A 111176-nucleotide genomic window follows, 5' to 3' on the forward strand; every position below is an offset into this window, starting at 1 on the left:
CCGCGCAGCAGCAGGACGTGGCCCACAAGATCAACGAGATCGGGACCGAAACGGACAAGCAGGCACAGCAGGCCATGGCCCAGATCGGCGCGGCCACCAATGCCCGGATGGCCGACATGCTGGAGGCGCACGAGGACCACATGGTCTTTGCCCGCAAGGTGCTGGAAGAAAAGGCCAAGGCCGACGAACGGTTCGCCCGACGGTTCCAGAAGATCGTCGAGAAGCACGACAAGAACCTCTACGGATAACAGGTTGCGCTGCAATCTGCGCCCGGCAGCGGTTGCATCGCAACCGCGAGAGGGCTGGCGATGCGCCCTTAGTCATTGGAACAAAGCGCCATGACCCAAACTCTCCGAACTTTTCACGTCAGAGGACGGCGGTCGTCCGCGGGCGGGGGCGAAGCGCCCGCCCAGGGGGGCGGACGGGCGCTGTCCGGGTCGCCTTGCGCCCCGGACCGGGTCTGCCTGTCAAAGGACGCCGCCCGTGGTTGACGCCCCCACCCACGATCACGTCGGCCTGACCGACACCTATGCGTCGCGCCGGTATTTCCGCAAGTTCGAAGGGATCATGGCCCATCTCGCCCGTGTCGCGGGCATGATGGAGGCCGAAAAGACCCTGTCGCGTCGCGAGACCGAGGTGCTGACCCGCCACCTGACTGCGCTGACCGTGACCTTCCGCGCGCTCAGCATGAAATACCTGCTGACCGGACGCGATACCGGGCGGTTCTTTGGCTCGCTTACCATCGACAACCACGAAAGCGGCTTTCCCACGGCGCAGGAGCTGATGGTGATGGCCAACGACGCGCAACAGGCTGAAAGACACCTGCGCGAGATGGCCTCGGCCGACGAAATGAAGCGCGACATGCTGGGTCAGATCATCGGCGATCTGGAAATTCCGACACGTCTGCAATTCGCGATGTCGCAGCGGCTGTACTACGAGGAACTGAAGCGCGGGGGCCTGTTCTGGCCGCGCAATGACCCCGAAGCGATCTGGCTGGGCGACATCGACACGAAGCGTCGCAAGTACCTGCTGCACTGGTCGGTCTATGACAGCCAGCTGAACCTGCCGGTCCTCTACCTGATGGAGCTGGAGGATACCGATCCGACGGCGCTGCCCCGCGATGAACGCCGCTGGCCCGAGGTGCAGGCGCATCTGATAGCGCAAAGTCTGGGTGGCCTGAAGCTTCTGACAATTGCGAAGGGCTTTGACGAGGACTTTGACGAGCTGCACCCCAAGCGCCTGCGCCGGTTCCACATCGGGCCGATGTATTCGCACGCCTACACCCGCCAGTCCGGCCCGATCCGCGACGTGCTGGAAAACGCCGGGTCGCGCGAAGGCGAGGACTGGGCGCTGGCCTGGACGGACGAGGTGCTGGTGTCGGAACGCGTGCGCACCGAGCGCGCGGGCTGGTTCGGCACCAACGAGCGCGAGATCTTTACTATCGACCCGCTGTCCGGCGGGCCGGAAACCGGCGCGACCGAACAGACCCGCGCGCTGATCCTGCCCGAACGCCCCTACCAGGTGCTGGCAGAACGCAACCCGCCGGGCTTCGCGCAGGTGCGGAAATTCGTGGTGGGCCGCGGGGGGCGGGTTCTGAGCTATCGCTGAAGGCTGGCGGTGGATTTGAGTATTTTTGGCAAGATGAAGCGAGGGGGGATTTCATGACCCTGACATCCGATCTGATGGAGCTGCGCGAGGAGGAGATCGCGAAGCATTACGACGCGGCCCTGGCGCTTCTGGACGGGTTTGACCATGCGCCTAGGGTTGCGAAGGCAACGGCGGCCCCGGTTGCAGAGCGATCGCCGGGCGTCGGCACGCGGCGGCGGTTCCGGTCGACCACGCCGGGGCTGGTGACGCGGCGCGACGAACGCCCCGAGGGCGTGCATCTGATCGACCGGGTGGGTGCCTGCGACGGCGATGATCCCTTGATGTCGACGCGGCAGGCGGCGGTCTTGCAGGCGTTGCGGCGGGCTTTGGCGATTGGTCTGGCCCTGGGCGAGGGGTTCGCGGAGCAGACGGGATTGGTGGACCTGAAGCGCAAGAACCTTGAGGGGGGCCTGGGCGCGGATCGGCGGGCGGAGTTTTCGGAGCTGCTGACGGCAGAGGCACTGATCGTCATGCATGTCTCGGCCAACGCGCTCGTATCTTTGCTGGCGGATCACGCGGGGGAAGTCACGGTCGAGGTCGGCGAGGTCGAGGAGTTTCTGACCGACAATGCGTCCTTGGCGTTGCACGGTGCGTTGTGGCAACTGGATCAGGCCTTGGCGGCCCATGCGGAGGGCGACGAGGAAAAGCTGGTGCCGACCGTCACTGCCTTTGCCGAAGCGCTGATGGAGAAGGCCGCGCGGCGGGCCGAGGGGATGGCGCGGGCAGCGGCGTTTGCGGGGGCGTCCTACCGGGTCGAGGCGGATGACCTGACGATCCGGGGGTTCACCCCGGCGCGCAAGGCCGGGGGCCCGGCGCTGGTCATGCAGTTCAAGAAGCCGCATGAGGTCGTGGGCAACCATATCGCCAAGTATCAGGCGATGAAGTTGGCCAAGATGGTCATGGCCTATGATTTCGACCGGCGGCTGAACCCCTTTGCTGAGCTTGGCGGATTCATCTTCACCTTCATGGGCGACGGCAAGCCGGGGACCGGCAAGACGACGCTGATCCAGATGATGGCAGGGCTGATCAACGACTACTGCCAGAACGCGGGCTATCCCTTCCGCTATCAGAACTTTGGCATCGACAATATCGACAGCTATCAGGGCAAGTCCGGCCAGAACGCCAAGGCGTTTGTGCAGAACGTCCTTGATCCGTCGGTTATCGGTTTCGGCACCATCGATGACATCGACCAGATCGCAGGCAAGCGGGGGGACCGCCAGTCATCCGCCGGGCAGCAGGAGGTGACGGCCGTCTTTATGGAGGCCTTTGCCGGGGCCAACACCGTGGTGCGCGGCAACTGCACCTTTGGCATGTTCTCGAACTACCCCGAAAACGTGGATGATGCCTTAAGGCAGCGGGCCGGGGCGCGGTTTCTTGTCGACGGGCCGCAGACGCGGGAGGATTACGTCGATATCCTCGCCCTGCTGATGGGCAAGCGGCATGACATTCCGCTGGGCGATCATGAGCTTTACGCCGCGCAGGAGATCAAGCGGGCGGTTGCGGCGTCGTTCGAAGCGCACGGGCGGCCGAAAGAGGCGGGGCTGGTGAAGGTCTTTGACGAGGTCGAGGCGCGGATCGGCGGGTTCGACACGATTGCCAAGCTGGGGACCTATCTGAAGGCGATTCAGGAGGCGGATGAACGCTTTACCGGCCGTGCCATCAAGAACATCACCGACGCGGTGAAGGTCCGGGCGATGGATTTCGAACTGCCGGACGAATGGATGGAGGAGCCGGAGCTGTTCCTCTTCAAGCCCTACGACGAGAAGCGCGCGATGATCGAGGATCTGCGGCGGCCGATCACGGTCGACATGGTCGTGCAGGAGATCAACCGCTACGCGGATTCGGAATTCCGCTATGCCGACAAGTCCGACGAGGTCGCGGTGGAGGCGATGGTGCGGGACATGGGGCGTCAGGAAGAGGCGCGGCGGCGGTATCTGGAGGGGAAGGGGTGAGGTGCCTGGCCCCCTCACCCCGGCCCTCTCCCCCGTGGGGGAGAGGGGGCGACATCGGATGGGGCGGTGCGGTGGACCCCCCCCCGGCCCTCCCCCTGCAGGGGGAGGGGGCGATATCGGATGGGTTTGTGCGACGCGGTCCCCTCTCCCCTCAGAGGAGAGGGTTAGGGAGAGGGGCGGCGTGCTACGATGCCGTGGGTGTGTGGTTTGGGGGCGCGGATGAGTGAGAGGTTGGATCGTCATGCTGAGGGCAGCGCCCGGCCCGAGGGTGGGCGAGAAGCGCCCGCCCTGGGGGGCGGGTCGGGCGCTGCCCGGTGCGGGGCACCGGGCGGGATAAACGATTTAGGCTTTAACTGAGGAGCCGGTAGGAAATGTATGAGTTGCCTGAAACGCCCGACTTGTTGATCGCGGCAGGTACTCTGCTCGCTGGTGCTGCAGCTATGTGGGGTGCACACACCGCACATAAAGGCCTGGACTCTTGGAGGCGAGACAAAGACTCCGACTTTGCAAGGGAACTGGCAAAAGAGTTGTTTCGGTACAGAAGCTCTCTCCACGCAATCAGGTCACCTGGCTTGACTTACGCTGAGCGCGAGACAACAGACTTGAAGCAGTCTCACTACGAAACTTTTCGAAGAGTGCTTTTCGAAAGGTGGCGTTATTCGATGGGTTCCCGCGATCTGCTTGAAACGCTCGTATTGGAAGCCGAGCTTCGTTGGAAAAGCCATCCATTAGAAGCATTCAAACCGATACGCGCAGTCTCCGACAAAATCATAAATTTAATAATTCAGTATTCGATTTTGCAGGGGCAGATCGACCGAGAAAGCGAAGTGCTGTCGAAAGGGAATACCGAAGTCAGTGATAAATTAGATCTCCTTTGGGAAAAGTTGAGCGGGGTTGAAGCACAGTTGTTTGACGATTTGGAGGAAACAAATGCTATCCGCTGGGAAATCGACGACGCTTTTCAAGATTTCAAAGCACTACTCATGCGGAAGATATAAATGAACCGCCTCATCCGCCTCGGCCTCATGTTCGGCAACCTCATCCCGGTCAACTCCCCCGCACTGGTTGACCGCTATAACCGCGCGCTCAAACACCTGACCGGCAAACAGACCGAACTCACCGATTTCCACATCGACATCTCCGGCTTTTCGCCCGAGGTGGGGGATGAGCTGGACGACCCGCTCTACCTCAACGAAAACGGCTGCAACCGGCAGTTCATTCTGCTGACGACGGCGCAAAAGACCGCGCCCCTGCTGAACGCCAGCTTCTCGACCTCGCGCCATATCCTCCGGCAGTTCATCGAGGCGAACGAGGCGCAGCTGTTTGCCCTGACCGCCCGCGATGCGGTGGCCGGAGAGCTGCTGAATTCCGTCTTCTCGGTCACGAAACCCGACCGGCTGGGCGATATCCGCAAGATCGAGATCGAGGTCGACACGACCACCGGGCTGGTGCGCGATGCGGAAAAGCTGGGGCAGCTGTCGGACAGGTTCCTGCAAGAGGAGGACGGCTGGTTCGACGACGTGCTGATCGCCGAGATGATCGAGACCGCGAAGAAGACCGGCGACGTGACGCGCAACCCGGTACGGCTGAAGAAGATGACTTTCGAACAGGAGAACTTCTGGACGGCGCATTTCGGCGGCACGTACCTATTCCGCGACCCGGGGCCCGCGGTGATCACCGGCGATGCGCTGGCGCTGGAACATGCGGGGCTGGGGCGGGTGATGGCCAAGGTCGAACGCAACGCCATCGCGCGGTTCCTGGATCACAACGACCTGGTCGAGCCGATCGTGAAGGCGCGCGGCATCGATGCCAGCGCGATCCTGCGGCAGAAGATGGACTTCATCGTCGTGGATGCGGCGCAGGACGTGAACATGGACCTGACCGGGGCGACCCGGCGCGACATCCGCCTGCTGGCGCGGCGCCATGCCGACGCCCTGCCCGAAGAATACCACGCCCTGCGCGAACTGGTCGCCTGGGCCGAGGACGGGGGCAAATGGCCCAAGATCACCAGCGATCACCCGGCCTATTTCTACACCCTGCGCGCCGCCAACCACGCCGATGCGGACCTGGTGAACATGCTGCTGGCCGAACTGACGCCCAAGGACGTGCGGCAGCTGTTCATCTGCCACAAGGAGCTGTTCTACAGGCTTTATGCGGGCTGGTCCGAGACCAAGAAAAGCTATGTCGCCGACTTCCTGGCGACCGAATACGCGGTGGACAAGGCGGGCACGCGGCGGGCACTCTTCGGTCACGAGGCGGGGATGGAACCGCCCGCGCCGCCGCCGCCTCCCGCGGCCAAGGCCGCACCGGCCGAAGGGCCGTGGACGCGCAAGGGTGACGACATGATCGCGCGGGTCGGACCCTGGGGCGCGGTGCTGAAGGAAAGGAACTAGAATGCTGGGACTGGCACGGCTTTTCCTCATTCTTTTCGTCGGGTTGACGGTGGTCTATGTCTCGGTCTCGCTGTGGTCGCGACAGGTGCGCAAGGGCAAGCTGCGCGCGGCCTGGGACGACGGCGACCGCGAATACGGCGACGACCGCGAACTTTACGTGAAACGGGGGCTTGAGGATTACGACGACAGCTTTCGTCGCAAACTTATTCTGCTGGTCTACATAGTCCCCGTCGCCGTGATCGCCTATATCATCTACGTTGTGAACTACACCTGAGGCCGGACCGCATGCGCTATATCAAATGGACCTTCTGGGGCGTGATTGCCCTGATCGTCATTGCCTTCCTGCATTACACCCTGCCGCAGCACGACATCGTGCGCGTGTCGGACACCTATGAAAAACGGGTGGATTTCGGGGAAAATTCGATCTTCTGGGCCAAGGAAGACACCGGCAACGCGACCGGCACGATCAACCGGGACGTTTTCTTCATCCAGACGATCAAGAAGAACGGCAAGCCGCTGGTCTATCGCAACGAGGACACCGGCTGGGGCTGGCCGCCCTATTTCAAGTTCGACACCTCGAACCTGCAGACCCAGGCGGCGGACCTGCGGTCGACCTCGGAAAATCCCAAGTGGGTCATGGTCACCCATTACGGCTGGCGGATCGAATTCTGGACGGTCTTCCCCAATGCCATCGCGGTGAAACAGGTGGCGGATCCCGACCAGACGATCATCCCCTGGCTGAACATCATCATCCTTCTGATCCTGTTCGCGATCTTCTGGGCGATCCGCGTGCGCTGGATCCGGTTTCGCGAACGGCGCATCGATCCGATGGTCGACAGCGTCGACGAAAGCTGGGACGACTTCACCGACGGGGCACGGGAACGGCGTGGGCGGCTGAGCCGCTGGTTCGCCACCTGGCGCCGCTGAGCCTGGGCGGGAGGAGCGCATGAGGACCACAGCCATCGTCACCGGGGCCGCGCGAGGCATTGGCCTTGCCACCACCGACATCTTCCTGGCCGAAGGGCGCCGGGTGGCCATGGTCGACCGCGACGCGGACGAACTGGCCCGCGTCGCCGGGCAGCGCGACAACGTCATCCCGATCCTCTGCGACGTGTCGGACCCCGACGCGGTGGCGCGCATGGCGGGCGAAGCCACGGCGGGCCTGGGCGAGGTGCATGCGCTGGTCAACAACGCGGGCGTCGCCGAATTCGGCCCGATCGACGACTGTGATTTCGCGACCTGGCGGCGGGTGATGTCGACCAACCTGGACGGGGTCTTCCTTTGCTCGCAGGCGCTGGCCCCGGCGCTGAAGGCGGTGAAGGGGGCGATCGTGAACATCGCCTCGATCTCGGGACTCAGGGCCTCGACCCTGCGGGTGGCCTATGGCACCTCGAAGGCCGGGGTGATCCACCTGACGCAGCAGCAGGCGGCGGAATGGGGCGAATGGGGCGTGCGGTCCAACGCGGTCTGCCCCGGTCCTGTGCGCACCAAGCTGGCCATGGCCGTCCACAGCCAGGAGATCATCGATGCCTATCACGACGCGATCCCGCTGAACCGCTATGGATCCGAGCAGGAGATCGGAGAGGTCATCGCCTTTCTCTGTTCCGACAAGGCCAGCTATGTGACCGGCCAGTGCATCGCCGCCGACGGCGGGTTCGAAAGCACCGGGGTCGGCCTGCCCGCGCTGCGGCGCTAGACCTCAGGCAAAGCTGGCGCGGATGGCCATGCTGGCGAACAGCGCCAGGGTGAGCAGGGCCAGCATGTTGCGGTCGTGGCGCAGCACCTTGCCGCGGGCGAAATCCCCGAAGGTGGCGATGGTGTGCGACATGCCGACAGGGCCGTTGCCTTCGGCCAGGCGGCGTTCGGTCGCGATGCCGTTCAGCCGGATCAGGCTGCGAAAGGCGACAAAGGCCCAGGCGAGGAACAAGACTGTTTGTGCGACAAGCACGAAAATGACCGTGGGATTCATCTCAGGTCTCCGTCCAATAGGGGTGCGCCGTGGGGGCGCGGTCGTAATCAAGAAAGAATTCATCAAGTTGTGGTGGCGCGATGCCCGCGTGCGACAGCTGCACATGTGCCTGCCCGCGATGATGCACCTGGTGCTGGAAGAGGTGCAGCAGCAGCCATTCCACCCGCTCGGCAGCCCCGGGGGCGTCGCCGCGGGCGGTGGTGACGGTGCGGGTCAGGTCCGTCTCGCTTAGTCCTGTGCAGAACCGCGCCAGCCGCAGATCCGCCTCGGCCTGAAGCGCGGCCAGGGTCGGGACATCATCGACCCGCGCCCGGTTGTAGACCGATCGGCCCAGCCCGGCTTCCTCGAGCGCGTCGATGTAATAAAGATCGACGGCGTAGATGTGGTTCATCGTCTCGGTCAGCGACGCAAAGAACCCAGGGCGCGGCGCTGTGAAGGCGGCGGTGTCGAGGCCCGACAGCGCGGCATAGAGCGTCGCGTTGGACCACGCATTGTTGAGCGCCATCTCGCGGTACGGAGTCATCGGGTGGCCTCCGTCAGGAGGGGGGCCGCGATATTTCGGGCCCCACGCGCCATGTCAGAATTTCACCGAGACGCCGGGCAGGTTCAGGGCCTTGATCATCTCGCGCAGTTCCTGCCGCGCGGCGACGTTCGAGATGTTCAGCTGCGTGACGCCGATATCCTTGAGATCCAGCAGCGTCAGGCCACGCGGGAACAGTTCGCGGAAGATCACCCGTTCGTTGAAGCCGGGCGCAACACGGAAGCCGATCCGCTTGGACAGCTTCTCGATCGCCTTTTCCATCTTGGCCTTGTTGACCATCTGCTGCGCGCCCATGCGGTTGCGCAGCACGATCCAGTCGATCGGCTTGAGCCCGGCCTGCGCCCGCAGCTGCCGCGCGTTCCAGACCATTTCCGAATAGACGGACGGGCCGAGGATGCGTTCGCCGTCGTTGTCGATATGCGCCAGAAGGTCGAAGTCGATGAAGCTGTCGTTGAGCGGGGTGATCAGCGTATCGGCCAGCGAATGCGCCACCTGCGAAAGGCGGGTGTGCGATCCGGGGCAGTCGATCAGGATGAAGTCGGCCTCGGCCTCAAGCTGCGACACGGCGGCAGAGAGGCGGTGGTCATAGGGGTTTTCGCCAGCCTGAAGCTGCGATTTGTCGATCTCGGGGAGGTCGATGTAATCGGGTGAAGGAAGCTCCACCCCCTCTTTGGCAAGGTAGCGGTGGCGGTTTTCGACATAGCGGCCCAGTGTCTTCTGGCGCAGGTCCAGGTCCAGCGTGGCGATCTTGTGACCCATCCGCGCCAGCGCCGTTGCGACGTGCATCGACACCGTGGATTTCCCCGCGCCGCCCTTTTCGTTTCCGACGACAATGATATGCGCCATGCCCGTATCCCCTTTGCCGGTTGTTGACCGGTCGATCGTTGCCGAAACTATATGTTGTGATGCCCCGCAAGGAAAGGGGGATGGCCGCTTTGACCCGCATTAGAGCCTGTATCGTTGCCGATCTGCGTCGCGTAGCCCCGTCGCCCATGGTCGAATCGCGGGGGGCATGCTAGGTCTGGGGCCATGATGCGCCCTGACCCCAATATAAGCGATACACGCCCCGTCATCCGCCAGCTGGATGAGGCCGCGATCAACCGGATTGCCGCCGGTGAGGTCGTGGAACGCCCGGCCTCGGCCGTGAAGGAACTGGTGGAAAACGCGCTGGACGCCGGCGCCATGCGGATCGAGATCACGATTGCCGAGGGCGGCAAGGGCCTGATCCGGGTCAAGGACGATGGCTGCGGGATCGACGAAGACGCCCTGCCGCTGGCCCTGTCGCGCCATGCGACATCGAAGATCGACGGCTCGGACCTGCTGAACATCCACACCTTCGGCTTCCGGGGTGAGGCGCTGCCGTCACTTGGCGCGGTCGGTCGTTTGCGCATCACCTCGCGCGTGGCAGGCGCGGCGGCGGCCGAAATCGCGGTCAGCGGCGGACGGATCGAACCGGTGCGCCCCGCCGCCCTCACGACCGGCACCGTGGTCGAACTGCGCGATCTGTTCTACGCCACGCCCGCGCGGCTGAAGTTCCTGCGCACCGACCGGGCCGAGGGGCAGGCGGTCACCGACATCGTCAAGCGACTGGCCATGGCCGAACCCTACGTTGGCTTCACCCTGCGCGATGCGACGGGCGGCGGCGAGGGGCGCGTGGTCTTCCGCGCCGACCCCGAATCCGGCGACATGTTCGATGCGCTGCACGGTCGGCTTGCGTCGATCCTGGGGCGCGAGTTCGCCGAGAATTCGCTGCGCATAGACGCCGAACGCGAGGGGCTGCACATGACCGGCTATGCCGCCCTGCCGACCTATTCGCGCGGCGCGGCGGTGGCGCAGTTCCTGTTCGTGAACGGCCGGCCGGTCCGTGACAAGCTGCTGACCGGGGCCTTGCGCGCGGCCTACATGGACGTGCTGAGCCGTGACCGTCACCCCGCCGCGGCGCTGTTCATCGACTGCGATCCGACGCTGGTCGACGTGAACGTGCATCCTGCGAAATCCGAAGTGCGGTTTCGCGATCCCGCCACCGCGCGCGGGCTGATCGTGTCGGGCCTGCGCCACGCGCTGGCCGAAGCGGGGCACCGCGCGTCCTCGACCGTGGCGGGGGCGACCCTTGGGGCGATGCGCGCTGAACCGATCGGTCCAGCAGCGACGGGTGCGCGGGTGTACCAGATGGACCGCCCCTCGGCGGTGGCGCGGGCCATGTCCTATCAGGGTCAGGCCCCGGCTAGTGATTGGACCGATCAGTCCAGCCCCGCGCCGCAGAGCACCCCGCAGACATTCGAAGGGTTTGCCGACCAACCTTCGGCCCGCTACGAGCCCGAGGTGGTCGAAGACCGCGCGCCCGAAGCCCCCCGGCTGGAAAGCTTTCCGCTTGGGGCCGCGCGGGCGCAGGTGCATGAAAACTACATCGTCGCGCAGACCGATCGCGGCATGGTGCTGGTCGACCAGCACGCGGCGCACGAACGGCTGGTCTACGAAAAGCTCAAGGCCCAGATGGCCGACCATGGGGTCGCCGCGCAGGCCCTGCTGATACCAGAGATCATCGAACTGTCGGCGGGCGACTGCGCCCGGCTTGAGGACTTCGCCGAAGACCTGCGCGCCCTTGGCCTGACCATCGAACCCTTTGGCGGATCGGCCGTGGCGGTGCGCGAAACTCCGGCGATCCTGGGGAAGGTCGACGCCAAGGCGCTGGTTCTCGACATCCTCGACGAACTGGCCGAAGCAGGCGACAGCGCAACGCTCAAGGCGCGGATCGACGCGATCCTCAGCCGGGTCGCCTGTCACGGGTCGATCCGGTCCGGTCGCCGCATGCGGGTCGAGGAAATGAACGCCCTGCTGCGCGAGATGGAGGCGACCCCGCTGTCGGGGCAGTGCAACCACGGGCGGCCCACCTATGTCGAATTGAAACTGACTGATATCGAACGGCTTTTCGGACGCACATGACGACGCTTGACCTCAATGACCCAATGACCCTGGCCCTTCTGGGTGGCCTGGCCCTTGGCCTGCTGATCGTCGTGCTGCTGATCGCCGCCCTGCGTGGTGTCGGTCAGGCCGCGCGCGCGACCGAGCCGCTGATCTACCAGATGGACCAGATGGGCCGCGCGGTCGAAGGGCTGGGGCGCGGGCAGGAACAGCTGACCGGGGGGCTGACCTCGGTCTCGAACGCGCAGGCGACGGCGCAGGCGCAGGTTCTGCAATCGATGGAGACGCGGCTGGCGGCGGTGCAGCAACAGATGACCGACCGGCTGCACGAGAACGCGATGAAGACCGCGCGGTCCCTGTCCGAGATGCAGGAGCGGATGAACGAACAGCTGCGCGGCGGGTCCGAGAAGACCACCAAGTCGCTGACCGAACTGCAGGCGCGGTTGGCCACCATCGACAAGGCGCAGGAAAACATCACCAAGCTGTCGGGCGACGTGCTGTCGCTGCAGGACATCCTGTCGAACAAGCAGACGCGCGGCGCCTTCGGGGAAATCCAGCTGAACGACATCGTGTCCAAGGCCCTGCCCAAGGACAGCTATTCGCTGCAGGCAACGCTGTCGAACGGGCGGCGCGCCGACTGCCTGATCCACCTGCCCAACCCGCCGGGGCCGATCGTCATCGACGCCAAGTTCCCGCTCGAGGCCTATGAGGCACTGCGCAACGCCGGGTCAGAGGCCGAGCTGAAGGCGGCGGCGCAGGCCTTCCGCACCTCGGTCCGTGCGCATATCAAGGCGATTTCCGAGAAGTACATCCTGGACGGAGAGACCGCCGACGGCGCGTTGATGTTCCTGCCCTCGGAAGCCGTCTATGCCGAGCTGCACGCGAATTTCGCCGACATCGTGCGCGAAGGGTTCAATGCCCGGGTCTGGATCGTGTCGCCCACGACCTGCATGGCCACGCTGAACACGATGCGGGCGATCCTCAAGGACGCGCGGATGCGCGAACAGGCGGGTGCGATCCGCAACATGCTGCGGCAGCTGCACCGGGACGTCGAAATCGTGGTCGAGCGGGTGCAGAAGCTGGACACGCATTTCGATCAGGCCCGACGGGATGTCGAAGGCATCGGCATCGCCGCCGAACGTGCGGGCAAGCGGGCGGCAAAGCTGGACAATTTCGATTTCGAGGAACTGGCGCCGGACGGGGAAGCGCCCTTGGCGCAGCTGACGCAGGGATCATGAGAAGCGGGGGGTGAGCTGGCGTGCGGCGGGGCCCCTCTCCCTGGCCCTCTCTCCCGAGGGGAGAGGGGACGGTTGCGCCGCCTGTAGGGTGCGTGCTCGCACGCACCGCGCCCCGATCAGATCTTGAGGAACGGTTGCAGCAGCCGCGGGATCAGCGACCGGAAGCGCAGCGGCGCGTCGGTGGCGGCAAGGCAGATGCAGTCGGCGCCGATGTCGGCGACGGGGGTATGCTCAAGCTCCTCGTCGGCGATTTCCACGTCGCCGCGGCCGAAATGGTCGGTCTCGTCGGCGAAGGCACCTTGCAGGACCATCGTCAGCTCCATCCCGCGATGGCCGTGGTCGGGCACGGCGGCACCGGCGGGGATGAACAGCAACCGGGCCGAGGCCGCGTCGGATGTCGGCAGGATCGCCTGTTTCACGCCGCCGCCCACGGGCCGCCAGCGGATCGCGTCGATGTCGCCGCCGATATAGTCGCGCAGGGGCGCGGGCAGGGCGCCCGGCACGGGCCGCACGGGCGCGGGGCGGTCGGCCACGGGCGCGTCGTCAAGGCGTGCAAGGCAGGCGGCCAGCCCGTCGTCGGCCAGGTCGACGCCCCGGCTTTCCAGAACGGCACCGCCAAGCGCCTCGTAGCTTTCCAGCGCGGCGCGGCAGGTGTCGCACATCGACACATGCGATGCGACCACGAGGTTGAAGGCCTCGGGCAGGGTGCCCGCCGCGTAGCCCATCAACAGATTTTCCGTCAGGTGATGCTTGATCGTCATTCCGTCACCCCATGGCATGGCGCAGCTTGTCCAGCGCCAGCCGTATCCTCGATTTGATCGTGCCGAGCGGAAGGCCCGTCACGTCAGCTATTTCCCTGTGGGAGAGGTCGCCGAAGTAGCACTTCTCGATCAGCTCCCGCTGGCGGTCGGGCAGCGAGGCCAGTGCCTCGGCCAGCTGCTCCGTCTCCTGTTGCAGCACGACAGTGTCGTCCTGCGCGGCCTCGGGCTCGGGTCCCCACCCAAGATCCTCCGGCTCGGGTCTTCGATCGCGCCGCGCCAGGTCGATCCGGCGGTTCCGCGCGATGGTGAAGACCCATGTCGCCACGCTGGCGCGTGACGGGTCGAACAGATGCGCCTTGTTCCAGACCGTCACCATGACGTCCTGCGCGCAATCCTCGGCCACCCCGGCCTCGGTTCCCGATTTCATCAGGAACCCCTTCACCCGTGGCGCGAAATGCGCGAACAGCCGGGCAAAGGCCTGCCGGTCGCGATGGTCCCGTATCAGGATCATGTCGGCCACGAAGGGGGCGGTGTCTGTCTGCGGTGCGGGTGCCAAGCGTGCGCTGTCCTTCCTCGGTCCTTCCTGCCTAACACGAGGCGGCGGACCGGACGAGGGGCTTTGCCGTGGCTGGGTCACCTGCTGCAACATGCCCTGTCTACGATGCTGGATCTGGGGTGGATCACCGGGATCGACACTTTTTTCCGGTTTCCGCAGATTTTTTCGCGCCCGCATGCATCCGATCGCCGTCGGCCCCCGTATCTGCCTATGACATCATGCAAAAGGCCCGTCCCATATGCCCTTCGAAGCCACCGACCTACCCCCCCGCCGCATTGCCGTCATCGGCGGGGGCATCTCAGGCCTTGGCGCCGCGCGACTCTTGTCCGAGGGCAACCACGTCACCCTGATCGAGGCCGCGCCGCGGCTGGGCGGTCATGCGCGCACCGTGGTGGCGGGGAAGCGGGGCGATCAGCCGGTCGACACCGGGTTCATCGTCTTCAACTATGCCAACTATCCGCTGCTGACCGACCTGTTCGACAAGCTCGACGTGCCGGTCACCAAGTCCGACATGAGCTTTGGCGCCTCGGTCCGGGGTGGCCGGATGGAGTACGGCTTGTCGAACCTGCGCGCCGTCTTTGCCCAGTTGCGCAACGCCGCGAACCCCCGGTTCATCGGGATGCTGCGCGACGTGATGAAGTTCAACGCCTCGGCGCTGGCGACCTCGAAGCAACCGGGGATGACCATCCGCGGCCTGCTGGATGCCCTTGGCACCGGGGTCTGGTTCCGCGATTACTATCTGCTGCCGCTGTCGGGCGCGATCTGGTCGACCCCCAAGGACCGCATCCTAGACTTCCCGGCCCATGCGATGATGCAGTTTTTCGAAAACCACGCGCTGCTGCACCACACCGGCCAGCACCAGTGGCACACCGTGCAGGGCGGGTCGGTGCAATACGTGCAACGGGTCGAGGCCGCGCTGCGCGCGTCGGGGGTCGAGATCCGGACCGGCTGCCCGGTGCAGGGTGTCCGCCGGACGCTGACCGGCCCAGAGGTCAAGACCGAGGGTCACGGCTGGGAAAGCTATGACGAGGTGGTGCTGGCCACGCATTCCGACGACAGCCTGGGCCTGCTGCTGGACCCGACGGTGGATGAACAGGCGGCCCTTGGCGCGATCCGCTATCAGCCCAATGACGTCGTGCTGCATAGCGACGACGCAGTCATGCCCCGCAGTCGTCACGCCTGGGCGTCCTGGAACTATCGCGAGGCCGAGGGCCGGGTGGGCGACAGCATCGACCTGACCTACTGGATGAACCGCCTGCAGCCGATCCCCAAGGACGACCCGATGTTCGTGACGCTGAACGCGACCCGTCGGATCGACCCGGCCAAGATCTATGACCAGGTCACCCTGCGCCATCCGGTCTATGATCTGGGTGCGCTGGCCGCCCAGTCGGACATGCGACGGCTGAACGGCGCGAACCACACCTGGTATTGCGGCGCCTGGATGAAGAACGGCTTCCACGAAGACGGGCTGGCCAGTGCCGTTGACGTGGTCGAGGCCCTGCGCCTGGCGCAGCGCGATCTGCCCGTGGCGGCCGAGTGATGGGGAACGCCCGTCCCCTTCTGATGTCCGGCCACAGCTGGCACGGCCGCAAGGGTGCGATCGAGAACGCCTTTCGCTACGGCGTGGATTACGTGCTGATCGATGCCGAAGGGGGCGCCAGGGGGCCCGCCCTGTTCACCCGCAACCGGCGCGGCTTTGCCGTGGTGCGCGATACCGATCATGGCGGGATGCCGGGGCAGGGGCGCGGGGCCGCCTGGGTGCGCGACGTGATGCGCGGCCATGCCCTGCCTGCCCCCGCCCGCATCCGTCTGCTGACCCAGCCGCGTCTGCTGGGCTTCGATTTCAACCCGGTGTCCTTCTGGCTGTGCGAAGACCGCGCGGGCGCGCTTTATTGCGTCATCGCCGAGGTCACCAACACCTTTGGTGACCGGCATTCCTACCTCTGCCACCGCGATGACCTGGCGCCGATCACCCGCGACGACGAACTGACGGCCGGCAAGCTGATGCATGTCTCTCCGTTCCAGCCGCAGGAGGGCGGGTATCGGTTCCGCTTCAACATCACCGACGATCGGGTGGGCATCCGCATCGACTATGACCGCAACGGCGGCGGCGTGATCGCCACCCTGACCGGGCATCTGGCGCCGATGACCAACCGCGCCCTGCTGCGTGCCTTTGTCCGCCGCCCCTTCGGGCCGCTGCGGGTGCTGGCGCTGATCCACTGGCAGGCGCTGAAACTGTGGTGGAAGGGCGCGCGCTATCGCACCCGCCCCGCCGCGCCCCGGCACGAAGTGACGCGCTAGGCCGGAACCGCGCCACCGGCGGGCACGTTGGTCGGATGACCGGCAGACAGGAGAATTTCATGACGGACTGGCAGGGCAAGACCTATTGGCTGATCGGGGCCAGCGACGGGCTGGGCGCGGCGCTTGCAAAACAGCTGAGCAAGGTCGGCGTCACCGTCATCCTGTCGGCCCGCAGCGAGGACAAGCTGGCCGAGGTCGCGCAGGATCTGCCGGGCGTGGCCCGCGTCCTGCCCGTCGATGTCACCGACGCCAAGGCCCTGCGCGCCGCCGCTGACGAGGTCGGAGAGATCGACGGCGTCATCTTTCTTGCCGGTGTCTATTGGCCGTTCGGGGCTGACGACTGGAATGCCGATCAGGCTGAAACCATGGCCGACGTGAACTTTGGCGGGGCCATGCGTACGATCGGGGCCGTTCTGCCCAAGTTCAAGGCGCAGGGCCATGGGCACATCATGCTGACCGGGTCGCTGACGGCCTATGGCGGCCTGCCCGGTGCCGCGCCCTATGTCGCGACCAAGGCGGGGATCATGGCGCTGGCGGAAAGCCTGCGCTGCGACCTGCAGGGGTCGGGCATCAAGGTGCAGCTGATCAACCCCGGCTACATCCGCACCCGGCTGACCGACAAGAACGACTTCCGCATGCCCGGCATCATGGAGCCGGAAGAGGCCGCGCGGATCACGTTCGAACACATGAATTCAGACAGCTTCGCCCGCGCCTTCCCGACGTGGTTCTCGCTGGTGTTCCGGGGCGCGCGGTTCCTGCCCGGGTGGCTCTATTTCCGCCTGTTCGGCTAGGGCGCTGCTGGCGGGCGGTTGACCTTCGGCGCGCGGTGGATAGCCTGCGGCCGAACCACCCCCGAAAGGACCGCCATGCTTCCCGTCAATCCCGACCGGTTTCTTGCCGACTTGCACCACCTGCGCAGCATCGGGGCCTCGGGCGTCGGCAAGGGCGTTGTGCGCCGGGCCTTCACCGACACCGACATCGCCGCGCGCCGCTGGCTGGCCGACCAGTTCACCGATGCGGGCCTGACCGCCCATGTCGATCCCGTGGGGTCGGTCTTCGGGCTGGCCGAGGGCACGTCGCTGCTGGTGGGGTCGCATTCCGACACCCAGCCCGAGGGCGGCTGGCTTGACGGCGCGCTTGGCGTCATCTGCGGGCTGGAGCTGGCCCGGGCCGGGGCCGAAGCCGGGGTGCCGATTTCCGCCGTGTCCTTCCAGGACGAAGAAGGGCGGTTCGGCGTCACCACCGGCAGCCGCGTCTGGGGCGGCTTCACCTCTCTGGACGACGCCGACCGCCTGACCGACACCACCGGCGTGACCTTCGCCGAGGCGCGGGCGCGCATGGCCGACATGGCGGGCAATTTCGTCGATCCCGCGCGGTTCAGCGGCTTCCTGGAATGCCACATCGAACAGGGTCCGTGGCTGGACAAGGCGGGCGAGGCGGCGGGGATCGTCACCTCGATCGTCGGCATCCGCGACATGCGCATCACCTTCAGCGGGGAACAGAACCACGCGGGCACCACGCCCATGCACCTGCGCCGCGATGCCTATCGCGGGATGCTGGCCTATCAGCAGAAGATCATGGACCGCTTCCGCAACGTGGTGACGCCGGAAACCGTCTGGACCACCGGACATGTCGACCTCCACCCCGGGTCGCATTCGATCGTGCCGGGGCGGTGCAGTTTTTCGATGCAGTGGCGCGACGGCGATGCCGACCGGCTGGCCCGGATGGAGGAGATCATCCGCGAAGCGGTGGCAGAAACGGCGGAAGAGCTGGGGCTGAGCGCCGCGACCTCGGACATGCTGGCGCTGGATCCGGTGCCGATGGACCCGGGCTTCCGCGCCGCATTGGAATCGGCAGCCGAGGAGATCGCGCCGGGCCGCTGGCGGCGGATGCCATCCGGCGCGCTGCACGACGCGACATCGGTGGCGGCGCACATGCCCGTGGCGATGCTGTTCGTGCCGTCGATCAACGGCATCAGCCATGCCTTCGAGGAAGACACGGCAGAAGAGGATCTGGTGACCGGGTTGCGCATCCTGGCCCAGGCGGCCGAGCATATGGGGCGGTGAGAGCCTGTCAGGACAGGTGATAGCGGCCGCCCATGGGGGTGGTCGGCCGCTGCCCGGCGTGCCGCAGGGCGCGAGACAGTGGCCGGAAGCGGCGCGGTCCTTAATCGAACGCCCCCGCCACGGCCATCAGCGCCCCGGCGGTTTCCGTGCCCAGCATTGCGGCCTGAAGCCGGGTGCCTTCGATCTCTTCGACCGGCCAGCCACGGGCCCGTGCTGCCGCCGCAGCCGCGTCGAACCCCGGTGACAGCTTGAGATACCCGGTCGGCATGTCGTCGCGCGGCGGCAGGTCCAGCTGATCGCCCTGCCAGTCGGCGGGGCCTTTGCCTTCGGGCCAGCCCGGCCCGGTGGTGCCGCTGTCCGGGGGCAGGTCGCAATCGGTCAGGATCAACCCCACGGCCCCGACCTGCGGCGCCAGCCAGGCCGCCAGCACCGCGCCTGCGCCGAAACCCACGACGATCGGGGCGGGGCTGCGCGGGATGGCGGGCAGCAGCGACAGCGCCCAGTCCTGCAGGCCGGGTGGCGCGGAGTCGGGCAGCGCATCGGCCATCGGCTGGGTCACCAGCGCGCCTGCATCCCGCAACGCCTGCGCGGTGTCCAGCACCGCCGCCGCGCCCGCCTGTGGCCCGGTGACCAGAACGAAATGCGTCAGCTCCATTTCACGTCCCCCAGAAAGATATAGCCCGCGCCGTAGATCGTCTTGATCAGGCGGGGGTTTTTCGGATCCTCGCGCAGCTTGGTCCGCAGCCGCGAAATCCGCACGTCCATCGCCCGGTCAAAGCTTTCGCCCGCCGCGCCGCCAAGCGCCTCTTGCATCACGGCCCGCGAAATCAGCCGCTTGGGCCGTTCGAGGAACAGGCGCAGCACCTCGCCCTCGGCATGGGAAAACGGCACCTCGACCCCCGCGCTGTCTTCCAGCACGAAGCGGTCGAAATGCGCTGTCCAGCCGTTGAACCGTGCTTCCTGCGTCGCGGCCGCCGATGGCTTGTCGCGTCGCAGCCGGGCCCGTACCCGCGCCACGACCTCGGCCGGATCGAAGGGCTTGATGATGTAGTCGTCCGCCCCCAGCTCAAGCCCCGTCACCCGGTCCTGCACCTGCGCCCGACCCGAGATGATGACGACCGTCGCGCCCTTTTCCAGCGCCAGCCGGTGGATCAGCGTCAGCCCGTCGCGGTCGGGCAGCGACAGGTCCAGCAGGCAGAGGTCCGGCGTCACCGATTGCAGCGCGGCTTCGAATTCGGTGGCGCGCGAAAACCCCATGGTGCGATAGCCCGCGTCTTCCAGCGCCGCGCTCAGCATCGTCCGGATTTCGGGTTCGTCATCAAGGATGGTGACCAGGGGGGCGTCGGTCATGTCGGCAGGGCTCCGGTCTGCAGAAGGTGGGTCAGCGTGGCCGCCGCAAAGGGTTTGCGCAGGACCGGCGTGCGCTGCGCGGCAGCGACGTGCAGCGTGTGATCGGCCCTGAGCGAGGTCATCAGGTAGCACGGTGGCGCCTCGGGCGGGAGGCTGTCGAAAAGGTCGATGCCGGTCAGCGTGCCTTCTAGGCTGATATCGCTGAGGATCAGCGTCAGCCCGGGCACCTCGCGCACCAGGTCGCGCGCCTCTTCGACGCTGGCGGCCTCGATCACGGCATAGCCCGCGTCGCGCAGCATCCCGCGCACGGTCTGGCGCAGGTCGGGACTGTCTTCGACCACCAGCGCAAGGCCCGGGGTGGCCGCCATCTGCGCCGGACGCCAGGGTTGCAGCAACGTGACCTCTCCGCCGCCGCCAGGCGCGTTGCCGACCTTCATCCGCCCGCCAAGCGTCTGGATGATGTCATAGACGGTGGACAGGCCCAGCCCGGTGCCGGCGTCGCCCTTGGTGGTGAAGAACGGATCCAGCGCATGGGTCAACGCGGCCTCGGAGAACCCGGGGCCATCGTCGCGCACGGTGATCTCAAGCCAGGTGTCCTGCAGGTTGCGCACGCTGATGGTGATCCGGCCCCGGTCGCCGACGGCGTCGCGGGCGTTCAGGATCAGGTTCAGCAGGCTGTCCTGCAGCATCGCCACGTCCAGCATGATCCGCGCGCCATCGGTCTGATCCGCGATCTCGAGCGTGACCTCGCCCAGGGTCGGGCGGGCCAGAGTGGCCAGATCCGACAGGAAAGCCGACAGATCCACCACGACCGGCGAAGGCTGCCGGTCGGCGGTCATGTTGGCCAGCCCGTTCAGCAGCTCTCCGCCGCGTCGGGCGGCGGTGACGGTGGCGCGGATCAGGGCGCGGGCGTCATCGCCCATGTCCATGCGCTCAAGCTGCGACTGGGTGCCGAGGATGATGGTCAGCAGGTTGGAAAAGTCATGCGCCATGCCGCTGGTGACCTGCGCGGCCAGTTGGCGACGGCGCGATTGCGCCAGGGCCGAGCGGGTCTGCGTTTCCTCGGTCACGTCCATCGACATGATATAGCACCCGCCCTCGCCATCCGGCGTCAGCGCGGTGCGGATCCGGCGCGAGGACAGTTCATCGGTGAACTCGAACGTGGCATTGCGCCCGGCATAGGCCCCCTGCACATAGGGTTTCACCGCCGAATAGGCCTGCGCCCCCAGCACGTCGGCCATGTGCATGCCAAGGATGTTCGTCGCCCGCCCCGGCATGATCGAGGCCAGCCGCCGGTTCGAATAGGTATAGACCCCGGCGGGCGAGATATGGGCGATATGCGCCGGCATCATCTCGGTCGTCAGGCGGATGCGGGCCTCCATCTGCGTCAGCTCTCCGCGCGCCTCTTCCAGCGCGGCATTGGTCGCCTGCAGCTTGCGGTTGGCGGCGGCCAGGTCTTCGGCATGGGCCAGCAGCTGGCCCGACAGTTCCGCGGATCGTGACCGCAGCAGTTCCTCTTGCCGCTTGATGTCGGTGATGTCGGTATAGACCGTCACCCAGCCCCCCTGCGGCAGCGGCGCCCCTTCGACGGAAATCACCCGGCCGTTGGCGCGGGGCCGTTCGAAGTAATGCGGCTGGAAGGTGCGGGCCTGTTCGACCCGTTCGGCGGTGGCGGTGTCGATGTCATCCACCGGCCCGTATTCGCCCGAGGTCACGAGATGGCGGATGGTTTCCTCGAACGAGGCGCCGGTGCGGGTCAGCGTGGTGGGCAGCGAAAACATTTCGCGGAACTGGCGGTTGCACAGCACCAGCCGCAGGTCGTCGTCATAGATCGACAGGGCCTGCTGGATCAGGTTCAGGCCCGCCCGCGTCAGCGCGTCCCGTGCGTTGAAATCCATCGGCCCCCTCCGGTCGGTCTGCCCGCAGGTCTAGCACCCGGATGCGGCACGGAAAAGCGGCGGACTGGACAGGGCGGGGCACCCGCGCCCAATCCAGCCGGCCTGCTGGTCCCGATGATGTGACCGCCAATCGGCGCGCGCAGATGAACTGTTACAATTCGTTACATTTCGGAAATGATGCCGAAAAGGTTCGGCGTGAACCCTTGGGTAACGCCCTGAATGGGGGGATTCGCGCGACAGGCGCGGACCGGTGTGAGGAGACGCCGGAAATGGGGAGGAACATCTATGGCATCTGCGTCCCGGGACGCGGGTAAGTTCGTGTCGCTGCCAGCCCTGCTGGACCGCAACGCCGAGACCTACGGCACGAAACCCGCCTATCGCGAAAAGCAATTCGGCATCTGGCAGACCACCAGCTGGTCGCAGACCCGCACCGAAATCCGCAACCTTGCGCGCGGCCTGATCAACCTGGGCGTCAACAAGGGCGATTTCGTCGCCATCATCGGCACCAACCGTCCGCAGCTGTATTGGTCGATGGTCGCCGCCCAGATGGTCGGCGCCGTGCCCGTGCCGCTGTATCAGGACAGCGCCGCTGAAGAGATGGCCTATGTGCTCGATCACTGCGGCGCGCGCTTCATCATCGTCGAGGATCAGGAACAGGTCGACAAGGTGATCGAGGTTCAGGACCGGCTGAGCCAGTTCGAACACATGATCTACCTCGATCCCCGGGGCCTGCGGAAATACGACCACAGCCAGTTGCATGACTATGCCCACGTGCAGGAAACCGGCCACGGGTTGCGCGACGAGCTGAACCCCGAGCTTGACCGCCGCCAGTCCGCGATCACCTACGACGACATCTGCGTGATGCTCTATACCTCGGGCACGACCGGCAAGCCCAAGGGCGTCGTGCTGTCGAACCGCAACATCATCGAAACCTCGATCGCCTCGTCGAAGTTCGACAACCTGACCCAGAAAGAGGAAATCCTGTCCTACCTGCCGATGGCCTGGGTGGGCGATTTCATCTTCTCGATCGGGCAGGCCTACTGGTGCGGCTTCTGCGTGAACTGCCCCGAAGGCGAGGCCACGCTGCTGACCGACCTGCGCGAGATCGGGCCGACCTATTATTTCGCCCCGCCCCGCGTGTTCGAAACCCAGCTGACCACCGTGATGATCCGGATGGAGGACAGCACCCGCTTCAAGAAGTGGCTGTTCGACCGCTACATGGCCCACGCCCGCAAGGTCGGCGGCGATATCCTGGACGGCAAACCGGTCAGCCTGGGTGACCGCATCAAGTACTGGCTGGGCGACAAGTTCGTCTACGGTCCGCTGAAGAACACGCTCGGCCTCAGCCGGGTGCGGCTGGGTTACACCGCGGGCGAAGCGATCGGGCCCGAGATCTTCAGCTTCTACCGCTCGCTCGGCATCAATCTGAAACAGCTGTACGGCCAGACCGAGGCCGGCGTGTTCATCACCCAGCAGCCCGATGGAGAGGTCCGCGCGGATACCGTCGGCGTGCCGTCCCCGGGGGTCGAGGTGAAGATCGGGGAAACCGGAGAGGTCTTCTACCGTTCGCCCGGCGTCTTCGTGGAATACTACAAGAACCCGGAAAGCACGGCCTCGACCAAGGACGCCGAAGGCTGGGTCGCGACCGGCGACGCGGGTTTCTTTGAACCCGACACCGGGCACCTGCGGATCATCGACCGCGCCAAGGACGTGGGCAAGATGGCCGATGGTGCGATGTTTGCGCCCAAGTACGTGGAAAACAAGCTGAAGTTCTACCCGAACATCCTTGAAGCCGTGGTTTTTGGGGCCGGGCGCGACCGCTGCGTGGCCTTCATCAACATCGACCTCTCGGCCGTGGGCAACTGGGCCGAACGCAACAACATCGCCTATTCCTCGTACCAGGAACTGGCGGGCCATCCGCAGGTGATGGAAACGATCCAGCACCACGTGGAGGAGGTCAACGCCAGCGTCGCCGAGGACGAGATGCTGTCGGGCTGCCAGATCCACCGCTTCCTGATCCTGCACAAGGAACTGGACGCGGACGATGGCGAGTTGACCCGCACCCGCAAGGTCCGCCGCCGCATCATCGAAGAGAAATTCCACGACCTGGTCACCGCGCTTTACGACGGATCCGAGGAAATCGCGACCCGGACCGAGGTGACCTACGAGGACGGCCGCAAGGGCTATATCGCCGCGACGCTGAAGATCCGCGACGCCAAGGTCGTGCCGGTGACGACGCAGAAGGTGGCAGCGGAATGATCCGGTCCCACGCGGCATACACACGAAAAACCCGCGCGCCACGGGACGCGGCGCACGGGCGTTTCGGTGATCGTGATGTCTTACTTCTTGCGGCGTGCAACGGCGGCGACGCCACCGAGGCCGGCCAGAAGCAGCGGCAGCGATGCCGGCAGCGGAACGGCGGGGGTGTCGCCCGCGGTGCGGAAGTTGTCGATCGACAGATCGCTCGCCTGCGTACCCGCGAAGGACAGCTGCAGCGCGCCGACGTTGCTGAAGTCGATGCCGGTGAAGGACGAGAACGCGATCATTTCCGAACCGCCGAAAGTGCCGCCCGGGATCACGCCCATGTAGCTGTCGGACGAGTCCTCGTCCCACACGGTCAGCGTGTAATCGAACGGCAGGTCCGCCGCGATGATGTCGAAGGCGAAGACGTTGTCTACCATGCCATCGGTCAGGTCGAGCCCGCCCAGACCGTAGGCGTCGACGCCGGTCGCGTCATTGTCGTCCCCGTCATAGGTCAGGGTGCCGGTGCCGCTGGTCGTCGACGCGTTGGACACGCTGAAATAGCCGCTGTTGGCGTTGTCGACGGTGGACTGCGTGCCGCTCAGAACGTTGGCGCCGCCGTTCACGGATACAACGTCACGCGATCCGCCCAGTACGCTGATGCCGTCGAGTTCGCTGGCGCTCGTCGCGTCGTCGCCGGCGGTGTCCTCGGTGAACTGGTAGTCTTCAAAAGCGTCGATCACCAGCGCGCTGGCGGGGCCTGCAAGGCCGACCACGGATGCGGCGGCGGTGATGTAGAGAAATGTCTTGGACATAGTAATCCTCGTGTCTTGACCAGCGTCGCGACACCGGCCGGATTCCAGAAATCAAACCGAAATGGCTTGGGCTCTGTGAGGCCAACGGGCCGGGTCGGACATCGGGTCCATGCGAAATCGCAAGAACTTGAAGTGGTTTACCGAGAAAATTTGGAACTGCAGGGAGGGCGCCATGCTTGACGCGACCCAGGACGGCTACACCACCGCGGACGGCCGCAAGATCGGCGGCGTCGTGATGGAGATGAAGAACATCACCCTGCGCTTCGGTGGCGTGGTGGCGATCAAGGACATCAGCTTTGACATCCGCGAGGGCGAGATCCGCGCGATCATCGGGCCGAACGGGGCGGGCAAGTCCTCGATGCTGAACGTCATCTCGGGCTTCTACGTGCCGCAGGAAGGCGAGGTTCTGTACAAGGGCAAGCCGCGGCCGCAGATGAAACCCTACCAGGTGGCGCGGCAGGGCATTGCCCGCACGTTCCAGAACATCGCGCTGTTCGAAGGGATGACGGTGCTGGACAACGTGATGACCGGCCGTCTGAACAAGATGAAGACCAATATGTTCCAGCAGGGCCTGTGGAAGGGCGCGGCGGAACGGGAAGAGGTCGAGAACCGCGAGGTGGTCGAGAAGGTCATCGACTTCCTGGAAATCCAGAACATCCGCAAGACCCCCGTTGCCCGCCTGCCTTACGGGCTGAAGAAGCGGGTCGAACTGGCCCGCGCGCTGGCGGCGGAACCGTCGCTTCTGCTGCTCGACGAACCCATGGCCGGCATGAACGTCGAGGAGAAAGAGGACATGTCCCGCTTCATCCTCGATGTGAACGACGAATTCGGCACCACCATCGCGCTGATCGAACACGACATGGGCGTGGTGATGGATCTGAGCGACCGCGTGGTCGTCATGGACTACGGCAAGAAGATCGGGGACGGCACGCCGGACGAGGTGCGCAGCAACCAGGATGTCATCGACGCCTATCTCGGTGTCGCCCACGACTGACGGGCGCGCCGCACAGCATAAAGGCGCGCCAAAGCGCCGAGGGGAACCGGGAGAGGAGACCGGAACCCCGGGGATCAAAGGGAGGAGATAGAAGTGCCAGACCAGCTTCTATTCGGAATGGAAGTCTTTCTGAACGGCCTCATGGCCGGGGTGCTTTATGCCCTCGTCGCCCTGGGCTTCGTTCTGATCTACAAGGCCTCCGGCATCTTCAACTACGCGCAGGGCGTCATGGCGCTGTTCGCCGCGCTGACGCTGGTGGGGATCATGGAAGGGCAGGTGCCCTTCGCGCATCTGATCAACGCCGTCTTCGGGACCGAGGTGCATCACTTTGGCTGGCACCTGCCTGCCCTCGTCGGCATCATCCTGACGGTGGGGGTCATGGTCGTGCTGGCCTGGCTGGTGAACACGCTGATCATGAAGCACCTGGTCAACCAGGAGCCGATCATCCTGTTCATGGCGACCATCGGGCTGGCCTACTTCATGGAAGGCCTGGGCGACCTGATGTGGGGCGCCGACATCAAGAAGCTGGACGTGGGCCTGCCGCAGGGCATCAACGGGGTCATCGACACCGTCACCTATGACATCTTCGGCTATGGCTTCTTCATCGACAACCTCGACATCTGGGCGACGGTGATTGCCGCCATCCTCGTGATCGCGCTGATGATCTTTTCCCAGTACACCAAGCAGGGCCGCGCCCTGCGCGCTGTGGCGGATGACCACCAGGCGGCGCTGTCGGTCGGCATCTCGCTCAACTTCATCTGGGTGCTGGTCTGGTCGATCGCGGGCTTTGTCGCGCTGGTCGCGGGCATCATGTGGGGCGCCAAGTCGGGCGTGCAGTTCTCGCTGTCGCTGATCGCGCTCAAGGCGCTGCCGGTGCTGATGCTGGGCGGCTTCACCTCGATCCCCGGTGCCATCGTCGGCGGGCTGATCATCGGCGTGGGCGAGAAGCTGTTCGAATTCGCGATCGGCCCCATGGTGGGCGGTGCGACCGAAAACTGGTTCGCCTATGTCCTCGCGCTTCTCTTCCTCGTCTTCCGGCCGCAGGGCCTGTTCGGCGAGAAGATCATCGAGAGGGTCTGAACCATGATCTGGGCCTTTCCCGAAGCACATGCCATCGCCGTCGGTCTGTCAGGTGACGCCCGCGACCGCCAGGCACCCCCGGCGTCCACAAAGCCCGAGGGCACCGCGCAGGACACCCCGACCCCCGCGCGCGACGCCTTGCACCGGGCCCTGGCGGAGATGCGGTTTTGAAGACGCTTGCCACCACCAACGTCATTGCCTGGTCGGCCTTCTGGATCTTCGGCTTCCTCGCGCTCAGCGCCCCGGCCGAGAACGGACTGCAGATGTCGGCCTATGCCCTGATCGCCTTCGTGTCGCTTGCGACGGGGCTGTCCAGCTATCTGAAAATCTGCCGGATCGGGCACCTTCTGGTGTCGCGTCCGGCCCTGAGCCAAGAGGTCTGATCCATGTTCTACCGTGAAGCCGGCGACTTCAAGACAAGCTACGTCGACGACAACCAGACCTTCCCGATCAAGTTCGACCGCTGGCGCTACTATGCCGTGCTGTTCGTGGCCTTCTGCGTCGTGCCCTTCTTCATCAACGACTACTGGGCCAACGCGATCTTTCTGCCTTTCCTGATCTACGCCATCGCGGCGATCGGGCTGAACATCCTGGTGGGCTATTGCGGGCAGGTGTCGCTTGGCACCGGGGGCTTCATGGCCGTGGGGGCCTATGCCACCTACAAGCTGATGACGTCCTTCCCGGATGTGAACCTGTTCTTCCACATCATCATCGCGGGCGGCATCACTGCCATCGTGGGCGTGCTGTTCGGTCTGCCGTCGCTGCGGATCAAGGGGTTCTACCTGGCGGTGGCCACGCTGGCGGCACAGTTCTTCCTGGTCTGGCTCTTCAACCGGGTGCCGTGGTTCTACAACTATTCGGCCTCGGGCCAGATCAACGCGCCGGAACGCACGCTGTTCGGCCACGCGATCTCGGGCCCTGCGTCCGAACCCTGGGCCGTCTACCTGTTCTGCCTGGTCTTCACCGTCGGCTCGGCCATCCTGGCGCGCAACCTGACGCGCGGCACGCAGGGGCGCAAATGGATGGCGATCCGCGACATGGACATCGCGGCGGAAATCATCGGGGTGAACCCGCTGGTGTCCAAGCTGACCGCCTTTGCCGTGTCGTCCTTCTTTGTCGGCATCGCAGGTGCGCTGTTCTTCGCCGTCTACCTTGGCGCGGTCGAGGTGGGCGAGGTCTATGGCATCAACAAGTCGTTCCTCGTGCTCTTCATGATCATCATCGGCGGGCTCGGGTCGATCTTCGGCAGCTTTGCCGGGGCGGCCTTCCTGGTGCTGCTGCCGGTGCTGCTGAAGAACCTGCTGGTCGGCACGCTTGGCTGGCCCACGGACCTTGCCGCGCATCTTGAGCTGATGATCGTCGGCTTGCTCATCATCGTCTTCCTGATCGCCGAACCGCATGGGCTGGCACAGCTGTGGCGCGTGACGAAGGAAAAACTCAGGCTTTGGCCCTTCCCGCACTAAGGCGGGGCCCGGCCCACGAAGACCGGGGGAGAGGAGCCCCCGGCACATCAAACCATCGGAGACATCAAGGGAGGAACCTGACCGATGAAAACCACTGCACTGATTACCGCAGCCGCGGCCGCCATGATGGCCGCCGCCCCGGCGATGGCGGACCTTTTCGTCCCCTCGCTGACCTACCGCTCGGGCCCCTACGCCGCCAACGGCATCCCGACGGCGGATGGCTATGCCGACTATTTCACCCTGCTCAACGAACGTGACGGCGGCATCGGCGGTGCCAAGGTCGCCTTCGAGGAATGCGAGACGGGCTACAACACCGAAAAAGGCGTGGAATGCTACGAGGCGGTGAAATCCAAGAACCCGCTGGCCATCCACCCCTGGTCCACCGGCATCACCTATCAGCTGATCCCCAAGGCGACGGCGGACGGCATCCCGGTTCACTCCGTGGGTTATGGCCGGACCTCGGCCAAGAACGGCGAAGTCTTCCGCTGGATCTTCAACTATCCGGCCAACTACTGGGACGGCGCATCGGTCGCGATCAGCCACATCCTGGACCAGGAAGGCGGCGATCTGAACGGCAAGAAGGTGGCGCTGGTCTACCACAACTCGGCCTTCGGCAAGGAACCGATCCGCACCCTGGAAGAGCTGGGCAAGATCCACGGCTATGAACTGAGCCTGCTGCCCGTCGACCACCCCGGTCAGGAGCAGAAGTCCCAGTGGCTGCAGATCCGCCGCGAACGGCCCGACTATGTCATCATGTGGGGCTGGGGCGTCATGAACCAGGTCGCCATCCAGGAAGCCGTGAACATCCGCTTCCCGATGGACCACTTCATCGGCATCTGGTGGTCCGGGTCTGAAAACGACGTGCGGCCGGCCGGCGAAGGCGCCAACGGCTACAAGGCGCTGACCTTCAACGGTCTCGACAAGGACTATCCGATCTTCGACGACCTGAAGAAATACGTCCATGACGCCGGCAAGGGCGCGGGTGCAGGCGATCAGGTCGGCACTGTGCTGTACATGCGTGGTCTTTATTCGGCCATGATGACCGCCGAGGCGATCAAGAAGGCGCAGGAGATCCACGGCACCCCCGACGTGACGCCCGCCATGGTGCGTGACGGCTACGAGAACCTGGATATCAATGCCGCGACCTACGAGGCCAACGGCCTGCCCGGCTTCGGTCCCGATATCAAGGGCTCGTGCCAGAACCACGGTGGCCAGGGCCTTGGCGCCGTGTCCCAGTGGGATGCCGCAGCGGACAAGTTCGTGCTGATCACCGACTACATCGAGTCGAACCAGGACGTGATCCAGCCGCTGATCGCCGAGGACAGCGAGGCCTACGCGACCGAATCCGGCATCACCCCGGGTTGCGAGTGATCTGACCACAGCCCCGGCCGGATCGCCCGGCCGGGGCACCCCACCAGAAGCCTTTTTGCAAGAGGATCGAACCAGATGCTGGATGCTGGCCAAACCCAGGAAAAACTTCTTGAGGTCAATAATATCGAGGTCATCTACAACCACGTGATCCTCGTGCTGAAAGGCGTGTCCCTGTCGGTGCCCAAGGGCGGCATTACCGCGCTTCTGGGCGGCAATGGCGCGGGCAAGACGACGACCCTGAAGGCCGTGTCGAACCTGCTGCATTCCGAACGTGGCGAGGTGACCAAGGGCACCATCACCTATCGCGGCGAACGCGTCGCGCACCTTGATCCGGCGCAGCTGGTCAAGAAGGGCGTCATCCAGGTGATGGAGGGCCGCCACTGTTTCGAACACCTTACGGTCGAGGAAAACCTGCTGACCGGCGCCTATACCCGGGGCGGCTCAAAGGGGGATGTCGACGCGGACCTGGACCTTGTCTACCAGTACTTCCCGCGCCTCAAGGAGCGCCGCAAATCGCAGGCGGGCTATACCTCGGGCGGGGAACAGCAGATGGTCGCGATCGGTCGCGCAATCATGTCGCGGCCCGAAACGGTGCTGCTGGACGAACCGTCGATGGGCCTTGCGCCGCAGCTGGTGGAACAGATCTTCGGCATCGTGAAGGACCTGAACGAAAAGGAAGGCCTGACCTTCCTGCTGGCCGAACAGAACACCAACGTGGCCCTGCGCTTTGCGCACTATGGCTACATCCTGGAATCCGGGCGCATCGTGATGGATGGCCCCGCGGCGGAACTGCGTGAAAACCCGGATGTGAAGGAATTCTACCTTGGCATGTCCGACGAGGGGCGTAAGTCGTTCCGGGATGTCCGGTCCTACCGCCGCCGCAAGCGCTGGCTGAGCTGAGGCCATGCTTCATTCGCGCGACAAGGGGATTCATTTCATGACCTATTTCGACACGCTGGAAACCCGGTCCGACGATCAGCGGGCCGAAGCGATTGCCGGGGATCTGCCCCGCCAGATCGCCGCCGCCAAGGCGCTTCCCGGCTATGCGGGCAGCCTGGCAGCGGTTGATCCGTCCGCGATCAAGACGGTCGCCGACCTGGCGGCGCTGCCGGTGCTGCGCAAGTCCGACCTGGGCGCGGCGCAGAAATCCGCACCGCCCTTCGGCGGGCTGACCACCCTGTCGCCCGGCAGTTTCGCGCATATCTTCCAAAGCCCCGGCCCGATCTACGAACCGGGCGGCGTGGGCCACGACTGGTGGCGCATGGGCCGCTTCCTGCACGCCGCAGGCGTCGGCAAGGGCGATATCGTCCAGAACTGCTTCGGCTATCACCTGACGCCCGCCGGCATGATCTTTGAAAACGGCGCGCGTGCCGTGGGGGCCGCCGTGCTGCCCGCAGGCACCGGTCAGACCGAACTGCAGGTGCAGGCGGCGCATGACATCGGTTGCACGGCCTATGCGGGCACGCCCGACTATCTGAAGATCATCCTCGACAAGGCGGACGAGATGGGGGTGCCGCTGAAATTCATGCGTGCGGTGGTTGGCGGCGGGGCGCTGTTCCCGTCGCTGCGTCAGGAATACGCCGATCGCGGCATCGCCTGTCTGCAAAGCTATGCCACCGCCGATCTGGGCAACATCGCTTATGAGAGCGACGCGATGGAGGGGATGATCGTCGACGAAGGCGTCATCGTCGAAATCGTCACGCCGGGCACCGGTGATCCGGTCGAACCGGGGCAGGTGGGCGAGGTCGTGGTGACCACGCTGAACCCCGACTATCCGTTGATCCGCTTTGCCACCGGCGATCTTTCGGCGGTCCTGCCGGGCATCAGCCCCTGCGGCCGCACCAACATGCGGATCAAGGGCTGGATGGGCCGCGCTGACCAGACCACCAAGATCAAGGGCATGTTCGTCCGACCCGAACAGGTCGCCGCACTGGTCGCCCGCCACGCCGAGGTCAAGCGCGCCCGCGTTCTGGCGCAACGGCAGGGCGAGATGGACGTGATGGTCGTGCAGATCGAGGCCGAGGGCGGCGAAGTCGGCGCCTATGAGAAATCGGTCGTGGACCAGCTCAAGATGAAGGGCCGGATCGAGATCGTGCCCGTCGGCAGCCTGCCGAACGACGGCAAGGTGATCGAAGATCAGCGGACCTACGACTGATTCACGCCCCAAGCTCAAGGCCCGATCTCACCCGGCCCGGCGGTGGCGTCGGGCCGCATTCAGGCCCATCCAACCGATTCGGAATCTCGGCATTGCGCCGACGGGGCTTGATCTTTGGTCAATTGCTATAGTTTGACGGGGATAACAAAAACCCGGACGAGGCCAAATGACCAAGTTGAAGAGCTTCCTGCTCGCATTCCTGCTTCTGCTGCCCGTTGCAGCCCTTGCGCAGGTCCTTCCCTCTGCGACCACCTCTGCCCCCGAGACGGCCGAGCAACCTGCGGAGCAACCCGCCGACAAGTCGAGCCTCGATCTGCTGCTCGAGGTGATCGAGGATGACAGCGCCCGGGCCAAGCTGGTCGACCAGCTGCGCGCCGCCGGGGCGACCGAAGAAGCTTCTCCGGATCAATTGGTCGAAACCCTGGCCGACGGGGCCGAAACCGCGACGCCGCCGGAAAACATCTCGTTCGGGCGCCGCATCGCGATCATCACGCAGGATGTGGCCGAAAGCCTGGCCGACCGGGCGACCGGGGCGTGGCAGTCCGTCACCAGTTCTCCGGCCGTGTTCGATGGTCTGAGCGGCAACGAATTCACCGTACTTCTCGACGCACTGAAGGATCTGGCGCTGGTGATCGCCGCCACGGTCGTCGTCTACGTGATCCTGCGCCGCATCGGCCGTGCGATCTATGGCCGTATGGGCAGCAGCGCCGCCGAAAGCAGCGCGATCCGCACCGTGATGCTGTACATCGCCTCGGGCGTCATCGACCTGCTGATCGTCATCCTTGCCTGGGCGGCGGGCTATGCCATCGCCACGCTGGTGCTGGGCAACTTTGGTCAGATCGGCATTCGGCAGACGCTGTACCTTAACGCCTTCCTGCTGGTCGAAACGGCCAAGGTGCTGCTGCGCCTGGTCCTCTCGCCGTCTTCGACCAACCTGCGACCGCTGCCGATTTCCGACCATGCGGCGCGCTATATGAATTCGCGCCTCGGCTTCCTGCTGGCGCTTGGCGGCTATGGTCAGCTGCTGGTCGTGCCGATCATCAACGCCAATGTCTCCTACGCCGCAGGGCGGGGGATTGCCGCGCTCTTTGCCTTTACCGTGCTGGCCTTCGCGGTCTGGCTGGTGCTGCGTAACCGCAAGTCTGTCGCGGACTGGATGACCGGGGACCGGGGCCGTGCGCCCGCGCTGTCCACCCCGGCCACGCCCGAGGCCGCGCAGGTCGCCGCCGACCCCGAAACGGCCATCGCCGCCGAAGCCGTCGTTCTTGACGACGACGCGGCCGGATTGGCCGACGACATGGCCGTGGTCTCTCCGTCGCGCCGCAAGGGCGTGCTGCACGCCTTGGCGACACACTGGCACTGGCCCGCGCTGGCCTATCTGTTCGTGATGTTCCTGATCGTGCTGGTGCGCCCCGGGGATGCCGTGTTCCGGGCCTTCCTGGCCTCGGGGCAGGTGGCCCTGATCGCGCTGGTCGGCGTCTTCGTTTCGGCCATGCTGAGCCGGGCCATGACCCACGGTGTCATCCTGCCCGAAGGCGTGACAGCCCGGATGCCCTTGCTTGAAGGGCGTCTGAACCGCTTTGTCCCCCGCGTGCTGTTCGTGCTGCGGCTGGTGATCGTGGTGCTGGTCGTGGCCTTCGCCATGTCGGCCATCGACCTGATCGACCTGCGGGGCTGGATGGCCAGCCAGATCGGCGTGCGCCTGACCGGCACGATCTTTTCGGTCGCGGCGGTGCTGCTGGTGTCCTTCTTCATCTGGCTCGCCCTGACGTCTTGGGTCGACTACCGGCTGAACCCGGAATTCGGCCAGGTGCCCTCGGCCCGTGAAAAGACCCTGCTGACCCTGCTGCGCAACGCTGCGACCATCGCGCTGGTGATCATCACCATGATGTTCGTGCTGGCCGAAATCGGGCTCGACATCGCGCCGCTGCTGGCCTCGGCCGGGGTGCTGGGCCTGGCCATCGGTTTCGGCGCCCAGAAGATGGTGCAGGACATCATCACCGGCATCTTCATCCAGTTCGAAAACGCGATGAACGTTGGCGACGTGGTCAGCGTCGGTGGCACCACCGGCACGGTCGAACGGCTGACGATCCGGTCGGTATCGCTGCGCGACGTGGCCGGGGCCTTCCACATCATCCCGTTCTCGTCGGTCGACATGGTCACCAACTACATGCGCGAGTTCGGCTATTTCGTCTGCGACATGGGCGTCGCCTACCGCGAGAATGTCGATGAGGTGAAACAAGCCATGCTGGACGCCTTCGAAGAGCTGCGTGCCGATCCCGATCAGGCCGAAGCCATCATGGGCGATCTGGAATGGTTCGGCGTGAACAGCTTTGGCGACAGTTCGGTCAACCTGCGGGCGCGCATCAAGTGCGTGCCGGGCAAGCAATGGGGCGTGGGCCGGGCCTACAACGAGATTCTCAAGCGGGTCTTCGACGACCGCGACATCGAGATCCCGTTCCCCTACCGCACGCTGGTGCTGGGCGAATCCAAGGACGGCAAGACCCAGCCGCTGCGCCTGACCCGCGACGGCGACACCCCGGCCGAGGCCTGATCGCATCGCATGAAACGACAAAGGGGCGCCGCCGGGCGCCCCTTTTCATGTCTGCGGTGTCGTGCCGTCAGGCGGTCATTCGCCCGCGATCCCTGCGTCGGCCATGCAACGGCGCAGCAGGGCCCGGGGGGCCGCATCGGGATCTTCGGTCAGCACGCAGTCGAAGGCCGTGTTCAGCGCCGCCTGATCGCACTCCAGCCGCGCATAGGTCGCGGTCAGACCGTCCAGCCGTGCGATGGCGCTGTCGACCTTGGCGGTGTCGGTGCCGCCAAGCGCCTGGATCATCTCGAGCCAGACAGACCCCGCCATCTGTCCCACCAGCGAACAGCGTCCCGCCGTCTGGGCCGACGCCACCGATGCCGTCAGGGACAAGGCGGCGAGCGATCCCAGTATTAGTCGTGTCATGCAAATGTCCTTCGGGTCAGGGCCAGTCCGCCCAGGGCCGCGATCAGCAGCAGCAGGGGCGCGGGCAACGGTACCGCAGGGACAGGCGCGGCGGCAAGGTTTGACACGGTCGATCCGGTGCCTGTGCTGCCACCCGAAGAGGATCCGCCGAAGGCCGACAGGGCCTGCTGCGTGCTGGCCGGGCCGACGAACCCGCCGGTCTGCGGATTGAACAGGAACTCGCCCGGGGTCGATCCGCCGCCGGCCTGCGGCTGCGTGCCGGCCACCGCGATGAAGCCATCGACAAAGCCGACGTCGCCGCCAAAGTCCGTCACGCCCGTGGGCGCCGACAGCCGCTGTACCAGGTCACCGGTCGAGGTATCGAACAGGTAGGCATAGCCCCGGCCGCCGCGATTGGGCGCGCCCACCAGCAACGACGATCCGCGCAGGGCCACCGCATAGCCGAAGCCGCTGCCGCCCTCGGGGTCCGACACCTTGCCGATCGCCGCGCCGGTCTTGCCGTCGAACAGGTAGACCGAACCCGATCCGCCAAGGGCCACCGTGTCGCCGTCGACGGCAATATCGGTGCCAAGGCCCGACTCGTCACCCGCAAGCGACAGGCGCACCAGCATTGCACCGGTGGCGGTGTCGAACAGATAGGTGCTCCCCGCCTCTTCGATCAGGCCAAGGTCATCCGACCGGGCAACCGCCACGCCGTCGCCGGTGCCGCACCCGACGGTCAGACGGCAGATCGCCTGTCGCACGAAGGTGTCGAAGGAAAAGCCGCCCCGCCCCTGATCAAGGATCCACGACAGAACGGAGGGAGAAAGCGCCGCGTCGACATCCGGCCCGCGCGTGTCGGGCTGGACCGACAGGGCGTTTGCACCGGTCGCCAGCGACAAACAGGCGGCAACCACGGCAATTGTTTTCGAAAACGGCTTCATAATGCACTCCACCCCATAAAATGGCAGGCCAAGGACGCTAGGGTCTTTAGCAGAATGTGTCAATTTTGTGGAAGGATTACGCTGCGTTTCGACTTTGGAAACCGGGGTGCGTCGGGGCGGCGTTCAGCAAGGCCCCAAAACAACAAAAGCCGCCCCTGGGGGCGGCTCAAGTCGTGTGCTCTGGCAAGTGCCTCAGCCCTGGCGGGCTTTGAACTTGCGCTGCGTCTTGTTGATCACATAGACGCGGCCCTTACGGCGCACGACGCGGCAATCGCGGTGGCGCTGCTTGAGCGAGCGGAGCGAGTTACGAACCTTCATGGGTCATCTCCTTCTTCGCGGCGCGGCGAGCGCCTGATTCGCGTTGTGACCCGAGGTCTTGCAGACCAAGGGCCGATGAATAATGGTGGGCGGTACAAGGATCGAACTTGTGACCCCTTCGATGTCAACGAAGTGCTCTACCGCTGAGCTAACCGCCCACGTCCTTTGCTGGTTCCCGCCCCTCAATCAAAAGGGGCGCGGGGTGCCCGCGCCGGTCCGCTGGTCTATAATCAGAGTCGCAGGGGGGATCAAGCCTTTTGGAAGCGGAATTTTTCGGTCTATGTTCGGGATATTGGAATAAGCATGACAAACCCCGCTTTCGACCTGTACCAGCCTGCGCGCGTGACCACGTCGGTGGTCTTTGCCTCTCCGCATTCGGGGCGGCACTATCCTGCGTCCCTGCTGCGCGAGTCCGTGCTGGACGCGCACCTGATCCGGTCCTCCGAGGACGCTTTCGTCGATACCCTGTTCGATCAGGCGCCCCTGCACGGCGCGCCCCTGCTGGCCGCGCGTGTGCCGCGCGCCTATGTCGATCTGAACCGCAGCATCGATGAACTGGACCCGGCGGTGGTCGACGGGGTGCGGCGCAATGGCCACAACCCACGCGTCGCCTCGGGGCTCGGGGTGATTCCCCGCGTGGTGGCAAACGGCCGGGCGATCTATCGCGGAAAGCTGAGCCTGGCGGAGGCGCGGGCGCGGCTCGACAGTTGCTGGCTGCCTTACCACGCGGCATTGCAGGGCCAGCTGGACCAGGCGCATCAACTGTTCGGCGAGGCGATTCTGATCGACTGCCATTCGATGCCCCGCGAGGCGCTGGATTGCGTCGTTCGCACCGGCGCCCGGCGGCCCGACGTCGTGCTGGGCGACCGCTTCGGCGCCTCTGCCGCCGCGCCCGTGGTGGACGAGATCGAGGCGATCCTGACCCGCGTTGGCCTGACCGTCGCCCGCAACGCGCCCTTTGCCGGGGCCTATGTCACCCAGCAATACGGCCGCCCCTCGCGGCGCCAGCACGCGGTGCAGCTTGAAATCGACCGCTCGCTTTACATGGACGAGGCGCGGATCACGCCACGCCCGGATTTCGAAGACTTCCGCGCCGTGATCGGCCAGGCGATTGCCGAGATGACGGAAATCGGACGCGCACTGCCCTTGGCGGCCGAATAACCCCGCGCGGGTTGATCACCCGGCCTGCGCACCCGATATCCCGAAGTCCGACCCAACAGGATATCCCATGCCCCAAGACACCCGCCCCGACGCGCCGCGCGTCGCCTTCGACAAAGACATGGCCAAGGGCTATGACGCCCGGAACAGCGCGCTTGCACCGATTTCCGACAACATGCACTTCCTGATCCAGCTTGCGCTGGACGATCTGCCCGACACCGCCCGCGTCCTGTGCATCGGTGTCGGCACGGGGGCCGAGATCCTGTCGCTGGCCCGCGCCCGGCCCGGTTGGCGCTTTGTGGGCGTGGACCCGTCATCCGCCATGCTGGACGTCTGCCGTGACCGCCTTGAAGCCGAGGGGCTGATGGACCGTTGCGAGCTGATCGAAGGTTACGTGCAGGACGCGCCCTCTGACACATTCGACGTGGTGCTGTCGGTGCTGGTGGCGCATTTCATCCAGCGCGCCGACCGCCCGGCCTTCTACACCGCGATCCGCGAACGGGTGAAACCCGGTGGCGCCTATGTCACCGCCGAGATCTGTCAGGACTTTGACAGCCCCGACTATCCCGTGCTGCTGGAGAACTGGAAACGCGTGCAGGCCCGCATGGGGGCCACGCCCGAATCGCTGGAAAAACTGCCCGAGCTTCTGCGCACCAACCTGGGCGTCCTGTCCCCGCACGACACCCGCGCGCTTCTGGGGGCGGCGGGCTTCACCCGGGTCACCGGATTCTATCAGGCAGTGATGATCCGGGGCTTCATCGCGCAGGGCTGAGGTGCAGACAGAAAAGCCCCCCGGAGTGTCCGGGGGGCTGATCCGTGGCACCGGCGCCGTTCAGGAAACGCGCGAACAGGACGAACGGGCCGGTGCCTCCCCCCGAACGCGAGGGGATGGTGGGGGCAGGGGGTTATTCCCCCCCGCCAAGCTGGTGCACATAGGTTGCCACGGCGCGGATCTGCGCTTCGGTCAGGCGCGGACCCCATGCGGGCATCTGGCCATACCGCGCGTTCACCACCGTTTCGTGGATCGTCGCGTAGTCCCCGCCATAGAGCCAGATCGCATCCGCCAGGTTCGGCGCGCCCTGCGCCCGATCCCCGGTGGCGTCCTCGCCATGGCACGAGGCGCAGTTGTCGGCATAGACCGTCGCCCCGGCCTCGACGACAGAGGCATCCTGCGGATCGCCCGACAGCGACATGACATAGTTCACCACCGCGTCGATATCGCCTTTCTCAAGCAGGTCGTCGCGGCCGAAGGCGGGCATTTCGGACTGCCGCAGATAGTCGCCTTCTGCGTCCTCGGCCTGGCGGATGCCGACGGTGATCGTCTCGTGGATCGTCTCGATATCGCCACCCCAGAGCCAGTCGTCGTCCAGCAGGTTGGGATAGCCCTTGGCACCGGCCGCGCCCGACCCGTGACACTGCGCACACCAGGTCATGAAGACCGCCGCACCCGCGTTCTGGGCATAGCTGTTCAGGTCCGCGTCCGCCGCGATCTCGGTCAGCTCGACCGAGGCGAGCCGGTCGTTGATCGCGGCGTTGGACTGGTTGACCGCCTCGATGTCGGCGGCGACCTCTGCGCGGGTCGAATGGCCCAGGATCCCGGCGGTCGCCTGATTCACCAGCGGCCAGGCGGGATAGAGGATCGTGTAGATCACCCCCCAGACGATGCAGGCATAGAAGGTCCAGAGCCACCAGCGGGGCAGGGGCGTGTTCAGCTCCTCGATCCCGTCCCAGCTGTGACCGGTCGTGCCGTGTTTCTCTCTCAGATCGCTCATCTCAGGCCTCCTTATCGACCTGGCGCCCGGCGGCGGGCCTTGTTTCATGTCGGAACGGGATCTCGGCCGTATCGGCGTATGTCTTGCGGCTTCCCGGCCGGAAGACCCACAGGATCACGCCGCCGAAAAAGGTGAAGAGCGCCAGCAGCATCCAGCTGTCCGCGAATTCCCGAAGGATGGAATAGGTGTCCATGATCGCCCCCTTAACGGCTTGCGTCCGGCGTGAAGGTCGAGAAATCGACCAGCGTGCCGAGCATTTGAAGATAGGCGACCAGGGCATCCATTTCGGACACCCCCGGCCGGGCGTCGAAGTTGCGCACCTGCGCGGTGTCGCCATAACGTTCGACCAGCCCGTCCCAGTCGCTGTCCGGATCGGCCTGGGCGGCAAAGTCCGCCTGGGCGTTGTCCAGCATCTCTTCGGTGTAGGGGACGCCGACGAAGGCATGGGTCGCCATCACGTCCTGGATGTATTCCCCGTCGATCAGCGTGTTTTCGAGGTAGCCATATTTCGGCATCACCGATTCCGGCACCACCGACTGCGGATCGCGCAGGTGGTCGACGTGCCATTCGTCCGAATAGCGGCCGCCCACTCGGGCCAGGTCAGGACCTGTCCGCTTGGATCCCCACTGGAACGGATGGTCGTACATCGACTCAGCCGCCAGCGAATAGTGGCCGTACCGTTCCACCTCGTCCCGCATCGGCCGGATCATCTGGGAATGGCAGACATAGCAGCCCTCCCGGATATAGATGTCCCGGCCCGTCAGTTCGAGCGGCGTGTAGGGGCGCATCCCCTCGACTTCCTCGATCGTGTTCTCGAGGTAGAAGAGCGGGGCGATTTCCACGATGCCGCCGATGGTCACGACGAAGAAAGACCCGGCCAGAAGAAGTGTCGCGTTCTTCTCAAGCACCTTGTGTCTGTCAAGAATACCCATTGTCCTGTCTCCTTATTCCGCAGGCACGAGGCTGTCGTTGGTGGCCAGTTCCGGCTGACGGGTGACCGTCAGCCAAAGGTTGATGCACATGATCACCGCACCGGCGAGGAACATCACGCCGCCCAGGGTCCGCACCACGTACATCGGGAACTTTGCGGCCACCGTGTCGGCGAAGGAGTTCACGAGGAACCCGTTCGCATCCACTTCACGCCACATCAGGCCTTCCATGATGCCGGTCACCCACATCGACGCGGCGTAGAGAACGATCCCGATCGTGGCGAGCCAGAAGTGCCAGCTGACCATCGACAGGCTGTAGAGCCGTTCGCGGTTCCACAGTTTCGGCACCAGGTAGTAGAGCGCCCCGAAGGTGATCATGCCGTTCCAGCCAAGCGCACCGGAATGCACGTGCCCGATCGTCCAGTCGGTGTAATGCGACAGCGAGTTCACGGCCTTGATCGACATCATCGGACCTTCGAAGGTCGACATGCCGTAGAAGCCGACCGCGATCACCATCATCCGGATCACCGGATCGGTGCGCAGCTTGTCCCATGCGCCCGAGAGCGTCATCAGGCCGTTGATCATGCCACCCCAGCTGGGCATCCACAGCACGACCGAGAACACCATGCCAAGGGTCGAGGCCCAGTCGGGCAGCGCGGTGTAATGCAGGTGGTGCGGACCGGCCCAGATGTAGATGAAGATCAGCGCCCAGAAGTGGATGATCGACAGCTTGTAGGAATAGACCGGGCGTTCGGCCTGCTTGGGGATGAAGTAATACATCATGCCCAGGAAGCCCGCCGTCAGGAAGAAGCCCACGGCGTTGTGGCCGTACCACCACTGGGTCATGGCATCCTGCACGCCGGCAAAGACCTGCACCGATTTCGACCCCCAGATCGACACCGGGATCGACAGGTTGTTGACCACGTGCAGCAGGGCGACGGTGACGATGAAGCTCAGGTAGAACCAGTTGGCCACGTAGATGTGCGGCTCTTTCCGCTTGATGATCGTGCCCAGGAAGACGGCCAGGTAGACCACCCAGACCACGGTCAGCCACAGGTCCACGTACCATTCCGGTTCCGCGTATTCCTTGGACTGCGACCCGCCCAGCACATAGCTCAGCGCCGCCATCACGATGAACAGCTGATAGCCCCAGAACACGAACCACGCCGCGTTCCCGCCCCACAGCCGCGCGGCCGAGGTCCGCTGCACCACGTAGAACGAGGTCGCGATCAGCGCGTTACCGCCAAAGGCGAAGATCACCGCGCTGGTGTGCAGCGGCCGCAGTCGCCCGAAGTTCAGATATCCCTGCGCCCATTCGAAATTGAGCACGGGAAAGGCCAGCTGGGCGGCGATCACGATGCCGACCAGAAAGCCGACCACGCCCCAGAAGGCGGTGGCGATCACGCCAAAGCGCACCACCCCGTCCATGTAATCACCGGACAGATCGGGCGCAGGCCCTTCGTCTCCGGCGGTTCGCAGCGTCATCAGGAAAAGGATGCCGGCAGTCAGCATGACCACCAGCATGTTCACCATATACGCCAGATCGCGCGCGTAATTGGCCGCGATTGCCCCGAACAGGGCAGTCAGGCCAAGCGCGACAAGCTTCAATGTATGTGTCATTTCGCGTCCCTTCGTCAGTCCTAGGCAGGGAATCCCCCCGTCGTCAGGCGTATCGACGGTCCGCTTATGGAAGCAGGCGGCGCCCCCCGGCTTTGATCTGCGTCAACCTGCGGGCGGAGAGTTCTTGACGCGGATCAAGGCGCTGCCCGGCGCGGCGCGACAGGATGGCAGGGCAAGCACATAGTGCAGGAGGACCCCCCGATGACCATCAAGGCCGTTTCCACCATCATCACCGACAAGGCCCTGGCCAAACCGCTGATCGATGCCGCCGCTGCCGTGGCCGCGACGCATGACGCGCACCTCGACGCCTACTGTCTGGGTGTCGATCGCAGCCAGATGGACTACTACTATGCCGGCGCCAATGCGATGATCCTGCAAGAGGCGATCGCACGGGCCGGCGAAGAGGCCGAGGAGATCGACGCCGAGGTCAAGCGCCTGCTGGCGATGACCGGGGTCAGGTGGGCCACCGATACCGGCGTCACCCAGATGGCCGACCTGGGCCGCCGCGTGGCGCAGCATGCCCGCTTTTCCGACCTGGTGATCCTGCCCAAGCCCTACGGCAAGGATCGCGGCGCCGACCTGGAACCTATGGTCGAGGCCGCGATGTTCGATGGCCGCGCGCCGGTGATGATCGTGCCCGAGGCCGCCGATGTTTCGACCCTGCCGCGATCGGCGCTGCTGTGCTGGAACGAAAGCCGGGAAGCGCTGGCCGCGATCAAGGCCGCGCTGCCGCTGCTGCGGGCGGCGGACACGGTGCATATCTGTGTCATCGACCCGCCGGTCCACGGGCCCAACCGGTCCGACCCCGGTGGCCAGCTGGCCGTCTGGCTGGCCCGCCACGGCATCCGCGCCGAAATCGACGTGATCGCCCGCACCCTGCCGCGTGTCTCGGACGTGATCCGCAGGCACGCCGAGGACAAGGGCGCCGAGATGATCGTCATGGGGGCCTACGGGCATTCGCGCTTCCGCGAGGCCATCCTGGGCGGCGCGACGCGCCACATGCTGGAAGATACGGACGTGCCTGTGTTCATGGCGCATTGACCCGACACCCGCGCACCAGCCGTTTCACGCCGGGGCCGCAGGCGACCCCGGCGCGAAATGCCTCCGGCGGAGGTATTTTCGACCAGAAGAAGACAGGTCCACCCCCTGCGGCCAGCGCAGGGGGCTTCTCCTGGTGCGGTCATCGGCGCCTCCGCCTGTACCGCAATCTCAGCAGGCCATGATTCTGGTTAGCGAACCGTTACCGCTTCTTCTGGTCAGAAATACCTAAACCGCGCGCAACGGATTTCGCCTGTCGCGACGACTGGGGTTTGGGGGGCCGCAGCGCAGTCGACGTGCGTCAGTTCAGCAGGCCACCGTCGCTGTCATCGCCCGCCTCTTCCATCAGGCGGTCCATGTCCGGCACGATCACGTGGCGCTTGCCTTCCAGCTGGATGACGCCGTCTTTCTTCAGGGCCGAGATCTGGCGGCTGACCGTTTCCAGCGTCAGCCCCAGATAGTCGGCCATGGCTTCGCGGGTCAGGGGCAGGTCGAAGGTCACCATCCCGTCGGCCCGGGCCATGTGCAGCGCCGCATCGCGCCGCCCGATGATGGCCAGAAGCGACGCGATCTTTTCCCGCGCGGTCTTGCGGCCCAGCACCAGCATCCATTCGCGTGCGGCGTCCAGTTCATCCAGCGTCATCTGCAGCAGACGCTGCGCGATATGCGGCGTGGTTTCCATCATCTGCTCGAACGGCTTCTTGCGGAAACAGCACATCACCAGGTCGGTGGTCGCGACGACATCATAAGCCGCGGTGCTGCGCCCCGGCCGCCCGACGAAATCCGACGGCAGCAGAAGGCCCACCATCTGGGTGCGGCCGTCCTCCATCGTCTGGGTCAGCGATGCGATGCCTGACACGACCGATCCGACGAATTCCATCCGGTCGCCGGACCAGATGATCCGCTGCCCGGCCTCGTAGCTGCGATAGTACTTGATGCCCTCGAGCATCTCGAGCTCGTCGGCCTCGCACCGTGCACAGACCGCGCGATGACGGATCGGGCACTCTTCGCAATCGTGGAAACCGGCGGGTTTTTCTTTGAGCAACATGGTAATTTCGCGCGCTTGATCTGCGTCAATGTCAGGGGTGTGACGCTTGCCTTAACGCTAGGCGCATGATTGGGAAAACGCAACTTCACAGGCTGGGACTGTTTGACGCGAAAGTGCCGCGGTACACCAGCTATCCGACCGCCCCGCATTTCAACACTGAAATCGGGCCGGACCGGTTTGCAAGCTGGATCCGCGCCGTGCCCGTGGGCGGCGAGGTCTCTCTCTATATTCACGTGCCCTTCTGTCGGCGGCTGTGCTGGTTCTGCGCCTGCCGCACGCAGGGCACGCAAAGCCGCGATCCGGTGGCCGCCTATCTTGAGGTGCTGAAGGCCGAACTGCGGCTTCTGGCGCAACACCTGCCCCAGGGCGTGCGCCTGTCGCGCCTGCACTGGGGCGGCGGCACGCCCACCCTGCTGGAACCTGCCATGATGGAGGAACTGGCCGGGGCCATCGCCGAGGTTGCAAGCTTTGCCCCGGGCTACGAATTCTCGGTCGAGATCGATCCGAACGAGATCGACGCCGACCGGCTGGCCGTGCTGGCGCGGGCGGGGATGAACCGGGCCTCGATCGGGGTGCAGGACTTCGATCCCGAGATCCAGGCCTGCATCGGCCGTGAACAGGGCTACGAGGCCACGCGGGACGCCGTGCTGGCAATCCGCGCGGCCGGGGTGCACAGCCTGAACGCCGATATCCTTTATGGTCTGCCGCACCAGACCGGCGCGAAGATCACCGATTCGGTGCAGAAGCTGCTGTCGCTGTCGCCCGATCGTGTGGCGCTTTACGGCTATGCCCATGTGCCCTGGATGGCGCGGCGGCAGACGATGCTGCCCTCGGACGCCCTGCCGACGCCGACCGAGCGGCTTGACCTGTTCAACACCGCCCGGCAGCTCTTTGACTGGGACGGCTATGACGAGATCGGGATCGATCACTTTGCCCTGCCGACCGATGGCCTGTCCTGGGCGCAGAAGTCCGGCCGGCTGCGGCGCAATTTCCAGGGCTACACCGACGACCAGGCCGAGGTGCTGATCGGCATCGGGGCGTCCTCGATCTCGCGCTTTCCGCAGGGCTATGCGCAGAACGCCCCCGCGACCTCGGCCCATATCGCGGCGATCCGCGACGGGCGGTTCTCGACTGCGCGCGGGCATGCCTTTGACGGCGAAGACCGGCTGCGCGCCCGCATCATCGAGGCGCTGATGTGCGATTTCCGCGTGAACAGCGCCGAGCTGATCGCGGATTTCGGACAGGACGCCCAGGTGCTGCGAGGTCTGTTCGACCAGGTCAACGCCGACTTCGAAGGCCTGCTTCGGGTCGATGGCACCGGGCTTGAGATCCCCGAACCGGCGCGGCCGCTGACCCGGATGATTGCGCAGGCCTTCGACACCTACGACGGGGCGCTGGCGCGGCATTCCTCGGCGATCTGAACTCTCCGGTTGCGGTGTGGCCGCGACCGGATCACAGTCCGGGCGATCTGACAAAGGACCCGCCCATGACCCGCCGCCCCTTCACCCAGCTTGATGTCTTCTCGGCCGTGCCTCTCATGGGCAATCCGCTGGCCGTGGTGCATCGCGCCGACGGGCTGTCGGATGCGCAGATGGCGCGCTTTGCCAATTGGACCAACCTGTCGGAAACCACCTTCCTGACAGAGCCGCCCGAGGGTGCGGATTACGCCGTGCGGATCTTCACCCCCGCGCGCGAATTGCCCTTTGCCGGGCATCCGACCCTGGGCAGCTGCCACGCCTGGCTTGCCGCCGGGGGCCAGCCGAAGGGCGGGACGATCATCCAGTCCTGTGCCGCCGGTCTGATCCCGATCCGCCGCGATGGCGCTCGGCTGGCGTTTCGTGCGCCGCCGCTGGTCCGCTCGGGCCCGGCCGACGACGAGGTGCGCGCCCGCATACTGGCCGGCACCGGCCTGCCCCCCGAGGCGATCGAGGCCGTCGAGTGGATCGACAATGGCCCCGGCTGGTGTGGCGCCCTGCTGCGCGACGTGCAGGCCCTGCGATCGGTCACGCCCGATTACGCCGCGCTGGGCGGGCTGAAGCTGGGGCTGGTCGCCCGTGCGCCGTCGGATGCGGGCTGGGATTTCGAACTGCGCGCCTTCACCTCGTCCTACGAGGATCCGGTGACCGGATCGCTGAACGCCTCGGTCGGGCAATGGCTGATGCGGACGGGGGTGGCGACGGGCGATTACGTGGCCGCGCAGGGCGCCGCGCTTGGCCGCGACGGGCGGGTGCATGTGACCCGCGACGGGGGCGAGATCTGGGTCGGCGGCGACGTGACGGCCTGCATCGAGGGCACGGTGACGATCTGATCCCGTCCCGGACCGGCGCTGCGCCCGAGAAAAACGCCCGGTCGAAGCCGAGCGTTTTCAGTTACATGCAGTCCGAAACCCTTACGGCTTCAGCGCCATCAGACCCTTGAGGATATCGACCGCATAGGCCAGCTGATAATCCTCGTCGCGCAGCTTGGCGGCTTCTTCGGCCTCGGCGCGCTCTTCCTCGATCTGGCGGATTTCGTCTTCCGACAGGCTGTCGTTGTTCAGCGCCCCGCGCAGGTCAGCTTCGGACCGGCTGCGGCGTGCGGCCGAGGTGTCCTCTTCTTCCTCGGTCTCAGGCGCGCGGCGCGGCTGTTGCACGATGATGTCCGGTGACACGCCAAGCGACTGGATCGACCGGCCCGAGGGCGTGTAGTAGCGCGCGGTGGTCAGGCGCATCGCGCCGTCCCCGCGCAGCGGCATCACCGTCTGGACCGACCCCTTGCCGAAGGACTTGGTGCCCACGACGATGGCGCGGCGGTGATCCTGCAGTGCGCCCGCGACGATTTCCGAGGCCGAGGCCGAGCCGCCGTTGATCAGCACCACGATCGGCTTGCCGTTGATGATGTCGCCTTCGGTGGCGTTGAACCGTTCGCCGTCCTCGGGGTTGCGACCCCGGGTCGACACGATTTCACCGGCGTCAAGGAAGGCATCCGCCACCTTGATCGCCTGCGTCAGCAGACCGCCGGGGTTGTTGCGCAGGTCCAGCACGATGCCGTCGAGGTTGTCCAACCCGCCGGCCGCCTCGATCTCGCGCTCAAGCCCCTCGGTCAGGTTGGGCGTGGTCTGGTCGTTGAAGGTGGTGACACGCGCCACGACCGCCTTGCCTTCGGTGCGCACGCGGGCCGCCGTCAGCTTGATGGTGTCGCGGATGATCGACACGTCGAAGGGTTCGGCCTCGCCCTCGCGGACGATGGTCACGACGATCTCGGACCCGACCGGGCCGCGCATCAGATCGACCGCTTCGTCCAGCGTCAGGCCCAGCAGGCTTTCGCCATCAACGTGGGAAATGAAGTCGCCCGCCTCGACGCCAGCTTCGGCTGCCGGAGTCCCATCCATCGGGGACACGACCTTGACGAAGCCGTCTTCCTGCGTGACCTCGATGCCCAGCCCGCCGAATTCGCCGCGCGTCTGCACCCGCATCTGCGCCGCGTCATCGGGTGACAGATAGCTGGAATGCGGATCAAGCGAGGTCAGCATGCCGTCGATCGCCGCCTCGATCAGTTCCGAGGGTTCGACCTCTTCGACATATTGCGCACGGATGCGTTCGAAGATGTCGCCGAACAGGTCAAGCTGTTCGTAGACGTTGGAATTCCGGGTGCTGTCCTGCGCCAGAAGGGGGGCGGCGACCTGGGTGGATGCCAGCAGACCGGCGGTTACGCCCACGATGCCTGCCACGAGATGCTTTTTCATGTGCCTCATTCCTCGATGCCACGGAACCACGCTGCGGGGTCCTGCGGGGTATTGTCTTGTCTGACTTCCATATAGAGCGTTTCGCTGCGCCCGTTACCAGAGCCTTCCGTCGACCCGTCCGCCGTCAACAGCGCGTCAAGATCGGGGTCGTCACCCCCCATCAGACCAAGCGGCGCGCCCGCGGCCACGATATCACCCGAGGCACCATAGACAACGTCCAGTCCGGCGAACACGAAAAGAATGCCGGTTTCGGGCTCAAGAATGATCACGTTTCCAAGATCGAGAAGCGGACCACGATAGCGGATGGTCGCCGCCGTGGGCGAAGTCACAAGGGCCCGGGGGCGGGTGGCCAGCACGACGCCCGCGCGGGTGATCCCGGCGGCATCGGCCTCTCCGGCGCGGCGCAGGACACGGCCCTGCACGGGCAGGGGCAGATCGCCCTTGCGCGCGGTGACCGGCGGCAGGTCAAGGTCGCGTTCGCTGTCGGTGATGTCGGCAAGCCCCGAGGCAAAGGCAGATAATGTCTCGGTCGAGGCGATCAGAAGCGCGGTCTTGATCGGATCCTCGGTGAACTTGCGTGGCAGGTCGGTGCGATCCGCGATGGCCTGGCTCAGGTCCGTGCGCGCCTCTTGCACGCCGCGCAGGCCGTCGGCCAGCGTGCGTGCGGCGCTTTCCTGCAGCTGCCGCAGCACGCGCACCTCGTTCAACTGGCCACGCAGCTGGGCGGCGCGGGCATCCAGCGCGCGCGACACATCCGCCACGATCATCGCCGACCGGGCCGTGCCGACCGCGCCCGAGGGGTGCAGGAAGACCACCGGTGTTCCGGTGCCGCCCATGACCTCGAGCGTGCCGAGAAGCTGCGCGATCTCTCCGTCGCGCGAGGCCAGGTCGGCGGCCAGCACGGCCTCGCGCGCCGACACCTGTCGCAGGCCTTCGCGCATCGCGGCCAGCCCGTCCTCGAAGGCGCGGGTGGTTTCGGTCAGCGCCGCGACCCGGTCCGGCGCCTCGTCCGCCGCATCCAGCATCGCCGTCGCCCGTTCGATCGCCTGCATCGCCGCCGTGGCCGCCGCCGCCGTGTCGCTTTGCGCCCGCAGCCCGCCGGGCAGCGCCAGTGCAAGGACCAGCGCAGCGATCAGGGCAAGAAGGCGGGCGGTGCGGGTCATGCGATCAGGCTTTCCCCCGTCATCTCGTCCGGTTTGGGTAGCCCCATCAGGTCCAGCAGCGTCGGGGCCAGATCGGCCAGCCGCCCGGCCCGCAGGGTCGCGCCCGCCGGTCCGCCGATCAGCGCCACGGGCACCAGGTTGGTCGTATGCGCGGTATGAGGCCCGCCGGTCACCGGATCGACCATGACCTCGCAATTGCCGTGATCGGCCGTCAGGATCATCGCGCCGCCCGCCTGTTCCAGCGCCGCCAGCACGCGCGCCAGCCCGCGATCCACCGCCGCACAGGCCGCCATCGCGGCCTTCAGATCCCCGGTGTGGCCGACCATGTCTGGGTTGGCGTAGTTGGTGACGATCAGGTCGTAGCCCTTTTCGATCGCGGCGACGAACTGGTCCGTGACCTCTTCCGACGACATCTCGGGCTGCAGGTCATAGGTGGCGACCTTGGGCGAGAGGGGCATGAACCGGTCTTCGCCCGCCTTCACGTTCTCGACCCCGCCATCGAGGAAGAAGGTCACATGCGGATATTTCTCGGTCTCGGCCAGCCGGAACTGGGTCTTGCCCTGTTTCGCGACCCATTCGCCAAGCGTGTTCACGATCTCCTGCTTGGGATAGCAGGTGGTCATGTAGGCGTTATGCGCCTCGGAGTAGTCGACCATCCCCAGCAGCGCCGCCCAGTCGGGGCGCGGCCCGGTGTCGAAGGCCGAAAACCCCGGCTCGCCCACGGCGCTCAGGATCTCGCGCGCGCGGTCGGCGCGGAAATTGAGACAGAAGAAACCGTCGCCGTCCTGCGCGCCCCTGTAGCCGCCGATCACCGTGGGGGTGATGAATTCATCCGTTTCGCCGTTCTCGTAGCCGCGGGTGATGGCCGCATGGGCCGTGGCGCACTTCTGACCCGCGCCGTTGATCATGGCGGCATGCGCCTCGGCCACGCGGTCCCACCTGTTGTCGCGGTCCATCGCGTAGTAGCGCCCCGAGAGGCTGGCGATGGCGGCATTTTCCGGCAGCGCGTCTTCGAGGTCGGAGAGATAGCTGTAGGCGGACTTGGGCGCGACATCGCGCCCGTCGGTCACGGCGTGGAAGGCCACCGGCACACCGGCCCCGGCGATGGCCGCGATCGCCGCCTTGATGTGGTCGACATGCCCATGCACCCCGCCGTCGGACATCAGCCCCATGACATGGGCCGTGCCGCCGCTGGCTTTCAGCTTGTCGATGAAGGCGGTGAGTGCGTCGTTACGGGCGAACGACCCGTCCTCGATCGCCAGGTCGATCTGGCCCAGGTCCATCGCCACCACCCGGCCCGCTCCGATATTGGTGTGCCCCACCTCGGAATTGCCCATCTGTCCGCGCGGCAGCCCGACGTCCGGCCCATGCGTCACCAGCGTGGCGTTCGGGCAGGTCGCCATGATCCGGTCATAGGTCGGCGTGTCGGCCAGATGCGGGGCGTTGGCCTCGGTCCGGTCGGACAGGCCCCATCCGTCGAGAATGCACAGGACGACGGGTTTCGGTGTGCTCATGCTGACTGCTCCGGCCTTTTTCGGGGCCTGTTTAGCGGGGATGGGCGCGGGGGTGAAGGTGCCTCTGAGGCAAAGCGCAAGGGGCGCTGCCCCTCATGAGCCCGTGCGGGCTCATTCACCCCGAGGTATTTTCGACCAGAAGAAGAGGGGCGGAAGTAGAGGGCCTGAGGGCGCGCGCGGCTCACACCCGGTGATAGGGCGACCCGGCCAGGATCGTGGTGGCGCGGTAGATCTGTTCGGCCAGCATGGCGCGGGCCAGCATGTGCGGCCAGACCATCTTGCCGAAGGACAGGCTGTGGTCGGCGCGGGCGCGCAGCGCGGGGTCGATCCCGTCCGCGCCGCCGATGACGAAGGCGGTGTCCTGCGTGCCATCATCCCGCCAGCCCGCCAGCAAGTCGGCAAACTCCGGCGATGTCATCAGGGTGCCGCGTTCGTCGAGCGCGATGATCCGGGCGTTCGTGGGCAGGGCGCGATCCAGCAGTGCGGCCTCGGCCGTCATGCCGCTGCCCTTCTTGTCCTCGACCTCGGTCACCGTGACGGGGCCCAGCCCGAGGGCACGACCCGTGCGGGTCGCGCGGGTCAGGTAGTCGTCGATCAGATCGGCCTCGGGCCCCTTGCGCAGGCGCCCGACGGCGCAGATCGTCAGTTTCACGCGGGCGTCAGGCGTGGGTGGCGTCGGACTTGGACGGCATCCACATCTTTTCAAGCTGGTAGAATTCGCGCACCTCGGGGCGGAACACATGCACCACCACGTCGCCGGTGTCGATCAAGACCCAGTCGCCGGTTTCCTTGCCTTCGATCTTCGCGGTGAAGCCGTAGGTCTGCTTGATGCGGTCGACCAGCTTTTCCGCGATCGCGGCCACCTGGCGCGAGGAGCGCCCGGAGCAGACGACCATGAAGTCGCCCATGGAAGACCGGCCGCGCAGGTCGATCTGCACGATGTCTTCGGCCTTGTCGTCGTCGAGGGAGGTCAGGATCAGCTCCAGCAGGGATTCGCTGATCGACTGGTCATGCGCCGTCATCGCGGCGCCCTTGGGAGCGGTGTCTGCCGCTGCAAGTTGAAGTGACAGGACATTGTCCTCCTTGTGGCGCGCCGCCTGAGTCCCGGCGCTGGACATGGATCAAAGGTAACATCGCGCCGATGTCTTTTCAATGAACCCGCGGCGCATCGGCGTCAATCGGGCGCTTTCGCCGGATCGTTCAGCACCCGCACCTCACGCTGCGGGAAGGGAATCGAGATGCCATGCGCCTGAAACGCGTCCCAGAGCGCGAGGTAGACATTGCCCCGGATGTTGGTCAGCCCGCCCGTGGGGTCGCGGATCCAGAAGCGCAGGATGTAGTCGACCGAACTGTCGCCGAAGCCGACGATATGGCAGACCGGGGCCTTGTGGCCCAGCACCCGGTCCACGCTCTGCGCGGCCTCGATCGCGACCTTGCGCACGAGGTGCGGATCGTCGCCGTAGGCGGTGCCGAAATAGATGTCGAGCCGGACGAAATCATCCGAATGCGACCAGTTGACCACCTGTCCGGTGATCAGGTCCTCGTTCGGGATCAGGTATTCCTTGCCGTCGCGGGTGACGACCGACACGTAGCGTGCCCCGAGCGAATTGATCCAGCCGAAGGTTTCCCCGAGGGAGATCACGTCGCCGGGCTTCACCGACTTGTCGAGCAGGATGATGATGCCGGACACCAGGTTCGACACCACCTTCTGCAGGCCGAAGCCCAGGCCCACGCCGATCGCGCCCGACAGCACCGCAAGACCCGTCAGATCGACGCCCACGGTTTTCAGCCCGATGAACAGCGCGAGCCCGTACAGCAGCAGCTGCAGGAACTTGACCACCAGCACCCGCATCGATGGGCTGATGTCCTCGACCCGGCTGATGTTGGCGGCCGAGGCGTGGCTGAGGAACCGCGCGACCGTGAAGAGCGCGGTCAGCAGCACCACCGCCTGCAGCACCATCCAGAGCGTGATCTGGGTCTCGCCGATCCCGATGCCGATGCTGGTGAACAGTGCCTGCGCCTCGTCGGTGAGGCCAAGGATCACCAGCGTCACCCAGATCCAGCCACCCACCCGAACGATGCTGCGCAGGGCATTGTTGGCGATGATCCGGGTGGCCAGCGCAATGACCAGCCAGGCGAAGGCAAGGCTGCCGATCACGCCCAGCAGATAGGACCGCGACGGCCAGGTGACTTCGCGCATGATCCAGATGACGGGCCAGATCAACGCAACGAAGATCAGCAGCCGCATCCGTCGGTGCACCAACAGCGCGGCCCGCAGCCGCCACTTGGGCCAGCCGTCGCGTGTCCTCAGCCAGTCGTGATACCGTGGCCCGATCGCCTTCGTCAGGATCGCGGCCGCGATTACCAGCCCGATGGCGATCAGGATCTGGTAGGCATTCCACGGACGCAGCAACCCGTTCAGAAAGACCTCGGCCTGTGAATACAGGCTTTGCGCGATGTCCTGCGCGACCTCGACCGTGTCATTCATGGGCAGCCCCTCCTGCTGGGAAGTGTCGGCAGCAAGGCACGGGAAAGCAAGGCTTTTGGGTCGGGGGGCGTTTTGCTTACTTGATGCTGTTGGCACTGGCCGTCTTGCGACTTGTGCGCCGACGCAAGGGCTGATCGGCCCAACCTGACCATTTGTCGAGCTGCCGTCCTGACGGCACTGGCTCGATTTTTTTTGGCGGATGCTTCGTCGGCCCCCCGTCGATCCGGCGAACCCGTCGCTGCAGGCGGCACCTGCGTCAGACCCTTGCGGGACTCGGTCGACAGTAGTATCTCAACCGCATGACACGGATTTTCGACATGGACGACCGCGCGCGCCTGCCCTGGCGCTTTTACGGTGCCGCCCGCACGGTGCTGGCCTCGCTATGAGTCCGCGCCGCGTGCAGCCGTGACGGCGCACGCACGTCCCCGAGCCAAGTATTCACACAGCCAAAGAACGGGAGAGGACCCATGTCCCCCAAGACGCTCTATGACAAGATCTGGGATGCGCATGTCGTATCCGAAGACGCGGACGGCACCTGCCTTCTGTATATCGACCGCCACCTCGTGCACGAGGTCACCAGCCCGCAGGCCTTCGAAGGGCTGCGCATGTCGGGCCGCAAGGTGCGCGCGCCGGAAAAGACCATCGCCGTGCCGGACCACAATGTGCCGACCACGCTGGACCGCGACAATGCGGATACCATGAACGAAGACAGCCGCATCCAGGTGGCCGCGCTCGACAAGAACGCCAAGGAGTTCGGCGTGCACTACTACCCGGTGTCGGATGTCCGCCAGGGCATCGTGCACATCGTCGGCCCCGAACAGGGCTGGACCCTGCCGGGCATGACCGTCGTCTGCGGTGACAGCCACACCGCCACCCACGGCGCTTTCGGTTCGCTCGCCCACGGCATCGGCACGTCCGAGGTCGAACACGTGCTGGCCACCCAGACGCTGATCCAGAAGAAGTCCAAGAACATGAAGGTCGAGATCACCGGCAAGCTGCGCCCCGGTGTGACCGCCAAGGACATCACCCTGTCCGTCATCGGCGCCACCGGCACCGGCGGCGGCACCGGCTATGTCATCGAATATTGCGGCGAAGCGATCCGCGATCTGTCGATGGAAGGCCGGATGACCGTCTGCAACATGGCGATCGAAGGCGGCGCCCGCGCCGGCCTGATCGCGCCGGACGAAACCACCTTCAACTACGTCAAAGGCCGCCCGCATGCCCCCAAGGGCGCACAGTTCGAGGCCGCGCTGGACTGGTGGAAGACGCTTTATTCCGATGACGATGCGCATTGGGACAAGGTCATCACCATCAAGGGCGAAGACATCGCACCGGTTGTCACCTGGGGCACCTCGCCCGAGGATGTGCTGCCGATCGACGCCGTGGTCCCCGCGCCCGAGTCGTTCAAGGGCGGCAAGGTCGACGCGGCACGCCGGTCGATCGAATACATGGGCCTGACGCCGGGCCAGAAACTGTCGGACATCGAAATCGACACCGTCTTCATCGGGTCCTGCACCAACGGCCGGATCGAGGATCTGCGCGCCGCGGCCGCGATCCTGAAGGGCAAGAAGATCAAGGACGGCATGCGCGCCATGGTCGTTCCGGGCTCTGGCCTCGTCCGTGCGCAGGCCGAAGAGGAAGGGCTGGCCGACATCTTCAAGGAGGCCGGTTTTGAATGGCGCCTTGCGGGCTGTTCCATGTGCCTGGCGATGAACCCCGACCAGCTGGCCGAGGGCGAACGCTGCGCCTCGACCTCCAACCGGAACTTCGAAGGGCGTCAGGGCTACAAGGGCCGCACGCACCTCGTGTCCCCGGCAATGGCGGCGGCTGCGGCCGTGACCGGTAAACTCACCGACGTGCGGGAGATGATGTAATGGAAAAGTTCGAAAAAGTGTCCGGCATCGCGGCGCCCATGCCGCTGGTCAACATCGACACCGACATGATCATCCCCAAGGAGTTCCTGAAGACGATCAAGCGGTCCGGCCTGGGCGTGCATGCCTTTGACGAGATGCGCTATGACCGTCAGGGCAACGAGATCCCCGATTTCGTGCTGAACAAGCCGCAGTACCGCGACGCCTCGATCATCGTGGCGGGCGACAACTTCGGCTGCGGATCGTCGCGCGAACACGCCCCCTGGGCGCTGGCGGATTTCGGCATAAAGGTGATCGTCTCGACCTCCTTCGCCGACATCTTCTACAACAACTGCTTCAAGAACGGCATGCTGCCGATCGTGCTTCCGCAGGAACAGGTCGACGTGCTGATGAAGGACGCGGAAAAGGGCGCCAATGCCCGGATGGAAGTCGATCTTGAGGCGCAGACGATCTCGACCTCGGACGGCGAAGTCTTCTCGTTCGACATCGACCCGTTCAAGAAGCATTGCCTGATCGAAGGGCTCGACGATATTGGCCTGACGCTTGAGAAGGTGTCGGCCATCGACACCTTTGAAACCGCGGCAGCCCAGGCCCGTCCCTGGGTCTGACGACACGAAGTCGGGGGAGGCGTCAGACCGCCTCCCTCGGCGCGCTACGCCCGTCGGACAGGATCCGGCGGGTGGGGCGACGCTGAAACGCCACCAGCGCATTGACGAGGATCAGTGCGATCCCCGACAGCTCGAGTATCCAGTTCACCTTGGCCCCCAGGATCGTGGATCCGATGAGCGCGTCGAAGTGGTGAAAGCTGAGCGACCGGATCACCACGAAGGTCAGCAGGAAGCCCAGGCCGACAAAGGCGACCCCGACCCGCGGCAGACTGCGGAACAGGTAGACGAAGCTGACGAACAGCATCAGCAGGCTGAGTGTCGCGATCCCGAGGATGAAGGCGGTCTGGACCGTGCGGCGGTCATCGTACCAGCCCTGCAGCCGCGCGGCGCAGCGCCCGGTGGCGGTCAGCGCCGTCTGCAGGTCCAGCTGTTTGTTCACGCACAGGAAGGCCGTGACGACGAACAGCAGCCCCCAGAAGATCTTGTCACGTTCGCGTGCCCGCATGGCGCGAAAACACGCGATGGCCGTCACGAAGTAGGCCGACACGGTCAGCCAACCCATGAACGTCGGGTCGCCGATGGCCGGAGACCAGCTTTTCGACGCACAATCAAGGATTTGAGAGATATCTACAGGGCGCATGGCGGCAAGCTAGCCGGCTGAGTCGGCGGCGCAATGGCAAAATGCCGTTCGCTTGGCGGTTGTGTCGATCCGGCGATTTCGCGCTGTCGACGGTTTCAGGGTGACGGCAAGTTTGCCTATGTGCCCTGTCGGGGTGGACCACAATATTTAGTAAAAGAGGGTCCTTTGGCCCCTTTTTCGTGCCCCTATTGATGCAAGAACGCACCAGTTGGGCCAAGGAATTGCCCGATTTTCAGCCTCTTATGGGAACACGTCTTGAGCACACGGCGCGAAGACGGCAAGATTAGGGCAATAATGAGGCACCGCACATGCGGCATCAAGTTGGGATACAGGAGCGGCAACGCATCGCTCCGGGCCAGTTTGAGGGGAAAGAGCAGTGATCGTCCGTATGACAGGTGCGTTCTTGCGCGCCCTTCTGATCGCATTGGCGATCGCCACACCATCGCTTCTGTTGCCGGATGTCGGCGCGGACACGGCGCAGGTCGTGGTTCTGGTCGCATTGGCCGCCGGCGCCTTCACCTTTGCCGAATACTATTCCCAGTTCCCGTCGATCCTGGAATTCCGGTTTGCCCCGCCGGTCAACCGACTGCGGTATTTCACCCTGTTCGCCATGGTCCTGATGCTGACGGTGCACTTTTCAGGCAATGCGCTTGAGACGCCGATCGCGGTCCTGCTGATGAAGCTGGCCAGCCTGATGGCCCATGCGATCGACTTCCCGTTCTCTCCGGTCCGGCTCGTGCTGCTGGCCCTGCCCGAAGGCACCACGGCGGAAACCGTGTCGATGGTGCGCGATGCCGCCGGGATCGCCTATGTGCTGGCGCTGGTGGGGCTCGTGTCCTTCGGCGTGCTCGTGCGGATCTACGGCTGGCCCGTACGCTACGGCGCGTTCAACGTCTGGATCAACCTGCCGCTGTTCGACCCCACGGGCGGTGGCGACGTCCTGACCCGCCTCAAGCGCGATGCGGTGATTAACGTCGTCTTAGGGTTTCTTCTGCCATTCCTGTTGCCAGCTTTCGTGAAACTGGCGGGGTCGCTGCTGGACATGTCGGTGATCGGCAATCCGCACACCCTGATCTGGGTGATGACGCTATGGGCCTTTGTCCCGGCCAACCTGATCATCCGTGGCGTGGCCCTGTCCCGCGTGGCGGACATCATCGAGGAAAAGCGCCGCCGCACCTACGCGGAGGCGAGCGACGACGGTCTGCAGGCCGTCTGACCCTTCTATTTTTGCTGTGTCTCTGGTCGGCGCCCCTGGCGGCCGATCCGTTGCGTCTGGCCTTTTGGCACACCGACCTGTCGCGCAAGGGGCCGGGGCTTTTGCTGCGCGACGTCCTGAGAGGCGACCCGCAGGTCAGCGCCGTGGCCGCAGGGCTGGTGCAGGCGGGGGCCGATGTCGTCGTGCTGGCAGATGTCGACTATGATCACGGGCTGGTCACGCTTGGCGCGCTGCGCGATCTGCTGGTGCAGGACGGCGTGACCTATCCGCACATGATCGCGATACGCCCCAACAAGGGGATCGACACTGGGGTGGACCTGGATGGCGACGGGCGGCTGGGCATGGCCGATGACGCGCAGGGGTATGGGCGGTTTGGCGGGCAGGGCGGTCTGGCCGTGCTGTCGCGCCACCCGATCGCGCTGACACGCGATCATTCGACGGTCCTGTGGCGTGACCTGCCGGGCAGCCTGATCATCGATTACACCGGACACACAGGCTCAGCGGCCAAGGGGGCGGCGGTTCAGCGGCTGGCAACGGTCGCTCATGTCGAAGTTGTGGTGACCCCCGCCCGCGCACCCCCCGTGACCCTGATGATCTTCCACGCCGGTCCCCCGGTCTTTGACGGCCCCGAGGATCGCAACGGGCGCCGCAACCATGACGAGGTCATCTTCTGGCGCCACCGGTTGGACGGGGCCTTTGGAGCGCCGCCCGACCGGCCGGTCCTGATCGGCGCCGCGAACCTCGCGCCCGAGGGCGGGGACGGGCGCAACCTGGCCATCCGCACCCTGTTGGCTGACCCGCGCCTGACCGATCCGCCGGGTCTGCGCGATCAGCCAACCGTCGACTGGCCCGCGCCGGGGCCGGGGCAGCTTCGGGTCGATTACATCCTGCCCGCGGTCGATCTTCCGGTGGTCGCCTCGGGCGTGATGGCGGCCGACCCGCAGGCCAGCCGCCACCGGTTGATCTGGGTCGATCTGGATCAGGCGGCCAGCCGATCAGCCGCGGCCTCAGGCAACTGATGCGCCAGCGCGGCGCGCAGGGCCACGGGCAGGGGGGTCGGCACGAACCCGGGACATAGCCGCGCCAGTTTCGTCCCGTCGATCCGGTGCGGGATGTCCCACAGGTACCGCATTTCGAACACGCCCTTCAGCACGGGCATGACCGGGCGCAGAAGGCGCAACTGCCACCATCCGAACCGGGTCAGCCGCACGTCGCGGTGCAGGGCTTTCCCGATGGCGCGGGCAAGTTGCTGCCCGGTCAGGGTATAGCCCTCGAAGGGCACGTCTTCGTAGGCCTCCAGGCTATCGCGCCGGTCGGCCAGCATCACCGCCGCGCGGGCCATGTCGGGCAGGAAGGCCCAGGCGTGCGGCACGTCGGCGGGCCCCGTATAGGCGATCGACCCACGCGCGGCGGATTTGGCGATGAACCTGTCGAACCAGTTGCCGCTGGCGCGGGTGTCCAGGAAATCGCCGGCGCGCAGCAGGATCGTGCGGACGCCCGCGGCGCGGTACATCTCTTCCATCTCGATGCGCAGGCGGCCCAGCCGGTTGGTCGCAAGCTTCGGGGTCGTCTCGCTCCAGACCTCCGGCGCGTCGGGGCCGAAGACATAGACGTTGCCCGGGACGATCACCGTGGCGCCGGTGCGCTTGGCGACCTCGATCACCGCCGAATGCATCGGCAACAGCTCGGCCTCCCAGGTTTCATAGCTGGGCGGGTGCCAGCCCATCACGATGACGTCGGCACCAGAGGCCGCCGGTGTCAGATTGTCGGTCTTGCGGTCGAAGCGCCGGACGGACCAGCCGGCGGTCTCGAAGGCCTGCGCGGCATGGTGCCCGAACTTGCCGGTGGCACCGAGGATAAGGACGGTAGAAGGATGGGTCATGGGAAATCTCCTTGTCTCTGACCCTGAGTATTTGGTATTCACGCAGGTATTGAAATTCACCAAAATAGAAGCCTGGACATTCATATCTGAATGGATACGCGGAACCTCCCCCTTGACTGGTCGCTTTGGCAGGTCTTCGTCGCGGTGGCCGAAACCGGATCGCTGTCCGCGGCCGCCCGGCAGCTTGGCCAGTCGCAGCCGACCCTCGGCCGCCAGGTCCGGAGGCTTGAGGATGAGACCGGCCTGACGCTTTTTGCCCGGCAGCCCCGCGGGCTGGACCTGACCGAACACGGTCGCGCGCTCCTGCCAGCCGCGCGCCGCATGGCCGATGCCTCGGGCGAGATCCGGCTGGCCATGGCAGGCGAAAGCCGTGACCTGGCGGGCACGCTGCGCATCACCGCGTCGGAAATCGTGGCCTTCCACCACCTGCCGCCCATCCTGGCCCGCCTGCGGGCCGCCGCGCCCGAGATGAACATCGTCCTGCTGCCCACGGACACGACCGAAAACCTGCTGTTTCGCGAAGCCGACATCGCGATCCGGATGTACCGGTCCGACCAGCTTGATATCGTGACGCGGCAGATCGGTGTGCTGCCGATCGGCACCTATGCCGCGACCAGCTATCTGGACAGGCGCGGCCGCCCCAAGGGCCCCGAGGCGCTGTTGGAGCATGACCTGATCGGGTTCGAACGCTCTGACCTGATCCTGCGCAGCATGCGCGACATGGGGCTGCCCGTGACCCGTGACGATTTCGCCCTGCGCTGCGACGACCAGCTGACCTATTGGGAACTGGTCCGCGCCGGCAACGGCATCGGCTTTGCCCAGAAGGCCGTCGCCCGCCGCACGCCCGAGGTCGAAGAGCTGTTTCCCGACCTGCCCATCCCGCCCCTTCCGGTCTGGCTGGCGGCCCATGAAACCCTGCGTCGCACCCCCCGCGTGGCCCTCGCCTGGCGCATCCTGCAAGAGGGGCTGGCGCCGATCCTTGATCCGCAAGGCTGACCCTGCGTCCGGCGTTCCTTGACCCTGCCGCGCGGTCGGTTTACGCCCCTTTTGACGGGCTTTTGGCCCCCGCGCACGGAAAAGGACGCCGATCATGACCAACTCGCTTCTCATTCTCCCCGGTGACGGGATCGGCCCCGAGGTGATGGCCGAAGTCACCCGCATCATCGACTGGTTCGGCGACAAGCGCGGCATCAAGTTCGACGTCACCGAAGACCTCGTCGGCGGCTGCGCCTACGACAAGCACGGCACGCCGCTGCACGACGACACCATGGCGAAAGCCCAGGAGGTCGACGCGGTGCTTCTGGGTGCCGTAGGCGGCCCCAAGTACGACAAACTCGACTTCTCGGTGAAGCCCGAGCGTGGACTGCTGCGTCTGCGCAAGGAGATGGACCTGTTCTCGAACCTGCGTCCGGCCCAGTGCTTTGACGCGCTGGCCGATTTCTCGTCGCTGAAAAAGGACGTGGTCGCAGGCCTCGACATCATGATCATCCGCGAACTGACCTCCGGCGTCTATTTCGGCGAACCGCGCGGCATCTTCGAGGAAGGCAACGAACGCGTCGGCATCAACACGCAGCGCTACACCGAGTCCGAGATCGACCGCGTGGCGCGCTCGGCCTTCGATCTGGCCATGAAGCGCGGCAAGAAGCTGTGTTCGATGGAAAAGGCCAACGTGATGGAGTCGGGCATCCTCTGGCGCGAAGTCGTCACCGAGGTCGGCAAGGACTACCCCGAGGTCGAACTGACCCACATGTACGCCGACGCCGGTGCCATGCAGCTGACCCGCTGGCCCAAGCAGTTCGACGTCATCGTCACCGACAACCTGTTCGGCGACCTGCTGTCCGACCTCGCCGCGATGCTCACCGGCTCGCTCGGGATGCTGCCCTCGGCCTCGCTCGGTGCGCCGATGGAGAACGGCCGCCCCAAGGCCCTGTATGAGCCCGTCCACGGCTCCGCCCCCGACATCGCCGGTCAGGGCAAGGCCAACCCCTGCGCCTGCATCCTGTCCTTCGCCATGGCCCTGCGCTATTCCTTCGACCTTGGCGACGAAGCGACCCGCCTGGAGCAGGCCGTGAATTCGGTTCTGGCCGAGGGCATCCGCACGGCGGACCTGCTGAACGAAGAGGGCGTGACGCCCGCGACGACGGTGGAAATGGGCGACGCGGTGCTGAAGGCGCTCGACGCGTCGCTCTGAGGCGATATGGCGGTGTCTGGCCACGGCCGACACCGGGAACACCAATCAAGCGCCCTCGCAGACCTCTGCGGGGGCGTTTTTGGTTTGAATGTCGGGAACGCGGACGCAGCGGACATAGCGCGTGCGACGGCCAAGCTCAGCTTTTGGTTTGCACCGACCAGTTGAGGGCCTTGACCTCTAACGCTTCGTCTCTGAAGTAGAAATGGAAGTGCCTAGCGCCCAGGCCATTCATTGCGATCCAAGGGGTTGCGTCTAGATCATCACGAGTATCGCCTGATATTTCGTAGAACTCGCCCCAGGCCGGTGCGAGACCGCTAAAACGGCACTGACTAAGATACCAGCCGTGATCGTTAATGTTAGTGATGCGATATTTTTCGCAGTTCACAAACCTTACTAAGATGTACGAGACCCCCTCGTAATCAGGGTAAAGGAATGGGTTGGGTCGAAAGTAAGCGACGAGCGAAGTGTCGTCCTGTTCGACCCGGAGATCAGGCGCATTTGGTTCCGCATTCCAGTCAGTGTTTAGATGGATGAACTTCAGCATAGTTATTTGGTTTCACGGATGTGCTGGGAAGCTGGATAGCAGACTTTTGGGCAACACGCAGCATTCGTCACTCTGGGCTCGAAACGGCCATTGACGAAGCGCGGAGGGTCCGATCCGTACCCCAATCAACGCACCTGTGACAGCAGGCGGGACGCCCTCCGCCCGCAATCAACGCCCCCCTTGCCCCTCACCCCCAACCCCCTAAACTACCCCCATGGGAGTACAGACCACGGAGGTCGCCATGCGCGCACCGCTCCCCGGTATCCTGTTCGCCCTTCTGGGGTTCGCCCTTTTCTCCACCCATGACGTGGCGGTGAAATCCCTGGGCGGGGTCTATGCGCCCTTCCAGATCATCTTCTTCTCGGTCCTCTTCAGCTTTCCGATCGGCACGATGATGCTGATGCAGGACGCCACACCGGGCACCCTGCGCCCCGTGCATCCCGGATGGGTCATCGCGCGCACCATTGCCGCTGTCGTGGCCACGATGACGGCCTTCTATGCTTTCTCCACCCTGCCGCTGGCCGAGGTCTACGCGATCCTCTTCGCCTCTCCGCTGCTGATCACGGTGCTGGCCATCCCGATCCTGGGTGAAAAGGTCCGCCTGAAGCGGGGCTTCGCGGTTCTGTTCGGGCTGGCGGGGATCCTCGTCGTGCTGCAACCTGGCCAGACCCTGCCGACGCTTGGACATCTGGCGGCGCTGGCGGCGGCCGTCTGCGGCGCCTTCGCCTCGGTCGTGGTGCGCCGCATCGGGGCGCGGGAACGGTCGGTCGTGCTGCTGCTCTATCCGCTGGTGGCGAACTTCGTGGTCATGGGCGCGGCGATCCCGTTCGTGTATGACCCGATGCCCCTGGTCGACCTGGGGAAGATGGCGCTGACGGCGCTTCTGGCCTTCGTGGCGATGAACTGCATGATCTATGCCTATCGCCACGCCGAAGCCGCGCTGGTGGCCCCGATGCAATATTCCCAGATCCTCTGGGCGCTGTTGTTTGGCGCGCTGCTGTTCGACGAGACGCCGTCGTCACGCACGCTGGCCGGGGCGGCCATGGTCATCGCCAGCGGTCTCTACATTGTCTTCCGCGAAAGCCGCGCGGGCGTGTCGGGCACGACCCCGGTGCTGCGGTCCCGGTCCCGCGTCGGGACACCGGCGGCCCTGCGGATCGGCCCGATCCTGAGAAGGCGCGGTTGGACCCGGTAGGCTGGCGCGCAAAAAGCGTGGCCCGGCGCGACTTCCCCCTTGTCAACCGCCGCCAAAGCCGGTACGTCGCGGCCTCACGGTCGGAGTGTAGCTCAGCCTGGTAGAGCACTGTCTTCGGGAGGCAGGGGCCGGAGGTTCGAATCCTCTCACTCCGACCAATATCACCCCAAATCTCGCGATATTCTGGGGCCTTGCCCGAAAGGGCCGGGTCTGCAGCAATTTGTTAAGCCCTCTGTGGCTAACTCGCCCCTGAACATGAAGGGGCTGACATGTCGCGACTCGGATCGTTGTCACTTTCCAAGACCATCCTGCTGGCCGTGGCCCTGCCCACGGCGCTGGCGATCCTGTTGGGCGGGATGATGATCACCCAAAGCTGGCAGGCCATGCGGGACGCCACGCAGATCCAACGCCAGATGCAGCTGTCCGTGGCCCTTGGCGGGCTGATCCACGAGCAGCAGAAGGAACGCGGTGCAACCAGCATCTTCCTGAATTCGAAGGGCAAAACCTTTAAGGAGGAGCTGGCGAACCAACGCCGCGCGACAGAGGCAGCCCTGACCCGGCTGAAAGGCGTTGTTGCCCAGTCGCGCAGCCGATTGCCGGACGCCACCGTGGCGCAGGTCGACGGGCTTCTGTCCGAAATCTCTCGCATGCCGAACATCCGCACCCGCGTGGATGATCTTGCGATGCCGACAGGAGAGGCCCTGGGCTACTACACCGGCCTCAACACGCGCGCGATCAACATGATCGGGCAGATCGGCGCCGCTACTCAGAATTCACAGCTGAGCGCGGAGCTGTCCGGCTTCACGGCGTTTCTGGTGGCAAAGGAACGCGCCGGCATCGAAAGGGCGATTGGATCGGGCATGTTTGCCTCCGGCGACTTTTCCACCCCGCGACTGATGCGCTTGCAACGCCTTGTGGCGCAACAGGACCTCGCCCTGACGATGTTCCGCCAATACGCGACCGCCGAGGCTCTGGCGATGGTCGAGGCAATCGAAAACAGCAAGGCCGGGTCCGACCTGGCCGCGATTCGCGATGTCGCCTTCGCCATGCCGCGCGGCGGCACGCAGGGCATCACCGCCGAGGTCTATTTCCAGACCGCAACGGACCGGATCGGTGCGATGAAGGCCACCGAAGACGCTATGGCGGACACCATTGTAGCTGATGCTGCCGCACTCGCGCGCCTGAAGATGACAAAGGTCATCGGCTTCGGCGCAATCCTTCTGTTTGGCGTCGGTGGTGCGATCCTTCTGTCGCTGATGGCACGACGGGCCGTCGTCCGGTCCGTGATGCAGGTGGTCGACGCGGCGGACACCATGGCCGGCGGCACCCTGAGCACCGATGTGCCCGACGTTGCCACGCCCGAAATTCGCCGCGTCGGCCGCGCACTGATCCATCTGCGTGACAATATCCTGGACGCGCGCGCCAAGGCCGAAGCGGAAAACGCCGCCACCATGGCCGCGCGTGATCAGGCGGCCCGTGAACGCGAAGATCGGCACCGCGCGGAACAAGCCCGGCTGGAAGCCGAAACGCGCCGGGCCGAGGAAACGCGCCGCGCCGAAATGGCCATCGCGGAACAGATCTCTCGGGTCGTGGCGGCCTGCGCCTCGGGCGACTTTTCGCAGCGGCTCGACATCGGCGCGGGGGCTGGTCTGCTGGACGAGATCTGCGAAGGTCTGAACCGCATCGGCGCCATCACCAACGAAGGGTTGGGCGCCGTGCGGGTCGCGCTGGATCACCTTGCGCAAGGCGATCTGACCTTCCGCATGACCGGCGACTATTCCGGCGTCTTTTCGGATATCGCCAAGCGGGTGAACGCGACCTCCGACAGCGTCGGCACCTCGATCGGCACGATCCTGACGGCGGCCGCGGAAATCGAGGCCTCTGCCGGCGAAGTCACGGATGCGGCACATGATCTCTCGGCCAGGTCGGAGCGCAATGCGTCCCAGCTCGAAGAAAGCGCGGCGGCCCTGCATGAGATGTCGGTCGCGGTGTCCAACTCGACCGAGGCCTCGAACCAGGTCCGCCGGGATGTCCTGGCGATCGCCGAACGGGCAAAGTCGGGTAATCTGGTGGTGCAGGAAACCGTGCAGGCTATGCAACAGATCCACGCCTCGTCCACGCAGATCGAGAGCACCCTGAAAGTCATCGAAGACATTGCGCATCAGACCAACCTGTTGGCTTTGAACGCCGGGGTCGAGGCCGCCCGTGCGGGCGAGGCCGGCCGGGGGTTCGCCGTGGTGGCGACCGAAGTGCGCGGCCTGGCGCGCCGGTCCGCCGAAGCCGCCGCCGAAATTTCCGAGATCGTCGCCGCCGCGACGTCCAACGTGCGGCAGGGCGTGGAAAAGGCGCAGCAGTCCGGAGCCGAGCTTGAGCAAATCGTCGAAGGAATTGGCGGTGTCGTCACCCGGATCGAAGAGGTCACGACCGCGGCCGACGAAACCGACCGCGGCATTCGGGAAGTCAGCCGCGCCACGGAAGAGCTTGAAAGCAATACCCAGAAGAACGTCGCGATGTTCGAAGAAACCACGGCGGCCATCAGCGTGCTGCGCAACGAACTGGCCAGCCTCGTCGCCGCTGGATCGACCTTCCGCGTGCCGGGCGGGATCTCGGCGAAAGGTAAAGTGGGCGAGGGGGAACAGGTGCGCAAGGTGGGATGACGCGTCACTTCGGCTGGGCTTGGAGGGCGCCGTGTCATTTATTCAGGTGGTAAGGGCTAGCGGGTGGACTCAACGCTGTTTGGGGCGATCATGCAAGGTCGACGGTCGGCAATTCCGAAGGAAACCGCGAGGAGGCAAACACCCTAGCAAAGTGCCTAGGCGTTTGTCCGCAGGAGCTTAAACTGAATGGTCCGAGCAACATTCGTCCTGCGGGCTGAAGCCAGCAGCGGTGTCAGTCTCAGAAGTGTCTGAAGGAGTAACTCTCAGCCAGCAGGGGGGCGGTCGCTCCGCGCGCTCGCAAGAGGTGGCTGCAACCAGTCGTCGCAAAACGAGCACCGGATCGAAAGGCCCCGTTATGGCCAGTCACGGACAACAGCGAGAGGCCTCACACCGCAGCGAAAATCCCCACCACGCATGACACGAACCGCAGCCAAACCCCCGCGCCGCACAAGCGCAGCGCGGGGACGTGATCATTGCTCCGGCACGATCAGGTCAGCGACCGATCCATCGACCGTCAGCTCGCCGCCGGTCACGGATTGGAGGTCGTCGAATGAGATCGCGGGCAGCTTTTCACGCAGGATGAAGTGACCGTCCGCGATGTCCACCACGGCGAGCGAAGAATAGACCCGCGTCACGCAGCCCACACCGGTCAGCGGCATGGTGCAGCGGTCCACCAGCTTCGGTTCGCCCTTCTTGGTGACGTGGTCGGTCACCACCGCCACCCGTTTGGCGCTTTGGACAAGATCCATCGCGCCGCCGACGGCCGGAATGGAATTGGCGCCGCCGGTGCTCCAGTTCGCAAGGTCACCGTTCTGCGCGATCTGGAAGGCGCCCAGGATCGCCACGTCCAGATGCCCGCCCCGCACCATGGCGAAACTGTCGGCATGGTGGAAGAACGACGCGCCGGGGTTCAACGTGATCGCCTTCTTGCCGGCATTGATGAGGTCCCAGTCCTCGTCGCCCTCGGCCGGGGCCTTGCCGAAGCCCAACACGCCGTTTTCGGTGTGGAAAATCGCCTCGCGCCCCGCGGGCTGATACTTGGCGACCATTTCGGGAAACCCGATGCCAAGGTTCACATAGGCGCCGTCCTCGATATCCTGCGCGGCGCGCCAGGCGATCTGGGCATTGGTCAGCTTGATGCTGTCGAGTGAAAGGGTCATGGGTAGCTTGCTCCTTCCCGGATCAGCACTTCTTCCTGTTTCGGCTCTGCGACTTCGACCACGTGGTCGACGAAGATGCCGGGGGTGATGACGTTCTCGGGTTCGATATCACCGGGCTGCACGATGCGGCTGACCTGGGCGATGGTCACATCGGCCGCCATCGCCATGATCGGATTGAAGTTTCGCGCGGCCATCCGGTAGGTCAGGTTGCCATAGGTGTCGCCCAACTCGCCCTTCACCAGCGCAAAATCGGCCTTCAGCCAGCGTTCCTGCACATAGGACTTGCCGTCGAATTCCGCGACCGGTTTGCCCTTCGCGAGGTCGGTGCCATAGCTGGTCGCGGTGTAGAAGGCCGGGATGCCCGCGCCTGCGGCGCGGATGCGTTCGGCCAGGGTGCCCTGCGGCACGACCTCAAGCTGCAGTTTTCCGGCCAGGTAGGCCTCGTTGAAGGCGACGGGGTCGGACGAGCGCGGGAACGAACAGATGATCTTGTCGACCATACCGTGTTCGATCAGCGACGCGATCCCGACATGGCCGTTGCCGGCGTTGTTGTTGATGATCGTCAGACCTTTGGGGCCCTTGTCGATCAGGGCGTGGATCAGTTCGATCGGCGCGCCGGACCCGCCGAACCCGGCGATCATGACGGTCGCGCCGTCCCCGATCCCCGATACGGCCTCGGCCAGCGAAGCGGTTGTCTTGTCCATCGATGTCTCCTCTCGGACGCGCAACGGCCGGATCGGGTCCGCGGCGCGTGTCTTACGGGTGCAGATGGCAAAAGAAAGGTGACAGTGTCAACTTTCCCGGCCCCTGCGGTGTCAGTCGATCAGCGCCACGGGGCGGCACCAGCCGGCGCTGGCGGCCTTGATCTTCACCGGGAAGCACTGCACCTGGAACCCCGTCGCCGGCAGCTGGTCGAGGTTGGCAAGCTTTTCCATGTGACAATAGCCGCGCACTATCCCGGCACGATGGCCTTCCCAGATCAACCCCGCATCCCCGGTCTCGGCCACGCGTTTCGCGGTGTGAACAAAGGGGGCGTCCCAGCTCCAGGCGTCGGTGCCGCAAACCCGCATGCCACGTTCGGTCATCCAGCACGTCGCCGCGTGCCCGATGCCGCAGCCGGTGGCGACGTAGCCGGGCGTGCCATAGGCGGCCCCGGCGGCGGTGTTCACCAGGACGATATCTCCGGGTGCCAGAACGTGGCCGATGCGGTCCAGCTCGGCCTCGATCTCCTCGGGCGTCACCACGTGGCCGTCCGCGAGATGCTGGAAATCAAGCTTCACCCCCGGGCCGACGCACCATTCAAGCGGGACCTCGTCGATGGTGATCGCGCGCTGTCCGCCGTCCATGGTCGAATGGTAGTGATAGGGCGCGTCCAGATGCGTGCCGTTGTGGGTCGAGATCGTGACCCGCTCCACCGCCCAGCCTTCGCCGCCGGGCAGGTCGTCGCGGCTCACCCCGGGAAAGAACCCGAGGATCTGGTCGGCGGTCACATCATGGCCCAGGTAGGTGATCTCGGGCGCGAGTCCCGGCGGATCGGCGTAGGTCGTATTCTCCAGCGGCCGCGCCAGGTCGATGATCTTCATGCTGTCCTCCCCGTTTGTCGCCACCCTAGACGCATCGGCGCCCTTGCGCATCGCATTTGGCCTTGCTGGCGTGCAAACCCGCCCCTAGCGTCGCTGCATGGTGGGGGACAGCATTCTTGACAGTGGATATTCGTGGCGACGGCTGATGCTGTCGCTGGCGATTTCCATTGTCGGCAACGTGGGCATGTGGGCGGTGATCGTCGTGCTGCCGTCCATGCAGGCCGAATTCGGTCTGGCCCGGGCCGACTCGACCATTCCCTACACGCTGACGATGGCAGGCTTTGCCCTGGGCAATGGCCTGATCGGGCGCGTGGTGGATCGGTTCGGCATCACCTGGGCCCTGACCGGCGCGGCCCTGGCACAGGGGCTGGGCTTCCTGGCGGCGGCGATCTTCCCCGGGTTCTGGGGCGTGACCTTCCTTCACCTGGCGGTCGGCCTGGGTGCGGCCGCCTGTTTCGGGCCGCTGATCGCCGATGTGTCGCTGTGGTTCCTGCGGCGCCGGGGGATTGCCGTGGCGCTGATCGCCTCGGGCAACTACCTGTCGGGCGCGATCTGGCCGGTGGTGCTGTCGGGTGTCCTGGCCGAGGGCGGCTGGCGGGCCGTCTATACCATCATGGGCTGGGCGATCCTTGCGGTCGTCATCCCCGGCGCGATCTTCCTACGCCGCCGCCTGCCCGAGGAGGCCATGGCGACCTCGGACGCGGCCAGTTCGGCCCGCGCGCGGGCAACCGGATTTTCGCCCAACATGCTGACGATCCTGCTGGGCCTCGCGGGCATCGGCTGCTGCGTCGCGATGTCGATGCCGCAGGTCCATATCGTCGCTTTCTGTGTCGACCTGGGCTATGGCCCGGCCGTGGGCGGGCAGATGCTGTCGCTGATGCTGCTGGGCGGCGTCGCGTCACGCATCCTGTCGGGCCTGGTCGCGGACCGGATCGGCGGGGTCATGACCCTGCTGATCGGATCGGTCGCACAGACCCTGGCGCTGGTGCTGTACCTGCCGTCGGACGGGCTGATGTCGCTGTATGTTGTGTCCACCGTCTTTGGCCTGTCACAGGGCGGCATCGTGCCGAGCTATGCGGTGATCGTACGTGAATACCTGCCCGCGCGCGAAGCCGGGTCGCGGGTCGGGATCGTCATCATGACGACGATCATCGGCATGGCACTGGGCGGCTGGCTGTCGGGCTGGATCTACGACGTGTCCGGCAGCTATTTCCTGGCCTTCGTCAACGGCATCGCCTGGAACCTGATGAATGTCGGGATCATCCTGCTGATCCTGATGCGGACCCGGCGCGCCAGCATGGTCCCGGCCTGAGGATAGGGGGCGCCGCCCCCTCGGCGCGGATCGCGCCTCACCCCCGAGGTATTTGAAACCAGAAGAAGATCAGGGCGCATGCCTGCGTTCTTCTGGTCACAAATACCTCTGCCGGAGGCATCGCGCCGCCAGGCGCGATCCCTGTCACAGGTCCTGGAAATCCGCCCGCCCGAGGTGCTTTTCCCCCCGCGCCCGCGCCAGCGCGATCTGCTTCTGCCGCTCGCGGAACCGCGCCTTGTCGGCCTCCGAAGTCTCATCGATGCAGTGATGACAGGAGACGCCGTGTTCATACTCGGCCCGCTGCTGATCTTCCGGCAGGATCGGGCGGCGGCAGGCATGGCACAGCTTGTGCGGGCCTTCCGCCAGCCCGTGCCCGACCGAAACGCGCCCGTCGAAGACAAAGCAGTCGCCCTGCCAGGTGCTGTCGTCCTGCGGCACCTCTTCGAGGTATTTCAGGATCCCGCCCTTCAGGTGATAGACGTCCTCGACCCCCTGGCCGATCAGGAAGTTGGTCGATTTTTCGCAGCGGATGCCGCCGGTGCAGAACATCGCGATCCGCTTGTTGTGGAAGCGGTCCTTGTTGGCCTCCCACCAGGCGGGGAAGTCGCGGAAGCTTTCGGTCTTCGGGTCGACCGCGCCCTCGAAGGTGCCGATGGCGACCTCGTAACCGTTGCGCGTGTCGATCACCGCCACGTCGGGCGACCGGATCAGCGCATTCCAGTCCGCCGGATCGACATAGTGGCCGACGCGGGCGCGCGGATCGACGTCCGGTTGGCCCATGGTCACGATTTCACGTTTCAGGCGCACCTTCATCCGGCCAAAGGGCTGGTCGGCGGCGGTGCTTTCCTTCCACTCCAGATCGGCGCAGCCGGGCAGGGCGCGCACATGCGCCAGCACCGCGTCGATGCCTGCGCGGGACCCGGCGATGGTGCCGTTGATCCCTTCACCGGCCAGCAGAAGCGACCCGGTCACGCCTTCGGCCCGGCATAGCTCAAGCAGCGGCCCTTGCAGCGTGGCGGGGTCGTCGAACCGGGTGAAATGATAGAGCGCGGCGATGGTGAACATGCCGCGCGAAATACGCCCATGCGGCCCGCCTGACAAGGGACAGGCGGCGGACAGGCGGTCGCGCCCTAGCGGTGCCGACCGATCAGGTCCGCCAGCTTGTCGAGGTGCGATGACAGGTACTTGCGCGTATCCGCGTCGGTGATCCGTCCGCCTTCGACCTTGCCGCCGATGCCGGTGATCGCCACCTCGCCCCCGGTGACAAAGACCGCCCCCGCGATCGAAAGCACCTGCCGCAGGTGGTAGTTCGCCGAAATCCCGCCCAGCTGACCGGGCGACTGGGTGGCGATCAGCGTCGGTTTGCCCGCCAGCGGTGCGCCCGGTTCCTTCGACAGCCAGTCGATGGCGTTCTTGATCACCGCCGGAAAGGACCGGTTGTATTCCGGCGACCCGACGATAAGCCCGTCGGCCTGCGCGATCTTTTCGGCAAAGGCGCGGACCTCGGCCGGGCCGTGATCGCCGTCGCGCAGGTCGGCGTTGTAGAAGGGCAGGTGCCCGATCTCGATCAGCTCGACCGTCATGCCCGAAGGCGCCAGGTCGACCAGCGTGTCCATCATCTGGCGGGTGAAGGCGCCCTCGCGCAGCGAACCGGTCAGCCCGGCGATTGTCATGTCGGCCATGTCGTGTCTCCTTTTGCGCTAAGATATGCCGCGCGGCGCCCCTGTCCATCTGCCGCCCCGAGAGAGCCACCCTGCGCCAGGGCACAGCCGATTGACCCCCGATCCCGGCCTGCTAGGGTCGCGCCACCCAGACAGGAGCCTGCCATGACCCGTGCCCTCATCGTCATCGACGTCCAGAACGATTTCTGCCCCGGCGGCGCATTGGCCGTGACCGAGGGCGACCTGATCGTGCCCGGCATCAACGAACTGATGGCCGATTTCGACGCGGTGATCCTGACGCAGGACTGGCACCCTGCGGGCCATTCCTCATTCGCCTCTTCGCACGACAGACGCGCCCCGATGGAGATGATCGAGATGCCCTACGGCCCGCAGGTGCTCTGGCCCGACCACTGTATCCAGGGGTCGCATGGCGCGCTGTTTCATCCCGACCTGACCGTGGACCGCGCCGATCTGATCATTCGCAAGGGCCACAACCCGGCGATCGACAGCTATTCAGCCTTCTTCGAGAACGACCACCAGACGCCCACGGGGCTTGAGGGCTACCTGCGCACGCGCGGCATCGAGGATCTGACCATGGTCGGCCTCGCCACGGATTTCTGCGTGAACTTCTCGGCGGTGGATGCGGCCAAGCTGGGCTTCCGCGTCACCGTGCGCGAGGACCTGTGCCGGGGGATCGACCTGAACGGGTCGATGGCCGCCGCGCATGCGGGCATGGCAGAGGCGGGCGTCATCCTGGCGTAGGCGTCCGGCCTGCCGGTCCGGCCGCGATGACTTGCCAAGGGCCGCGTGCACCTGCTTTAACCCCTTGGACCGACAGGAGAAGCCGATGACCGATCTCGCCACACGCGTCTGGAACCACCGCTGGAAGATCGACCCGATCGTCCGGTCCCTGATCGATACCGATTTCTACAAGCTGCTGATGTGTCAGTCGGTTTTCCGCAACAAGCCCGACACGACGGTCACCTTTTCGCTGATCAACCGGTCGAAACACGTCCCGCTCGCCAAGCTGATCGACGAGGGAGAGCTGCGCGAGCAGCTGGATCACGTGCGGTCGCTGTCCCTGACGCGCGGCGAGTCGACCTGGATGCGCGGCAACACCTTCTACGGCAAGCGCCAGATGTTCCGCCCCGACTTCATGGAGTGGTTCGAGAACCTGCAGCTGCCGCCCTACCACCTGGAACGCGTCGGCGATCAGTACGAACTGACCTTCGAGGGCAAGTGGCCCGAGGTCATGCTGTGGGAAATCCCCGCGCTTGCCATCCTGATGGAGCTGCGCGGCCGCGCGATCCTGGACCAGATGAAGCGGTTCGAACTGCAGGTGCTCTATGCCCGCGCGATGACCAAGATCTGGGAAAAGATCGAACACCTGCGCGACATCGACGGCCTCCGCATCGCCGATTTCGGCACCCGGCGGCGGCATTCGCACCTCTGGCAGGACTGGTGCGTGCAGGCGATGATCGAAGGGCTGGGTGACAAGTTCACCGGCACCTCCAACTGCCTCATCGCCATGCGCCGCGATCTTGAGGCCGTGGGCACCAACGCCCATGAACTCCCCATGGTTTACTCCGCGCTGGCCCCCGACGACGCGGCGCTGGCCCGCGCGCCCTACGACGTGCTAGCCGATTGGCACGAGGAGCATTCGGGCAACCTCCGCATCATCCTGCCCGACACCTACGGCACCAAGGGGTTCCTTGAGAACGCCCCTGACTGGCTGGCCGGCTGGACCGGCATCCGCATCGATTCCGGAGACCCCGCCACCGGCGCCGAGACCGCCATCAACTGGTGGAAATCCCGAGGAGAGGACCCGCGCCAGAAGCTCGTCATCTTCTCCGACGGGCTGGACGTGGAGAAGATCCAGGAGCTGCACCGCCAGTTCTCCGGCCGCGTCCGGGTGTCGTTCGGCTGGGGGACGCTGCTGACGAACGACTTCCGCGGGCTGGTCGAGGGCGACGCGCTGGCGCCGTTTTCGCTGGTCTGCAAGGCGGTTGCGGCGGACGGACGGCCGACGGTCAAGCTGTCGGACAACCCGGAGAAGGCCATGGGGCCGGCGGGGGAGATTGCGCGGTATAAGCGGGTTTTCGGGGTTGGGGAGCAGCGGGCGATGGAGGTTGTGGTTTAGAATTAATTGATATGGAGTTGTCAACCGACCTTAATGCCGACATATTTATGTGAATTTTCTTCTTTCGCTATCTCATGCGCGAAAAGGAGAGTGATTTGAGGTCGGTACTTTCATTGATATTTCTGCTTGTAGTTTCAGCTTGTGGAACGACGTACGTGTTGCCGAAGGCGGATGACGGCGTGACAAATCAGGCAACGGCTATGTTCGAGGAAGCTCGAGCAGACACTGTTCGGAAACTTACATCGCCGAGCGCGGCGAGCACTAGATTTCAGAGAGTCGCGCGTCGCGTTGCGCCAGTGGCTGCCGCTCTGTGTTCGCAGGAGTTGGCACGAGAAAAGCCGGTTGATTGCAACGTGGCTCTTGAGGTGGATTCCAAGCTGCAGGACCGGAACGCATACTTTACCTATAAGAAAGCGGGCAACAAATTGCCTGTAATTCGCTTTTCAATGCCATTGTTGCAGGATGTCAAAAGCGACGACGAGCTGGCTTTCATTCTTGGTCATGAATATGGCCATTTGATAGGTCAGCATATCCAGAAGCAGCAGCAACAGCAAATCGCCGGTGCTCTTATTCTCGGAGCCATCAGTGCTTACACTCAGGCGTCGGCAGCATCGTACGGCGGATATTACGATTCTGACGCGGTAAGTCGTGACGTAGAACTCGGGGCGCAGATCGGTGGAGCCGCATTCTCAAAAACATACGAACTGGAAAGCGATATGCTCGGGACCAGGATCGCGCATCGTGCAGGTTACGATCCAGTCGAGGGAGCCAAATTCTTTGCACGCAAAGAGGCGGTAAAAACCAAGTCCGGTCAGTTGTCTTTCTGGGGAACTCATCCAGCGGATAGCGAACGCGTTGCTGTCGTTCTCGCTACGATGAAACAGATTGAAGGCAAGCAAGCGCTATCCAAAAAGCAAAACTAAGAGCGACTACTTCCGCGAACAAACAAGATGTGGCACGATGGAAAGCGCGCCACATCTTCGCAGCCGTAGGGTGCGTGCTCGCACGCACCACCCGCCGCCCCGCCATCGGTGCGTGAAATCACGCACCCTACCGCCCCATCTCCCTAACCCTTCTCCTCAAATCCATCCGCTGGTGCACCACGTCCACCACCACGACCGCCCCGTCCCGCTCCACGCACACCACGTAATGCCCGCCCGCCCGCGCGAAGCGGAGCCCCTCCGCCCCCGGCACCAGCACGTTGCAGCCCTGCGTCACCGCCTCCCCGGCCGCAATCGCCTCGCAGCAGTCCAGCAGTTCCGCCTCATAGGTCTCTGCCTGCGCCGGTCCGAACGTCTCGTAAGTCCAAAGCGCGATCTCCGTCAGGCTGTCCTCCGCCTGCCGGGTCAGCCGCCACGGTCGGGTCACGCCCGATCCCGCGCCTTCGCAAAGGCCCGCCGCACGGCTTCGGTCCCGCTACCCTCGGCCAGCTCCCCGGTCTCCGCTTGACGCAAGCCTTCCGCCAGCCGCGCCCGCAGATCCGCCGTCCCGGCCTCCTCGGCCTCCAGCAGCCGCAATCCGGCCCGCAGCGCCTCGCTCGCATTCTGGTACCGGCCAGAGGCGACCAGGCGACCGACCAACTGTTCCTGCTGATCCGTCAGAACGACATTGCGTGTGGCCATCGACGCCTCCTGTGAACGATCATTGGCAATATATGCCAAAACGCGCCCAATGTGTAGGGAATGCCTCACCGGTCCAAACTGAGCGCAGCGTCCGGCCCGAGGGTGGCGCAATAGCGCCGCCCTGGGGGGCGGGTCGGCGCTGCCCGGCGCATCCGCCGGGCGGGACACATGAACGGTGTTCCGCGTAGGGCGGGGTTCACCCCGCCGCACCCGGCCCGGATCAATACACGCGGCCCGACCCGGAACGGCGGGGTGAACCCCGCCCTACCTCTCCCACCCGCGCCCTTCCTTCACCTCGGACCGGGCCTTCTTCGCTTCCACCCGCTTCCGCTTCTGGTTGGCCGAGACCTTCGTGGGGATCCGCCGCTTCGGCGCGACCAGCGCCTTCCGCACCAGCTCCGCCAGCCGCTCCCGCGCGATCTCGCGGTTCCGGGCCTGTGACCGCTCCGACGACACCTGCAGCACCAGCGCCCCGTCCTTGGTCCAGCGCCGCCCCGCCAGCCGCCGCAGCCGGCGTTTCACAGGATCAGGCAGCGACGGCGAGCGTTCGGCCTCGAACCGCAGTTCCACGGCCGAGGACACCTTGTTCACGTTCTGCCCGCCGGGGCCCGAGGACCGAACGAACTGCTCCGTGATCTCCCAGTCCTCGATCTGTATCTGATCCGTGATGCGCAACATCCTGAGGGTTCCGAAGCTACCGATAACGTGCCGACGTGATACCGAGGTAATACCCACGCCCGTTCAAACAAGCAAAAGGGCCATCCGATCGGATCGGATGGCCCCCTTTGAGTTCAGGAGGTGCGCCGGTTAGGCGTGCACCAATCTGGTCAGTGTTTCCCCGAGGGCTGCCTCAGGTCGTTTCCTTCCAGACTGTTCCGACACCTCTCTCCGTAATCCCAATAGACACTAGAGCACCTCCTTTCATCTGTTTCCGATGACTCAAGGGTGCCACAGATTTCGTGTCTGTCAAAAGAAATCACGCTACTTGTGGTGAAAGTTTCGCGACAATTGCACGGAAAGGCAGCAGGGCCAGGATCGCGAGGCTCAGCTTGACCATCCAGTCGGCCACCGCCAGCGACACCCAGAGCGGCACCACGGGCCCCACGCCCAGCAGCGGCAGCGCCTCACCAGCCCAGCTGACGTCGTTCGCCGGCTCCAGGAAAACAAGGGCACCGGAGAAGGCGACGGTGAAGAAAATGGCCGTGTCGAGCGTCGATCCGACCAGCGTCGAGGCCAGCGGTGCGCGCCACCAGCGGCCCGAGCGGAGCCGGTCGAAGATTGCGACGTCCATCATCTGGGCGACGAGGAAGGCAAGACCCGAGCCGAGCGCGATGCGCCAGGTCACGAGGGGCCCGAATTCGCCCATGATCTGCGTGCCGATCAGCGAACAGATCACGCCGACGACGAAACCGATGAAGACGACGCGCCGCGCGGGGCCTGCGCCGTAGACACGGTTCATCACGTCGGTGACGAGGAAGGCGATGGGATAGGTGAAGGCACCCCAGGTCAGCCACTGTCCGAAGAGGAACTGAACGAGGATGTTGGAGGCCACAACGACGGCGGCCATGGCGATTACGCCAGGAAGGATGCGGGTCATATCTGATACCGTTTTTTAGACAAGGTCGCGGAGACTTGTGTGCGACGCCCGAGCAGAAGCGACGCGGGGCGGGTGTTAGTCCGCCCCGGCAGGCTTGGCAAGCGTAATCTCGACAAATCCGCCGGGCAGGAACGACAGCTGGTTGTCGTCAGCGACCATCGTGGCGCGCAAGGTCCCGTCGCCGGCCTGCCAGACCGAAAGCCCTTCAAGGTTGCCATGCGCCCGGTGCGAGGCCCAGACGATGTCCCCGGTCATCAGGCCCTCGTCCAGGAGATCGACCCGACGGATGCGCGACCGGAACCCGTTGAGGCCGATCCGCCGCTCAAGCACGTAGAGCTTGCCATCGGGGCCGAAGTCCGCGCCGGTGGCCAGGAAACGGTCGGTTCGGACAAGGTTGCCGATCCGCCGCCAGTCGCCATTTTCCAAGCGAAAGACCATCGTGTAGGCGGGAAGTTTGACGGGGCGCTCCATGATGATCACCGGGCGGCCCTGCGCGTCGATGGCCAGCGCTTCGAACCCTGCATTGCCAGCGGCATTGCCCATTGGCGGGATCGGCGGCAGCAGCGTCCCGCGCAGCGCGTCGTCGAATATCACGACCCGATACTGGTTTTCGAACGACACCATCAACCGCCCGTCTGCCGTGAGAGCCAGCCCTTCGGCGTCGTTCCAGGCGCCCACGTAGAACCGGCCCTTCCAGTCGCGCATCTGGTCCACACCCGTCACCGTAGCGCCGGTCAGCACGCCATCCTGCCGCTGGAATTGGCCGCGCACGACAAGGTTGCGATCGCCGATGGCGGTGTAGCCACTGCCGTCGGGCAACACGACAAGGCCCGACAGGCCGCCGACGTAGTCGGGGCCTCCGGTGATTTCGATCGTTTCGGTGTTCAAGACGCTCCAGGCCCAGACCGTCAGGCACAGGACGGTCGCAAGGCCTATCGCGACTGCAGGACGTCGACGCATTGCCCGGGCAGGTCCGCCAGTGTCAGTTCGCGGCGCGGCTTGGGCTTGGGCGCGTTCGGGTCCGGCGGCGGCGGGTTCAGGATGTTGCGCACCCATTGTTCCGCATCGGCGCACCCGTCACCCGGCGGCGGCGGGGCCTGGTTCACGCAGCCGCGCATCCCCGAGGGGCAGCTCAGCCGGACGTGGAAATGATAGTGATGTCCGTACCAGGGCCGGACCTTGCGCAGCCAGGACCGGTCGCCCTTTTCGTCGTTGCACATCTGCACCTTGGCGCCGGGAAAGACGAAGATCCGCGCGACCCGCGGGTCGCTTGCGGCGGCCTTGAGCACCTGGTGATGCTGCGGGGTCCAGTCGGAATTCACATAAGCCCCGTTGGCGCGCCGCATCGAGATCGAGGAGATGTTCTCCCGCTCGGACCGGCTCAGGTTGAGCCGCTTGGGCGGCAGCATCCAGATATCCGCGTCCAGCCCGATCTGGTGCGAGGCATGGCCGGTCAGCATCGGGCCGCCGCGCGGTTGTGCCAGGTCGCCGATGTAAAGACCCGACCAACCGGGCTGCTGGGCGGCCTTGGCGGACAGGGTCTGCAGATAGTCGATCAGCTCGGGTTGGCCCCAGTTGCGATTGCGCGACAGCCGCATCGCCTGCCAGGTCGGTCCGGTTTCGGGCAGCTGCACGGCCCCGTCCTGGCAGCCCTTGGCATAGCCGCCGTAGGCCTGTGGCCGGTTGCCACTGGCAAAGGACATCGCGCCGAACAACTGCTTGGCGGGCTTGCCGCGCATCGAGGCCGGGATTTCCTGCTTCGAGGACACCTGCGCCCGGTCGCCGGTATCGCCGCCACAGGCGGCGATCAGCGTGACCAGGGCAAGGGCTGCAAACGTTCGGATCATCTTGTCGGTTCTCCTTCGCCGTTGACCCACCGTAGCAGGATGAGCCCGCAGAGGAACAGGAAGATCACCGGCGAAACCCCGATCTGCGCATTACCGCTGATCGCGGTCGTGACGGCAATCAGCATCGGGGCAAGGAAGGCCGTGGCGCGCCCCGACAGGCCGTAAAGTCCGAACAGCTCGGTCGAATTCGCCTCGTCGCAGTGGCGCGTCATCAGCGATCGGCTGGCCGCCTGCAGCGTGCCGCCCATGCCGCCGATGAAAACGCCGCAGACGAAGAACAGGATGTTGGGCACGTTGGTGCCTTCGCCCAGGTCGATCCCGAAGGCGGTGGTCGGCGTGAGGTTGATGATCACGAAGCTGACCAGGATCAGGACGATGATGGCGGTCGTCACCACGGGCTTGGGCCCGAACCGTCGATCCGCGATCCCGCCGAGATAGCTGAAGACCGCCGCCCCGGTGGCCGAGACGACCCCGAAGACCCCGATCAGCACCACGGGCCAGTTCAGCACCAGCGTCGCATAGGTGCCGCCAAAGGCATAAAGCCCGTTCAGCGCGTCGCGGTAGAGCATCGACGAAATCAGGTAGTTCCGCAGGCTCAGCCGCTGACCGAGACCCCTGACCGACGCGACGACGCTGCGCACCGCCGCGCCGAAGCTGGCCTTGCGGTAATCCGTCCGAACCTCGCGCACCCATAGGAAATAGGGCACCATGAAAAGCGCATACCACAGCGCGGCGATCGGCCCGGTGATCCGCGTACCTTCGCGCCCCGCGGCATCAAGCCCGAAGGCCGGGTCGAGCCCGATCAGCGTCTTGCCGTTCGGCTGTTCGACGAACAGAAGCAGCACGATCGCCAGGCACAAAAGCCCGCCCGCATAGCCGAAAGCGAAGCCCGAGCCCGAGATCTTGCCGACCTCGTCCCGTGTGCCCAGGCCGGGCAGTTGCGAATTCGTGAAGATATAGGCGTATTCCGCCCCCACGAAGCCCAGCCCGAAGGCCGCCAGCATCCAGGTCAGGTTCGACGCGCCCGGATCGGTGAACCACAAAAGCGCGGCGCCCACCACGTACATCAGGCTGAAGCCGGTGATCCACGGCATCTTGCGCCCGGTGCTGTCGGCCATGGCTCCGAAGAAGGGCGCGCCAAGGCCGATGATCAACCCGTAGATCGCCGTCCAGGTCGCCCAGAGGGTCTGCGCCTTGGCGTCCGCCACGCCTTCCTCGAACCCCAGGCCCAGGAAATACGTTGCGGCGGTGGCGGCAAGGAAGGGGCCGAAGATGAAGGTGTTGAGGACGGTGTGATAGGGCTGACTGGCCCAATCGAAGAAATACCAACCCCAGATGCGTTTGCGCAAAGACATGTCCGGCCCCCTGTTTAGGCCGATATGATCCGGATTGACCCAAGGGGGCAAGAAAATCCTTTGTAAAACCGGGGGTCAGACCCGCTCGGGCGGCCAGGGGCGGGTGTCGTCGGCGGCGAAAAGCGCCGCGACCCAGTCGGGCAGGGCGGGTGAGGTATCCTCGACCCCCAGCTCTCTCAGGATGTCGTCGGTTGGCACGATCTTGCCCTTGCCGACCAGCGCGGTGCGGAAGATGCCGTGATTGGCGCAGGTGCCGTCCACGGTCCACATCGACTGTTCGATATAGACGAACCGGTGATCCCAGCCCAGCAGCCGCGACTGCATCTCGATCCGTTCAAGGTTGGTCAACCGGCGGCGATAGCGCACCACCGATCCGGCCACGGTCAGCCCCCACTTGCGCTTGCGCAGCACGCGAAACAGCCCCGACCGCATGGCGAACGGAATGCGGCCGAGATCGAAGATCGACAGGGTGCGGCCGTTGTTGAGCTCGGACATGAAGTCCAGATCCCAGGGCCAGATCCGGTGGTGCGACACATGCACATCGCGCAGGCCAAGCGGCGGGGCCTTGCGGAACTTGATGACTTCCTTGGCGAGACGGATGAAGGGGTACATGGGTGCGGCTCCTGACTGCCTTCGATCTCGGTCCGGTTGACGCGAAGGTCAAGTTGCGACCCTGCGTCAAAGCTTTCTCAACCCTTCGCGGGCACAACGGCTTGCCTAAATGCCCGCCCGTCCCTAGGTAGATAACGCCCGAAGCCCAAGGAGACCCGGATGCAGTCGCTACTTCAGATCCTGATGCTGATCCTCGATATCGTCTGGTTCTTCATCATCGCCCACGTGATCATGAGCTGGCTGATCTCTTTCCAGATCCTGAATGTCCGCCAGCAGTTCGTCGGCCAGATCTGGTACGGTCTGAACCGTCTGCTTGAACCGATCTACGGGCCGATCCGGCGTATCCTGCCGCCCATGGGCGGCCTGGACCTTGCGCCGCTGGTCGTGCTGGTCGGCGTCTACGCCCTGCGGATCATCCTGATCAACAACGCGGCTGCCTTTTACTGACGGGGCGTGGGTCGGCGCCGTTGCGCCGCGAGTATTTTTGGCAAGATGAAGCGGATGGGGTGCACAAGATGCGCCCCTTTTGCTTGAACCCCACCCCCATATTTTGGTTTACTGGCGCTTAACGGCTCTATGGCCGAATAAGAGCAGATTTCCGGATCATCAGGGGGCACGATGTCCGACCCAGAACGCGCACCTCAGGCGCTGTTGCGCGAGATTTTCGGCTTTGACGCCTTCCGTCCGGGGCAGGAGGAGATCGTCCGCGCCGTCACGCAGGGCCGCGACACGCTGGCCATCATGCCGACGGGCGGCGGCAAATCCCTGTGCTATCAATTGCCTGCCCTGCTGCGGCCGGGGGTCACGGTGGTGATCTCGCCGCTGATCGCCCTGATGCGCGACCAGGTGCGCGCGTTGCGGGCCGCCGGGGTCGAGGCCGGGGCGCTGACCTCGGGCAACACCGAGGAAGAGACCGAAGCGGTCTGGGAGGCGATCCGCGACGACCGGCTGAAGCTGCTCTATCTGGCGCCGGAACGACTCGCCTCGGTCGGGACGCAGGACATGCTGGGGCGCATCGGGGTGTCGCTGATCGCCGTGGACGAAGCGCATTGTGTCAGCCAGTGGGGGCATGATTTCCGGCCCGATTACCTGCGGATCGGGGAATTGCGCGCGGCGCTGGATGTACCGGTGGCGGCCTTTACAGCGACCGCGGATGCCGAAACCCGGGCCGAAATCATCGCGCGCCTCTTCCCGACCGGTGCGCCCGAGCAGTTCCTGCGCGGCTTTGACCGGCCCAACATCCACTTGGCCTTTTCCGCCAAGGACCAGCCGCGTCGCCAGATCCTCACCTTCGCCGCCGCCCGCAAGGGCCAGTCCGGCATCGTCTACTGCGGCACCCGCGCCAAGACCGAAACGCTTTCCAAGGCCCTGCGCGAGGCCGGGCATCCGGCGATCCATTATCACGGCGGGATGGAGCCCGACGCCCGCCGCCAGGCCGAGACGCAGTTCCAGCAGGAGGACGGGCTGATCGTCGTGGCCACCGTCGCCTTCGGCATGGGAATCGACAAGCCCGACATCCGTTGGGTCGCCCACGCCGACCTGCCCAAGTCGATCGAGGCCTATTACCAGGAAATCGGCCGCGCCGGGCGCGACGGGGCCCCTGCGGAAACGCTGACCCTCTTTGGTCCCGACGACATCCGCCTGCGCCGCAGCCAGATCGACGAGGGCCTCGCGCCGCCCGAACGCCGGATGGCGGATCATGGTCGCCTCAATGCGCTGCTGGGTCTGGCGGAGGCGCTGGAATGCCGCCGTGCCACGCTGTTGCGCTATTTCGGCGAAGAGGCGCAGGGCTGCGGCAAGTGCGATCTCTGTGACAAGCCGCCCGAGGTTTTCGACGGGACCGAGGCCGTGCGCAAGGCGCTGTCGGCGATCCTGCGCACCGGCGAGTGGTTCGGATCGGGCCACCTGATCGACATCCTCACCGGCAATCCGACCGACAAGGTGCGCGAAAAGGGGCACGAGGACCTGCCGACCTTCGGCGTGGGCCGCGACCTGAAACGCCCCGAATGGCAGGCCGTCTTTCGCCAGATGATGGGCCATGACCTGATCCGCCCGAACCCCGACCGCCACGGCGCGCTGACCATGACCGACATCGCCCTGCCGATCCTGCGCGGCGAGGACACGATCACCCTGCGGCGCGACACCATCGTCGCCGCGAAATCCCGCCGCCCCGCCGTCAAGACGCTGGTCAACGAAGAGGACGAACCGCTGCTTTCGGCGCTCAAGGCCAAGCGGCGCGAACTGGCGGAACAGCAGGGGGCGCCCGCCTATATCATCTTCAACGACCGCACCCTGATCGAGATGGCCGAGACGCGGCCGCAGTCGCTGGACGCCATGGCGCGCGTGTCCGGCGTGGGCGCGAAGAAGCTGGAAACATACGGCGCGACCTTCCTGGCCGTCATCACCGGCACGACCGAGGATCTGCATCCCAAGCGGATGAAACTCGCCGGGCGCGGCGGTGATCTCTATGACCGGCTGATGGATCTGCAGCGGGACCTGCACCATGGCTCGGACGGTACCGAAAAACCGCTGTCCTGCTCCGCCTCGGCCATCGCCAAGGTGGTCGAGATGAAGCCGCGCGATGCCGCCGCCCTTGAACGTATTCTCGGTGACCGCCGGGCCGAACGCTTTGGCGCGGCCTTTCTGGACGCCATAGCCGAAGCGAGCTAAATCCGCCCCATGCTGATCGTGATCTCTCCTGCCAAGCGGCTCGACTGGGATACCCGGACGACCGAAATGACCACCCCGCGTTTTCTGGACGAGGCGAATTCGCTGGCCCGGACGATGCGCGGCCGGACGCTGAAGGAGCTCAAGGGGTTGATGGACCTGTCCGACGATCTCGCCCGGCTGAACCGCGACCGCTATCGCGATTTCGCGGACGCGCCCACGCAGGACGACCTGCGCCCCGCCGCTCTGGCCTTTGCGGGCGACACCTACCAGGGGCTCGAGGCCACGACCCTTGATCCCGAGGAACTTGACTGGGCGCAGGACCACCTGGCGATCCTGTCGGGCCTTTACGGCGTGCTGCGTCCGCTGGACGGGATCCAGCCCTACCGGCTGGAAATGGGGTCGCGGCTCAAGACCCGGCGCGGCAAGAACCTCTATGAGTACTGGGGTGCGACCCCGGCCAAGGCCTTGAAAGAACAGGCTGATGCGGTCGGCACCGATACGCTGATCAACTGCGCCAGCCAGGAATATTTCGGTGCCGTAGACACCAAGAAGCTGGGCCTGACCGTCATCACCCCGACCTTTCTGGAAGAAAAGAATGGCAAGGCCAAGATCGTGTCGTTCTTTGCGAAAAAGGCACGCGGGTCGATGGCGCGCTTTGTCATCACCCGCCGCCTGACCGACCCCGAGGGGATCAAGGATTTCGACCTTGGCGGCTACCAATACGATGCCGAGGCCTCGACCCCCGATGCGCCCGTCTTCTGGCGCGCGGCCGAGTAGGGTCACCTTTAACGGACACTTATGATGTGGGTCCCGCCCGGCGGCAACGCCGGGCAGCGCCGTCCCGCCCCATGGGCGGCGCTATTGCGCCACCCCGGGACGGCGCTGCCCTCTTTCCAAGGCTCAAACCTGGTCGCCGCCGAGCTCACCGCCGCTGACGCTTCAGCTTCTTCTTGACCTTGTCGCCCTTCTTCTTGGCGCGCACGAGCTTGCGTTTCGGCCCGCCCGCTGCTGGACGTCCCCGTCCACGATGCCCGCGCCCCGTCGGCCCGTGCTTGACCGTTTCGCCATCCAGCGAGATCAGTTCAAGCATCAGCCCGCCGGTCACCGGTGCGGCCTCGGCCAGTTTTACCGTCACGCGCACGCCGGGCTGGATCACCACGCCGGAAACCGCCCCCATCAGGGTCGCGCCCTCGCGGTCGTAGTGGAAGTATTCCGCCCCCAGATGCCGCATCGGGATCAACCCGTCGGCGCCGGTTTCATCCAGCCGGACAAAGGCCCCGAACCGTGCGACACCTGAAATCCGGCCCTCGAACTCCTGCCCGACCCGTTCCGACAGGTAGGCTGCAAGGTAGCGGTCGGTCGTGTCCCGCTCGGCCGTCATCGACCGCCGTTCGGTTTCCGAGATATGGCCCGCGACGGCATCCAGTTCGGCAATCTGCTCGCCGGTCAGCCCGTCGGCCTTGGGATCGGGCCCCCAGCCATGCGCCGCGACCAGCGACCGGTGCACGATCAGGTCCGAATAGCGCCGGATGGGCGAGGTGAAATGCGCATAGTTCGCCAGCGCCAGCCCGAAGTGACCAAAGTTCTGCGGCGCGTAATAGGCCTGCGTCATCGACCGCAGCGTCGACATGTTGATCAGCTCTGCGTGGTCCGTCCCGGCGGCGGCGTTCAGCAGCTGGTTCAGATGCGCGGTCTTCAGCACCTGCCCCTTGGCCAGCGTGAACCCGGCCGAGGACGCCGTGTCGCGCAGGCTTTCCAGCTTTTCGACCGGCGGCTCCTCGTGCACGCGGAAGAGCAGGGGGGATTTCTTGGCGATCAGCGTTTCGGCGGCGGCCACGTTGGCCAGCACCATGAACTCCTCGATCAGCTTGTGCGCATCCAGACGGTCGCGGAACTTGACCGACAGCACCTCGCCCTCGTCCGACAGCACGATCTTGCGTTCCGGCAGGTCCAGATCCAGCGGCTGGCGACGCTCCCGCGCCTCTTTCAGCGCGGCATAGGCGGCGTAGAGCGGACGGATCACATCGTCCATCATCGTGGCGGCGCGATCGCTCGGGCTGCCATCCATCGCCTCCTGCACCTCTTCGTAGGACAGCGACGCGGCCGACCGCATCAGGGCGCGGTGGAAGGAATGGCCGATCTTGACCCCATGGGCATCCAGCCGCATCCGCACAGCGATACAGGGGCGCGGCACCCCTTCGTGCAGCGAACACAGATCGCCCGACAGCCGGTCCGGCAGCATCGGCACCACCCGGTCGGGGAAATAGGTGGAATTCCCCCGCTTGCGCGCCTCATGGTCCAGCGCCGTGCCGGGCCGGACGTAATGCGCCACATCCGCAATCGCGACCCAGAGGACATGGCCGCCCTTGTTCTTCGGATCGTCGTCGGCGTGGGCATAGCAGGCGTCGTCGTGGTCACGCGCGTCGGACGGGTCGATGGTGACAAAGGGCATGTCGCGCAGGTCTTCGCGCCCCTTCAGGCCGACGGGCTTGGCGCGGTCGGCCTCTTCGATCACGTCATCGGGGAAGTCATCGGGGATACCGTGCTGGTGGATCGCGATCAGCGACACGGCTTTCGGCGCGGTCGGATCGCCCAGCCGGTTGACCACGCGGGCCTTGGGCAGGCCCATGCGTGACTTTGGCCCCGCCTGTTCGGCTTCGATCAGCTCACCATCCTTGGCGCCGTGGGTCGCGCCGGGCGGCACCATCCATTCCAGATCGGCGCCCTTGTCGATCGGCACCACGCGGCCCCCTTCGGACCCGGCGCGGAAAATGCCCAGGATGCGCTTGGGGTTGTGCCCGATCCGCCGGATCAGGCGGCCTTCGTAATCCGGCCCATGCTCGATCAGGGTCAGCCGCGCCAAGATCCGGTCGCCCGCGCCAAGTGCGGGGTCCGAGTTTCGCAGAACCATATGCACCACGGGCTCATCGCCCTCGCCTTGCCATTCCAGCGGCCTGGCGGTCAGATCGCCGTTGCTGTCCGGCGCATTGACCAGAAGCACCGACACCGGCGGCAGCCGGTCCGGGTCGCGATAGGTCTTTTTCCGCTTCTCCAGATGCCCCTCGTCCTCCAGTTCGCGCAGGACGCGTTTCAGGTCGATCCGGGCGGCGCCCTTGATGCCGAAGGCCTTGGCGATGTCACGCTTGGCGCTCAGGCCGGGATTGTCGGCGATCCATTGCAGGATCTCGTCTTTCGAGGGGATATGGCTCATGGCTCAGCCCTACCACGCGGCGCGGGCGGCGTCATATCGAAAACAGCGGCTCAGAGATCGGCGGAGGTGTCGACATCAGCCAGCGTGTCGACCGTCGCAATCCGCCAGCCGGGCAGGGTGGCGCGCGTGTCGGCCAGCGCGTGGGCGGTCGACCAGCGGACGCCGTCGAAAAGCGATGGCGGGGGCGGGCGGTGCGCCATGCCGATCAGCCAATAGCCGCCGTCCGGGGCCGGGCCAACGACCGCATCATGCGACCCGAGCGCGCGGAAGGCGCGCCAGATGTGCGCGGGCGTGATGCCGGGGATGTCCGCGCCGATGATGAGCGTCGGGCCGGGGCGGCGCGGCCCGATCCTGTGCCGCAGGATCCGCCCCATCCGGTCGCCCAGATCGCCGGCCCCCTGCGCCACGCGCGGCAGATCGCCTGGGAATGCGCGGCTTGTCACCGCGCCGTCGGGCGCGATGGCCAGCCAGACCTCCCACCTCGGATCGCGCAGCCGCCGCAGCAGGGACCGCAGCTGATGCCGCATCCACCAGGTCGCCGGGATCACGCCGATGTCGCGCCCCAGCCGGGTCTTCACCCGTCCGGCGCGCGGATCCTTGACCATGACCACCAGGCGGCGGCGCATCAGGCGAAGTAATCCCTCAGGATGCGGCTGTAGATCTCTTTCAGCTGCCGGATCTGGTCGATCGACACACGTTCGTCCACCGCATGCATCGTCTGGCCGACAAGGCCAAACTCCACGACCGGGCAGTGATCCTTGACGAAGCGCGCATCCGACGTCCCGCCCGAGGTCGACATCTCGGGCGTCACGCCGGTCTCGGCGGTCACGGCCTTTGCCACCAGGTCCGACAGCGCCCCCGGAGGCGTCAGGAAGCTTTCGCCCGACACCTTCACCCGCACGGCGATCTTCACGCCAAAGGCCTCGGCCACCGCTGCCGCCTCTGCCTCGAGCCATTCGGTCAGCGAGGCGCCGGTGTGGGCGTCGGAATAACGGATGTTGACCGTGCCGCGACACGACGCCGGGATCACGTTCGTGGCCGGGTTGCCGGTGTCGATGGTCACGACGGCCAGCGTCGACTGGTCGAAGTGGTCCGTTCCCTGATCAAGCTCATGCGAGGCCAGGCGATCCATCAGCCGTGCCATCGCGGGCAGGGGGTTCCTGGCGCGGTGCGGATAGGCCGAATGGCCCTGCACGCCGACCACGTCGAACCAGGCGGTCAGCGACCCGCGTCGGCCGATCTTCATCATCTCGCCCATCTTGTTGGGGCAGGTCGGTTCCCCGACCAGACAATCGGTCATCGCCTCGCCGTTCGCCGCCATCCAGTCCAGCAGCGCCACGGTGCCGTCGGTTGCGTCGCCTTCTTCGTCCCCGGTGATCGCCAGGATCACCGCCCCGTCGGGCGGGGTGTCCGTCACGAAATCCACCGCTGCGGCGGCAAAGGCCGCCACCCCGGATTTCATGTCCGTCGACCCGCGCCCCCACAGCATCCCGTCCTTTTCGACCGCACCGAAGGGCGGCACGGTCCAGGCGGCCTCGTCGCCCACGGGCACCACGTCGGTGTGGCCGTTGAAGCCGAACGACCGGTTCGCGCCCTGCCGTCCCCATCTGGCAAAGAGGTTCGAGGTGCCGTTGCGATCCACCCGTGTGCAGGTAAACCCCGCATCGCCCAGCAATTTTTCAAGCAGAACCAGCGCCCCGCCTTCCTCGGGCGTGACGGACGGGCAGCGGATCAGATCGGCGGTCAGGGCGACGGGGTCGACGGTCACGGGGGGCTCTCCTTCTTCGTGTGCCGAATGGCTAGACCTTCGGCAGGCAAAGCGCAAATCCCCGGCTGACCGGAAGTGCACATGTACCCAGGCCTTGACGCGATCGACCCCGTGCCCGACGGTTCCGGCAGCCGCTGGTTTGCCTCACAAGGCATCGCTCAGCGTGCGGCGCGTGGGATAAGGGACAATGGTCGGGTGAAGCCCCTGCAATCATCGATCCGGGGCTGGCCCGGGCGCGGTCTGCCATGCCGTGGCAAGGCAAAGGGCCGGGCATGAGCTGGTTTGCCGTCTCGGCCGTCGAAGGCTCGACGACGCCGCGCCGATTTGCCGATGGCGGTGTCATGGGGCAGGGCACGCTCATGATCGAGACCGCCGGACGGCTGGACGACCGCCCAAGGGTGCTGTTCACGACAATGGCCACGCCTGACGCGCCGGCCCCCGGCGATCTGACCCTGCGTCGTGACACGGGCGGGCGTATCGTGGCCGAGGTCACCACGGCGACCGCCACCGCCCGCGCGACTGTCGCGCTTGGGCAGCTTGAGCCGTGCCAGACGCTGCGGATCAGCGTGACCTGGGGAGCGGAGGGTCCCGCACGGCTCTGGATCAGCGCGCCCGAGGTCTATCCGACCCCAAGGTTTGCCGACCTGACGATGCCGCTCGCGCTGACGCGCGCGGCACTGGCGCGGGCTATCGGGGGGCTGAGCGTCTCGGCTGCGGCGGACCTTGCCTACGCTGCCGCATCGGACCGGATCGAACCGGTTGGTGCCATGCCGGGCCTGGGCGGGGCTGCGCGGCTGATGACGCAGGCGGGCCCCGCGCGGCTCGACAGCCTGTCGGCGGGCGAGACCATCCTGGCGCTGGACCGCCATGGCACGCTGCAGCCGGTTCCGATCCTGACCACGCTTGTCCGCAGTCTTCCGGCGCGCGGATCCTGTCGCCCGGTCCGCCTCTTCGCGCCCTACTTCGGCCTGACCTCGGATCTCGTGCTTAGCGCGAATGAACACGTCACGCTGGCAGGGCCGGATGTCGAATACCTTTTCGCGCAGGAAAGGGTGCTGGTGCCCGCGCGTTTCCTGATCTCGCACCGGACCGGAGAGTTCGTGTCCACGGGCGATACCGTTACCTGGCACCAGGTGCTGCTGCCCGCGCAGGAACAGCTGCGGCTCAATAACCTTACCGTGGAAAGCCTGTATATCGGCGGGCTGCGCCGCGCGCCCGAGGCCCATGCCGCGACGATGGTCGCCGACGTGCCGCGCCGGATCCTGCCGCATCACGCGGCCCCGACCTATCCGGTCCTGTCGGAATTCGAAGCCGCGACGCTGCTGGATCAGTTGGCGCGCTGATCGTCGAAAAAGGGCGTGACCTGCGCGACGATCACGGCGTTTTCCTCAAGCGCGCGGGCCATCAGGGCGCGTTCCTCGTCGGGGATGTCGTGCCCTTCGGCCAGCCGTTCGTCCAGCGTGCCGTACCCCGAGACGTCGAGCGGCGCCATTTCGGCCTGCTTGAGGATCGCGACGGTCTCGCGCACGGCCTCGGCTTCGTCCACGCCGCTGGCATAGCACATCAGCGCCGCGCCCGAACTGCCCTCGGGCAGGCCGTCACCCTTGGACCGGCCAACTTCGACCAGCAGGGTGAACACCTGTTGCTTGCGGGCTGATTTCTCTTTCGCCATGGCTCGATCCTCGGGAACTGCCGGGCCTCGGTCTCAGAAAACGGGGTCCGAGTAAAGCCCGCAGTGACACGCACGCAGCGCCGGTCCTGCCCTTGCACTTCGCCCGATCAACGCGTGTTATGCCCGAAACGGCAGACGGAGGACGCCCGATGAAACGCATCAAGGACATGGTCGCAGAGGCCAACGAGGTGGTCAGCCACGCCCCGGCAACCGAGATGATGGCCCTGCATGGCACCGACGACGTGCTGTTCGTCGACCTGCGCGACCCGCGCGAACTCGAACGGGACGGAATGATCCCCGGTGCCTTCCATTGCCCGCGCGGAATGCTTGAATTCTGGATCGATCCGGAAAGCCCCTACGCCAAGCCGCAATTCCAGAGCGGCCAGAAATTCGTGTTCTATTGTGCCTCGGGATGGCGGTCCGCACTGTCGGCCCGCACCGCACAGGACATGGGGCTTGAGAACGTCAGCCATATCTCGGACGGGTTCGGGGGCTGGAAAAAGGCCGGCGGTCCGGTTGGAGAAAAGCCTGCGAAAAAGGGCTGATACCGCCGGAAATTCCCCAGAATGAGCGGCAGGACGGCGAATACCCGGCTTTGCCGACCGGTTTTGGCATTTGCGAAATTAAGGATTTGCCAATTCCGTTACGTTGGTCCTACCGTTGGTTGTATCCGCCCCGACACGTTCGCTGCGGATACCAGAACCCGGTCCGGCAGTGTACCGGCCCGGCTCCAACGGGGATTACGACATGGAATTTTTCAATACGATCTTTAATGCGATCAATGATTTGACATGGGGCTGGGCGCTGGTGCCCTTCCTGGTCATCTTTGGCGTATTTTTCACGGTCAGCAGCGGCTTCGTCCAGTTCCGCTTCTTCAAGCGCATGTTCCGGGTGCTGCGCAGCGACGCCGATGCCGACCCCAACAAGATCAGCGCCCGAGAGGCCCTGTTCGTGTCGGTCGGCGGGCGCGTCGGCGGCGGCAATATCGCGGGGGTCGCGGTGGCGATCACCGCAGGCGGTCCGGGCGCGGTCTTCTGGATGTGGGCGATCGCGCTGATAGGCATGTGTTCGTCCCTGATCGAAGCGACGCTGGCCCAGCTGTACAAGCGCACCACGCCCGAAGGCGACTATCGGGGCGGCCCGGCCCGGGCGATCATCCATGGCCTGGGTGAGAACTATCGCTGGCTGGCGGTGGTCTATGCGGTCTGCCTGATTGCCTCTTTCGCCATCGGGTTCAACGCCTTCCAGGGCAATACCGTGGCCGGCGCCGCGCTGGACAGCCTTGGCGTGCCCCGGCTCTGGACCGGGATCGTGCTGGCGCTGGCGACCGGGTTCATCGTCTTCGGCGGCATCCACCGGATCGCCAAGGCGGCGGACGTGGTCGTGCCGGTCATGGCCATCGGGTATCTTGCCATGGCGCTGCTGATCATCCTGATCAACATCACCAGCCTGCCCGGCGTCATCATCGACATCGTCGCCAATGCCTTCGGCTTCCGCGAAGCCGTCGCGGGCGGCATGGGCGCGGCGATCGCCAACGGCCTGCGGCGCGGTCTCTTCTCGAACGAGGCCGGGCTTGGATCGGCGCCGAACGTCGCGGCCACGGCCTATGTCAGGCACCCGGTCAGCCAGGGCATCACGCAGAGCTTTTCGGTCTTCATCGACACGATCATCATCTGTTCCTGCACGGCCTTCATCATCCTTCTGGGCGATGTCTACCAGCCGGGCGCCGAGGGCGTGGACGGTGTCGCGCTGACACAGCAGAGCATGGTCAGCCACGTGGGGTCCTGGGCGCAGTACTATCTGACGGCGGCGATCCTGCTCTTCTCGTTCTCGTCGATCATGTACAACTACTACCTCGGGGAAAACGCGCTGTCCTTCATGACCAACAACCCCATGGCGCTGAACGTGCTGCGGGTGGCGATCATGGGCATCGTCTTCCTGGGTGCGGTCGCGCCGGGCGCGACGGTGGTCTTCTCGTTCTCGGATCCGATGATGGGCATCCTTGCGGTGGTGAACCTGCTGGCGCTGATGATGCTGTTCCCGGTGGCGATGCGGATCATCACCGACTTCCGCAATCAGCTGAAGGCGGGCGTGTCGAAGCCGATCTTCGATCCGGCCAAGTTCCCGGATCTCGATACCGATCCGACCGCATGGCCCGATGCGCCGGGCCGCACCCCGGCAGAGTAAAGCGAAAGGGCGTCCCGATCGGGGCGCCCTTTTCAGTTTGGGCTCAGCTCCGGGGGCCGGGCGCCTTGGGCGCCTGCCATCCGAGATAGACGCTCAGGATCCGCACCAGCGCCGCGGCGACGGCACCGGCCACGGCTGACAGTGTCGGCTCGAACGCCAGATGATCGGCCAGAACGACCACGCCCGCGCCCAGCAGGGCGGCCAGCGCGTAGACCTCTTCGCGCAGGACACGCGGCACTTCTGTCACCAAAAGATCGCGCACGACGCCGCCCCCGACCGCCGTCAGCACGCCGACGACCATCGCCGGGATCGGATCAAGCCCGTATTCCAGCGCCTTGCGCGCCCCGCTGACCGCGAACAACCCCAGCCCGAGCGCGTCCAGCACCATGACCGGCTTGGCCAGCCGTTCGATCTGTCGATGTGCGAAGAACACGCAAACCGCCGCGCAGAGCGCCGCCAGCAGGTAGTCCGAGGTCGCGAGCGCCGCCACCGGCGTCGCGCCAAGGGCCATGTCGCGGACCAGCCCGCCCGACAGCGCGGCCGCCACGGCCAGCACCGCGATCCCGAAAATGTCGAGGTCGCGGCGCACGGCCAGCATGGCACCGGACAGGCCGAAGACGAAGGTCCCGGTCAGATCAAGCCAGTACAGGGTCATTTCCGGTGTCATGCTGTGCGCCCCTGATCCGAGGCCGGGGGAGGGGCGCTGCCCCTCGGCGCTGGCGCGCCTCACCCCGAGGTATTTGCGACCAGAAGAAGGTCAGTCGCGCAGAAGCTCGTTGATGCCGGTCTTGGAGCGCGTGCGCTCGTCCACGGTTTTCACGATCACGGCGCAATAGAGGTTCACCCCGCCGGTCGAGGGCATGGAGCCCGATACGACGACCGAGTAGGGCGGCACTTCGCCGTAGAAGACTTCGCCGGTTTCGCGGTTCACGATCTTGGTGGACTGGCCGATGAAGACGCCCATGCCCAGGACCGAACCTTCGCGGACGATCACGCCCTCGACCACCTCGGACCGCGCGCCGATGAAGCAGTTGTCCTCGATGATGGTCGGGCCGGCCTGCATCGGTTCCAGCACGCCGCCGATGCCGACGCCGCCCGACAGGTGCACGCCCTTGCCGATCTGTGCGCAGGACCCGACGGTCGCCCAGGTGTCGACCATGGTGCCTTCGTCGACATAGGCGCCGAGGTTCACGAAGGACGGCATCAGGACGACGTTCTTGGCGATGTAGGCGGATTTGCGGACGACGCAGTTGGGCACGGCGCGGAATCCGGCCTCTTTCCACTGGGTCGGGCCCCAGCCCTTGAACTTGCTGTCGACCTTGTCCCACCAGCCCGAGCCCTGCGGCCCGCCGGACTGTTCTTCCATGTCCTTCAGGCGGAAGCCCAGCAGCACGGCCTTCTTGGCCCACTGGTTCACGTGCCAGGTGCCATCGTCGCCACGTTCGGCGACGCGCAGCGTACCGCCGTCAAGCGCGGCCAGCGTGCTTTCGATGGCATCGCGGGTTTCGCCCGTGGTGGCGGGGGTGATCTGGTCGCGCGCCTCCCAGGCGGCTTCGATGGCGGTTTCAAGCTGGGCGTTGGACATGGGGCTTCCTTTCCGGTTCCGGATCGCGGGCGGTTAGACACCAAACGCGGGCGTCGTGCAATCGCGGATGGCAATCGGGGCCGGGGGCATGGCGGGTCGGGGCGGGACGCGCTACATCTGGGGACGACAGCGCAACAGGAGCCCTGATGACCGAAGACCGCCAGTCGCCCTTTCGCGATGCCCAAACCGATTTCAAGACCGCCCATGATGTGCCCGACACGCCGCAGACGCGCGCGCCCGCCTACCGGCTGGCCTTTGCGGACGAGGAATTCCTGCTGCGCGACGAACTGCGCCCGGTGCGCCTGCAACTGGAACTGCTGAAGCCGCAGCTGGTGATGGACGAACGCGGGATCGAGTCGACCGTGGTCCTGTTCGGCGGCGCCCGCATCCCCGAGCCCTCGAAGAAGGACAAGGCCAAGACCAAGACCCTGGCCGAGCTGTCGGCCTATTACGACGAGGCGCGAACCTTCGCGCGCCACATCACACAGCGGTCGCTGGACAGCTACGGGCGCGAATGGGTCATCGCCACCGGCGGCGGCCCCGGCGTGATGGAGGCCGGCAACCGCGGCGCCGACGATGCGGGCGGCCAGTCCATCGGGCTGAACATCGTGCTGCCGCATGAACAGGCGCCGAACGAATGGGTGACGCCGGACCTGTGTTTCAACTTCCACTACTTCGCGATCCGCAAGATGCATTTCCTGATGCGCGCGCGGGCCGTCTGCGTCTTTCCCGGCGGTTTCGGCACGCTGGACGAGATGTTCGAGGCGCTGACCCTGATCCAGACCGGCCGGATGGAGCGGGTGCCCTTCCTGCTGTTCGGCCGCGCCTTCTGGGAAAAGATCATCAACTGGGAGGCCCTGGCCGACGCGGGCACCATCGCGCGCGAGGATCTGGACCTGTTCCGCTTTGTCGAAACGGCGGCCGAGGCGCTGGACGTCATCGACAGCTGGGACGGCGCGGGCCAGAAGCGCGGTGATATCCCGGGGCGTTGATCGACGGGCGCCAGAGTGGGGGGATGACTCCCCCTCATCACCCCTGATCCAAGCCCCGCTGATGATCGGCATCGCGGGGCGGTTGGGTCTGCGCTGATCTCAGAAATCGCGCCGGAACGCGGCGTTGTTGGCCCAGTCGGTCCGATCCATCACGTAAGGCAGGTCACCGAAGTTCACCGCCCAGCTGTCGATGATGAACTCTTGCCCGGTGTCGGTCTGGATGATGGATGACACGGTGTGCGTCCAGAAGCGCCGGGTCATCAGGCCGATGGTCACCCGCTGGCCCTGCCGGTGGAACCGCAGGTGCCCGGCCTGATCCAGCAGCGCGAGGAACACGGCGGTGTTGACCATCTCGTCGACGCAATCCTGCGATTCCCCGTTGAGCGTGCCCGAGTAGGCGCCGTCGGTGTCATAGCCGGTCTTCTTGCCGACGATCACCTCGATCCGGCGCAGCGCCTCGGCCAGTGCGCGGCGTTCCTGCCCGGCGCTGCGGGGGCGGGTGCGGAAGGGCTGCTGGACATGGCGCCATTCGGCCTGCGTCAGGCCGGTCGCCACGCGGTTCCTGCAGCCGTAATCACCACAGATGAAGAAGGCCTCGGGTCGCGGGTTCTGGACCGAATAGGCCTGACGCGTGACCTCAAGCCCGCCCTGCTGGACATCGCATCCAGCCAGGATGAGGGCGCAGACCGCGCCGGACAAAATACGTAATCCCAACATCGCACTGCCAAAGTTGTTCTGGAACAACTCTAGCAGCGGATGTGGGCAGGGGCAGAGCCGCCAAACCCCACACCGCTGCCAAAAGCCGACGGTGTGGGCCTGAGGTCACAGGCTATGCCTCGTGATCGGGCTGCGAGCTGTCAGAGCGCCCCGATCGCCGTGTCGAAGGCATTGATGATTGTCTGCACCTCACCCTCGGTGATGATCAGCGGCGGCGACATCATGATGTTGGGCGGCGCCGGGCGCACCATGGCCCCCGCATCGTAGATCGCCTTTTGCAGCTTCTTGACCGTGCCCGCGTCCATCGGCGTCTTGGCCGCGCGGTCCGACACGAATTCGACCGCCGTCATCAGCCCGTGCCCGCCCCGGACGTCGCCGATCACGTCGTACTTGTCCTTGAGCGCCAGCAGACCCTGGTACAGCTGCGTGCCGCGCGCCGCCGCGTTGGTCTTGGTGTCCAGCCGCAGGGTTTCCGAAATCGTGGCCGTGACCGCGGCCGCGCCGACCGGATGCGCCGAATAGGTGTAGCCGTGGAAGATCCCCGCCGCCGCGCTGTCGGCCTTTTCAAAGACCTCTGCGATCTCTTCGGAAATCAGCGCCGCGCCGACAGGGAAATAGGCCGAGGTGATGCCCTTGGCCGTCGACATCATGTCGGGCTTCACGCCCCAGTGCCGCGATCCCGACCAGTCGCCAGTCCGGCCAAAGCCGCAGATGACCTCGTCCGCGATCATCAGGATGCCGTACTTGGTGCAGATCTCGCGCATCAGCTTCATGAAGCTGGCGTCCGGCACGATCACGCCGCCGGCGCCCAGGATCGGCTCCATGATGAAGGCGGCGATGGTCTCGGCGCCCTGGAATTCGATCTCGTCGACCATTTCGGCCGCGATCTTCTGGGCCAGCGCTGCGGGGTCGGTCTCATCGAAGGGGTTGCGATAGGGGTAGGGCGCGGTGATGTGGAAGCAGCCGGGCAGCATCGGTTCGTACCCGATGCGGAACCGGTTGTTGCCGTTGACCGAGGCGCCGCCGAAATGCGTGCCGTGATAGCCTTTCTTCAGCGACAGGAACTTGGTGCGCTGCGGCTGGCCCTTGATCCGGTGATACTGCCGCGACAGCCGCAGGCAGGTTTCCACGGAATCCGACCCGCCCGAGGTAAAGAAGACGCGGCCGATGCCATCATCGGCAAAGAACTCCTGCACCGCGACCGAAGCCTCGATCGCCGTCGGGTTCGTCGATCCGGCGAAGGCGGAATAGTAGGGCAGGTCATAAAGCTGCTTGGCGATCGCCTCTTTCACCACGTCGTTGGAATAGCCCAGGTTGGCACACCACAGCCCGCCGACACCGTCCACGGTTTCATGGCCGTCGATGTCATAGATCTTGGACCCTTCCGCGCGGGTGATGATCACCGGCGGATTCGCAAGGCTGTCTCCGGGCGCGCCCATGGGGTGCCACAGGGCCTTTGCATTGTGTTCTTTGAGAAAATTGTCGTCTTTCATGGCCAAACCTCCGGCTATTGCCCACGACGCTACGCCCATTGCGGCCCGTGTCCAGCCCCGAACGCGCATCCCCGCCGTCGCGGGGCATCAGGCGGCGTGGCGGGTCGTGTCGGCGCGGGGATCCGCGCCTGCCGCACAGGTCAGTCGCCGTATGGCCTCCTTCACGCGCATGAAGGGCATCGCGGGGGTGGGCCGCCCCATGATCTTCCGCACCTCGCGGCGCGAGGCCCGGGGCAGCAGCCCAAGCGCCGTGTCACCCGGCCAGTAGCTTTCGCAGGGCAGGCCCTCGGCCAGCAGGACCTCGTGGTGCGCCAGCACGATATGGATCAGATCGGTCCCCGTGGCGTCGCGGTCCAGCCCGACACGGGGCAGGCAGGTCAGCGCCCGTGCCGGCACCAGCGCGCCAAGCTGCGGCATCCAGACCCGGTGTTGCGGCGACAGGGTGAGGTCGCGGCGGGGCAGGCCGCGCCCGAAGGCGTCCTTGCGAATGCGGATGGGGGCGTCTTCTGCGCCCGACGAGGTCAGGATCAGCGCAACCCGAGCGGTCCTGCCGTCGGCCAGCCGGATGTCGTCACCGCGCTTCAGGTTCTTGGCGCGAATATGGCCGGTCGGCGTGGCAATCCGGCTGCGCGGCGCGAAACAGGCGGGCGAGCTGGTCGAATACGAATGGACGCCCTGGACCGAGTCCGCGGTCGACACGACGGTCAGCGGCTCGCCAAAAGGCGGAACGGCGCCCTGGACGACAAATCCCTGGATGTTGAAGGCGTCGGTGCCGACCGACACGAACTGCAGGGTGTAGTTGCGGCCGTCGCTGTCCTGGACAGTGACGATGTATTCGGCCTGGATCCATGTCCCGTCGGGGTAGGAGACGCCGTTCAGCGTGGCCGGGCCGTTCAGAACCTGCGCCGCATCCTGATCGTCATCGAAATAGGTGTCGACATCTTGGACCGACACCGGCGTTTCGGTCGCGCCCGGGGCAATCGTGATCGTGCTGACACCCCAGTTGAACTGGTAGCCGCCATTGTCGCTGAACCCGTCGGGATCATCGGTCGAGGCATAACTCAGATCGAAGAAGTTGAGGTTGTAGGTGGGCATGGCGTTACGAACGAAGGGTCGTCCGTATACATGCAAAAAGTTGCAGGTTTATTTAGGGACGCAATGCGGAACATTCATGGCGTCCACGTGGCCTTTGTTTTCAAATGCGAAACGCCCCGCCGGGGTGCGACGGGGCGTTTGTCAGCCATAGGTGGTGTGGTTGGATCAGGTGGTCGGCAGGATCACGATTTCCACACGGCGGTTCTGGGCGCGGCCTTCCGGCGTCAGGTTCGACGCGCGCGGCTGGTCTTCGCCGCGACCGAAGGACTGGATCCGCCCCGAGGACACCCCGTTCGACACCAGCACCGAAGCGACAGAGCTTGCCCGGCGCGCCGAGAGTTGCTGGTTGTAGGCGGCATCACCGGTGTTGTCGGTGTGGCCGATCACCTGCACGGTCGTGCGCGGATATTCGTTCAGGCTGCGCGCAACGGTCACCAGATCGCCCTGAAGGTCGGGACGCAGGGTCGAGCTGTTGGTGGCGAACAGGATGTCTTGCGGCATGGTCACGATCAGGCGGTCGCCGGTGTTGACGATCGACACGTTGCTGCCAAGGTCATTGCGCAGCGCGGCTTCCTGCTGGTCAAGGTATCCGCCGTAGGCCGCACCGGCGATCCCGCCGACAACCGCGCCGACGGCTGCGCCCTTGGCCGCGTCCTTGGACAGGATCGCGCCGGTGATCGCCCCGAGGGCGGCACCACCCGCCGCGCCGGTCCGGGTGTTCTGGCGACCGTCGTCCATCTGCATCTCGGTGCAGGCGGTGGTCAGCAGAAGGGCTGTGGCGGTGACGGCAAGCATCGGCCGGGTCAGGCGGTTGCGTCCGGTCGATACGTTGGAAAGTGCACTCATCGGGAACCTCGGTTGGTCATTCGGTCTTTGTCGCAGAGATGGACATCCCTGCGGTAAAGTCAAAACCAATCAGCCGGGCGTTTGGTTCCAAGCAAACTGTCGCTTATTGCGTCTCGGCCCCTTGCGGCCCCTCGGACCGGGCGGATTCCCAGGCCAGCATGGCGCGTTTCACGGGCAGCCCCCAGTGATAGCCGCCAAGGCCCCCGGTCGACCGGATCGCGCGGTGGCAGGGGATCAGCCAGCTGACCGGGTTGCGTCCCACGGCGGTGCCGACGGCGCGCACGGCCTTTGGCGACCCGATGCTTTTCGCGATCTCGCCATAGGTCGTGACATGGCCCGACGGGATGCGCAGCAAGGCCTCCCACACCTTGATCTGGAAGGGCGCGCCGATCATGTGCAGCCGGGTTTCTCCGGTCTGGCCGAAGGCGGCCTCGGCCCAGGGACGCAGCGCGTCAGGATCTTCGATCAGCCGGGCGGCCGGCCAGCGCGCGGTCATGTCCTGCCAGACGGCGTCGCGCCCCATCTCCTCGACAAAGCCGATCCCGCACAGGCCCCGGTCGGTGCCCATGACAAGTGCCTCGCCGAACGGCGTGTCGAGCCAGCCATGGCGGATCATCAGCCCGTCGCCGCCGCGCGCGAAATCGCCGGGGCTCATTGCCTCCCACCTGACAAAGAGATCATGCAGCCGACCCGACCCAGAAAGCCCCGCACCCGCCGCGGCTTCGAGCGTCGAGAAGCGGTTGGTCAGCAGCGCCTTGGCGTGGCCGAGGGCGAGGTATTGCTGAAACCGTTTGGGGCTGACCCCGACCCAGGCCGAGAAGAGCCGCTGAAAATGCGCCTGGCTCATCCCCATGCGGGTGGCGAGCTGATCAAGCGGCAGCGGCGTCTCGGCCGCGTCGATCTCTTCGATGGCGCGGCGGATGACGTGGTAGTGGTAGCCTTGGGGCGTGTCGGTCTGAAGCATCAGAAGGCTCCTTTCACCATCCAATCTAGGCGGACACATGCTGCGGCGCGACCCGGAACCTGCGGGATATGGGGGGGGCGCGGCCTGCGACGACGCTCCGGTCCGGGGGCATGAACATCCCATTGCCGGTGACCGCATCTTGCCCGCCCGAAGTTTCCAAGCAATAACCGCCCTTATGGCCAAGCAACTGCCCTATCCCGTGCTCAAGGAGATCTTCCACCGTTTCGAGGCGGCGGAACCCGAACCCAAGGGCGAACTGGACCACGTCAACGCCTATACGTTGGTGGTCGCTGTCGCCCTGTCCGCGCAGGCGACGGACGCGGGCGTCAACAAGGCCACGCACGAGCTTTTCAAGATCGCCGACACGCCGCAGAAGATGCTGGATCTGGGTGAAGAGGGACTGATCGAACATATCAAGACGATCGGGCTATTTCGGCAGAAGGCGAAGAACGTCATCAAGACCGCCCGCATCCTTGTGGAGCAATACGGCGGAGAGGTCCCGTCCTCTCGGGCCGCGTTGCAATCCCTGCCCGGTGTCGGGCGCAAGACCGCCAATGTCGTGCTGAACATGTGGTGGGGTCACCCGGCGCAGGCGGTCGACACGCATATCTTCCGCGTCGGCAACCGATCGGGCATCGCGCCGGGCAAGGACGTGGATGCGGTCGAACGCGCCATCGAAGACAACATTCCGGCGGAATACCAGCGCCACGCCCACCACTGGCTTATCCTGCACGGACGCTATACCTGCGTCGCCAGAAAACCCAAATGCGCGGCCTGCCTGATCCGCGACCTGTGTGAATTCGAGGAGAAGACCCTGTGAAATACGACGTGATCGGTATCGGCAACGCGGTGATGGACATGATCGCGCCCGTGGACGACTTCTTCCTGTCCGAAATGGCCATTCAGAAGGGCATCATGCAGCTGGTCGAGCTGGACCGCTCGGACATGCTGTATCACGCCATGGGTGAACATCATCAGGTGCCCGGCGGGTCGGTGGCCAATACCATGGCCGGCTGTTCAAACCTTGGCCTGAGGACCGCCTTTATCGGCAAGACCACCGATGACGAGATCGGGCGCGCCTATGTCGACGGCACGCGCGCCGTCGGCACCGATTGCCCGAACGACCCGGTTGCGGGCGGCCATCTGCCCTCGTCGCGGTCCATGATCTTCGTGTCGCCCGATGGCGAGCGGTCGATGAACACCTATCTCGGCATCTCGTCCGAGGTCGGACCTGCGGACGTGCCCGAAGAGGTCTGCAACGAAGCGCGCATCCTCTTCCTCGAGGGCTACCTGTACGACAAGGACAAGGGCAAAGAGGCGTTCGAGACCGCCGCCCGCCTGACCCGCAACGCCGGCGGCAAGGCGGGCATTGCCCTGTCCGATCCCTTCTGCGTCGACCGTCACCGGGGCGATTTCCGCAAGCTGGTGAAGGAACTCGACTACGTGATCGGCAATGAACACGAATGGATGTCGCTGTATCAGACCGAAGACCTGTCGACCGCGCTGGAAATGGCGGCCAGCGACAGCGGCCTGATCGTCTGTACCCGCTCCGGCCACGACGTCGTGCTGGTGTCGGGCAAAGAACAGGTGTCGGCGCCGGTACATGAAATCACGCCGGTCGATGCGACCGGGGCGGGCGACCAGTTTGCGGCCGGGTTCCTCTATGGGCTGGCGACGGGGGCGGATCTTGCGACCTCGGGCCGGATGGGCTGTGTCGCGGCGGCCGAGGTGATTTCGCATTACGGGGCCCGCCCCGACACGGATCTCAAGGCGCTTTTCGCAAAGGAAGGCCTTATTTAAAGGCCTTTTCCGCACTTTCCCCCCTTGCCTTCCGCCCCGTCCATCCCGCAGATGGATAAAAGAGCGGAGTCAAGAATGCAGATCCTCACCCCCGACGCCCCCGCAGCGCAGACCTTCCGGGATGCGCGCGCCGCCGTGGACCGCCTCAACGAGCTTTACGATCAGGCGACAGCCTTCCTTCAGGCCGAATTCAGCCGCGCCCTGCGCGACGGGCGGCCCGAGGGGCGCGTGCGTGCCTTCTATCCCGAAATCCGCATCACCACGACGACCTACAGCCAGGTCGACAGCCGCCTGGCCTTCGGCCATGTCCCCGCGCCCGGCACCTATGCTGCCACGATCACGCGGCCCGACCTGTTCCGGCATTACCTGGAACAGCAGATCGGCCTGCTTCTGGCAAACCACGACGTGCCCGTGACCATCGGCCCGTCCGACACTGCGATGCCGCTGCATTTCGCCGTGGCCCGCGCCGGAGAGGTCACCGTTCCGCAGGAAGGGGCGGCGGATTTCACCCTGCGTGATGTCTTTGACGTGCCCGACCTGGACACCACCAACGACGACATCGTCAACGGCACCCATGTGACCGCCCCCGGCGATCCCTATCCACTGGCACCCTTCACGGCGCAGCGCGTGGATTATTCGCTGGCCCGTCTGGCGCATTACACCGCCACCGACCCCGAGCATTTCCAGAACCACGTCCTGTTCACCAACTACCAGTTCTACGTCAGCGAATTCGAGGCCTTCGCCCGACGCATGCTGGCGGACCCCGACAGCGGCTATACGTCCTTCGTGTCGACCGGCAACGCCGAGATCACCGATCCGCTTGGTGATCTGCCGCCGTCGCCGAAGATGCCGCAGATGCCGACCTATCACCTGAAACGGCCCGGATCGGCCGGGATCACGCTGGTCAACATCGGCGTCGGCCCGTCGAACGCCAAGACCGCGACCGACCACATCGCCGTGCTGCGCCCGCACGCCTGGCTGATGGTCGGTCACTGCGCCGGGCTGCGCAACACGCAGTCGCTTGGCGATTTCGTCTTGGCCCATGCCTACCTGCGCGAAGACAAGGTGCTGGACGACGACCTGCCGGTCTGGGTGCCGATCCCGGCGCTGGCGGAAATCCAGGTCGCGCTGGAAGACGCGGTCGAGGCGGAAACCGAACTGTCGGGCTTCGACCTCAAGCGGATCATGCGGACCGGCACCGTGGCCAGCCTCGACAACCGGAACTGGGAGTTGCGCGAAACCTCGGGCCCCGTGCAGCGGCTGTCGCAGTCGCGCGCCGTGGCGCTGGACATGGAATCCGCCACCATCGCCGCCAACGGCTTCCGCTTCCGGGTGCCTTACGGGACGCTTCTGTGCGTGTCGGACAAGCCGCTGCATGGCGAATTGAAGCTGCCGGGCATGGCCAGCGACTTCTACAAGACCCAGGTTTCGCGGCATCTGATGATAGGGATTCGCGCGATGGAGACCCTTCGGGGCATGCCTCTGGAGCGAATCCACTCTCGAAAACTGCGGTCGTTCGACGAAACGGCCTTCCTCTGAGCGAAAAAAGGCGAAAAACCCGCATTTATTGGGGATAACCGCGTCACAAATTGTTGTGTGACCACACTACATCAAGTTAAATTCTGCAGACCAAGCCCAAACGACAGGGCATCAAGCAAGGAGACCAGAAATGGCAAAACCGATGACCAAGACCCAACTGGTGGCTGCTCTGGCCGAAGAACTGGGCTCGGACAAGAAATCCGCGAGCGCGGCACTGGACGCGATCGCAAACGTGATCACCAAGGAAGTTGCCGGCGGCGGCGCAGTCGCGATCCCCGGCGTGGGCAAGTTCTACTGCCGCGAGCGCCCCGAGCGCATGGTGCGCAACCCCGCCACCAACGAGCAGATCAAGAAAGAAGCTGACAAAGTGGTCAAGGTGACCATCGCGAAAGCTCTGAAAGACAGCGTGAACTCCTGAGTTTGCGTGCATCGGGGGTTGCCCCCCGATCATGAATTCGAAAGGGTCGCCCGAAACGGCGGCCCTTTCCAGTTGTAGGAGGTGAAGATGGACCTGCGCGCGATCGGACTGGGGCTGGCCTTTGCCTTCATGTGGTCCTCTGCCTTCACCTCGGCCCGGATGATCGTGGCGGATGCGCCGCCGCTGACCTCTCTGGCGCTGCGGTTCCTGATCTCGGGCATCCTCGGCATCGTGATCGCGCGGGCCATGGGGCAGACCTGGTCGCTGACGCGGGTACAGTGGCGATCGACCTTCATCTTCGGGCTGTGCCAGAACGCGATCTACCTTGGCCTCTTCTTCGTCGCCATGCAGCGGATCGAGGCCTCGCTGGCCTCCATCGTCGCGGCAGCGATGCCGCTTTTCGTCGGCTTCTTCGGCTGGATCATCTTTGGCGACCGGCTGCGCCCAATGGCGATCCTCGGGCTGGTATTGGGGCTGGGGGGCGTGGCGCTGATCATGGGCAGTCGCCTGTCGGGCGGGGCGGACCCCACGGGGCTGGTGCTGTGTGTGATCGGAACACTGGCGCTGACGGTCGCGACCCTGTCGGTCCGGGGCGCCAGTTCAGGCGGCAACGTGCTGATGATCGTCGGGTTGCAGATGCTGGTCGGTGCGGCGGCCCTGGCCATCGCCGCCCCCTTCTTCGAAACCTGGGAGGTCACCTGGACGCCGCGGCTGGTCATGGCCTTCTTCTACACCACGTTGATCCCGGGCCTGCTGGCGACCTTCACCTGGTTCGTGCTGGTCAACCGGATCGGCGCGGTGCGGGCGGCGACCTTCCACTTCCTCAACCCCTTCTTCGGGGTGGTCATCGCCTGGTGGGTTCTGGGCGAAGGCGTCGGCATGCTGGACATCGTCGGTGCGGTCATCATCGCCGTGGGAATCCTTGCGGTGCAGCTGTCGAAACAGGTGGCGAAACCGGCGCCCACGCGCACGGCGGCGTGAAACATTTCTGGCGGGGTCGTGACCCGTTTCACGGTTTCGTCAGATGACAGGAAGGCGGGCCAGGCGGCATCCAAAGGCATGGAGCTGATCTTCGGATACCTGGCCGGGCTGCTGACCCTGATAAACCCCTGCGTTCTGCCGGTTTTGCCGCTGGTTCTGGGATCGGCCCTGCAGGCCAGCCTACGCGGCCCGGCGGCCCTGGCGGCGGGCATGGCGCTTTCGTTCGTGGTGCTGGGCGTCGGCGTCGCGGCCTTCGGCTATGCGCTTGGCCTCGACCCCGAGCAGATCGCGCAGGGTGCGGCGGTTCTGATGATCGGCTTTGGCCTGATCCTGCTGGTCCCCCGGTTCTCGGCCGCCTTTTCGACGGCCACTGCGGGCTTCGCGGCCGGGGCAGACGCGCGCATCGATCGGATCGACAGCACCGGGGCGCGGGGACAGTTCCTCGGCGGCCTGCTGCTTGGCGCGGTCTGGAGCCCCTGTGTCGGCCCGACCCTCGGTGGCGCGATATCGCTCGCCAGCCAGGGCGAGAGTCTGGCCCGAGCGACCGCCATCATGGTGGCCTTCGCGCTTGGCGTCGCCACCCTTGTTCTGGCGCTTGGCTACGGTGCCCGTGGCCTGTTGCACCGCCACCAGCCACTGATGCGCCGCCTGGCCGAGGTCTCGCGCCCGTTGCTGGGGATCGTCTTCCTCGCCACCGGGCTGGCCATCCTGCTCCGCCTTCATCATATCGTCGAAGCCTGGGCCCTGCGGGTTCTGCCCGCCTGGCTCATCGACCTCTCTGTTGCCCTCTGACCGAAAGGACATCCCATGGACCGTCGCGCATTCCTGACCCTCACCGCCGCTGGCCTGGCACTGCCGACCCTTGCCGCCGCCGCGCCGCTTGATTTCAAGCCGGGTCTTGTCGAAGACCGGCTGGCCGCCGGAGAGACCGTCTTCCTCGACTTCAAGGCCAGCTGGTGTTCGACCTGCGCCGCGCAGGAACGGGTGCTGGACAAGCTGAAGGCCGAAAACCCGGCCTATGAACAGATCATCACCTTCGTAAACGTCGACTGGGACACCTACCGCAAGGCGCAATTCACGCAGCGCCTGCGCATCCCGCGCCGGTCGACCCTCGTCGTGCTGAAGGGCGACGCCGAGATCGGCCGACTGGTTGCCGAAACGCGCGAGTCCAGCATCAGGGACCTTCTGGATGCCGCCGTCGCGGCTGCGTCGGCCTGACCTTATCCCGGCGGTTTGGGCAGTGTGCTGACCGTGACCTGCTGCGGCGGGGCGAAGGGCACTTCCGCCGCCGGTTCCACCGCTTCGGCCTGCGGCGTGGCGGGCGGGAACCAGCCAAGGCTGAAGGCCGCGGCCGCATGAAGGGCGCCGATCAAGGCAAGGGCGACCCCCAGAAGGTGATGAGAGGTAAGGTATAGCATCTGGGATCCTCCTGACGCGATGGCCGAAGGATCCCGCAAACCTCTTAATATCGCGTCACCGGGTTACAGAAGCAGCGCCAGCGCGATGTTCAGCGTCACGAAGGACAGCACCGTCGATAGCATCACCGACAGGGAGGCCAGCCCCTCGTGCCCGGCCTCCTGCCCGAACAGGACGAAGACCGCGAACATCGGCAGGCAGGTGGTCAGGATCAGGCCGATCGTCAGCTCGGGCCCCAGGTGCACCAAGCCAAGCGACGACAGACCGGCCAGCGCCGCGATCGTCAGCGCCGGATGCAGCAGCAGTTTCACCGCCGTGATCAGCGATGCCAGCGACAGGTCACCCCGCAGATTCAGCCCGAACAGCGACCCGCCGATCACCACCAGCGCCACGGGTGACGCGGCCTGGCCCAGCATCCCGGTGAAGCGCATTATTTCGGACGGCGGCGTAATGCCCAGAAGAACCACGGCAAATCCGGCCAGAAGCCCGATGATCAGCGGGCGCCGGATCACCGACAGGAAGATCGACCGGATCAGCCGCAGCCGCGACACCGGCGCACCGTCCTCGGCTGCGGCGCGACCCAGCAGGGTCAGGCCAAGCGGCGTCAGGATGATGTTCTCGATCAGCAGGTTCATGGCCACGATGGCGGCGGCATGATCGGGGATGATCATCAGGAAGATCGGAAAGCCCAGGAAGGCCGTGTTGGGCGTGGCAGAGCCCAGAACCGCCAGCGCCCGGCGCTTCGGCCCCGTGCCCGTCAGCCGCACGATCAGGGCCATGGCCCCCTGCGTCGCCAGCCCCGCCACCGCCAGCGTCAGCAGGTAGTTCAGATTGACCACTTCCGAGAAGTTGCGTGACGCCAGCGCGGAAAACAACGCGCAAGGCAGGGTGACGAGCATGGTGAAGTCGCCAAGCGCCTTCATCGTCTGCGATGTCAGCGGCCCGATCCGCACCACAAGGTAGCCGACCGCGATGACCGCGAAGATCGGGAATGTGATCGAAAGGACGGCAAGCACCTTAGCCGATCCGCCCGCCCGCGTCGCCGATCTGGCCCCGATGCAGCAGCAGGTGGTCGAGGATCACGCAAGCCATCATCGCCTCGCCCACAGGCACGGCGCGGATGCCGACGCAGGGGTCGTGGCGGCCCTTGGTGATGATCTCGGCCGCCTCGCCCGACTTGGTGATCGTCTGGCGCGGCTTGAGGATCGACGAGGTCGGCTTGACCGCAAACCGCACCACCACGTCCTGCCCGGTGGAAATGCCGCCCAGGATCCCGCCCGCGTGGTTCGAGGAATAGACCGGCTTGCCGTCGTTCCCCATGAAGATCTCGTCCGCGTTAGCCTCGCCCGTCAGTTCGGCCGCCCCCATGCCTTCGCCGATCTCCACACCCTTTACGGCGTTGATCGACATCATCGCCGCCGCAAGATCGGTGTCGAGCTTGCCGTAGATCGGCGCACCCAGACCCGCAGGCACGCCGCGCGCCACGACCTCGACCACCGCACCGACCGAATTGCCCGACTTGCGCAGCCCGTCCAGGTAAGTGGCCCAGTCTTCGGCGGCCTTGGCATCCGGCACCCAGAAGGGGTTCTGGTCGATCTGGTCCCAGTCGAAGGCCTCACGGTCGATCCGGTGAGGACCCATCTGGACCATGTAGCCCTTGATCTCGACTTCCGGCGCCAGCGCGCCCAAAGCCGCGCGCGCCAGACCACCCGCCGCAACCCGTGCCGCCGTTTCCCGCGCCGAAGAGCGCCCGCCGCCGCGATAGTCGCGGATCCCGTACTTCTGCCAATAGGTGATGTCGGCATGGCCGGGGCGGAATTTCTCGGCGATCTCTGAATAATCCTTCGACCGCTGGTCAGTGTTGCGGATCATCAGCTGCACCGGCGTTCCGGTGGTTTTGCCCTCGAAGACACCCGACAGGATTTCGACCTGATCGGGCTCCTGCCGCTGCGTGGTATAGCGGTTCTGACCGGGTTTACGCATGTCCAGCCAGTGCTGCAGAAGCGCCGCATCGACGGCAACACCGGGGGGGCAGCCATCGACCGTCGCGCCAAGGGCGGGCCCGTGGCTTTCGCCCCAGGTGGTGACTCGGAAGAGGTGGCCAAAGCTGTTGAGAGACATGCAAACGCCCTTCGAAATATGTCCCGAAGGCCCTAACCCATCCGGTAAACGGGCGCAATTCCGGCTTTTCGACCATTGCGTGCCGCGATCAGGCAATTTTCGCTTCGTGATTGCTGCGGCGGGATGCCACACTACTTTTGCACAGGACACACAGGAGGCACCCATGACCGAGGCTGCAACGACAACCCACGGCGGGGGCAAGATGTCACTGACCGTCAAGGTTCTGATCGGGATGGGCGCGGGGCTTGTCCTTGGTGTCATCTTCAACATGATCGACAGCGACTTCATCAACACGCATATCGCGGGTGGGCTGTTTGCCATGATCGGCAAGATGTTCGTGAACGCGCTGAAGATGCTGGTCGTCCCGCTGGTGTTCTTCTCGCTCATCTGCGGGGTCACCGGGATCGGCGACATCCGCGTGCTGGGACGTGTCGGAGGCAAGAGCCTTGTCCTCTACCTTTTCACCACGGCACTGGCGATTTCCATCGCGATCCTGCTGGCGCTGGCCGTCGGGCCGGGCGTCGGTTTCAACATGGAAGGCGTCGATACCTCGGGTATCACCGGGAAAGAGGCGCCAAGCGTCTGGAACGTCTTTGCTGCCATCGTGCCGACCAACCCCGTCGCGGCCTTTGCCAATGGCGACATGCTGCAGGTCATCTTCTACACGGTCGTGCTGGGCGTGGCGGTGCTGATGCTGGGGGGCAAGTCGAAACCCTTCATCGAGGCCTGCGAATACATGAACGAGGTGATGATGAAGGTCGTCACCATCGTCATGGCCGCCGCCCCGATCGGCGTCTTCTGCCTGATCGCCAAGACCTTCACGGAACAGGGGATCGAACTGTTCGGCCCGGTTCTGGCCTATGTCATCACGCTGGTCGTGGCGCTGTTCCTGCACCTCTTCGTGACGCTGATGATCATCCTCAAGGTCTTTTCGGGCCTCAACCCCTTCATCTTCATGAAGAAGATGCGGCCCGCGCAGATCTTCGCCTTTTCGACCGCGTCCTCCAACGCCACCATTCCGGTCACGCTGCGGTCGGTCACGGAACGGGTCGGCGTCGACAATTCCGTCGCCTCCTTCTGCGTGCCCTTCGGCGCGACGATCAACATGGACGGCACCGCGATCATGCAGGGTGTCGCGACGGTCTTCCTGGCCAATGTCTATGGCATCGATCTGGGCCTTGGCGGCTATATCACCGTGATCGCCATGGCGGTTCTGGCCTCGATCGGGACTGCGGGGGTGCCGGGCGTCGGCCTTGTCATGCTGACCATGGTGCTGGGGCAGGTCGGCCTGCCGATCGAAGGCATCGCCCTGATCCTTGGCGTGGACCGGCTCATGGACATGATCCGGACGGCGGTGAACATCACCGGGGACGCGGTCGTCTCGACCATCGTTGCCAAGGGTGAGGGCAAGGTCGACATGGCTGTCTTCAACGACCCCGACGCGGGTCTGCTGACCGAAAGTTCGCTTGATATTGACGAAGAGGCCGAGCGCGACCTCGCACAATACGCAAAGCCGCATTGACCGGGGCCACCGGTTGACCAGCCCGCCGACCCGCGACAGGGTCGGCGGATGATACGACCCGCACCGGGGTATCAGGTTGACCAACAAAGGAACCGACATGAAACGCACCCTCACTTCCCTTGCCCTTCTGCTGACCGCCACGCCGGCCTCCGCGCATCTTCCGCCCGGCGAATATGGGTCCGTCGCGGCCGGGATCACGCATCCGCTGTTCGGGCTGGATCATGTGCTTGCCATGGTCGCCGTCGGCCTCTGGGCCGCGATGCTGGGCGGACGGGCGCTGTGGCAGGTGCCGGGCGCCTTCGTCGCGGCGATGGCCACGGGCTTTGCGCTGGCGCTGACCGGTATGCCGCTGCCGCTGGTCGAACCGATGATCCTGGCCTCGACCGTGGTGCTGGGCGCCCTGGTGGCCATGGCCCTGCGGGTCGATGTGCGCCTCTGCATGGGTCTCGTCGCTGTCTTTGCCCTCTTCCACGGCCACGCGCACGGAGGAGAGCTGGGTGAGGCGTCGGCCCTGCGGTTCGGTGTCGGCTTCGTGCTGGCCACCGCTGCCCTTCACGGGCTGGGCCTTGGCCTGGGTCTTCTCATCACCCGGATGGCGGGGCAGGGGCAGCCCCTGCTGCGCGCCCTGGGTGGGCTGACCGCGCTGGCGGGCGTCGCGCTGTCGCTGGGTTGAGACCCCGATGCTGACCGGCCCGGCGACGCCGCCGGGCCCCCTTGCACTCCGCTTGCCGCCGCACTAACGTCCGCCTCACCTCGGGGTGCCCACTGGGCTGAGATGCAGATGCGAACCCGTTGAACCTGAACCGGCTAGAACCGGCGGAGGGAAGGTCACGCGGAACGCCCAAGGCTCGCCCGCACTCCTCCTTTCGCCCGTCGCAATGGAGGATGTGAATGAAACATCTTATCACCGCTACGGGTCTTGTCCTTGCCACGCAGGCCGTGGCCGAGACACCCGTTCTCAATGTCTACACCTACGACAGCTTTGCCACCGAATGGGGCCCCGGCCCCGCGATCGAGGAAGGCTTCGAAGCGCAATGCGGCTGTGACCTCAAATGGGTCACCGCAGGCGATGGTGCGGCGCTGCTGTCGCGCCTGCGTCTGGAAGGCGAGGGCACCGAGGCCGACGTGGTCCTTGGGCTTGACACCAACCTGACCGCCGCCGCGCGGGACACCGGGCTTTTTGCACCGCAGACGGTCAGCGCAGACTACGCGCTGCCGATCGCATGGTCCGATGACACCTTCGTGCCCTTCGACTGGGGCTATTTCGCCTTCGTCGGCAATGCCGAAGACCCCAAGCCCGCGAACTTCCGCGCGCTGGCCGACAGTGACCGCCGCGTGGTGATCCAGGATCCGCGCTCGTCTACCCCGGGGCTGGGCCTGCTGCTCTGGATCAAGGCGGCCTATGGGGACGAGGCCCCGCAGGTCTGGGCCGACCTCAAGGACAACATCGTCACCGTCACGCCCGGCTGGTCCGAGGCCTACGGCATGTTCCTGGACGGTGAGGCGGACCTGGTGCTGTCCTACACCACCTCGCCCGCCTACCACGTGATCGCCGAGGAAGACGCCAGCAAGGTGGCGCTGCCCTTCGACGAAGGCCATTACCTTCAGGTCGAGGTTGCAGGCGCCGTGGCCGGTTCGGACCAACCCGAGCTGGCGCAGGCCTTCCTTGCCTACCTCGCCTCGGATGCCGCGCAGTCGGTGATCCCGACCACCAACTGGATGTACCCGGCCGTCACCCCCGAAGGTGGGCTGCCGGACGGATTCACGGATCTGGTGACCCCTGCCAAATCCCTGCTGGTGCCTGAAGGCGACGTGCCCGCAATGCGGGACGCGGCGCTGGAAGAATGGCGCGCAGCCCTGTCGCAGTGATCCTGGGCGGCGCGGTGGCCCTTGCGGTCGCCGCGCTGATCCTCGGCCCCCTCGCCGCCGTGCTCTGGCACGCGGGCGGGGCGGGCTGGCCATCGCCGTCCGACTGGTCCGCCGTGCGGTTCACGGTCTGGCAGGCGGTCCTTTCGGCCGTGCTCAGCGGGGCGCTGGCGATCCCGGTGGCCCGCGCGCTGGCACGGCGCCGGTTTCTGGGGCGCGGGGTCATGATCCTGGCGCTTGGCGCGCCTTTCAT

112 protein-coding genes, 2 tRNA genes and 1 riboswitch (2 of these 115 cut by a window edge) are annotated in these 111176 nt (G+C 65.5%); of the genes, 60 read left to right on the forward strand and 54 right to left on the reverse strand.

Annotated features, from left to right (window positions below):
• From E4S58_RS00255 to E4S58_RS00290, 8 genes are all read left to right on the forward strand, one after another.
• Positions 1-248: the final stretch of a coiled-coil domain-containing protein gene (locus E4S58_RS00255; RefSeq protein WP_136634328.1), read on the forward strand. Its footprint begins 826 nt before the window's first position; 248 of the gene's 1074 nt are visible here — the last part of the coding sequence; its start codon lies beyond the left edge, outside the window; its stop codon occupies positions 246-248.
• Positions 249-483: 235 nt separating this feature from the next.
• Positions 484-1608 (forward strand): hypothetical protein, encoded by a 1125-nt coding sequence (locus E4S58_RS00260; RefSeq protein ID WP_136634329.1) that lies wholly within the window; start codon positions 484-486, stop codon positions 1606-1608.
• A 53-nt stretch (positions 1609-1661) separates the two neighbouring features.
• Positions 1662-3599: an AAA family ATPase gene (locus E4S58_RS00265; protein WP_136634330.1), complete on the forward strand. Its 1938-nt coding sequence runs from the start codon at positions 1662-1664 to the stop codon at positions 3597-3599.
• 371 nt (positions 3600-3970) lie between these two features.
• A complete protein-coding gene (locus E4S58_RS00270; RefSeq protein WP_136634331.1) occupies positions 3971-4597 on the forward strand; it encodes a hypothetical protein in 627 nt (208 codons plus the stop codon).
• A complete protein-coding gene (locus E4S58_RS00275; protein ID WP_136634332.1) occupies positions 4598-5992 on the forward strand; it encodes a DUF6638 family protein in 1395 nt (464 codons plus the stop codon). It abuts the gene before it with no gap.
• A gap of 1 nt (position 5993) precedes the next feature.
• Positions 5994-6266 (forward strand): hypothetical protein, encoded by a 273-nt coding sequence (locus E4S58_RS00280; protein WP_136634333.1) that lies wholly within the window; start codon positions 5994-5996, stop codon positions 6264-6266.
• 11 nt (positions 6267-6277) lie between these two features.
• Complete coding sequence (locus E4S58_RS00285) at positions 6278-6919, forward strand: DUF1523 family protein (protein ID WP_136634334.1); 642 nt, start codon at positions 6278-6280, stop codon at positions 6917-6919.
• Between the two features lie 19 nt (positions 6920-6938).
• Positions 6939-7688 (forward strand): SDR family NAD(P)-dependent oxidoreductase, encoded by a 750-nt coding sequence (locus tag E4S58_RS00290; RefSeq protein WP_136634335.1) that lies wholly within the window; start codon positions 6939-6941, stop codon positions 7686-7688.
• 3 nt (positions 7689-7691) lie between these two features.
• Here E4S58_RS00290 and E4S58_RS00295 read toward each other — a convergent pair whose 3' ends face one another.
• From E4S58_RS00295 to E4S58_RS00305, 3 genes are read right to left on the reverse strand one after another with little or no spacing between them, the layout of a single operon-like run.
• Positions 7692-7961, reverse strand: a complete 270-nt coding sequence (locus E4S58_RS00295; RefSeq protein ID WP_136634336.1) for a hypothetical protein — start codon at positions 7959-7961, stop codon at positions 7692-7694.
• Position 7962: 1 nt separating this feature from the next.
• Complete coding sequence (locus E4S58_RS00300) at positions 7963-8484, reverse strand: DinB family protein (protein WP_240789417.1); 522 nt, start codon at positions 8482-8484, stop codon at positions 7963-7965.
• Between the two features lie 54 nt (positions 8485-8538).
• On the reverse strand, positions 8539-9348 hold the full coding sequence (locus E4S58_RS00305; RefSeq protein ID WP_136634337.1) for a division plane positioning ATPase MipZ: 810 nt from the start codon (positions 9346-9348) through the stop codon (positions 8539-8541).
• 183 nt (positions 9349-9531) lie between these two features.
• Between E4S58_RS00305 and mutL the strand changes: the two genes are divergently transcribed.
• Positions 9532-11445, forward strand: coding sequence for a DNA mismatch repair endonuclease MutL (gene mutL / locus E4S58_RS00310; RefSeq protein ID WP_136634338.1), 1914 nt, complete (start codon positions 9532-9534; stop codon positions 11443-11445).
• Positions 11442-12662 (forward strand): DNA recombination protein RmuC, encoded by a 1221-nt coding sequence (locus E4S58_RS00315; protein WP_136634339.1) that lies wholly within the window; start codon positions 11442-11444, stop codon positions 12660-12662. Before mutL ends, E4S58_RS00315 begins: the two co-directional genes overlap by 4 nt.
• Before the next feature lie 116 nt (positions 12663-12778).
• Here E4S58_RS00315 and E4S58_RS00320 read toward each other — a convergent pair whose 3' ends face one another.
• The gene (locus E4S58_RS00320; RefSeq protein ID WP_136634340.1) at positions 12779-13423 is read right to left on the reverse strand and encodes a ChrR family anti-sigma-E factor; all 645 of its coding nucleotides are present in this window, start codon (positions 13421-13423) and stop codon (positions 12779-12781) included.
• A 4-nt stretch (positions 13424-13427) separates the two neighbouring features.
• A complete protein-coding gene (locus E4S58_RS00325) occupies positions 13428-13934 on the reverse strand; it encodes a sigma-70 family RNA polymerase sigma factor (RefSeq protein ID WP_240789490.1) in 507 nt (168 codons plus the stop codon).
• Between the two features lie 283 nt (positions 13935-14217).
• On the opposite strand from E4S58_RS00325, the gene E4S58_RS00330 reads away from it, so the two are divergent.
• The 4 genes from E4S58_RS00330 (at position 14218) to E4S58_RS00345 (ending at position 18346) form a co-directional block, all read left to right on the forward strand.
• Positions 14218-15519 carry an NAD(P)/FAD-dependent oxidoreductase gene (locus E4S58_RS00330; RefSeq protein WP_136634342.1) on the forward strand — a complete coding sequence of 434 codons (1302 nt, stop codon included), beginning with the start codon at positions 14218-14220 and terminating at the stop codon, positions 15517-15519.
• Entirely contained in the window at positions 15519-16280 is a 762-nt protein-coding gene (locus E4S58_RS00335; RefSeq protein ID WP_240789418.1) for a DUF1365 domain-containing protein, read from the forward strand. Before E4S58_RS00330 ends, E4S58_RS00335 begins: the two co-directional genes overlap by 1 nt.
• A gap of 59 nt (positions 16281-16339) precedes the next feature.
• Positions 16340-17071, forward strand: coding sequence for an SDR family NAD(P)-dependent oxidoreductase (locus E4S58_RS00340; RefSeq protein ID WP_136634343.1), 732 nt, complete (start codon positions 16340-16342; stop codon positions 17069-17071).
• 75 nt (positions 17072-17146) lie between these two features.
• Positions 17147-18346, forward strand: coding sequence for a hydantoinase/carbamoylase family amidase (locus E4S58_RS00345; protein ID WP_136634344.1), 1200 nt, complete (start codon positions 17147-17149; stop codon positions 18344-18346).
• 100 nt (positions 18347-18446) lie between these two features.
• Here E4S58_RS00345 and E4S58_RS00350 read toward each other — a convergent pair whose 3' ends face one another.
• Genes E4S58_RS00350 through E4S58_RS00360 form a run of 3 tightly spaced genes read right to left on the reverse strand, consistent with a single transcriptional unit; the run spans position 18447 to position 21594 of the window.
• On the reverse strand, positions 18447-19001 hold the full coding sequence (locus tag E4S58_RS00350) for a hypothetical protein (protein ID WP_136634345.1): 555 nt from the start codon (positions 18999-19001) through the stop codon (positions 18447-18449).
• Positions 18992-19696 (reverse strand): response regulator transcription factor, encoded by a 705-nt coding sequence (locus E4S58_RS00355; protein ID WP_136634346.1) that lies wholly within the window; start codon positions 19694-19696, stop codon positions 18992-18994. Before E4S58_RS00355 ends, E4S58_RS00350 begins: the two co-directional genes overlap by 10 nt.
• Positions 19693-21594, reverse strand: a complete 1902-nt coding sequence (locus E4S58_RS00360) for a PAS-domain containing protein (RefSeq protein ID WP_136634347.1) — start codon at positions 21592-21594, stop codon at positions 19693-19695. Before E4S58_RS00360 ends, E4S58_RS00355 begins: the two co-directional genes overlap by 4 nt.
• Before the next feature lie 285 nt (positions 21595-21879).
• On the opposite strand from E4S58_RS00360, the gene E4S58_RS00365 reads away from it, so the two are divergent.
• Complete coding sequence (locus E4S58_RS00365; RefSeq protein ID WP_136634348.1) at positions 21880-23853, forward strand: AMP-binding protein; 1974 nt, start codon at positions 21880-21882, stop codon at positions 23851-23853.
• Positions 23854-23933: 80 nt separating this feature from the next.
• Here E4S58_RS00365 and E4S58_RS00370 read toward each other — a convergent pair whose 3' ends face one another.
• Positions 23934-24650: a VPLPA-CTERM sorting domain-containing protein gene (locus E4S58_RS00370; RefSeq protein WP_136634349.1), complete on the reverse strand. Its 717-nt coding sequence runs from the start codon at positions 24648-24650 to the stop codon at positions 23934-23936.
• Positions 24651-24822: 172 nt separating this feature from the next.
• Between E4S58_RS00370 and E4S58_RS00375 the strand changes: the two genes are divergently transcribed.
• From E4S58_RS00375 to E4S58_RS00410, 9 genes are all read left to right on the forward strand, one after another.
• Complete coding sequence (locus tag E4S58_RS00375; RefSeq protein WP_136634350.1) at positions 24823-25644, forward strand: ABC transporter ATP-binding protein; 822 nt, start codon at positions 24823-24825, stop codon at positions 25642-25644.
• Between the two features lie 93 nt (positions 25645-25737).
• On the forward strand, positions 25738-26724 hold the full coding sequence (locus E4S58_RS00380) for a branched-chain amino acid ABC transporter permease (RefSeq protein WP_136634351.1): 987 nt from the start codon (positions 25738-25740) through the stop codon (positions 26722-26724).
• A gap of 3 nt (positions 26725-26727) precedes the next feature.
• Positions 26728-26895 (forward strand): hypothetical protein, encoded by a 168-nt coding sequence (locus tag E4S58_RS17805; RefSeq protein ID WP_169052564.1) that lies wholly within the window; start codon positions 26728-26730, stop codon positions 26893-26895.
• A complete protein-coding gene (locus tag E4S58_RS00385; protein ID WP_136634352.1) occupies positions 26892-27107 on the forward strand; it encodes a hypothetical protein in 216 nt (71 codons plus the stop codon). Before E4S58_RS17805 ends, E4S58_RS00385 begins: the two co-directional genes overlap by 4 nt.
• Positions 27108-27110: 3 nt before the next feature.
• Positions 27111-28187, forward strand: a complete 1077-nt coding sequence (locus tag E4S58_RS00390; RefSeq protein ID WP_136634353.1) for a branched-chain amino acid ABC transporter permease — start codon at positions 27111-27113, stop codon at positions 28185-28187.
• An 84-nt stretch (positions 28188-28271) separates the two neighbouring features.
• A complete protein-coding gene (locus E4S58_RS00395) occupies positions 28272-29558 on the forward strand; it encodes an ABC transporter substrate-binding protein (protein ID WP_136634354.1) in 1287 nt (428 codons plus the stop codon).
• Between the two features lie 75 nt (positions 29559-29633).
• Complete coding sequence (locus E4S58_RS00400) at positions 29634-30458, forward strand: ABC transporter ATP-binding protein (RefSeq protein ID WP_136634355.1); 825 nt, start codon at positions 29634-29636, stop codon at positions 30456-30458.
• 37 nt (positions 30459-30495) lie between these two features.
• On the forward strand, positions 30496-31713 hold the full coding sequence (locus E4S58_RS00405; protein WP_136634356.1) for a phenylacetate--CoA ligase family protein: 1218 nt from the start codon (positions 30496-30498) through the stop codon (positions 31711-31713).
• Positions 31714-31879: 166 nt separating this feature from the next.
• Entirely contained in the window at positions 31880-34267 is a 2388-nt protein-coding gene (locus tag E4S58_RS00410) for a mechanosensitive ion channel domain-containing protein (RefSeq protein ID WP_136634357.1), read from the forward strand.
• 75 nt (positions 34268-34342) lie between these two features.
• On the opposite strand, the gene E4S58_RS00415 is transcribed toward E4S58_RS00410, so the two are convergent.
• The 4 genes from E4S58_RS00415 to E4S58_RS00430 form a co-directional block, all read right to left on the reverse strand.
• Positions 34343-34672 carry an ERF family protein gene (locus E4S58_RS00415; protein WP_136634358.1) on the reverse strand — a complete coding sequence of 110 codons (330 nt, stop codon included), beginning with the start codon at positions 34670-34672 and terminating at the stop codon, positions 34343-34345.
• Positions 34669-35595: a PQQ-binding-like beta-propeller repeat protein gene (locus tag E4S58_RS00420; protein WP_136634359.1), complete on the reverse strand. Its 927-nt coding sequence runs from the start codon at positions 35593-35595 to the stop codon at positions 34669-34671. The genes E4S58_RS00415 and E4S58_RS00420 overlap by 4 nt, the downstream gene beginning before the upstream one ends.
• Before the next feature lie 192 nt (positions 35596-35787).
• Positions 35788-35913, reverse strand: coding sequence for a type B 50S ribosomal protein L36 (ykgO, locus tag E4S58_RS00425; protein WP_007255499.1), 126 nt, complete (start codon positions 35911-35913; stop codon positions 35788-35790).
• An 83-nt stretch (positions 35914-35996) separates the two neighbouring features.
• Positions 35997-36071 (reverse strand) — tRNA-Val (locus tag E4S58_RS00430).
• Positions 36072-36216: 145 nt separating this feature from the next.
• On the opposite strand from E4S58_RS00430, the gene E4S58_RS00435 reads away from it, so the two are divergent.
• Positions 36217-37074, forward strand: coding sequence for an N-formylglutamate amidohydrolase (locus tag E4S58_RS00435; RefSeq protein ID WP_136634360.1), 858 nt, complete (start codon positions 36217-36219; stop codon positions 37072-37074).
• Positions 37075-37141: 67 nt separating this feature from the next.
• Positions 37142-37843 (forward strand): class I SAM-dependent methyltransferase, encoded by a 702-nt coding sequence (locus E4S58_RS00440; RefSeq protein ID WP_205965334.1) that lies wholly within the window; start codon positions 37142-37144, stop codon positions 37841-37843.
• A gap of 133 nt (positions 37844-37976) precedes the next feature.
• On the opposite strand, the gene ccoP is transcribed toward E4S58_RS00440, so the two are convergent.
• From ccoP to ccoN, 4 genes are read right to left on the reverse strand one after another with little or no spacing between them, the layout of a single operon-like run.
• The gene (gene ccoP / locus E4S58_RS00445; protein WP_136634361.1) at positions 37977-38843 is read right to left on the reverse strand and encodes a cytochrome-c oxidase, cbb3-type subunit III; all 867 of its coding nucleotides are present in this window, start codon (positions 38841-38843) and stop codon (positions 37977-37979) included.
• Position 38844: 1 nt separating this feature from the next.
• On the reverse strand, positions 38845-39036 hold the full coding sequence (locus E4S58_RS00450) for a cbb3-type cytochrome c oxidase subunit 3 (protein WP_136634362.1): 192 nt from the start codon (positions 39034-39036) through the stop codon (positions 38845-38847).
• Between the two features lie 10 nt (positions 39037-39046).
• Positions 39047-39775, reverse strand: a complete 729-nt coding sequence (gene ccoO / locus E4S58_RS00455) for a cytochrome-c oxidase, cbb3-type subunit II (RefSeq protein WP_136634363.1) — start codon at positions 39773-39775, stop codon at positions 39047-39049.
• 12 nt (positions 39776-39787) lie between these two features.
• The gene (gene ccoN, locus E4S58_RS00460; protein ID WP_136634364.1) at positions 39788-41392 is read right to left on the reverse strand and encodes a cytochrome-c oxidase, cbb3-type subunit I; all 1605 of its coding nucleotides are present in this window, start codon (positions 41390-41392) and stop codon (positions 39788-39790) included.
• A gap of 201 nt (positions 41393-41593) precedes the next feature.
• On the opposite strand from ccoN, the gene E4S58_RS00465 reads away from it, so the two are divergent.
• Positions 41594-42433: a universal stress protein gene (locus tag E4S58_RS00465; RefSeq protein ID WP_136634365.1), complete on the forward strand. Its 840-nt coding sequence runs from the start codon at positions 41594-41596 to the stop codon at positions 42431-42433.
• A 298-nt stretch (positions 42434-42731) separates the two neighbouring features.
• Here E4S58_RS00465 and fnrL read toward each other — a convergent pair whose 3' ends face one another.
• Positions 42732-43478 carry a transcriptional regulator FnrL gene (fnrL, locus tag E4S58_RS00470; RefSeq protein WP_136634366.1) on the reverse strand — a complete coding sequence of 249 codons (747 nt, stop codon included), beginning with the start codon at positions 43476-43478 and terminating at the stop codon, positions 42732-42734.
• A 65-nt stretch (positions 43479-43543) separates the two neighbouring features.
• Between fnrL and hemN the strand changes: the two genes are divergently transcribed.
• The gene (hemN, locus tag E4S58_RS00475) at positions 43544-44899 is read left to right on the forward strand and encodes an oxygen-independent coproporphyrinogen III oxidase (RefSeq protein WP_136634367.1); all 1356 of its coding nucleotides are present in this window, start codon (positions 43544-43546) and stop codon (positions 44897-44899) included.
• Positions 44900-44964: 65 nt separating this feature from the next.
• Positions 44965-45786: a PhzF family phenazine biosynthesis protein gene (locus E4S58_RS00480; RefSeq protein ID WP_136634368.1), complete on the forward strand. Its 822-nt coding sequence runs from the start codon at positions 44965-44967 to the stop codon at positions 45784-45786.
• Between the two features lie 81 nt (positions 45787-45867).
• On the opposite strand, the gene E4S58_RS00485 is transcribed toward E4S58_RS00480, so the two are convergent.
• The 6 genes from E4S58_RS00485 to E4S58_RS00510 form a co-directional block, all read right to left on the reverse strand.
• Entirely contained in the window at positions 45868-47202 is a 1335-nt protein-coding gene (locus tag E4S58_RS00485; RefSeq protein ID WP_136634369.1) for a S41 family peptidase, read from the reverse strand.
• 5 nt (positions 47203-47207) lie between these two features.
• Positions 47208-48365: a murein hydrolase activator EnvC family protein gene (locus E4S58_RS00490; protein ID WP_136634370.1), complete on the reverse strand. Its 1158-nt coding sequence runs from the start codon at positions 48363-48365 to the stop codon at positions 47208-47210.
• Positions 48362-49879, reverse strand: coding sequence for a 2,3-bisphosphoglycerate-independent phosphoglycerate mutase (gene gpmI / locus E4S58_RS00495; RefSeq protein WP_136634371.1), 1518 nt, complete (start codon positions 49877-49879; stop codon positions 48362-48364). The genes E4S58_RS00490 and gpmI overlap by 4 nt, the downstream gene beginning before the upstream one ends.
• A gap of 181 nt (positions 49880-50060) precedes the next feature.
• Positions 50061-50531, reverse strand: coding sequence for a 23S rRNA (pseudouridine(1915)-N(3))-methyltransferase RlmH (gene rlmH, locus E4S58_RS00500; RefSeq protein ID WP_136634372.1), 471 nt, complete (start codon positions 50529-50531; stop codon positions 50061-50063).
• A 7-nt stretch (positions 50532-50538) separates the two neighbouring features.
• On the reverse strand, positions 50539-50997 hold the full coding sequence (gene rsfS, locus E4S58_RS00505; RefSeq protein ID WP_136634373.1) for a ribosome silencing factor: 459 nt from the start codon (positions 50995-50997) through the stop codon (positions 50539-50541).
• A gap of 56 nt (positions 50998-51053) precedes the next feature.
• Positions 51054-52367 (reverse strand): mechanosensitive ion channel family protein, encoded by a 1314-nt coding sequence (locus tag E4S58_RS00510; RefSeq protein ID WP_136634374.1) that lies wholly within the window; start codon positions 52365-52367, stop codon positions 51054-51056.
• 467 nt (positions 52368-52834) lie between these two features.
• Between E4S58_RS00510 and leuC the strand changes: the two genes are divergently transcribed.
• Both leuC and leuD read left to right on the forward strand, forming a co-directional pair.
• Positions 52835-54241 carry a 3-isopropylmalate dehydratase large subunit gene (leuC, locus tag E4S58_RS00520; protein ID WP_136634375.1) on the forward strand — a complete coding sequence of 469 codons (1407 nt, stop codon included), beginning with the start codon at positions 52835-52837 and terminating at the stop codon, positions 54239-54241.
• Entirely contained in the window at positions 54241-54846 is a 606-nt protein-coding gene (leuD, locus tag E4S58_RS00525) for a 3-isopropylmalate dehydratase small subunit (protein ID WP_136634376.1), read from the forward strand. Before leuC ends, leuD begins: the two co-directional genes overlap by 1 nt.
• A 22-nt stretch (positions 54847-54868) precedes the next feature.
• Here the strand turns inward: leuD and E4S58_RS00530 are convergent, their stop codons facing one another.
• Positions 54869-55408 carry an isopropylmalate isomerase gene (locus E4S58_RS00530; protein WP_205965335.1) on the reverse strand — a complete coding sequence of 180 codons (540 nt, stop codon included), beginning with the start codon at positions 55406-55408 and terminating at the stop codon, positions 54869-54871.
• Between the two features lie 481 nt (positions 55409-55889).
• On the opposite strand from E4S58_RS00530, the gene E4S58_RS00535 reads away from it, so the two are divergent.
• Positions 55890-56702 (forward strand): hypothetical protein, encoded by an 813-nt coding sequence (locus E4S58_RS00535; protein ID WP_338101485.1) that lies wholly within the window; start codon positions 55890-55892, stop codon positions 56700-56702.
• A 50-nt stretch (positions 56703-56752) separates the two neighbouring features.
• The gene (locus tag E4S58_RS00540) at positions 56753-57721 is read left to right on the forward strand and encodes an endonuclease/exonuclease/phosphatase family protein (RefSeq protein ID WP_240789419.1); all 969 of its coding nucleotides are present in this window, start codon (positions 56753-56755) and stop codon (positions 57719-57721) included.
• On the opposite strand, the gene E4S58_RS00545 is transcribed toward E4S58_RS00540, so the two are convergent.
• Positions 57682-58584 carry a Rossmann-fold NAD(P)-binding domain-containing protein gene (locus tag E4S58_RS00545; RefSeq protein WP_136634378.1) on the reverse strand — a complete coding sequence of 301 codons (903 nt, stop codon included), beginning with the start codon at positions 58582-58584 and terminating at the stop codon, positions 57682-57684. The two genes, E4S58_RS00540 and E4S58_RS00545, sit on opposite strands and share 40 nt — an antisense overlap.
• A 90-nt stretch (positions 58585-58674) precedes the next feature.
• Between E4S58_RS00545 and E4S58_RS00550 the strand changes: the two genes are divergently transcribed.
• Both E4S58_RS00550 and leuB read left to right on the forward strand, forming a co-directional pair.
• Entirely contained in the window at positions 58675-59580 is a 906-nt protein-coding gene (locus E4S58_RS00550; protein WP_136634379.1) for a LysR family transcriptional regulator, read from the forward strand.
• 94 nt (positions 59581-59674) lie between these two features.
• On the forward strand, positions 59675-60775 hold the full coding sequence (leuB, locus tag E4S58_RS00555) for a 3-isopropylmalate dehydrogenase (RefSeq protein ID WP_136634380.1): 1101 nt from the start codon (positions 59675-59677) through the stop codon (positions 60773-60775).
• 136 nt (positions 60776-60911) lie between these two features.
• Here the strand turns inward: leuB and E4S58_RS00560 are convergent, their stop codons facing one another.
• Complete coding sequence (locus tag E4S58_RS00560) at positions 60912-61319, reverse strand: hypothetical protein (protein WP_136634381.1); 408 nt, start codon at positions 61317-61319, stop codon at positions 60912-60914.
• A gap of 241 nt (positions 61320-61560) precedes the next feature.
• Here E4S58_RS00560 and E4S58_RS00565 point away from each other — a divergent pair, with 241 nt between their 5' ends.
• The 3 genes from E4S58_RS00565 to E4S58_RS00575 all read left to right on the forward strand — a co-directional run bounded on the left by E4S58_RS00565 (position 61561) and on the right by E4S58_RS00575 (position 65171).
• Positions 61561-62514 (forward strand): DMT family transporter, encoded by a 954-nt coding sequence (locus E4S58_RS00565; RefSeq protein ID WP_136634382.1) that lies wholly within the window; start codon positions 61561-61563, stop codon positions 62512-62514.
• 81 nt (positions 62515-62595) lie between these two features.
• Positions 62596-62672: transfer RNA gene (locus E4S58_RS00570), tRNA-Pro, on the forward strand.
• A 111-nt stretch (positions 62673-62783) separates the two neighbouring features.
• Positions 62784-65171: a methyl-accepting chemotaxis protein gene (locus tag E4S58_RS00575; protein WP_136634383.1), complete on the forward strand. Its 2388-nt coding sequence runs from the start codon at positions 62784-62786 to the stop codon at positions 65169-65171.
• A 470-nt stretch (positions 65172-65641) separates the two neighbouring features.
• Here E4S58_RS00575 and E4S58_RS00580 read toward each other — a convergent pair whose 3' ends face one another.
• From E4S58_RS00580 to E4S58_RS00590, 3 genes are all read right to left on the reverse strand, one after another.
• The gene (locus tag E4S58_RS00580; protein ID WP_136634384.1) at positions 65642-66331 is read right to left on the reverse strand and encodes a 3-oxoacid CoA-transferase subunit B; all 690 of its coding nucleotides are present in this window, start codon (positions 66329-66331) and stop codon (positions 65642-65644) included.
• The gene (locus E4S58_RS00585) at positions 66328-67035 is read right to left on the reverse strand and encodes a 3-oxoacid CoA-transferase subunit A (protein WP_136634385.1); all 708 of its coding nucleotides are present in this window, start codon (positions 67033-67035) and stop codon (positions 66328-66330) included. The genes E4S58_RS00580 and E4S58_RS00585 overlap by 4 nt, the downstream gene beginning before the upstream one ends.
• A gap of 111 nt (positions 67036-67146) precedes the next feature.
• Positions 67147-67914: a cyclase family protein gene (locus E4S58_RS00590; protein ID WP_136634386.1), complete on the reverse strand. Its 768-nt coding sequence runs from the start codon at positions 67912-67914 to the stop codon at positions 67147-67149.
• Between the two features lie 97 nt (positions 67915-68011).
• On the opposite strand from E4S58_RS00590, the gene E4S58_RS00595 reads away from it, so the two are divergent.
• Entirely contained in the window at positions 68012-69226 is a 1215-nt protein-coding gene (locus E4S58_RS00595; RefSeq protein ID WP_136634387.1) for an MFS transporter, read from the forward strand.
• A 144-nt stretch (positions 69227-69370) separates the two neighbouring features.
• Here the strand turns inward: E4S58_RS00595 and trhO are convergent, their stop codons facing one another.
• Both trhO and E4S58_RS00605 read right to left on the reverse strand, forming a co-directional pair.
• Positions 69371-70291 (reverse strand): oxygen-dependent tRNA uridine(34) hydroxylase TrhO, encoded by a 921-nt coding sequence (trhO, locus tag E4S58_RS00600; RefSeq protein ID WP_136634388.1) that lies wholly within the window; start codon positions 70289-70291, stop codon positions 69371-69373.
• 65 nt (positions 70292-70356) lie between these two features.
• Positions 70357-70908: an NADPH-dependent FMN reductase gene (locus E4S58_RS00605; protein ID WP_136634389.1), complete on the reverse strand. Its 552-nt coding sequence runs from the start codon at positions 70906-70908 to the stop codon at positions 70357-70359.
• 144 nt (positions 70909-71052) lie between these two features.
• Here E4S58_RS00605 and pncA point away from each other — a divergent pair, with 144 nt between their 5' ends.
• The 3 genes from pncA (at position 71053) to E4S58_RS00620 (ending at position 73950) form a co-directional block, all read left to right on the forward strand.
• Positions 71053-71649, forward strand: coding sequence for a bifunctional nicotinamidase/pyrazinamidase (gene pncA / locus E4S58_RS00610; protein ID WP_136634390.1), 597 nt, complete (start codon positions 71053-71055; stop codon positions 71647-71649).
• A gap of 85 nt (positions 71650-71734) precedes the next feature.
• The gene (gene pncB / locus E4S58_RS00615; RefSeq protein WP_136634391.1) at positions 71735-73027 is read left to right on the forward strand and encodes a nicotinate phosphoribosyltransferase; all 1293 of its coding nucleotides are present in this window, start codon (positions 71735-71737) and stop codon (positions 73025-73027) included.
• A 95-nt stretch (positions 73028-73122) separates the two neighbouring features.
• Complete coding sequence (locus tag E4S58_RS00620; protein ID WP_240789420.1) at positions 73123-73950, forward strand: M48 family metalloprotease; 828 nt, start codon at positions 73123-73125, stop codon at positions 73948-73950.
• A 127-nt stretch (positions 73951-74077) separates the two neighbouring features.
• Here the strand turns inward: E4S58_RS00620 and E4S58_RS00625 are convergent, their stop codons facing one another.
• From E4S58_RS00625 to E4S58_RS00660, 8 genes are all read right to left on the reverse strand, one after another.
• The gene (locus E4S58_RS00625; RefSeq protein WP_136634393.1) at positions 74078-74395 is read right to left on the reverse strand and encodes a type II toxin-antitoxin system RelE/ParE family toxin; all 318 of its coding nucleotides are present in this window, start codon (positions 74393-74395) and stop codon (positions 74078-74080) included.
• Positions 74392-74649 (reverse strand): type II toxin-antitoxin system ParD family antitoxin, encoded by a 258-nt coding sequence (locus E4S58_RS00630; RefSeq protein WP_136634394.1) that lies wholly within the window; start codon positions 74647-74649, stop codon positions 74392-74394. Before E4S58_RS00630 ends, E4S58_RS00625 begins: the two co-directional genes overlap by 4 nt.
• A 264-nt stretch (positions 74650-74913) precedes the next feature.
• On the reverse strand, positions 74914-75327 hold the full coding sequence (gene arfB, locus E4S58_RS00635; protein ID WP_136634395.1) for an alternative ribosome rescue aminoacyl-tRNA hydrolase ArfB: 414 nt from the start codon (positions 75325-75327) through the stop codon (positions 74914-74916).
• A 298-nt stretch (positions 75328-75625) separates the two neighbouring features.
• A complete protein-coding gene (locus tag E4S58_RS00640) occupies positions 75626-76246 on the reverse strand; it encodes a queuosine precursor transporter (protein ID WP_136634396.1) in 621 nt (206 codons plus the stop codon).
• Between the two features lie 75 nt (positions 76247-76321).
• Positions 76322-77206 carry an esterase-like activity of phytase family protein gene (locus E4S58_RS00645; RefSeq protein WP_169052565.1) on the reverse strand — a complete coding sequence of 295 codons (885 nt, stop codon included), beginning with the start codon at positions 77204-77206 and terminating at the stop codon, positions 76322-76324.
• Entirely contained in the window at positions 77179-78093 is a 915-nt protein-coding gene (gene mepA, locus E4S58_RS00650; RefSeq protein ID WP_136634398.1) for a penicillin-insensitive murein endopeptidase, read from the reverse strand. The genes E4S58_RS00645 and mepA overlap by 28 nt, the downstream gene beginning before the upstream one ends.
• Positions 78090-79448 (reverse strand): MFS transporter, encoded by a 1359-nt coding sequence (locus tag E4S58_RS00655; protein WP_136634399.1) that lies wholly within the window; start codon positions 79446-79448, stop codon positions 78090-78092. The genes mepA and E4S58_RS00655 overlap by 4 nt, the downstream gene beginning before the upstream one ends.
• Before the next feature lie 75 nt (positions 79449-79523).
• Positions 79524-80060, reverse strand: a complete 537-nt coding sequence (locus tag E4S58_RS00660; protein WP_136634400.1) for an acyl-CoA thioesterase — start codon at positions 80058-80060, stop codon at positions 79524-79526.
• A gap of 159 nt (positions 80061-80219) precedes the next feature.
• On the opposite strand from E4S58_RS00660, the gene E4S58_RS00665 reads away from it, so the two are divergent.
• The 3 genes from E4S58_RS00665 to yaaA all read left to right on the forward strand — a co-directional run bounded on the left by E4S58_RS00665 (position 80220) and on the right by yaaA (position 83507).
• On the forward strand, positions 80220-80507 hold the full coding sequence (locus E4S58_RS00665) for a YggT family protein (protein WP_136634401.1): 288 nt from the start codon (positions 80220-80222) through the stop codon (positions 80505-80507).
• Between the two features lie 171 nt (positions 80508-80678).
• Positions 80679-82730 (forward strand): DNA helicase RecQ, encoded by a 2052-nt coding sequence (recQ, locus tag E4S58_RS00670; RefSeq protein WP_136634402.1) that lies wholly within the window; start codon positions 80679-80681, stop codon positions 82728-82730.
• 9 nt (positions 82731-82739) lie between these two features.
• Entirely contained in the window at positions 82740-83507 is a 768-nt protein-coding gene (yaaA, locus tag E4S58_RS00675) for a peroxide stress protein YaaA (RefSeq protein WP_136634403.1), read from the forward strand.
• A gap of 145 nt (positions 83508-83652) precedes the next feature.
• On the opposite strand, the gene rnr is transcribed toward yaaA, so the two are convergent.
• From rnr to dapE, 3 genes are read right to left on the reverse strand one after another with little or no spacing between them, the layout of a single operon-like run.
• Positions 83653-85941 (reverse strand): ribonuclease R, encoded by a 2289-nt coding sequence (rnr, locus tag E4S58_RS00680; RefSeq protein WP_136634404.1) that lies wholly within the window; start codon positions 85939-85941, stop codon positions 83653-83655.
• A 50-nt stretch (positions 85942-85991) separates the two neighbouring features.
• Complete coding sequence (locus E4S58_RS00685) at positions 85992-86567, reverse strand: TIGR04282 family arsenosugar biosynthesis glycosyltransferase (RefSeq protein ID WP_136634405.1); 576 nt, start codon at positions 86565-86567, stop codon at positions 85992-85994.
• The gene (gene dapE / locus E4S58_RS00690) at positions 86567-87709 is read right to left on the reverse strand and encodes a succinyl-diaminopimelate desuccinylase (protein WP_136634406.1); all 1143 of its coding nucleotides are present in this window, start codon (positions 87707-87709) and stop codon (positions 86567-86569) included. The genes E4S58_RS00685 and dapE overlap by 1 nt, the downstream gene beginning before the upstream one ends.
• Before the next feature lie 272 nt (positions 87710-87981).
• On the opposite strand from dapE, the gene E4S58_RS00695 reads away from it, so the two are divergent.
• Positions 87982-89052: a Hint domain-containing protein gene (locus E4S58_RS00695; RefSeq protein ID WP_169052566.1), complete on the forward strand. Its 1071-nt coding sequence runs from the start codon at positions 87982-87984 to the stop codon at positions 89050-89052.
• Here E4S58_RS00695 and E4S58_RS00700 read toward each other — a convergent pair.
• Positions 89037-89381 carry a hypothetical protein gene (locus E4S58_RS00700; RefSeq protein ID WP_136634408.1) on the reverse strand — a complete coding sequence of 115 codons (345 nt, stop codon included), beginning with the start codon at positions 89379-89381 and terminating at the stop codon, positions 89037-89039. The genes E4S58_RS00695 and E4S58_RS00700 overlap by 16 nt on opposite strands.
• 149 nt (positions 89382-89530) lie before the next feature.
• Here E4S58_RS00700 and E4S58_RS00705 point away from each other — a divergent pair, with 149 nt between their 5' ends.
• Positions 89531-89926: a rhodanese-like domain-containing protein gene (locus E4S58_RS00705; RefSeq protein ID WP_136634409.1), complete on the forward strand. Its 396-nt coding sequence runs from the start codon at positions 89531-89533 to the stop codon at positions 89924-89926.
• A 202-nt stretch (positions 89927-90128) separates the two neighbouring features.
• Complete coding sequence (locus tag E4S58_RS00710; protein WP_136634410.1) at positions 90129-91568, forward strand: alanine/glycine:cation symporter family protein; 1440 nt, start codon at positions 90129-90131, stop codon at positions 91566-91568.
• 43 nt (positions 91569-91611) lie between these two features.
• On the opposite strand, the gene E4S58_RS00715 is transcribed toward E4S58_RS00710, so the two are convergent.
• Together E4S58_RS00715 and dapD are read right to left on the reverse strand one after the other, a co-directional pair.
• Positions 91612-92223 carry a trimeric intracellular cation channel family protein gene (locus E4S58_RS00715; RefSeq protein WP_240789421.1) on the reverse strand — a complete coding sequence of 204 codons (612 nt, stop codon included), beginning with the start codon at positions 92221-92223 and terminating at the stop codon, positions 91612-91614.
• 102 nt (positions 92224-92325) lie between these two features.
• Positions 92326-93153, reverse strand: coding sequence for a 2,3,4,5-tetrahydropyridine-2,6-dicarboxylate N-succinyltransferase (gene dapD / locus E4S58_RS00720; RefSeq protein ID WP_136634412.1), 828 nt, complete (start codon positions 93151-93153; stop codon positions 92326-92328).
• Positions 93154-93299: 146 nt separating this feature from the next.
• On the opposite strand from dapD, the gene E4S58_RS00725 reads away from it, so the two are divergent.
• The gene (locus E4S58_RS00725) at positions 93300-94145 is read left to right on the forward strand and encodes an LOG family protein (RefSeq protein ID WP_136634413.1); all 846 of its coding nucleotides are present in this window, start codon (positions 93300-93302) and stop codon (positions 94143-94145) included.
• Positions 94146-94244: 99 nt separating this feature from the next.
• Here E4S58_RS00725 and E4S58_RS00730 read toward each other — a convergent pair whose 3' ends face one another.
• The 5 genes from E4S58_RS00730 to E4S58_RS00750 all read right to left on the reverse strand — a co-directional run bounded on the left by E4S58_RS00730 (position 94245) and on the right by E4S58_RS00750 (position 99260).
• Entirely contained in the window at positions 94245-94862 is a 618-nt protein-coding gene (locus E4S58_RS00730; protein ID WP_136634414.1) for a hypothetical protein, read from the reverse strand.
• 140 nt (positions 94863-95002) lie between these two features.
• Positions 95003-96355, reverse strand: coding sequence for an aminotransferase class III-fold pyridoxal phosphate-dependent enzyme (locus E4S58_RS00735; RefSeq protein WP_136634415.1), 1353 nt, complete (start codon positions 96353-96355; stop codon positions 95003-95005).
• An 87-nt stretch (positions 96356-96442) separates the two neighbouring features.
• A complete protein-coding gene (locus tag E4S58_RS00740; protein ID WP_136634416.1) occupies positions 96443-97450 on the reverse strand; it encodes a Hint domain-containing protein in 1008 nt (335 codons plus the stop codon).
• Between the two features lie 165 nt (positions 97451-97615).
• The gene (locus tag E4S58_RS00745) at positions 97616-98296 is read right to left on the reverse strand and encodes a YiaD family glycine zipper/OmpA-like lipoprotein (RefSeq protein ID WP_240789422.1); all 681 of its coding nucleotides are present in this window, start codon (positions 98294-98296) and stop codon (positions 97616-97618) included.
• Positions 98297-98399: 103 nt separating this feature from the next.
• The gene (locus E4S58_RS00750; RefSeq protein ID WP_136634417.1) at positions 98400-99260 is read right to left on the reverse strand and encodes a methylated-DNA--[protein]-cysteine S-methyltransferase; all 861 of its coding nucleotides are present in this window, start codon (positions 99258-99260) and stop codon (positions 98400-98402) included.
• A gap of 175 nt (positions 99261-99435) precedes the next feature.
• On the opposite strand from E4S58_RS00750, the gene nth reads away from it, so the two are divergent.
• From nth to E4S58_RS00785, 7 genes are all read left to right on the forward strand, one after another.
• Positions 99436-100080, forward strand: coding sequence for an endonuclease III (gene nth, locus E4S58_RS00755; protein ID WP_136634418.1), 645 nt, complete (start codon positions 99436-99438; stop codon positions 100078-100080).
• A 32-nt stretch (positions 100081-100112) separates the two neighbouring features.
• On the forward strand, positions 100113-101060 hold the full coding sequence (locus E4S58_RS00760; protein ID WP_136635773.1) for an adenosine kinase: 948 nt from the start codon (positions 100113-100115) through the stop codon (positions 101058-101060).
• Positions 101061-101135: 75 nt separating this feature from the next.
• Positions 101136-102599 (forward strand): AMP nucleosidase, encoded by a 1464-nt coding sequence (locus E4S58_RS00765; protein WP_136634419.1) that lies wholly within the window; start codon positions 101136-101138, stop codon positions 102597-102599.
• A gap of 130 nt (positions 102600-102729) precedes the next feature.
• Complete coding sequence (locus E4S58_RS00770) at positions 102730-103017, forward strand: HU family DNA-binding protein (RefSeq protein WP_136634420.1); 288 nt, start codon at positions 102730-102732, stop codon at positions 103015-103017.
• An 87-nt stretch (positions 103018-103104) separates the two neighbouring features.
• Positions 103105-103998, forward strand: a complete 894-nt coding sequence (locus E4S58_RS00775) for a DMT family transporter (RefSeq protein ID WP_136634421.1) — start codon at positions 103105-103107, stop codon at positions 103996-103998.
• A 78-nt stretch (positions 103999-104076) separates the two neighbouring features.
• Positions 104077-104790: a cytochrome c biogenesis CcdA family protein gene (locus tag E4S58_RS00780; RefSeq protein WP_136634422.1), complete on the forward strand. Its 714-nt coding sequence runs from the start codon at positions 104077-104079 to the stop codon at positions 104788-104790.
• A gap of 15 nt (positions 104791-104805) precedes the next feature.
• Positions 104806-105216 carry a thioredoxin family protein gene (locus E4S58_RS00785; RefSeq protein WP_136634423.1) on the forward strand — a complete coding sequence of 137 codons (411 nt, stop codon included), beginning with the start codon at positions 104806-104808 and terminating at the stop codon, positions 105214-105216.
• Between the two features lie 2 nt (positions 105217-105218).
• Here E4S58_RS00785 and E4S58_RS00790 read toward each other — a convergent pair whose 3' ends face one another.
• From E4S58_RS00790 to aroC, 3 genes are all read right to left on the reverse strand, one after another.
• The gene (locus E4S58_RS00790; protein WP_136634424.1) at positions 105219-105416 is read right to left on the reverse strand and encodes a hypothetical protein; all 198 of its coding nucleotides are present in this window, start codon (positions 105414-105416) and stop codon (positions 105219-105221) included.
• A gap of 63 nt (positions 105417-105479) precedes the next feature.
• A complete protein-coding gene (locus E4S58_RS00795) occupies positions 105480-106430 on the reverse strand; it encodes an AEC family transporter (protein WP_136634425.1) in 951 nt (316 codons plus the stop codon).
• A gap of 1 nt (position 106431) precedes the next feature.
• Positions 106432-107535 carry a chorismate synthase gene (gene aroC, locus E4S58_RS00800; RefSeq protein WP_136634426.1) on the reverse strand — a complete coding sequence of 368 codons (1104 nt, stop codon included), beginning with the start codon at positions 107533-107535 and terminating at the stop codon, positions 106432-106434.
• Between the two features lie 163 nt (positions 107536-107698).
• Here aroC and E4S58_RS00805 point away from each other — a divergent pair, with 163 nt between their 5' ends.
• The 4 genes from E4S58_RS00805 to E4S58_RS00820 form a co-directional block, all read left to right on the forward strand.
• Positions 107699-109057: a dicarboxylate/amino acid:cation symporter gene (locus tag E4S58_RS00805; RefSeq protein WP_136634427.1), complete on the forward strand. Its 1359-nt coding sequence runs from the start codon at positions 107699-107701 to the stop codon at positions 109055-109057.
• A 97-nt stretch (positions 109058-109154) separates the two neighbouring features.
• Complete coding sequence (locus E4S58_RS00810) at positions 109155-109730, forward strand: HupE/UreJ family protein (protein WP_136634428.1); 576 nt, start codon at positions 109155-109157, stop codon at positions 109728-109730.
• A 71-nt stretch (positions 109731-109801) separates the two neighbouring features.
• A riboswitch (TPP riboswitch) is annotated at positions 109802-109899 on the forward strand.
• 49 nt (positions 109900-109948) lie between these two features.
• Positions 109949-110926 (forward strand): thiamine ABC transporter substrate binding subunit, encoded by a 978-nt coding sequence (gene thiB / locus E4S58_RS00815; protein WP_136634429.1) that lies wholly within the window; start codon positions 109949-109951, stop codon positions 110924-110926.
• A protein-coding gene (locus tag E4S58_RS00820) for a thiamine/thiamine pyrophosphate ABC transporter permease ThiP (protein ID WP_136634430.1) crosses the window boundary here: on the forward strand, positions 110902-111176 show its 5' portion. The gene runs 1258 nt beyond the window's last position; 275 of the gene's 1533 nt are visible here — the first part of the coding sequence; the start codon lies at positions 110902-110904; the stop codon falls past the right edge of the window. Before thiB ends, E4S58_RS00820 begins: the two co-directional genes overlap by 25 nt.

The organism is Pseudooceanicola onchidii, from assembly GCF_004959925.1.
GTDB lineage: Bacteria > Pseudomonadota > Alphaproteobacteria > Rhodobacterales > Rhodobacteraceae > Pseudooceanicola > Pseudooceanicola onchidii.

What these genes read in the sequence shown, in the direction of transcription:
- E4S58_RS00265 (WP_136634330.1), top strand. Translation starts at nt 1,662, where the DNA reads ATGACCCTGACATCCGATCTGATGGAGCTGCGCGAGGAGGAGATCGCG.
- E4S58_RS00270 (WP_136634331.1), top strand. Translation starts at nt 3,971, where the DNA reads ATGTATGAGTTGCCTGAAACGCCCGACTTGTTGATCGCGGCAGGTACT.
- E4S58_RS00275 (WP_136634332.1), top strand. Translation starts at nt 4,598, where the DNA reads ATGAACCGCCTCATCCGCCTCGGCCTCATGTTCGGCAACCTCATCCCG.
- E4S58_RS00280 (WP_136634333.1), top strand. Translation starts at nt 5,994, where the DNA reads ATGCTGGGACTGGCACGGCTTTTCCTCATTCTTTTCGTCGGGTTGACG.
- E4S58_RS00285 (WP_136634334.1), top strand. Translation starts at nt 6,278, where the DNA reads ATGCGCTATATCAAATGGACCTTCTGGGGCGTGATTGCCCTGATCGTC.
- E4S58_RS00290 (WP_136634335.1), top strand. Translation starts at nt 6,939, where the DNA reads ATGAGGACCACAGCCATCGTCACCGGGGCCGCGCGAGGCATTGGCCTT.
- E4S58_RS00295 (WP_136634336.1), bottom strand. Translation starts at nt 7,961, where the DNA reads ATGAATCCCACGGTCATTTTCGTGCTTGTCGCACAAACAGTCTTGTTC.
- E4S58_RS00300 (WP_240789417.1), bottom strand. Translation starts at nt 8,484, where the DNA reads ATGACTCCGTACCGCGAGATGGCGCTCAACAATGCGTGGTCCAACGCG.
- E4S58_RS00305 (WP_136634337.1), bottom strand. Translation starts at nt 9,348, where the DNA reads ATGGCGCATATCATTGTCGTCGGAAACGAAAAGGGCGGCGCGGGGAAA.
- mutL (WP_136634338.1), top strand. Translation starts at nt 9,532, where the DNA reads ATGATGCGCCCTGACCCCAATATAAGCGATACACGCCCCGTCATCCGC.
- E4S58_RS00315 (WP_136634339.1), top strand. Translation starts at nt 11,442, where the DNA reads ATGACGACGCTTGACCTCAATGACCCAATGACCCTGGCCCTTCTGGGT.
- E4S58_RS00320 (WP_136634340.1), bottom strand. Translation starts at nt 13,423, where the DNA reads ATGACGATCAAGCATCACCTGACGGAAAATCTGTTGATGGGCTACGCG.
- E4S58_RS00325 (WP_240789490.1), bottom strand. Translation starts at nt 13,934, where the DNA reads ATGATCCTGATACGGGACCATCGCGACCGGCAGGCCTTTGCCCGGCTG.
- E4S58_RS00330 (WP_136634342.1), top strand. Translation starts at nt 14,218, where the DNA reads ATGCCCTTCGAAGCCACCGACCTACCCCCCCGCCGCATTGCCGTCATC.
- E4S58_RS00335 (WP_240789418.1), top strand. Translation starts at nt 15,519, where the DNA reads ATGGGGAACGCCCGTCCCCTTCTGATGTCCGGCCACAGCTGGCACGGC.
- E4S58_RS00340 (WP_136634343.1), top strand. Translation starts at nt 16,340, where the DNA reads ATGACGGACTGGCAGGGCAAGACCTATTGGCTGATCGGGGCCAGCGAC.
- E4S58_RS00345 (WP_136634344.1), top strand. Translation starts at nt 17,147, where the DNA reads ATGCTTCCCGTCAATCCCGACCGGTTTCTTGCCGACTTGCACCACCTG.
- E4S58_RS00350 (WP_136634345.1), bottom strand. Translation starts at nt 19,001, where the DNA reads ATGGAGCTGACGCATTTCGTTCTGGTCACCGGGCCACAGGCGGGCGCG.
- E4S58_RS00355 (WP_136634346.1), bottom strand. Translation starts at nt 19,696, where the DNA reads ATGACCGACGCCCCCCTGGTCACCATCCTTGATGACGAACCCGAAATC.
- E4S58_RS00360 (WP_136634347.1), bottom strand. Translation starts at nt 21,594, where the DNA reads ATGGATTTCAACGCACGGGACGCGCTGACGCGGGCGGGCCTGAACCTG.
- E4S58_RS00365 (WP_136634348.1), top strand. Translation starts at nt 21,880, where the DNA reads ATGGCATCTGCGTCCCGGGACGCGGGTAAGTTCGTGTCGCTGCCAGCC.
- E4S58_RS00370 (WP_136634349.1), bottom strand. Translation starts at nt 24,650, where the DNA reads ATGTCCAAGACATTTCTCTACATCACCGCCGCCGCATCCGTGGTCGGC.
- E4S58_RS00375 (WP_136634350.1), top strand. Translation starts at nt 24,823, where the DNA reads ATGCTTGACGCGACCCAGGACGGCTACACCACCGCGGACGGCCGCAAG.
- E4S58_RS17805 (WP_169052564.1), top strand. Translation starts at nt 26,728, where the DNA reads ATGATCTGGGCCTTTCCCGAAGCACATGCCATCGCCGTCGGTCTGTCA.
- E4S58_RS00390 (WP_136634353.1), top strand. Translation starts at nt 27,111, where the DNA reads ATGTTCTACCGTGAAGCCGGCGACTTCAAGACAAGCTACGTCGACGAC.
- E4S58_RS00395 (WP_136634354.1), top strand. Translation starts at nt 28,272, where the DNA reads ATGAAAACCACTGCACTGATTACCGCAGCCGCGGCCGCCATGATGGCC.
- E4S58_RS00400 (WP_136634355.1), top strand. Translation starts at nt 29,634, where the DNA reads ATGCTGGATGCTGGCCAAACCCAGGAAAAACTTCTTGAGGTCAATAAT.
- E4S58_RS00405 (WP_136634356.1), top strand. Translation starts at nt 30,496, where the DNA reads ATGACCTATTTCGACACGCTGGAAACCCGGTCCGACGATCAGCGGGCC.
- E4S58_RS00410 (WP_136634357.1), top strand. Translation starts at nt 31,880, where the DNA reads ATGACCAAGTTGAAGAGCTTCCTGCTCGCATTCCTGCTTCTGCTGCCC.
- E4S58_RS00415 (WP_136634358.1), bottom strand. Translation starts at nt 34,672, where the DNA reads ATGACACGACTAATACTGGGATCGCTCGCCGCCTTGTCCCTGACGGCA.
- E4S58_RS00420 (WP_136634359.1), bottom strand. Translation starts at nt 35,595, where the DNA reads ATGAAGCCGTTTTCGAAAACAATTGCCGTGGTTGCCGCCTGTTTGTCG.
- ykgO (WP_007255499.1), bottom strand. Translation starts at nt 35,913, where the DNA reads ATGAAGGTTCGTAACTCGCTCCGCTCGCTCAAGCAGCGCCACCGCGAT.
- E4S58_RS00435 (WP_136634360.1), top strand. Translation starts at nt 36,217, where the DNA reads ATGACAAACCCCGCTTTCGACCTGTACCAGCCTGCGCGCGTGACCACG.
- E4S58_RS00440 (WP_205965334.1), top strand. Translation starts at nt 37,142, where the DNA reads ATGCCCCAAGACACCCGCCCCGACGCGCCGCGCGTCGCCTTCGACAAA.
- ccoP (WP_136634361.1), bottom strand. Translation starts at nt 38,843, where the DNA reads ATGAGCGATCTGAGAGAGAAACACGGCACGACCGGTCACAGCTGGGAC.
- E4S58_RS00450 (WP_136634362.1), bottom strand. Translation starts at nt 39,036, where the DNA reads ATGGACACCTATTCCATCCTTCGGGAATTCGCGGACAGCTGGATGCTG.
- ccoO (WP_136634363.1), bottom strand. Translation starts at nt 39,775, where the DNA reads ATGGGTATTCTTGACAGACACAAGGTGCTTGAGAAGAACGCGACACTT.
- ccoN (WP_136634364.1), bottom strand. Translation starts at nt 41,392, where the DNA reads ATGACACATACATTGAAGCTTGTCGCGCTTGGCCTGACTGCCCTGTTC.
- E4S58_RS00465 (WP_136634365.1), top strand. Translation starts at nt 41,594, where the DNA reads ATGACCATCAAGGCCGTTTCCACCATCATCACCGACAAGGCCCTGGCC.
- fnrL (WP_136634366.1), bottom strand. Translation starts at nt 43,478, where the DNA reads ATGTTGCTCAAAGAAAAACCCGCCGGTTTCCACGATTGCGAAGAGTGC.
- hemN (WP_136634367.1), top strand. Translation starts at nt 43,544, where the DNA reads ATGATTGGGAAAACGCAACTTCACAGGCTGGGACTGTTTGACGCGAAA.
- E4S58_RS00480 (WP_136634368.1), top strand. Translation starts at nt 44,965, where the DNA reads ATGACCCGCCGCCCCTTCACCCAGCTTGATGTCTTCTCGGCCGTGCCT.
- E4S58_RS00485 (WP_136634369.1), bottom strand. Translation starts at nt 47,202, where the DNA reads ATGAAAAAGCATCTCGTGGCAGGCATCGTGGGCGTAACCGCCGGTCTG.
- E4S58_RS00490 (WP_136634370.1), bottom strand. Translation starts at nt 48,365, where the DNA reads ATGACCCGCACCGCCCGCCTTCTTGCCCTGATCGCTGCGCTGGTCCTT.
- gpmI (WP_136634371.1), bottom strand. Translation starts at nt 49,879, where the DNA reads ATGAGCACACCGAAACCCGTCGTCCTGTGCATTCTCGACGGATGGGGC.
- rsfS (WP_136634373.1), bottom strand. Translation starts at nt 50,997, where the DNA reads ATGTCCAGCGCCGGGACTCAGGCGGCGCGCCACAAGGAGGACAATGTC.
- E4S58_RS00510 (WP_136634374.1), bottom strand. Translation starts at nt 52,367, where the DNA reads ATGAATGACACGGTCGAGGTCGCGCAGGACATCGCGCAAAGCCTGTAT.
- leuC (WP_136634375.1), top strand. Translation starts at nt 52,835, where the DNA reads ATGTCCCCCAAGACGCTCTATGACAAGATCTGGGATGCGCATGTCGTA.
- leuD (WP_136634376.1), top strand. Translation starts at nt 54,241, where the DNA reads ATGGAAAAGTTCGAAAAAGTGTCCGGCATCGCGGCGCCCATGCCGCTG.
- E4S58_RS00530 (WP_205965335.1), bottom strand. Translation starts at nt 55,408, where the DNA reads ATGGGTTGGCTGACCGTGTCGGCCTACTTCGTGACGGCCATCGCGTGT.
- E4S58_RS00545 (WP_136634378.1), bottom strand. Translation starts at nt 58,584, where the DNA reads ATGACCCATCCTTCTACCGTCCTTATCCTCGGTGCCACCGGCAAGTTC.
- E4S58_RS00550 (WP_136634379.1), top strand. Translation starts at nt 58,675, where the DNA reads ATGGATACGCGGAACCTCCCCCTTGACTGGTCGCTTTGGCAGGTCTTC.
- leuB (WP_136634380.1), top strand. Translation starts at nt 59,675, where the DNA reads ATGACCAACTCGCTTCTCATTCTCCCCGGTGACGGGATCGGCCCCGAG.
- E4S58_RS00560 (WP_136634381.1), bottom strand. Translation starts at nt 61,319, where the DNA reads ATGCTGAAGTTCATCCATCTAAACACTGACTGGAATGCGGAACCAAAT.
- E4S58_RS00565 (WP_136634382.1), top strand. Translation starts at nt 61,561, where the DNA reads ATGCGCGCACCGCTCCCCGGTATCCTGTTCGCCCTTCTGGGGTTCGCC.
- E4S58_RS00575 (WP_136634383.1), top strand. Translation starts at nt 62,784, where the DNA reads ATGTCGCGACTCGGATCGTTGTCACTTTCCAAGACCATCCTGCTGGCC.
- E4S58_RS00580 (WP_136634384.1), bottom strand. Translation starts at nt 66,331, where the DNA reads ATGACCCTTTCACTCGACAGCATCAAGCTGACCAATGCCCAGATCGCC.
- E4S58_RS00585 (WP_136634385.1), bottom strand. Translation starts at nt 67,035, where the DNA reads ATGGACAAGACAACCGCTTCGCTGGCCGAGGCCGTATCGGGGATCGGG.
- E4S58_RS00590 (WP_136634386.1), bottom strand. Translation starts at nt 67,914, where the DNA reads ATGAAGATCATCGACCTGGCGCGGCCGCTGGAGAATACGACCTACGCC.
- E4S58_RS00595 (WP_136634387.1), top strand. Translation starts at nt 68,012, where the DNA reads ATGGTGGGGGACAGCATTCTTGACAGTGGATATTCGTGGCGACGGCTG.
- trhO (WP_136634388.1), bottom strand. Translation starts at nt 70,291, where the DNA reads ATGTTCACCATCGCCGCGCTCTATCATTTCACCCGGTTCGACGACCCC.
- E4S58_RS00605 (WP_136634389.1), bottom strand. Translation starts at nt 70,908, where the DNA reads ATGGCCGACATGACAATCGCCGGGCTGACCGGTTCGCTGCGCGAGGGC.
- pncA (WP_136634390.1), top strand. Translation starts at nt 71,053, where the DNA reads ATGACCCGTGCCCTCATCGTCATCGACGTCCAGAACGATTTCTGCCCC.
- pncB (WP_136634391.1), top strand. Translation starts at nt 71,735, where the DNA reads ATGACCGATCTCGCCACACGCGTCTGGAACCACCGCTGGAAGATCGAC.
- E4S58_RS00630 (WP_136634394.1), bottom strand. Translation starts at nt 74,649, where the DNA reads ATGGCCACACGCAATGTCGTTCTGACGGATCAGCAGGAACAGTTGGTC.
- arfB (WP_136634395.1), bottom strand. Translation starts at nt 75,327, where the DNA reads ATGTTGCGCATCACGGATCAGATACAGATCGAGGACTGGGAGATCACG.
- E4S58_RS00640 (WP_136634396.1), bottom strand. Translation starts at nt 76,246, where the DNA reads ATGACCCGCATCCTTCCTGGCGTAATCGCCATGGCCGCCGTCGTTGTG.
- E4S58_RS00645 (WP_169052565.1), bottom strand. Translation starts at nt 77,206, where the DNA reads ATGCGTCGACGTCCTGCAGTCGCGATAGGCCTTGCGACCGTCCTGTGC.
- mepA (WP_136634398.1), bottom strand. Translation starts at nt 78,093, where the DNA reads ATGATCCGAACGTTTGCAGCCCTTGCCCTGGTCACGCTGATCGCCGCC.
- E4S58_RS00655 (WP_136634399.1), bottom strand. Translation starts at nt 79,448, where the DNA reads ATGTCTTTGCGCAAACGCATCTGGGGTTGGTATTTCTTCGATTGGGCC.
- E4S58_RS00660 (WP_136634400.1), bottom strand. Translation starts at nt 80,060, where the DNA reads ATGTACCCCTTCATCCGTCTCGCCAAGGAAGTCATCAAGTTCCGCAAG.
- E4S58_RS00665 (WP_136634401.1), top strand. Translation starts at nt 80,220, where the DNA reads ATGCAGTCGCTACTTCAGATCCTGATGCTGATCCTCGATATCGTCTGG.
- recQ (WP_136634402.1), top strand. Translation starts at nt 80,679, where the DNA reads ATGTCCGACCCAGAACGCGCACCTCAGGCGCTGTTGCGCGAGATTTTC.
- yaaA (WP_136634403.1), top strand. Translation starts at nt 82,740, where the DNA reads ATGCTGATCGTGATCTCTCCTGCCAAGCGGCTCGACTGGGATACCCGG.
- rnr (WP_136634404.1), bottom strand. Translation starts at nt 85,941, where the DNA reads ATGAGCCATATCCCCTCGAAAGACGAGATCCTGCAATGGATCGCCGAC.
- E4S58_RS00685 (WP_136634405.1), bottom strand. Translation starts at nt 86,567, where the DNA reads ATGCGCCGCCGCCTGGTGGTCATGGTCAAGGATCCGCGCGCCGGACGG.
- E4S58_RS00695 (WP_169052566.1), top strand. Translation starts at nt 87,982, where the DNA reads ATGAGCTGGTTTGCCGTCTCGGCCGTCGAAGGCTCGACGACGCCGCGC.
- E4S58_RS00700 (WP_136634408.1), bottom strand. Translation starts at nt 89,381, where the DNA reads ATGGCGAAAGAGAAATCAGCCCGCAAGCAACAGGTGTTCACCCTGCTG.
- E4S58_RS00705 (WP_136634409.1), top strand. Translation starts at nt 89,531, where the DNA reads ATGAAACGCATCAAGGACATGGTCGCAGAGGCCAACGAGGTGGTCAGC.
- E4S58_RS00710 (WP_136634410.1), top strand. Translation starts at nt 90,129, where the DNA reads ATGGAATTTTTCAATACGATCTTTAATGCGATCAATGATTTGACATGG.
- E4S58_RS00715 (WP_240789421.1), bottom strand. Translation starts at nt 92,223, where the DNA reads ATGACCCTGTACTGGCTTGATCTGACCGGGACCTTCGTCTTCGGCCTG.
- dapD (WP_136634412.1), bottom strand. Translation starts at nt 93,153, where the DNA reads ATGTCCAACGCCCAGCTTGAAACCGCCATCGAAGCCGCCTGGGAGGCG.
- E4S58_RS00725 (WP_136634413.1), top strand. Translation starts at nt 93,300, where the DNA reads ATGACCGAAGACCGCCAGTCGCCCTTTCGCGATGCCCAAACCGATTTC.
- E4S58_RS00730 (WP_136634414.1), bottom strand. Translation starts at nt 94,862, where the DNA reads ATGTTGGGATTACGTATTTTGTCCGGCGCGGTCTGCGCCCTCATCCTG.
- E4S58_RS00735 (WP_136634415.1), bottom strand. Translation starts at nt 96,355, where the DNA reads ATGAAAGACGACAATTTTCTCAAAGAACACAATGCAAAGGCCCTGTGG.
- E4S58_RS00740 (WP_136634416.1), bottom strand. Translation starts at nt 97,450, where the DNA reads ATGCCCACCTACAACCTCAACTTCTTCGATCTGAGTTATGCCTCGACC.
- E4S58_RS00745 (WP_240789422.1), bottom strand. Translation starts at nt 98,296, where the DNA reads ATGAGTGCACTTTCCAACGTATCGACCGGACGCAACCGCCTGACCCGG.
- E4S58_RS00750 (WP_136634417.1), bottom strand. Translation starts at nt 99,260, where the DNA reads ATGCTTCAGACCGACACGCCCCAAGGCTACCACTACCACGTCATCCGC.
- nth (WP_136634418.1), top strand. Translation starts at nt 99,436, where the DNA reads ATGGCCAAGCAACTGCCCTATCCCGTGCTCAAGGAGATCTTCCACCGT.
- E4S58_RS00760 (WP_136635773.1), top strand. Translation starts at nt 100,113, where the DNA reads ATGGACATGATCGCGCCCGTGGACGACTTCTTCCTGTCCGAAATGGCC.
- E4S58_RS00765 (WP_136634419.1), top strand. Translation starts at nt 101,136, where the DNA reads ATGCAGATCCTCACCCCCGACGCCCCCGCAGCGCAGACCTTCCGGGAT.
- E4S58_RS00770 (WP_136634420.1), top strand. Translation starts at nt 102,730, where the DNA reads ATGGCAAAACCGATGACCAAGACCCAACTGGTGGCTGCTCTGGCCGAA.
- E4S58_RS00775 (WP_136634421.1), top strand. Translation starts at nt 103,105, where the DNA reads ATGGACCTGCGCGCGATCGGACTGGGGCTGGCCTTTGCCTTCATGTGG.
- E4S58_RS00780 (WP_136634422.1), top strand. Translation starts at nt 104,077, where the DNA reads ATGGAGCTGATCTTCGGATACCTGGCCGGGCTGCTGACCCTGATAAAC.
- E4S58_RS00785 (WP_136634423.1), top strand. Translation starts at nt 104,806, where the DNA reads ATGGACCGTCGCGCATTCCTGACCCTCACCGCCGCTGGCCTGGCACTG.
- E4S58_RS00790 (WP_136634424.1), bottom strand. Translation starts at nt 105,416, where the DNA reads ATGCTATACCTTACCTCTCATCACCTTCTGGGGGTCGCCCTTGCCTTG.
- aroC (WP_136634426.1), bottom strand. Translation starts at nt 107,535, where the DNA reads ATGTCTCTCAACAGCTTTGGCCACCTCTTCCGAGTCACCACCTGGGGC.
- E4S58_RS00805 (WP_136634427.1), top strand. Translation starts at nt 107,699, where the DNA reads ATGACCGAGGCTGCAACGACAACCCACGGCGGGGGCAAGATGTCACTG.
- E4S58_RS00810 (WP_136634428.1), top strand. Translation starts at nt 109,155, where the DNA reads ATGAAACGCACCCTCACTTCCCTTGCCCTTCTGCTGACCGCCACGCCG.
- thiB (WP_136634429.1), top strand. Translation starts at nt 109,949, where the DNA reads ATGAAACATCTTATCACCGCTACGGGTCTTGTCCTTGCCACGCAGGCC.